The organism is Arthrobacter sp. TJ-265 (assembly GCF_058269135.1).
In genome coordinates, this window is the sequence record NZ_JBZCND010000001.1 from 616,346 (window position 1) to 731,688 (window position 115,343).

Annotated in this window: 95 protein-coding genes and 1 tRNA gene (2 of these 96 running past the window's edge); 57 read left to right on the forward strand and 39 right to left on the reverse strand. The window is 70.6% G+C overall.

Translation table 11 applies throughout. The features are described from left to right. A protein-coding gene (locus AC4D2E_RS02975; RefSeq protein ID WP_490909775.1) for a PHP domain-containing protein crosses the window boundary here: on the forward strand, positions 1–222 show its end. The gene continues 621 nt to the left of window position 1, outside the view; 222 of the gene's 843 nt are visible here — the last part of the coding sequence; its start codon lies beyond the left edge, outside the window; the stop codon is at positions 220–222. A gap of 39 nt (positions 223–261) precedes the next feature. Here AC4D2E_RS02975 and AC4D2E_RS02980 read toward each other — a convergent pair whose 3' ends face one another. The 4 genes from AC4D2E_RS02980 to AC4D2E_RS02995 all read right to left on the reverse strand — a co-directional run bounded on the left by AC4D2E_RS02980 (position 262) and on the right by AC4D2E_RS02995 (position 5,600). Next, positions 262–1,005 (reverse strand): polysaccharide deacetylase family protein, encoded by a 744-nt coding sequence (locus tag AC4D2E_RS02980; protein WP_490951605.1) that lies wholly within the window; start codon positions 1,003–1,005, stop codon positions 262–264. A 180-nt stretch (positions 1,006–1,185) separates the two neighbouring features. Continuing rightward, the gene (locus AC4D2E_RS02985; RefSeq protein ID WP_104165998.1) at positions 1,186–2,055 is read right to left on the reverse strand and encodes a DNA-methyltransferase; all 870 of its coding nucleotides are present in this window, start codon (positions 2,053–2,055) and stop codon (positions 1,186–1,188) included. A gap of 6 nt (positions 2,056–2,061) precedes the next feature. Then, on the reverse strand, positions 2,062–3,795 hold the full coding sequence (locus tag AC4D2E_RS02990) for a DEAD/DEAH box helicase (RefSeq protein ID WP_490910525.1): 1,734 nt from the start codon (positions 3,793–3,795) through the stop codon (positions 2,062–2,064). A 302-nt stretch (positions 3,796–4,097) separates the two neighbouring features. Continuing rightward, positions 4,098–5,600, reverse strand: a complete 1,503-nt coding sequence (locus AC4D2E_RS02995) for an RNB domain-containing ribonuclease (RefSeq protein WP_490909774.1) — start codon at positions 5,598–5,600, stop codon at positions 4,098–4,100. 362 nt (positions 5,601–5,962) lie between these two features. Here AC4D2E_RS02995 and AC4D2E_RS03000 point away from each other — a divergent pair, with 362 nt between their 5' ends. After that, entirely contained in the window at positions 5,963–6,832 is an 870-nt protein-coding gene (locus AC4D2E_RS03000; RefSeq protein WP_490909773.1) for a ferritin-like fold-containing protein, read from the forward strand. 96 nt (positions 6,833–6,928) lie between these two features. On the opposite strand, the gene AC4D2E_RS03005 is transcribed toward AC4D2E_RS03000, so the two are convergent. After that, positions 6,929–7,150: a DUF3107 domain-containing protein gene (locus AC4D2E_RS03005; protein WP_104165992.1), complete on the reverse strand. Its 222-nt coding sequence runs from the start codon at positions 7,148–7,150 to the stop codon at positions 6,929–6,931. 48 nt (positions 7,151–7,198) lie between these two features. After that, positions 7,199–7,819, reverse strand: a complete 621-nt coding sequence (locus AC4D2E_RS03010; RefSeq protein WP_258069737.1) for a TetR/AcrR family transcriptional regulator — start codon at positions 7,817–7,819, stop codon at positions 7,199–7,201. Positions 7,820–7,918: 99 nt separating this feature from the next. Between AC4D2E_RS03010 and moeB the strand changes: the two genes are divergently transcribed. After that, on the forward strand, positions 7,919–9,142 hold the full coding sequence (gene moeB / locus AC4D2E_RS03015) for a molybdopterin-synthase adenylyltransferase MoeB (protein ID WP_104165988.1): 1,224 nt from the start codon (positions 7,919–7,921) through the stop codon (positions 9,140–9,142). Between the two features lie 54 nt (positions 9,143–9,196). Here moeB and AC4D2E_RS03020 read toward each other — a convergent pair whose 3' ends face one another. Further along, the gene (locus tag AC4D2E_RS03020; RefSeq protein WP_490951606.1) at positions 9,197–10,573 is read right to left on the reverse strand and encodes a glutamyl-tRNA reductase; all 1,377 of its coding nucleotides are present in this window, start codon (positions 10,571–10,573) and stop codon (positions 9,197–9,199) included. Positions 10,574–10,755: 182 nt separating this feature from the next. Between AC4D2E_RS03020 and hemE the strand changes: the two genes are divergently transcribed. From hemE to hemL, 8 genes are all read left to right on the forward strand, one after another. Further along, a complete protein-coding gene (gene hemE, locus AC4D2E_RS03025) occupies positions 10,756–11,817 on the forward strand; it encodes a uroporphyrinogen decarboxylase (protein WP_490951607.1) in 1,062 nt (353 codons plus the stop codon). A 2-nt stretch (positions 11,818–11,819) separates the two neighbouring features. Next, positions 11,820–13,340 (forward strand): protoporphyrinogen oxidase, encoded by a 1,521-nt coding sequence (gene hemG, locus AC4D2E_RS03030; RefSeq protein ID WP_490951608.1) that lies wholly within the window; start codon positions 11,820–11,822, stop codon positions 13,338–13,340. A gap of 71 nt (positions 13,341–13,411) precedes the next feature. Further along, on the forward strand, positions 13,412–14,131 hold the full coding sequence (gene hemQ, locus AC4D2E_RS03035; RefSeq protein WP_104165982.1) for a hydrogen peroxide-dependent heme synthase: 720 nt from the start codon (positions 13,412–13,414) through the stop codon (positions 14,129–14,131). Positions 14,132–14,178: 47 nt separating this feature from the next. Further along, the gene (locus AC4D2E_RS03040; RefSeq protein WP_490952311.1) at positions 14,179–15,333 is read left to right on the forward strand and encodes a ferrochelatase; all 1,155 of its coding nucleotides are present in this window, start codon (positions 14,179–14,181) and stop codon (positions 15,331–15,333) included. Further along, positions 15,333–16,280 (forward strand): hydroxymethylbilane synthase, encoded by a 948-nt coding sequence (gene hemC / locus AC4D2E_RS03045; protein ID WP_490951609.1) that lies wholly within the window; start codon positions 15,333–15,335, stop codon positions 16,278–16,280. The genes AC4D2E_RS03040 and hemC overlap by 1 nt, the downstream gene beginning before the upstream one ends. A gap of 5 nt (positions 16,281–16,285) precedes the next feature. Next, positions 16,286–17,161, forward strand: a complete 876-nt coding sequence (locus AC4D2E_RS03050) for a uroporphyrinogen-III synthase (protein WP_490951610.1) — start codon at positions 16,286–16,288, stop codon at positions 17,159–17,161. Beyond that, positions 17,158–18,144, forward strand: coding sequence for a porphobilinogen synthase (gene hemB, locus AC4D2E_RS03055; RefSeq protein WP_490951611.1), 987 nt, complete (start codon positions 17,158–17,160; stop codon positions 18,142–18,144). The genes AC4D2E_RS03050 and hemB overlap by 4 nt, the downstream gene beginning before the upstream one ends. Positions 18,145–18,170: 26 nt before the next feature. Further along, a complete protein-coding gene (hemL, locus tag AC4D2E_RS03060) occupies positions 18,171–19,511 on the forward strand; it encodes a glutamate-1-semialdehyde 2,1-aminomutase (RefSeq protein WP_490951612.1) in 1,341 nt (446 codons plus the stop codon). Here hemL and AC4D2E_RS03065 read toward each other — a convergent pair. Next, positions 19,508–20,257 (reverse strand): 3'-5' exonuclease, encoded by a 750-nt coding sequence (locus tag AC4D2E_RS03065; RefSeq protein ID WP_490951613.1) that lies wholly within the window; start codon positions 20,255–20,257, stop codon positions 19,508–19,510. The genes hemL and AC4D2E_RS03065 overlap by 4 nt on opposite strands. A 74-nt stretch (positions 20,258–20,331) precedes the next feature. Here AC4D2E_RS03065 and AC4D2E_RS03070 point away from each other — a divergent pair, with 74 nt between their 5' ends. From AC4D2E_RS03070 to AC4D2E_RS03080, 3 genes are read left to right on the forward strand one after another with little or no spacing between them, the layout of a single operon-like run. Further along, on the forward strand, positions 20,332–20,796 hold the full coding sequence (locus AC4D2E_RS03070) for an MGMT family protein (RefSeq protein ID WP_490909765.1): 465 nt from the start codon (positions 20,332–20,334) through the stop codon (positions 20,794–20,796). 56 nt (positions 20,797–20,852) lie between these two features. After that, positions 20,853–24,137 carry an ATP-dependent helicase gene (locus AC4D2E_RS03075; protein ID WP_490951614.1) on the forward strand — a complete coding sequence of 1,095 codons (3,285 nt, stop codon included), beginning with the start codon at positions 20,853–20,855 and terminating at the stop codon, positions 24,135–24,137. Then, the gene (locus tag AC4D2E_RS03080; RefSeq protein WP_490951615.1) at positions 24,080–27,598 is read left to right on the forward strand and encodes an ATP-dependent helicase; all 3,519 of its coding nucleotides are present in this window, start codon (positions 24,080–24,082) and stop codon (positions 27,596–27,598) included. The genes AC4D2E_RS03075 and AC4D2E_RS03080 overlap by 58 nt, the downstream gene beginning before the upstream one ends. Before the next feature lie 105 nt (positions 27,599–27,703). On the opposite strand, the gene AC4D2E_RS03085 is transcribed toward AC4D2E_RS03080, so the two are convergent. Continuing rightward, positions 27,704–29,191 carry a phosphotransferase gene (locus AC4D2E_RS03085; protein WP_490951616.1) on the reverse strand — a complete coding sequence of 496 codons (1,488 nt, stop codon included), beginning with the start codon at positions 29,189–29,191 and terminating at the stop codon, positions 27,704–27,706. 162 nt (positions 29,192–29,353) lie between these two features. On the opposite strand from AC4D2E_RS03085, the gene nudC reads away from it, so the two are divergent. From nudC to AC4D2E_RS03100, 3 genes are all read left to right on the forward strand, one after another. Then, on the forward strand, positions 29,354–30,310 hold the full coding sequence (nudC, locus tag AC4D2E_RS03090; RefSeq protein WP_490951617.1) for an NAD(+) diphosphatase: 957 nt from the start codon (positions 29,354–29,356) through the stop codon (positions 30,308–30,310). After that, a complete protein-coding gene (locus AC4D2E_RS03095; RefSeq protein WP_490951618.1) occupies positions 30,310–32,415 on the forward strand; it encodes an ATP-dependent DNA helicase UvrD2 in 2,106 nt (701 codons plus the stop codon). Before nudC ends, AC4D2E_RS03095 begins: the two co-directional genes overlap by 1 nt. Before the next feature lie 70 nt (positions 32,416–32,485). Then, positions 32,486–32,974 carry a M48 metallopeptidase family protein gene (locus AC4D2E_RS03100; protein WP_490909759.1) on the forward strand — a complete coding sequence of 163 codons (489 nt, stop codon included), beginning with the start codon at positions 32,486–32,488 and terminating at the stop codon, positions 32,972–32,974. A gap of 81 nt (positions 32,975–33,055) precedes the next feature. On the opposite strand, the gene AC4D2E_RS03105 is transcribed toward AC4D2E_RS03100, so the two are convergent. After that, positions 33,056–34,555, reverse strand: a complete 1,500-nt coding sequence (locus tag AC4D2E_RS03105; RefSeq protein WP_490952312.1) for a zinc-dependent metalloprotease — start codon at positions 34,553–34,555, stop codon at positions 33,056–33,058. 362 nt (positions 34,556–34,917) lie between these two features. Here AC4D2E_RS03105 and AC4D2E_RS03110 point away from each other — a divergent pair, with 362 nt between their 5' ends. From AC4D2E_RS03110 to AC4D2E_RS03120, 3 genes are all read left to right on the forward strand, one after another. Next, positions 34,918–36,012, forward strand: coding sequence for a YlbL family protein (locus AC4D2E_RS03110; RefSeq protein ID WP_490951619.1), 1,095 nt, complete (start codon positions 34,918–34,920; stop codon positions 36,010–36,012). A gap of 307 nt (positions 36,013–36,319) precedes the next feature. Beyond that, positions 36,320–39,280, forward strand: a complete 2,961-nt coding sequence (locus AC4D2E_RS03115; protein ID WP_490952313.1) for a UPF0182 family membrane protein — start codon at positions 36,320–36,322, stop codon at positions 39,278–39,280. 67 nt (positions 39,281–39,347) lie between these two features. Continuing rightward, positions 39,348–39,421, forward strand: a tRNA-Met gene (locus AC4D2E_RS03120). A gap of 71 nt (positions 39,422–39,492) precedes the next feature. On the opposite strand, the gene AC4D2E_RS03125 is transcribed toward AC4D2E_RS03120, so the two are convergent. The 3 genes from AC4D2E_RS03125 to AC4D2E_RS03135 are packed head-to-tail and all read right to left on the reverse strand — an operon-like array spanning position 39,493 to position 41,169. After that, positions 39,493–39,894, reverse strand: a complete 402-nt coding sequence (locus tag AC4D2E_RS03125; RefSeq protein WP_104165959.1) for a hypothetical protein — start codon at positions 39,892–39,894, stop codon at positions 39,493–39,495. Beyond that, entirely contained in the window at positions 39,884–40,486 is a 603-nt protein-coding gene (locus AC4D2E_RS03130) for an Asp23/Gls24 family envelope stress response protein (protein WP_104165957.1), read from the reverse strand. Before AC4D2E_RS03130 ends, AC4D2E_RS03125 begins: the two co-directional genes overlap by 11 nt. Further along, complete coding sequence (locus AC4D2E_RS03135) at positions 40,477–41,169, reverse strand: RNA polymerase sigma factor (RefSeq protein ID WP_181033557.1); 693 nt, start codon at positions 41,167–41,169, stop codon at positions 40,477–40,479. The genes AC4D2E_RS03130 and AC4D2E_RS03135 overlap by 10 nt, the downstream gene beginning before the upstream one ends. 319 nt (positions 41,170–41,488) lie before the next feature. Between AC4D2E_RS03135 and AC4D2E_RS03140 the strand changes: the two genes are divergently transcribed. The 5 genes from AC4D2E_RS03140 (at position 41,489) to AC4D2E_RS03160 (ending at position 44,105) form a co-directional block, all read left to right on the forward strand. Next, positions 41,489–42,010, forward strand: coding sequence for an Asp23/Gls24 family envelope stress response protein (locus tag AC4D2E_RS03140; protein WP_104165954.1), 522 nt, complete (start codon positions 41,489–41,491; stop codon positions 42,008–42,010). 165 nt (positions 42,011–42,175) lie between these two features. Next, on the forward strand, positions 42,176–42,358 hold the full coding sequence (locus tag AC4D2E_RS03145) for a hypothetical protein (protein WP_104165952.1): 183 nt from the start codon (positions 42,176–42,178) through the stop codon (positions 42,356–42,358). Between the two features lie 5 nt (positions 42,359–42,363). Then, a complete protein-coding gene (locus AC4D2E_RS03150) occupies positions 42,364–42,834 on the forward strand; it encodes an Asp23/Gls24 family envelope stress response protein (RefSeq protein ID WP_490951620.1) in 471 nt (156 codons plus the stop codon). After that, positions 42,831–43,412, forward strand: coding sequence for a DUF6286 domain-containing protein (locus AC4D2E_RS03155; RefSeq protein WP_146067396.1), 582 nt, complete (start codon positions 42,831–42,833; stop codon positions 43,410–43,412). The genes AC4D2E_RS03150 and AC4D2E_RS03155 overlap by 4 nt, the downstream gene beginning before the upstream one ends. A 72-nt stretch (positions 43,413–43,484) precedes the next feature. Continuing rightward, positions 43,485–44,105 carry a hypothetical protein gene (locus AC4D2E_RS03160; RefSeq protein ID WP_490951621.1) on the forward strand — a complete coding sequence of 207 codons (621 nt, stop codon included), beginning with the start codon at positions 43,485–43,487 and terminating at the stop codon, positions 44,103–44,105. An 88-nt stretch (positions 44,106–44,193) separates the two neighbouring features. On the opposite strand, the gene AC4D2E_RS03165 is transcribed toward AC4D2E_RS03160, so the two are convergent. The 6 genes from AC4D2E_RS03165 to AC4D2E_RS03190 all read right to left on the reverse strand — a co-directional run bounded on the left by AC4D2E_RS03165 (position 44,194) and on the right by AC4D2E_RS03190 (position 51,461). Continuing rightward, positions 44,194–44,571, reverse strand: a complete 378-nt coding sequence (locus AC4D2E_RS03165; protein WP_258069725.1) for a DUF1622 domain-containing protein — start codon at positions 44,569–44,571, stop codon at positions 44,194–44,196. Then, positions 44,564–45,955 carry a hypothetical protein gene (locus AC4D2E_RS03170; RefSeq protein ID WP_490951622.1) on the reverse strand — a complete coding sequence of 464 codons (1,392 nt, stop codon included), beginning with the start codon at positions 45,953–45,955 and terminating at the stop codon, positions 44,564–44,566. The genes AC4D2E_RS03165 and AC4D2E_RS03170 overlap by 8 nt, the downstream gene beginning before the upstream one ends. 164 nt (positions 45,956–46,119) lie before the next feature. Next, the gene (locus AC4D2E_RS03175) at positions 46,120–46,557 is read right to left on the reverse strand and encodes a DUF7144 family membrane protein (protein WP_219815682.1); all 438 of its coding nucleotides are present in this window, start codon (positions 46,555–46,557) and stop codon (positions 46,120–46,122) included. 395 nt (positions 46,558–46,952) lie between these two features. Then, positions 46,953–48,344 carry a cryptochrome/photolyase family protein gene (locus tag AC4D2E_RS03180; RefSeq protein ID WP_490951623.1) on the reverse strand — a complete coding sequence of 464 codons (1,392 nt, stop codon included), beginning with the start codon at positions 48,342–48,344 and terminating at the stop codon, positions 46,953–46,955. A gap of 126 nt (positions 48,345–48,470) precedes the next feature. Continuing rightward, positions 48,471–49,289, reverse strand: coding sequence for a PspA/IM30 family protein (locus tag AC4D2E_RS03185; RefSeq protein ID WP_490909752.1), 819 nt, complete (start codon positions 49,287–49,289; stop codon positions 48,471–48,473). Between the two features lie 54 nt (positions 49,290–49,343). After that, on the reverse strand, positions 49,344–51,461 hold the full coding sequence (locus tag AC4D2E_RS03190; RefSeq protein WP_490951624.1) for a TPM domain-containing protein: 2,118 nt from the start codon (positions 51,459–51,461) through the stop codon (positions 49,344–49,346). A 348-nt stretch (positions 51,462–51,809) separates the two neighbouring features. On the opposite strand from AC4D2E_RS03190, the gene AC4D2E_RS03195 reads away from it, so the two are divergent. From AC4D2E_RS03195 to AC4D2E_RS03210, 4 genes are all read left to right on the forward strand, one after another. Beyond that, on the forward strand, positions 51,810–53,345 hold the full coding sequence (locus AC4D2E_RS03195) for a S1C family serine protease (protein ID WP_490951625.1): 1,536 nt from the start codon (positions 51,810–51,812) through the stop codon (positions 53,343–53,345). Positions 53,346–53,544: 199 nt separating this feature from the next. Then, a complete protein-coding gene (locus tag AC4D2E_RS03200) occupies positions 53,545–54,372 on the forward strand; it encodes an electron transfer flavoprotein subunit beta/FixA family protein (RefSeq protein ID WP_490951626.1) in 828 nt (275 codons plus the stop codon). A 44-nt stretch (positions 54,373–54,416) separates the two neighbouring features. Continuing rightward, the gene (locus AC4D2E_RS03205) at positions 54,417–55,364 is read left to right on the forward strand and encodes an electron transfer flavoprotein subunit alpha/FixB family protein (RefSeq protein WP_104165935.1); all 948 of its coding nucleotides are present in this window, start codon (positions 54,417–54,419) and stop codon (positions 55,362–55,364) included. Between the two features lie 3 nt (positions 55,365–55,367). Continuing rightward, complete coding sequence (locus AC4D2E_RS03210) at positions 55,368–56,120, forward strand: PIG-L deacetylase family protein (RefSeq protein WP_104165933.1); 753 nt, start codon at positions 55,368–55,370, stop codon at positions 56,118–56,120. A gap of 24 nt (positions 56,121–56,144) precedes the next feature. On the opposite strand, the gene AC4D2E_RS03215 is transcribed toward AC4D2E_RS03210, so the two are convergent. The 7 genes from AC4D2E_RS03215 to folP all read right to left on the reverse strand — a co-directional run bounded on the left by AC4D2E_RS03215 (position 56,145) and on the right by folP (position 62,107). Then, positions 56,145–57,011, reverse strand: a complete 867-nt coding sequence (locus AC4D2E_RS03215; protein WP_490951627.1) for an anti-sigma factor — start codon at positions 57,009–57,011, stop codon at positions 56,145–56,147. Positions 57,012–57,027: 16 nt separating this feature from the next. Next, positions 57,028–57,645, reverse strand: a complete 618-nt coding sequence (gene sigK / locus AC4D2E_RS03220) for an ECF RNA polymerase sigma factor SigK (protein ID WP_104165930.1) — start codon at positions 57,643–57,645, stop codon at positions 57,028–57,030. A gap of 180 nt (positions 57,646–57,825) precedes the next feature. Further along, a complete protein-coding gene (locus AC4D2E_RS03225) occupies positions 57,826–58,683 on the reverse strand; it encodes a class I SAM-dependent methyltransferase (protein WP_490951628.1) in 858 nt (285 codons plus the stop codon). Between the two features lie 19 nt (positions 58,684–58,702). Then, positions 58,703–59,170, reverse strand: a complete 468-nt coding sequence (locus AC4D2E_RS03230) for a tRNA (cytidine(34)-2'-O)-methyltransferase (RefSeq protein ID WP_490951629.1) — start codon at positions 59,168–59,170, stop codon at positions 58,703–58,705. A 9-nt stretch (positions 59,171–59,179) separates the two neighbouring features. After that, positions 59,180–60,166: a J domain-containing protein gene (locus AC4D2E_RS03235; RefSeq protein ID WP_104165925.1), complete on the reverse strand. Its 987-nt coding sequence runs from the start codon at positions 60,164–60,166 to the stop codon at positions 59,180–59,182. Between the two features lie 256 nt (positions 60,167–60,422). Further along, positions 60,423–61,166: a pyrimidine reductase family protein gene (locus AC4D2E_RS03240; RefSeq protein WP_490951630.1), complete on the reverse strand. Its 744-nt coding sequence runs from the start codon at positions 61,164–61,166 to the stop codon at positions 60,423–60,425. Beyond that, entirely contained in the window at positions 61,163–62,107 is a 945-nt protein-coding gene (gene folP / locus AC4D2E_RS03245; RefSeq protein WP_490951631.1) for a dihydropteroate synthase, read from the reverse strand. Before folP ends, AC4D2E_RS03240 begins: the two co-directional genes overlap by 4 nt. A 103-nt stretch (positions 62,108–62,210) precedes the next feature. Between folP and AC4D2E_RS03250 the strand changes: the two genes are divergently transcribed. Genes AC4D2E_RS03250 through AC4D2E_RS03265 form a run of 4 tightly spaced genes read left to right on the forward strand, consistent with a single transcriptional unit; the run spans position 62,211 to position 66,081 of the window. Then, entirely contained in the window at positions 62,211–63,434 is a 1,224-nt protein-coding gene (locus AC4D2E_RS03250; RefSeq protein ID WP_490951632.1) for a cysteine desulfurase family protein, read from the forward strand. Further along, on the forward strand, positions 63,431–64,570 hold the full coding sequence (gene mnmA / locus AC4D2E_RS03255) for a tRNA 2-thiouridine(34) synthase MnmA (protein WP_490951633.1): 1,140 nt from the start codon (positions 63,431–63,433) through the stop codon (positions 64,568–64,570). The genes AC4D2E_RS03250 and mnmA overlap by 4 nt, the downstream gene beginning before the upstream one ends. Before the next feature lie 43 nt (positions 64,571–64,613). After that, a complete protein-coding gene (locus tag AC4D2E_RS03260; RefSeq protein ID WP_490951634.1) occupies positions 64,614–65,057 on the forward strand; it encodes a chorismate mutase in 444 nt (147 codons plus the stop codon). Further along, a complete protein-coding gene (locus tag AC4D2E_RS03265; RefSeq protein WP_490951635.1) occupies positions 65,050–66,081 on the forward strand; it encodes a uroporphyrinogen decarboxylase/cobalamine-independent methonine synthase family protein in 1,032 nt (343 codons plus the stop codon). The genes AC4D2E_RS03260 and AC4D2E_RS03265 overlap by 8 nt, the downstream gene beginning before the upstream one ends. Before the next feature lie 22 nt (positions 66,082–66,103). Here AC4D2E_RS03265 and AC4D2E_RS03270 read toward each other — a convergent pair whose 3' ends face one another. The 6 genes from AC4D2E_RS03270 to AC4D2E_RS03295 all read right to left on the reverse strand — a co-directional run bounded on the left by AC4D2E_RS03270 (position 66,104) and on the right by AC4D2E_RS03295 (position 72,703). Next, entirely contained in the window at positions 66,104–66,838 is a 735-nt protein-coding gene (locus AC4D2E_RS03270) for a DUF4166 domain-containing protein (protein WP_490951636.1), read from the reverse strand. A gap of 66 nt (positions 66,839–66,904) precedes the next feature. Further along, a complete protein-coding gene (locus AC4D2E_RS03275) occupies positions 66,905–68,197 on the reverse strand; it encodes a DUF58 domain-containing protein (RefSeq protein ID WP_490951637.1) in 1,293 nt (430 codons plus the stop codon). Positions 68,198–68,261: 64 nt separating this feature from the next. Beyond that, complete coding sequence (locus tag AC4D2E_RS03280; RefSeq protein WP_104165912.1) at positions 68,262–69,287, reverse strand: AAA family ATPase; 1,026 nt, start codon at positions 69,285–69,287, stop codon at positions 68,262–68,264. Continuing rightward, complete coding sequence (locus tag AC4D2E_RS03285; protein ID WP_490951638.1) at positions 69,284–70,564, reverse strand: DUF4350 domain-containing protein; 1,281 nt, start codon at positions 70,562–70,564, stop codon at positions 69,284–69,286. The genes AC4D2E_RS03280 and AC4D2E_RS03285 overlap by 4 nt, the downstream gene beginning before the upstream one ends. After that, positions 70,561–71,220, reverse strand: a complete 660-nt coding sequence (locus tag AC4D2E_RS03290; RefSeq protein ID WP_490951639.1) for a DUF4129 domain-containing protein — start codon at positions 71,218–71,220, stop codon at positions 70,561–70,563. The genes AC4D2E_RS03285 and AC4D2E_RS03290 overlap by 4 nt, the downstream gene beginning before the upstream one ends. A gap of 43 nt (positions 71,221–71,263) precedes the next feature. Continuing rightward, positions 71,264–72,703, reverse strand: coding sequence for a DUF7847 domain-containing protein (locus AC4D2E_RS03295; RefSeq protein WP_490951640.1), 1,440 nt, complete (start codon positions 72,701–72,703; stop codon positions 71,264–71,266). Between the two features lie 170 nt (positions 72,704–72,873). On the opposite strand from AC4D2E_RS03295, the gene mtrA reads away from it, so the two are divergent. The 7 genes from mtrA to secA all read left to right on the forward strand — a co-directional run bounded on the left by mtrA (position 72,874) and on the right by secA (position 83,279). Then, positions 72,874–73,551, forward strand: a complete 678-nt coding sequence (mtrA, locus tag AC4D2E_RS03300) for an MtrAB system response regulator MtrA (protein ID WP_104165905.1) — start codon at positions 72,874–72,876, stop codon at positions 73,549–73,551. Positions 73,552–73,654: 103 nt separating this feature from the next. Further along, positions 73,655–75,445 carry an MtrAB system histidine kinase MtrB gene (gene mtrB, locus AC4D2E_RS03305; RefSeq protein ID WP_490951641.1) on the forward strand — a complete coding sequence of 597 codons (1,791 nt, stop codon included), beginning with the start codon at positions 73,655–73,657 and terminating at the stop codon, positions 75,443–75,445. Between the two features lie 14 nt (positions 75,446–75,459). Next, positions 75,460–77,202 carry an LpqB family beta-propeller domain-containing protein gene (locus AC4D2E_RS03310; protein WP_490951642.1) on the forward strand — a complete coding sequence of 581 codons (1,743 nt, stop codon included), beginning with the start codon at positions 75,460–75,462 and terminating at the stop codon, positions 77,200–77,202. Between the two features lie 60 nt (positions 77,203–77,262). Then, on the forward strand, positions 77,263–78,219 hold the full coding sequence (locus AC4D2E_RS03315) for a ComF family protein (protein ID WP_490951643.1): 957 nt from the start codon (positions 77,263–77,265) through the stop codon (positions 78,217–78,219). A 195-nt stretch (positions 78,220–78,414) separates the two neighbouring features. Continuing rightward, a complete protein-coding gene (gene hpf / locus AC4D2E_RS03320; protein ID WP_104165900.1) occupies positions 78,415–79,137 on the forward strand; it encodes a ribosome hibernation-promoting factor, HPF/YfiA family in 723 nt (240 codons plus the stop codon). A 99-nt stretch (positions 79,138–79,236) separates the two neighbouring features. Beyond that, positions 79,237–80,448, forward strand: a complete 1,212-nt coding sequence (locus AC4D2E_RS03325) for a winged helix-turn-helix domain-containing protein (RefSeq protein ID WP_490909729.1) — start codon at positions 79,237–79,239, stop codon at positions 80,446–80,448. A 122-nt stretch (positions 80,449–80,570) separates the two neighbouring features. Continuing rightward, positions 80,571–83,279 (forward strand): preprotein translocase subunit SecA, encoded by a 2,709-nt coding sequence (gene secA, locus AC4D2E_RS03330; RefSeq protein WP_490951644.1) that lies wholly within the window; start codon positions 80,571–80,573, stop codon positions 83,277–83,279. Here the strand turns inward: secA and AC4D2E_RS03335 are convergent, their stop codons facing one another. Together AC4D2E_RS03335 and AC4D2E_RS03340 are read right to left on the reverse strand one after the other, a co-directional pair. After that, a complete protein-coding gene (locus tag AC4D2E_RS03335; protein ID WP_104165895.1) occupies positions 83,280–83,849 on the reverse strand; it encodes an Rv3235 family protein in 570 nt (189 codons plus the stop codon). 42 nt (positions 83,850–83,891) lie between these two features. Beyond that, positions 83,892–84,710 (reverse strand): LysM peptidoglycan-binding domain-containing protein, encoded by an 819-nt coding sequence (locus AC4D2E_RS03340; protein WP_490951645.1) that lies wholly within the window; start codon positions 84,708–84,710, stop codon positions 83,892–83,894. A 122-nt stretch (positions 84,711–84,832) separates the two neighbouring features. On the opposite strand from AC4D2E_RS03340, the gene AC4D2E_RS03345 reads away from it, so the two are divergent. Further along, positions 84,833–85,393: a hypothetical protein gene (locus tag AC4D2E_RS03345; protein WP_490951646.1), complete on the forward strand. Its 561-nt coding sequence runs from the start codon at positions 84,833–84,835 to the stop codon at positions 85,391–85,393. A gap of 46 nt (positions 85,394–85,439) precedes the next feature. On the opposite strand, the gene AC4D2E_RS03350 is transcribed toward AC4D2E_RS03345, so the two are convergent. Further along, positions 85,440–85,667 carry a helix-turn-helix domain-containing protein gene (locus AC4D2E_RS03350; protein ID WP_104165888.1) on the reverse strand — a complete coding sequence of 76 codons (228 nt, stop codon included), beginning with the start codon at positions 85,665–85,667 and terminating at the stop codon, positions 85,440–85,442. A gap of 186 nt (positions 85,668–85,853) precedes the next feature. On the opposite strand from AC4D2E_RS03350, the gene AC4D2E_RS03355 reads away from it, so the two are divergent. The 4 genes from AC4D2E_RS03355 (at position 85,854) to AC4D2E_RS03370 (ending at position 94,393) form a co-directional block, all read left to right on the forward strand. Beyond that, on the forward strand, positions 85,854–86,510 hold the full coding sequence (locus AC4D2E_RS03355) for a hypothetical protein (RefSeq protein ID WP_490951647.1): 657 nt from the start codon (positions 85,854–85,856) through the stop codon (positions 86,508–86,510). After that, positions 86,507–87,838 carry a CpaE/TadZ family protein gene (locus tag AC4D2E_RS03360; RefSeq protein ID WP_490951648.1) on the forward strand — a complete coding sequence of 444 codons (1,332 nt, stop codon included), beginning with the start codon at positions 86,507–86,509 and terminating at the stop codon, positions 87,836–87,838. The genes AC4D2E_RS03355 and AC4D2E_RS03360 overlap by 4 nt, the downstream gene beginning before the upstream one ends. 47 nt (positions 87,839–87,885) lie before the next feature. Beyond that, positions 87,886–92,715: an NAD-glutamate dehydrogenase gene (locus AC4D2E_RS03365; RefSeq protein WP_490951649.1), complete on the forward strand. Its 4,830-nt coding sequence runs from the start codon at positions 87,886–87,888 to the stop codon at positions 92,713–92,715. A gap of 199 nt (positions 92,716–92,914) precedes the next feature. Then, complete coding sequence (locus AC4D2E_RS03370; RefSeq protein WP_490951650.1) at positions 92,915–94,393, forward strand: sensor histidine kinase; 1,479 nt, start codon at positions 92,915–92,917, stop codon at positions 94,391–94,393. Positions 94,394–94,533: 140 nt separating this feature from the next. Here the strand turns inward: AC4D2E_RS03370 and AC4D2E_RS03375 are convergent, their stop codons facing one another. Beyond that, positions 94,534–94,782: a WhiB family transcriptional regulator gene (locus tag AC4D2E_RS03375; RefSeq protein ID WP_055769355.1), complete on the reverse strand. Its 249-nt coding sequence runs from the start codon at positions 94,780–94,782 to the stop codon at positions 94,534–94,536. Between the two features lie 240 nt (positions 94,783–95,022). On the opposite strand from AC4D2E_RS03375, the gene AC4D2E_RS03380 reads away from it, so the two are divergent. Next, positions 95,023–95,445 (forward strand): hypothetical protein, encoded by a 423-nt coding sequence (locus tag AC4D2E_RS03380; protein ID WP_490951651.1) that lies wholly within the window; start codon positions 95,023–95,025, stop codon positions 95,443–95,445. 1 nt (position 95,446) lies between these two features. On the opposite strand, the gene AC4D2E_RS03385 is transcribed toward AC4D2E_RS03380, so the two are convergent. Then, positions 95,447–99,532: an FtsK/SpoIIIE domain-containing protein gene (locus AC4D2E_RS03385; RefSeq protein WP_490951652.1), complete on the reverse strand. Its 4,086-nt coding sequence runs from the start codon at positions 99,530–99,532 to the stop codon at positions 95,447–95,449. A 209-nt stretch (positions 99,533–99,741) separates the two neighbouring features. Between AC4D2E_RS03385 and AC4D2E_RS03390 the strand changes: the two genes are divergently transcribed. The 6 genes from AC4D2E_RS03390 (at position 99,742) to AC4D2E_RS03415 (ending at position 107,936) form a co-directional block, all read left to right on the forward strand. Continuing rightward, positions 99,742–101,790, forward strand: coding sequence for an acyltransferase family protein (locus tag AC4D2E_RS03390; RefSeq protein WP_490951653.1), 2,049 nt, complete (start codon positions 99,742–99,744; stop codon positions 101,788–101,790). Positions 101,791–101,904: 114 nt separating this feature from the next. Beyond that, positions 101,905–103,092 carry a UDP-galactopyranose mutase gene (gene glf, locus AC4D2E_RS03395; RefSeq protein WP_490951654.1) on the forward strand — a complete coding sequence of 396 codons (1,188 nt, stop codon included), beginning with the start codon at positions 101,905–101,907 and terminating at the stop codon, positions 103,090–103,092. After that, entirely contained in the window at positions 103,089–105,116 is a 2,028-nt protein-coding gene (locus tag AC4D2E_RS03400; protein WP_490951655.1) for a glycosyltransferase, read from the forward strand. Before glf ends, AC4D2E_RS03400 begins: the two co-directional genes overlap by 4 nt. Beyond that, entirely contained in the window at positions 105,113–106,021 is a 909-nt protein-coding gene (locus tag AC4D2E_RS03405; RefSeq protein ID WP_490951656.1) for an ABC transporter permease, read from the forward strand. The genes AC4D2E_RS03400 and AC4D2E_RS03405 overlap by 4 nt, the downstream gene beginning before the upstream one ends. 1 nt (position 106,022) lies before the next feature. Continuing rightward, on the forward strand, positions 106,023–106,754 hold the full coding sequence (locus AC4D2E_RS03410; protein WP_490951657.1) for an ABC transporter ATP-binding protein: 732 nt from the start codon (positions 106,023–106,025) through the stop codon (positions 106,752–106,754). A gap of 93 nt (positions 106,755–106,847) precedes the next feature. Next, complete coding sequence (locus AC4D2E_RS03415; protein ID WP_490951658.1) at positions 106,848–107,936, forward strand: NAD-dependent epimerase/dehydratase family protein; 1,089 nt, start codon at positions 106,848–106,850, stop codon at positions 107,934–107,936. Positions 107,937–108,195: 259 nt separating this feature from the next. On the opposite strand, the gene AC4D2E_RS03420 is transcribed toward AC4D2E_RS03415, so the two are convergent. Beyond that, positions 108,196–110,181, reverse strand: coding sequence for a DUF6541 family protein (locus AC4D2E_RS03420; RefSeq protein ID WP_490951659.1), 1,986 nt, complete (start codon positions 110,179–110,181; stop codon positions 108,196–108,198). A 2-nt stretch (positions 110,182–110,183) separates the two neighbouring features. Then, positions 110,184–111,053: a glucose-1-phosphate thymidylyltransferase RfbA gene (gene rfbA, locus AC4D2E_RS03425; RefSeq protein ID WP_490951660.1), complete on the reverse strand. Its 870-nt coding sequence runs from the start codon at positions 111,051–111,053 to the stop codon at positions 110,184–110,186. A gap of 398 nt (positions 111,054–111,451) precedes the next feature. On the opposite strand from rfbA, the gene AC4D2E_RS03430 reads away from it, so the two are divergent. The 5 genes from AC4D2E_RS03430 to AC4D2E_RS03450 form a co-directional block, all read left to right on the forward strand. Further along, positions 111,452–112,648: a polysaccharide biosynthesis protein gene (locus AC4D2E_RS03430; protein WP_490951661.1), complete on the forward strand. Its 1,197-nt coding sequence runs from the start codon at positions 111,452–111,454 to the stop codon at positions 112,646–112,648. A 41-nt stretch (positions 112,649–112,689) separates the two neighbouring features. Further along, the gene (locus AC4D2E_RS03435; protein WP_490951662.1) at positions 112,690–113,409 is read left to right on the forward strand and encodes a glycosyltransferase; all 720 of its coding nucleotides are present in this window, start codon (positions 112,690–112,692) and stop codon (positions 113,407–113,409) included. A 98-nt stretch (positions 113,410–113,507) separates the two neighbouring features. Next, positions 113,508–114,146: a glycosyltransferase family 2 protein gene (locus tag AC4D2E_RS03440; protein WP_490951663.1), complete on the forward strand. Its 639-nt coding sequence runs from the start codon at positions 113,508–113,510 to the stop codon at positions 114,144–114,146. Between the two features lie 15 nt (positions 114,147–114,161). Continuing rightward, entirely contained in the window at positions 114,162–114,509 is a 348-nt protein-coding gene (locus AC4D2E_RS03445; protein WP_490951664.1) for a DUF2304 domain-containing protein, read from the forward strand. A 44-nt stretch (positions 114,510–114,553) separates the two neighbouring features. Next, positions 114,554–115,343, forward strand: the 5' portion of a protein-coding gene (locus tag AC4D2E_RS03450; RefSeq protein ID WP_490951665.1) for an acyltransferase family protein. 287 nt of this gene lie beyond the right edge of the window; the window shows 790 of its 1,077 coding nt (coding positions 1–790); it begins with the start codon at positions 114,554–114,556; its stop codon lies off the right edge, out of view.

Consider the following 115,343-nt stretch of genomic DNA (forward strand, 5'->3'; position numbering starts at 1 on the left):
ATGATCGACGCGGGTCTGCTGGGCCTCGAGGTGGAACACCGGGACAACCCCGAGAGCGCCCGCGTGAAGCTGCGGCGGATCGCGCGGAACCGCGGACTGCTCATGACGGGCTCGAGCGACTACCACGGGCGCGGCAAGCCGAACCTGCTGGGCGAGAACGTCACCGCGCAGGAGACCTTCGACGCCATCCGGGCCCTCGCCACGGGCGCGGCGGTCGGCTAGGACCGGGGCGGCGCCGAAGGCTGTCGATCGTCAGTGGGATCACCTCGCGGCAGGCGCGACCACGACGGCTGGCGAGCCCTGATTGACCGGGTTGGCACTGGACGAGGGAGCGACCACGCCGAACTCGTACCCCTTGGCCCGCAGTGCGTCGATGGTCCTGGCCAGGTAGGTCCACTGGGACGCGGGGCAGGACAGGACGTCCTCGGCGTCGTGGAGCAGGATCATCGCGCCCGGCGCAGCCTCCGCCATCACGAACTTCTGGACGCCGGCCGCACCGGGGCATTCGAAATCGCCTGGATTGCCGACGTTCCAGCGCCAGAGGACCCCGCCGCTCATCCCGATGGTCCTGAGGTAGCCCGTGGCGGAGGAGGTGCTGTTGCCGTACGGGAAGCGCATGAGCTTGGGCGCCTCACCCGTGACGGTCCTGATGGCGGCATTGGTCCGGTCGATCTGCTGCTTCTGCCTCGTCGCACTGATGCTGGGGAAATCGGGGTGGTCCCACGAGTGGTTGCCGATCACGTGCCCCTCGGCCTTGATCCGGCGGACGAGATCGGGGTAGCGCTCAACGTTGGAGCCCTGGACGAAGAACGTCGCCTTGACGTTCTTCTGCTTGAGGACGTCGAGGACGAACGCGGTGCGCTCGGGCGAGGGCCCGTCGTCGAAGGTCAGGCCGATCAGGGGTTTGTCGGCGGCCTGTGCGGGCGACATGGGGCTTCCGCCCAGCAGTGCGAGGACCAGGCTCGCGGTGGCCAGGGCGGTGACGGCGACCTTGTTCTTCCTCATAGTGCTCAGCTCCCGTTCTCGACGCTTGGGTCCAGCCTTGCTCGATGAGCACACTACGACTGCCGGGGGGCACTGTAAACACTCGCGCGCGAAGGGCTGGCGGGGCGTAGTACGCGTTTCCCTCCGGCCGGTACGCTCCGATGCAGGCGACAGTCCGGGGATCGCCGGCCCGCGGCGACGTCAGGTCCAGGCCGCCAGACGGGTCCGCATGACCTCGATGGCCTGTGGGTTGCTGTCCACGCAGACGAAGCGGCGGCCCAGCTTCCCCGCGACGGCGCCGAGCGTCCCGGACCCCGCGAAGAAGTCGAGCACCCAGTCGCCCTCGCGGCTGCTCGCCGCCACGGCGCGGCGCAGCAGGCCCTCCGGTTTCTGGGTGGGGTAGCCCGTTTTCTCCCGACCCGTGGGGGACACGATGGTGTGCCACCAGACGTCGGTCGGCAGTTTGCCGAGGGCCGCCTTCTCCGCCGTCACCAGGCCCGGTGCCATGTAGGGTTCGCGGTCCACCTCGGCGCTGTCGAAGTGGTAGCCGGACGGGTTCTTCACGTACACGAGGATGTTGTCGTGTTTCGCGGGCCATCGGCGTTTCGCCCGGGCGCCGTAGTCGTAGGCCCAGATGATCTCGTTCAAGAAGCAGTCCCGCCCGAACAGGGCGTCCAGCATGACCTTGGCGTAGTGCACCTCGCGGTAGTCCAGGTGCACGTAGAGCGTGCCGTCGTCGGCGAGGAGCCGCCAGGCCTCGGCGAGGCGTGGCGCCAGGAAGTCCCAGTAGTCCTCGAAGGCGTCGTCGTAGCTCGCGAGCGCTCCCTTGACCGTCGAGTAGGACTTGCCCTTGAACCCCACACGGTCTCCGGAACCCCCGACCGCGCGCACCATGGTGGTCTGCTGGCGGCGCTGGACCCGTCCGGTGTTGAACGGCGGATCCACGTAGATCATCGTGAAGGCGGCGTCCGGCAGCAGGGCCAGGTACTCCGCGTTGTCGGCGTGCACCACGAGGTTGGCGCCGTCCGGGCTCCACGGGGGAGCCGCGGACGGCGCAGGAAGCTCGGTCACCGAGCGCTAGTCCTCTGCGCCGCCGGCAGGATTAGCGACGACCTCGCCGTTGCGGCGCCGGGTCCGGCTGCGGCGCGGCCGGTCACCCGACGGTGCCTCACCCTCACCGGCCCGACGGCGTCCGCCGCCGGTCGCACCGTCGGTGGTGCCGGCCGACGCCGCCGGAGCGCCCTGGGCGGCCGGTGCGTCGGCGTCCTGGCTCCGGTTGCCCCCGCGACCCCGGCCGCGCGAGCCGCGTGACCCCTCGCCCGATGCTCCACCCGCGTCGCCGTCGCGGCGCTGTCCGCCGCGTCCACCCGACTGCGAACGCCCACGTCCGCCGTCGCGTCCGCCGTCGGTCCGTGCGTCCGGGCGTCCGCCGCCGCGCTTGCCGGTCTCGCCGAGGTCCTCGAGCACCTCGGCGTTGATCCCCGCGAGCCTGCGGTCCTTGCGGGGCAGGCGTCCCTTGGTGCCCTCGGGGATGTCGAGCTCCGCGTACAGGTGCGGTGACGACGAGTAGGTCTCCACGGGCTCCGGCGCGTCGAGTCCGAGGGCCTTGTTGATGAGGCCCCAGCGCGGGAGATCGTCCCAGTCCACGAAGGTGACCGCCGTCCCCTTCTTGCCGGCACGGCCCGTGCGGCCGACGCGGTGCAGGTAGGCCTTCTCGTCCTCGGGGCACTGGTAGTTGATGACGTGCGTGATGTCCTCGACGTCGATGCCGCGGGCGGCGACCTCGGTGGCGACGAGGACGTCGATCTTGTCGCCGCGGAAGGCGCGCAGGGCCTGCTCGCGGGCGCCCTGGCCGAGGTCCCCGTGGATGGCACCGGCCGCGAACCCGCGGTCGATGAGCTCCTCGGAGAGCTTCGCGGCGGTGCGCTTGGTCTTGCAGAAGATGATCGTGCGCCCGCGGTGGCGGGACTGCAGGATCCGGGCGACGACCTCGGCCTTGTCCAGGTTGTGCGCGCGGTAGATGACCTGGCGGATGTCCTTCTTGGTGATGCCCTCGTCCTCGGGGTCCGCGGCCCGGATGTGCGTGGGCTGGGTCATGTAGCGGCGGGCCATCGCGATGACGGGACCGGGCATGGTCGCGGAGAACAGGAGCGTCTGGCGCACGGGGGGAGTCGCGGCGATGAGGGTCTCGACGTCGGGCAGGAAGCCGAGATCGAGCATCTCGTCGGCCTCGTCCAGCACCACGATCTTCACGTTCTTGAGGACGAGCAGCTTCTGCTTGTACAGGTCGATCAGGCGCCCGGGCGTTCCGACCACGATCTCGACGCCCTTCTTGATGGCCTCGATCTGCGGTTCGTACGCGCGTCCGCCGTAGATGGTGACGATGCGCGCGTTGCGCTTCTTCGCCGCCGTCGTCAGGTCGCTCGCGACCTGGACCGCGAGCTCGCGGGTCGGCACGACGACGAGCGCCTGCGGGGCGCCGGGCACCGGGAGGCGGTCGTAGCCCTCGTCCTCCGGGCCGACGACGCGCTGGATGGCGGGGATGCCGAATCCGAGGGTCTTGCCCGTTCCGGTCTTCGCCTGGCCGATGATGTCGTGGCCGCCGAGGGCGATCGACAGGGTCATCGCCTGGATGGGGAAGGGGTGGATGATCCCGGCGTCGGCGAGGGACTCGACGATGTCGGGGCGGACGTTGAAGTCCGCGAAGGTCTCCGGCACGGCCGCGTGCGGCTCCGCCGTGGTGATCAGCGTCTCCTCGACGTCGATGACGTCGGGGGAGTTGTCCGCGACGAGGTGGTGGCTGTCGGCCACGGTGTCGCCGGCGCCTGTGTTCGTATCGTGGTGTGTGTTCTGCACGTTCTACCGTTCATTCAGGCCGAGCGGCCGCTGAGGCTCGACGCTTCGAATGGGATCCATCCGCGGCGGAGCGTATCGGCGGGCGCAGGGCGTCCAGTGGAAGCCGATCGCGGGCTTGCGACTGCGTGCGGGCGGCGGAGTGAGACCTGCGCCTGCGGGGAACTCGGGATCGAGTAGGTACTGCGGGTTATCGAGGGATAACGACCGGGCATCCATTACTACACGGCAAGCCTACCCTGCCCGCCCCCTGCGCGGCGTCATCGCGGGCTGCGTGAGGGCGCGTCCGTCGGCTTCACCTCGAAGCGGATGCGCCGGCGCGCGATGTCGGCTTCCAGCAGGACCACCGTGACCCGTTCCCCGGCCACCAGCTCTCCGTAGCAGGTGGCCTCGAGTGCGGGTTCGGTGACCTGCACGGTCCCGGACAGGCGGGGTGCCTGCTTCCCGGGTGCATCCTCGATCGCCGGGGGTGAGCCCTGCAGGACGACGGCGGAGAAGGCCTCGCCGATGCGGTTGCTCAGCAGTGCGGCCTGCACCGCGTCCATGGCCCCCGAGTCGAGGCGGGACGCCGTCTGGTTCGACGACGCCATGAGCGCGTTGAGTTCCGGCAGGGCCGCCCGGACCCAGGCGGGCACCTCGTTCTCGCTGCACAGCGACTCGCACGTCACGAGCACGAAGCGGTCCACGAGCCGCCGGAGGGGAGCGGTGGCATGCGCGTACGGTGCGGCGATGGCCGACTGCACGACGGCGTCCGGTACCTCGCCGTCGAACGCCGTGTACCCTGCGCCGCGGAACAGCGACGCGGCCGCGTGCATGAGGGCGAGATGCCGGGGTTCGGCGACGTCGAGGGTGCGGAGGAAGGCGCCGTAGGGCATGTCCGGGGGCCAGGGGTGCTCGAGCGCCTCGGACTGGCGCCGGAACTTGCCGAGGGCGCCGTCGTCCGGCTCGGGCATCGTCCGCAGGATGCCGATGCCGCCGTCGAGCATCATGCGCGCGGCGGCCATGCCCGTCATGAGCGAGATCTGGGCGTTCCAGTCCTCGCACGGCAGGGCCGGTTCCGTGATGATGCCGTAGCTCCCGCCGGCATAGATGATCTCCTGGCGTGGCAGGTTGAGGCTCGCGCCCCCGCGATCGAGTTCCTGCCGGATCCGGAGCAGGCCGATCTCCTGCAGGAGCATGAGCTGCTCGTCGGCGGTGCCGGCGTCGATCTCCGCCTGCACCTGCGCGTACGTGAGTTGGCGGCGGCTGCGGACCGTGGCGCGGCGGACGGTGGCGGATTCGACCTCCGCCGCGGCGTCCAGCAGGAAGTGCCAGACGAACGCGGGGCGGTCGCGGTCGGGGAGCAGGCTCGCCGCATCCTCCGAGATGACCTCCGGGTGGAGGGAGATCCGCCCGTCCGGCGCGTAGAGGGTCTGCCCGCGGAGTCTCGCCTCGGCGTCGATCGCACCCCCGGCCTCGACGAAGAGCGGTACGTCGGCGATGGCGTACCAGACCTCGTACGCCGCAGACCCGGTACCCCGGCGGCGTGCGAAGTGCACCGCCTGGTCGAGGTCGGTGGAGCCGGGCGGGTCGATCGTCAGGAAGGGCAGTGCGCGGAGGTCGGTGGAGGGCAGGGTGTGCGCGGCCACCGAGGCGTCGGCCTCGTGCAGGACGCCCTCGGGGAACTGCTCGCGGATGCCGAGTTCCTCGCGGAGGGATCGCAGCGACTCGGTGAGGCGCTGGTGGGACTCCCGATCCCTGAGGTCCATATGCTGTGCGGGCACAGGCAATACGGTAATGCACGTCGCAGACTTCCGGCAGTCGCAGTCGCAGGCGCAGCGGCGCGGACCCGGGATCGGGCACTACCGGGGGCGGAGCGACGCCGCAGCCTTCGGGACGCGGTGCCGCCGCGTGTCCGGTCCCTTCGCCTGCTAGATGGGCAGGACGAGCGCCATCCGGCGGGTGACGGACAACGCACCGACCGCAGAGACGAGCGCGGGATCGGCCGTCATCCGCGAGCACCGGCAGGTCGTGCCTGGTCCCCCGGTGAAAGGTGACGGGCAGAGACCCGCGACGGCGGTTCGGGACGGACCCTGGCGGGGCGGGGCAGGTTGCCGCACCCCCTGGAGTGCGTACTCTTAGCAGAATGAACAACGGCTCCTCCGACAGCACGGCCCTCTCGGCAACCGAACGGAAGCGCGCCGGGTCCGTCGGGCCCTCGGCGGCCGCGCCCAAGAGCCCGTCCCCCGCGCCGGCTCCCACGGGCGCCGCGAGTGTCACAGGTGCGCACGTGAGCAGCGCGGACGAGGGTCCGACGGCCCCGGCCGCGGCGAGCACCGTCCCGGACGGTGTCGAGGACCCGCTGGCGAATCCCGTCTATGCGCGCTTCATCACCGATCTGCTCGGCGTCGTCGCCTATGGAGAGCTGTCCGGCTTCGAGCGCCTGTCCTCGGATGCACGCTTCTCACCGAGTCTCGCCGACCGTGCGAGCCTCGGCCGCCTCGCCGTGCAGGAATTCGAGCACTTCGAGATGGTGGGCCGGTTCGTAGGCGAACTCGGCGTCACGATCGAGGAGGCGATGGCACCCTTCCAGCCCTCGATCGATGCCTTCCATGAGCGAACCCGCCCGGGCGACTGGTACGAATCGCTCATGAAGGCCTACGTCCTCGACGCCTTCTCCAGGGACTTCTACCGATCGCTGGCCGACACCCTCGATCCGCGGACCCGCCGGCTCATCAGCACCATCGACTCCGGGGAAGGGGCCGCCCACCTGCAGCGCCGCCTCAGGGAGGCGCTCTCCGACGATCCCCGCCTCGCGTCGCGCCTCGCCCTGTGGGGGCGCCGGCTCGTGGGCGAGGCGCTGACCCAGGCGCAGCGCGTGGGCATCGAACGCGGGGACCTGGCCGGCCTCCTGTTCGCCGACGAGCCGGACCACACGCAGCACACGACGGCGCTCTTCTCCGAGCTCACCCGCAACCACTCACGGCGCATGAGTGCGCTGGGGCTCACCGCGTAGGGCTGCCTGCAACGCAGGAGTGCCCGCAGCCGGTGGCTGCGGGCCCTCCTGTCGCCGGTCCTGCTCTCCGGCTGCCGTTCGGGGTACTCGGTACTGCTAGAGCGCACCGAACCCGACGCGGCGGGTCTCCTCGGCGCCGATCTCGACGTAGCCGAGGACGCCCGTCGGGACGATCACGAGGCGGCCCTTGGAATCCTTGAGCCGCAGCTCCGTGCCGCCCAGGGCCTGCCCCACGAGCTCGGCGATGGCGTCCGCGCTCTCGGAGGATTCGAGGATGATCTCCCGGTTGACGTTCTGGATACCGATCTTGACTTCCACGGCGCGTGCCTCCTGTTGTGTGAGCCTGGTGCTGCTTCGAAACCTACCCTAGATCTCCTTGGGGAAACGGCTGATTCCGCGCCAAGCTAAACGGTAGATCAGCTCCGCCGCGGCATCGATGTCGAGGCTCCCGTCGGTCTCCAGCCAGTAGCGCGCGCTGATCTGCGCCATGCCCGCCAGGCCGCGGCCGAGCAGGGTCGCCTCCACCATGGACAGCTGGGTGTCGTCGGCGATCACCCCGGCGATCGCGCCCGCGAAGTGGGCGTTGAAGGCCTCCAGCCGGCTGCTGACATCGGGCTCGTTGCTGATGTCGGATTCGAAGACCAGCCGGTGCGCCTTGCTGTCCTGGGCGATGAACTGGAAGTAGGCGCGCATGGTCGCGTGCACGCGCAGCTTGTTGTCGTCGGTGGAGCGCAGGGCATCGACCAGCAACTGCGTCAGCTCGGCCAGGTGGCTGTCCAGCAACGCGAGGTAGAGGTCCCGCTTGCCGGGGAAGTGCTGGTACAGCACGGGCTTGCTCACCCGGGCCGCCACCGCGATGTCATCCATGGCGGCCCCGTGGTAGCCGTTGCCCACGAAGACCTCCTGGGCTGCCGCCAGGAGCTGGCGACGGCGCTCGTCCCGCGGTAGCCGGACGGCCTTTCCTGCGGCGGTCGGTTCAACACTCACGGGGGGCGATCCTCGGTTCAGCGGTCGGGGGGGGCGTCGGACCAGTTTACCCACCCCGGGCGGCTGGCCCGGCCGTGCGGGCGCGGAATACCCTTGGGCATGACCGTTACCACTTCGTCCGCGCATGCCCCCGAGAACAGCCCGGCGGGCCTGCCGCCCCTGGTCGACGCCGTCGGGAGCCTGACCCGGGAGGAGACCCTGCGCTACTCGCGGCACCTCATCATCCCCGGCTTCGGCACCGAGGCGCAGTTGCGGCTGAAGAACGCCCGCGTCCTCGTGATCGGCGCCGGCGGGCTGGGCTCACCCGCCCTCCTGTACCTCGCGGCGGCGGGCGTCGGCACGTTGGGCATCGTGGACGACGACGACGTCGAGCTCTCCAACCTGCAGCGCCAGGTCATCCACGGCGTCCCGGACCTCGGCCGGTCGAAGGCCGAATCGGCGCGCGACAGCATCCTCGCACTGAATCCGCTGGTCGAGGTGGTCCTGCACGAGGAGCGGCTCGACACCTCCAACGCCCTGGCACTCTTCTCCGGGTACGACCTCGTCCTCGACGGCACGGACAACTTCGCCACGCGCTACCTCGTCAACGACGCGGCGGCCATCCTCGGCAAGCCGTACGTCTGGGGGTCCATCCTGCGTTTCGACGGGCAGGTCAGCGTCTTCTGGCAGGACCGCGGCCCCACCTACCGCGACCTGTACCCGGATGCCCCGCCGCCCGGCTCCGTGCCGTCCTGCGCGGAAGGCGGTGTGCTGGGCGTCCTGTGCGCCCAGATCGGGTCCGTGATGGTGAACGAGGCCATCAAGCTCATCACCGGCGTCGGCCGGACCCTCCTCGGCAGAGTGCTGGTGTTCGACGCCCTGGACATGAGCTGGCGGGAAGTGCGCGTGAGACCGGATCCGACGGCTCCGCGCATCACCGGACTGATCGACTACGAGCAGTTCTGCGGACTGCCCTCCGCGTCCGCCGCGGCGACGGGGCAGGATCCGGCGGAGGTGCCCACCGTGTCCGTCGGGGAACTCGCGGAGCTCCTCGCCGCGCGGGCGGCCGGCTCCGCGGATTTCGACCTGCTGGACGTCCGGAACCCGGAGGAGCACGCGATCGTGAGCATCGACGGTGCGATGCTCGTCCCGAAGCCCCTGATCCTCGAAGGAACCGCCGCCGTGGACAGCACGAGGACGGTCTACGTGCACTGCAAGTCCGGGGTCCGTTCGGCCGACGTCGTGCGCCACCTCCGCAGCAGGGGTCACCGGGACGTCTGGTCGGTGGACGGAGGCATCATCGAATGGGTACGGGCGATCGAACCGGAGAAGATGACCTACTAGGATCCACCGGGACCCGGTGGGCCGGACGTCCGGTGGTGCACCGGCGCCCGACGGTCAGGCGCTCTGCGCGGGCCGTTCGTGGTCCACGGGACACACGGCACCGTCGAGGTGGGCATGGTCGGTGTGGAGGGCGGCGGGTGCTCCCGCAGCCGGGGCGGTGACGGCGGCCGACGGCGCAGGTACCACGTCGATGCCGTAGAGGGCCTCGAGGGCTGCGGTGTATTCGTCCTGGCGTCCCTCTGCGGCGAGCTCGCGGGCACGGACGGTGGGGACGTGCAGGAGCTGGCGGACCATGCGCCGCAGGGCGAACTCGACCTCCTCCGCGGCGGCGGTGCAGCCGTGCTGGGCACGGACGCGCTCCATCTCCGCGTCGAGGACTGTCTGGGTGTGTTGGCGGAGGGCCACGATGGCCGCATTCATCGCCCGCGTGGCCTGCTGCTCCTCGAAGGAACGCGCGGCCTCGCGCACGAGGTCGCCGGCCTGCACCAGGGCGTCGGCCTGCTCCTCGGGTGCCGCCGCGCGGACGGATTCAAGGGTGATGAGCTCGACGCCGTCGAGGGTCGCGACGGCGGGGTCGAAGTCGTGGCTCAGGGCCAGATCGATGATGACGAGCGGACGGGCACTGCCTTCGCGTACCCGCTCGATGTCGGCGGCGTCGATGCGTGCGTCACTGCCGCTGCAGCCGATGACCACGTCCGCCCGGCGCAGGGCGGCCGGCAGGTCCGTGGCCGCGAGCGCCGTCCCGCCGCGGGTAGCGACGAAGGCCTGGGCCCGCCCGGAGGAGGAGAAGACCGAGACGTCGGTGCACCCCTTGTCCTTGAGGGCTGCCATCGTGGCCCCGGCGTAGGCTCCCGTGCCGAACAGCACCACGGTCTTGGCCGACCAGTCGGCATCCTCGGAGAGGTCGCCGGCCAGCTCGAGGGCCACGGAGACGATGGACCGACCCCGGCTGCCGAGCGCCGTCTGCGCGCCGACGTCCTTCGCGGTCCGGGAGGCAGCCTGGAAGAGGCGGACGAGGCCGCCGCTGGCGGCACCCGAGCCCTGGGCCTCGATGAGGGCCCGACGGACCTGGCCGGCGATCTCCCGTTCGCCGATGACGGCCGAATCGAGGCCTGCACCGACGGCGAAGAGGTGTTCGGCCACATCCTGGCCGGTGTGCGTCTCGAAGGACGAGGATACGGACTGCTCGGGGATGCCCGAGTACTCGCTCACGGCCGCCACGATCGCGGAACGGGCAGCCTCGATGTCGTCCTCGGACGGGGCCTCGGCGTAGATCTCGAAGCGGTTGCAGGTCGCGAGGACCACGGCGCCGGAGACGGACCGGTCCTCGGCGAGCGCAGCAGAAGGGACCTGGGGCGCCCCGACGCTGAGTCGGGCAACGGTTTCCAGGTCCACATTCGAATGTGTCGCGACAAGTGAAAGAAGTACCACAGCGCTCCGATCATATCGAGGACGGGGACCTTCCACCGAATAGGCAAGGCTTACCCGAGGCTTGCATTCCGCGGAAACCTGCGGAATATCGCCCCTCGCGCCCGGGGTGATGTTGGCCACCCCGGGCCCGATCCTGCAGCTCCGGTTATCCATCCGGGGGGAACTTCGGCAGAATCGGCGGTATGGACCTTGGAGCATCGCACCCGCTGGTCGACGGACGCACGTCCGGATCGGCCCTCATCTCCGCCTACCGGGGCCAGGCTCCGCACCGGCGCCCCGTCTGGTTCATGCGCCAGGCCGGACGGTCGCTGCCGGAGTACCGCGCCCTGCGCGAGGGCACCAACATGCTCGAGTCCTGCCTCGATCCCGAGATGGCGTCGGAGATCACCCTCCAGCCCGTGCGACGGCACGACGTGGACGCCGGGATCTTCTTCTCCGACATCGTGATCCCGCTCAAGCTGGCGGGGGTCGACGTCGATATCGTGCCCGGCGTGGGACCCGTGCTCGGGACGCCCGTCCGTTCCGCCGCCGATGTCGCCGCGCTGCCCACGCTGACGGACGAGGCGCTGGAACCGATCCGGCAGGCCGTGGCCCTCACGGTCGCCCAGCTCGGATCCACCCCGCTGATCGGGTTCGCGGGTGCCCCGTTCACCCTGGCGGCCTACATGGTCGAGGGCAAGCCGTCCCGCGACCACCTCGGCCCCCGCACCATGATGCACGCCGATCCGGACACCTGGCGCGCCCTGACCGCATGGGCGGCGGACGCCTCCGGCATGTTCCTGCGCGCCCAGCTGGAGGCCGGCGCCAGCGCCGCCCAGCTGTTCGACTCATGGGCCGGGTCCCTCGGCCTCGCGGACTACCGGCGGCGTGTGGCACCGGCCTCCCGCAGGGCCCTGGACCACGTCCGGGGCCTCGGCGCGCCACTGATCCACTTCGGCACCGGCACCTCGGAGCTGCTCGTGGCGATGCACGAGGTCGGGGTGGACGTCATCGGCGTCGACTACCGTCTGCCCCTCGACGAGGCGAACCGCCGCCTCGGCGGGACCGTACCCCTCCAGGGCAACATCGACCCGGCCCTGCTGCCCGCCCCGTGGCCCGTCCTCGAGCAGCACGTCCGCGACGTCCTCGCCGCCGGGGCCTCGGCGCCGGGGCACGTGGTCAACCTCGGGCACGGCGTCCCGCCGGAGACGGACCCGGACGTCCTGACGCGCGTCGTCGACCTCATCCATTCCGTGGAGCCGTAGCCGTGACGAGGGCGGCGGGGGCGGACCGGGTGCCGGCGGAACCGGCCGGAGTCCCGCCGGAGCGCGCCCGCCCCCGATCGGTCGTCGTGGTCGGCGGGGGCATGGCAGGCCTCGTCGCGGCGCGGACGCTCGTGGAGCGGGGGCTGCGCGTCACCGTGCTCGAGAGATCCGACCGGTTCGGCGGCACGGTCGACAGCCGCGTGCTCGGGGGCTTCCAGCTCGACAGCGGCGCCGAATCCTTCTCCACGCGGTCCGCCACCGTGCCGGCGCTCGCCGACGAACTCGGGCTGGGCGACCGGATCGTAGCCCCCGACGCCACGGGTGCCTGGGTGCAGCTGCCCGGCAGGGACCTCCTGGCTGCCGCGCGGCCGCTGCCGAACTCCGGCGTCCTCGGGATCCCCGCGGACCCCTCCGAACCCTCGATCAGCGCGATCCTCGGCCGCGCAGGCTCCCTCCGGGCCGCCCGGGACAAGGTGCTCCCGGTCGGTACCCTCGCGACCCGCCCCGGAGTCAGTCTCGGGGACCTGGTCCGGACGAGGATGGGCGAGGAGGTCCTCACCCGCCTGGTGGCGCCCGTCGCGGGCGGCGTCTTCTCCGCCGACCCCGACGACCTCGACGTCGACTCCGTGGCGCCGGGGCTGCGCTCGACCATGGGCCGCCTGGGCTCCCTCGGTGCCGCGGCGGGCGCCCTGCGCCGGGCCGCTCCGGCCGGTGCCGCCGTAGGCGGTCTCGTCGGCGGCATCGCCCAGCTCCGTGACGCGCTCGTGCGGCAGCTCCGCGAGGACGGGGTGGACCTGCGGTCGAACGAGCACGTCAGCGGCCTCGCCCGCTCGGGCTCCGGGTGGATCGTGACGACGGAACACTCGGCCCTCTCGCACCGCCTTCCGGCGGACGCCGTGCTCGTGGCCACCGAGGGCAGGGGCGCCGTGGACCTCCTCGTCCCGGCACTCCCCGCCCTGGCGGAGGAGCGCCCCGATCCCGTGCCCGGCGTCGCCCTCGTCACCCTGATCGTCGACGTCCCGGAGCTCGACGCCCGGCCCCGGGGCACCGGGGTGCTCGTCGCCCGGGGGGTCGAGGGTGTCGCCGCGAAGGCGCTCACCCACGCGACGGCCAAGTGGGCGTGGCTGCGGGAACAGGCCGGGCCCGGCTCCCACGTCCTCCGGCTGTCCTTCGGCCGCGTCGGGGACCGGCCCACCGCCGTCGGGATCGAGACGCCCGACGACGCCCTCTACCGCCACGCCCTCGCCGACGCCTCGGCCCTGCTCGGCGTACCCGTCGGCGAAGCCGACGTGCTCGACTGGGACGTGGTGCGCTGGGCCGGCGCCCTCCCGCACGCCTCCGTAGGGCACCGGGAGCGGGTCGCACGCATCCGGGCCCTCGTCGCGGAGCAGTCGGCGTCCCTCGCCGTGGCCGGGGGCTGGCTCGCCGGGACCGGGCTGGTCGCCGTCATCGACGACGCCCGGGCACGGGCCGACGCGCTCGCGGATGCCCTGGTCGGGGGCGGCCGGACACCCGCCGTGTGACCTTCATCTCTTCTACGCATCGTAGAAGAAAGCGATTTCGGTTCGCCTGCGGGCAGGGGCAGACTAGTACCATGACTGAGCTCACCGGTAGCACACCCGCCCACGCTCCACAGCCGACCGGAGAGGGCGCCGAAGCCCCCGGAGAGCTCTTCTACACCCTCTGGACCGTCTTCAAGCGGGAGGCCGCGGCCACGGGCTCGGGCGCGCACCCCCTGGCGGACGTCCTCTCCACCCTCGAGCAGGACGGCGTCGTCCTCCGCGGGTTCTACGACGTCTCGGGCCTGCGCGCCGACGCCGACGTGATGGTCTGGCTGCACGGACCCCGCCCCGAGGATCTCCAGGCCGCCGTGCGGACGCTGCGCCGCACCGACGCCTTCGCCGCGACCACGGTGGCGTGGTCCGCCATGGGCGTGCACCGCGACGCCGAGTTCTCCAAGTCGCACAGCCCGGCGTTCTCCCGCGGGGTCGCGCCGGCGGAGTGGGTCTGCGTGTACCCGTTCGTGCGTTCCTACGAGTGGTACATCCTCCCTTCGGACGAGCGGCGCGAGATGCTCACCGACCACGGCATGAAGGGGCGGAAGTACCCGCAGGTGATCTCCAACACGGTGTCATCCTTCGCCCTCAACGACTACGAATGGATCCTGGCACTCGAAGCTCCCGAGCTCGTGGACCTCGTGGACCTCATGCGGTACCTCCGGGAGACCGAAGCGCGGCGCCACGTCCGCGAAGAAGTGCCGTTCTACACCGGCCGGCGGATCAGCCACGACGAGATTGCAGAGGTGCTCCAGTGACGACACAGGCATTCAACCCCCTCGACGGAGTCGACGAGAACGGGCGGATGGCACCGAAGGCATACGACGCCGTCGTGCTCGCCTCCTTCGGTGGACCGGAGGGGCAGGACGACGTCATCCCCTTCCTGCGGAACGTGACCCGCGGCCGCGGGATCCCCGACGAGCGCCTCGAGGAGGTCTCGCACCACTACCGCGCATTCGGCGGAGTGAGCCCCATCAACAGCCAGAACCGCGCCCTGCGGGCCGCCATGGAGGCCGAGCTTCGCCGCCGCGGCATCGACCTGCCCGTCTTCTGGGGCAACCGCAACTGGGAGCCCTTCATCGCCGACACCCTGCAGCAGGCGTACGACGCCGGGCACCGCAAGGTGCTCGCCGTGACCACGAGCGCCTACTCCTGCTACTCGAGTTGCCGCCAGTACCGCGAGGACCTCGGCATGGCGCTCGTGAAGACCGGGCTCGAGGGCCGGCTCGAGGTGGACAAGGTCCGCCAGTACTTCGATCACCCGGGCTTCGTGGAACCGTTCGTCGAGGGCGTGACCGAGGGTCTCGCCAAGGTCCGCACCGGACTCGCCGGGCAGGGCACCCCGGACGCGCCCGTCCACATCATGTTCTCCACGCACTCCATCCCCATGGGCGACGCCGAGGCCGCCGGACCCCGCGACGGCGACGGCGGACCGGCCTACGAGGAGGGCGCCTACGTGGCGCAGCACCTCGCGACCGCGCAGGCCGTGCTGGACCGCATCCCCGAGGCCGCCGGCGTCGAGTGGTCCCTCGTGTACCAGTCCCGCTCGGGCGCCCCGCACATCCCGTGGCTCGAGCCCGACATCAGCGACGCACTCCGCGACCGCTACGAGGCCGGCACGCGCGGCGTCGTGATCGTCCCTCTCGGCTTCGTCTCCGACCACATGGAGGTCGCCTGGGACCTCGACACCGAGGCCATGGAGACGTGCGGCGAACTCGGGATCGTCGCGGACCGCGTGCCGACGCCGGGCACGCACCGGAAGTTCGTCGAGGGGCTGGTGGACCTCATCCTCGAGCGCACCGTCGACGACAACATCGCGGACCGCCCGTCCGCGACGGCGCTCGGACCCTGGTTCGACGTGTGCCGCCCGAACTGCTGCGCGAACCGCCGCGGGGAGAAGCCGACCGTCGCCGCCGTCGACTCCACCGTGGGAACGTCCCTGCCCAACCCCGGTACGTGATGAGCGCAGCCATCAGGGTGGGCACGCGGGGCAGCGCCCTCGCGATGACGCAGACGACGACGGTGGCGGAGCGGGTCTCCGAGCTCGCCCGCGTGCCGTACGAGCTCGTGCGGATCCGGACCGAGGGGGATGTCCTCAAGGGTTCGCTCTCGCAGATCGGCGGTACCGGCGTCTTCGTCGCAGCCCTCCGCGACGCCCTCCTCGAGGAGCGGTGCGACGTCGCGGTGCACTCGCTCAAGGATCTCCCCACGCTGCCCGCCCCGGGGTTGACGGTAGCGTCCGTACCCGAGCGCGAGGACGTCCGCGACGCCCTCTGCGCCAGGGACGGCCTCACCCTGGCCACCCTCCCGGACGGCGCGCGCGTAGGCACGGGGTCCCCGCGGCGGGCCGCGCAGCTGCGGTCCGCGCGGCCCGGCCTCGAGGTCGTGGACATCCGCGGCAACGTGGACACCCGGCTCGGACGCGTCGCCGGACTCGTCCCCGGGGCGCCCGGCGACCTCGACGCCGTCGTCCTCGCCGCGGCGGGGCTGCGGCGGCTCGGGCGCGAGGAGGCGATCACGGAGCTGATCGACACGGACGTCATGCTGCCCGCCGCAGGCCAGGGAGCCCTCGCCATCGAGTGCCGGGAGAGCGAGGCGACCCCGGGGGTGCGCGACGCCCTGGCCGCCTACGACCACCTGCCCACACGGCTCGCGGTGACGGCCGAGCGCGCCGTCCTCCTGCAGCTGGAGGCGGGCTGCGCGGCGCCCATCGGCGCCCTGGCGGGGTTGCAGGGCGACGTACTCGCCCTCGAGGCCGTGGTGTGCAGTTTGGACGGCCGGTCGATGATCCGCCTGACCCGCTCGGCGCCGGCCACCGATGCGGTCGCCGCCGCGCAGCTCGGTCTCGAGCTCGCCGAGGAGCTGCTCGCCGCCGGCGCGGCCGACATCGCGCCCCTGAACAGCTAGCCCGCATGGTCAGCTGGTCAGGGGACCGGCCCGTGGTCGTCCTCCGGCAGCCGGCCCGGGCGGTCAGGATCGCCGACGCCCTCCGCGCCGGCGGCATGACCGCCTACGCCCTGCCGCTCACGGATACGGAGCTCCCCGCGGACACCGACGACGTCGCCCGAGCGCTGGCGGTCCTCGGGCAGGGCGGGTACGAGTGGCTGGTCGTGACCAGCGCCAACGCCGTCCAGGCCCTCGGGATGCTCGCTGCGGCCGATGGTACGCCGCTCGCCACCCTCGTCCGCCGCGCGGGAGCGCGGGTCGCCGCCGTCGGCACCGCGACCGCGTCGACGCTGGCCGCGGCGGGCGTCGTCGTCGACCTGGTGCCCGGCGAGGCGTCGTCGGCCGGTCTGCTGACGGCGTTCCCGTCCGGACCCGGCGCGGTGCTCCTGCCCCAGGCGGATCTCGCCCCGGACGACCTCCGTGCAGGACTCGCGGCTTCGGGCCGGACCGTCCACCGCGTCGAGGCCTACCGCACCGTGCCCTACCCCGCGGAGTCCACGCGCCGCGTGCCCGGCGTCGAGGAGGACGGGCCGAGACCGCCCATGCTGTCCCTCCACGACCTCCTGGGACTCGCGTCCGGCGGTCCCCGGCCCGCGATCGTCTTCACCGCCCCGAGCGCGGTCCGGCAGTTCCGTGACAGGCTGGGCACCGGCCCGCTGTCCTTCCGGGCCGTCGCCATCGGCCGCACCACGGCCGGAGCGCTCCGGTCCGAGGGGTGGGTGGCGGCCGCCACGGCCGCCGACCCCACGCCGCAGGGGATCGCCCGGGCGGCGGCGGACGCCTTCGCGCAGGACGACGCACCCACCTCGCATGCCGCACCATCGAACGGAGATCAGCCATGAGTTTCCCCCAGCACCGGCCCCGGAGGCTGCGCTCGACCCCCGCCCTGCGGCGCATGGTGGCCGAGTACCGCGTCCACCCGTCCGAGCTGATCCTGCCGGCGTTCATCCGGGAAGGGCTCGCCGAACCCTCGCCCATCCTCTCCATGCCCGGCGTGGTGCAGCACACCACGGATTCCCTGAAGCGGGCGGCCGCGGAAGCCGTCGAGCGCGGCGTCGGCGGCATCATGCTGTTCGGCATCCCCGAGCATCGCGACGCGACCGGCAGCGCGGGCATCGACCCGGAGGGCGTCCTCAACCGGGCGATCGCCGACGTCCGCTCCGAGGTGGGCGACTCCCTCGTCGTCATGAGCGACGTCTGCCTGGACGAGTTCACCGATCACGGGCACTGCGGTGTCCTCGCCGCCGACGGCTCAGTGGACAACGACGCGACCCTGGAGCTGTACGCGCAGATGGCCGTCGAGCAGGCGCGGGCCGGCGCGCACGTCCTCGGCCCCTCCGGGATGATGGACGGCCAGGTCGCCGTCATCCGCCAGGCGCTGGACGAGGCCGGACACCAGGACGCCGTGGTGCTCGCGTACGCCGCCAAGTACGCCTCCGCGTTCTACGGGCCCTTCCGCGAGGCTGTCGACTCGCAGCTCGTCGGCGACCGCCGGACCTACCAGATGGATGCGTCGAACCGCCGTGAAGCGATCCTCGAAGTCGAACTCGACATCGAGGAGGGCGCCGACATGGTCATGGTCAAGCCGGCCATGAGCTACCTGGACATCCTCGCCGACGTCGCCGCCATGTCGCCCGTCCCCGTCGCGGCGTACCAGATCTCGGGGGAGTACGCGATGATCGAGGCCGCGGCCGCGAACGGCTGGATCGACCGACGCCGCGCCATCGAGGAATCCGTCCTCGGGATCAAGCGCGCCGGCGCCCAGATGATCCTGACCTACTGGGCCTCGGAGCTCGCGCTCTGGCTCGACGAGCCCACCCACTGAACTCCCACAGCGAAGGAACCGCACCGATGACGACACCACCAGCAAGCACGTCCGAGGATCTCTACGCGCGCGCCCGCGCCCTCATGCCCGGAGGCGTCAACTCGCCCGTCCGTGCCTTCGGCTCGGTCGGCGGGACGCCGCGCTTCCTCGTCGACGCGCACGGCGCCTACGTCACCGATGCCGACGGCAAGCAGTACGTGGACCTCGTCTGCTCGTGGGGCCCGGCACTGCTCGGCCATTCGCATCCGGACGTCATCGCCGCCGTGCACCGCGCCGTCGACCACGGGCTGACCTTCGGCGCCTCGACGCCGGCCGAGGCCGACCTCGCGCAGCTCGTCAAGGAGCGCGTCCCCGCCGTGGAACTGCTGCGCATGGTGTCCACCGGGACCGAGGCGACCATGACCGCCGTCCGGCTCGCGCGGGGCTTCACGTCCCGGAACCTGATCGTCAAGTTCGCGGGCTGCTACCACGGGCACGTGGACAGCCTCCTCGCGGCCGCCGGCTCGGGGGTCGCCACGCTTGCGCTGCCCGGTTCCGCCGGCGTCACGGAGGCGACGACCGCGGAGACGCTCGTGCTGCCGTACAACGACGTCGAAGCCGTCGAGGAGGCCTTCCGCACGCACGGCGAGCGCATCGCCGCCGTCATCACCGAAGCCGCTCCCGCGAACATGGGGGTCGTGACCCCGGCGCCGGGCTTCAACGCCTTCCTCAGCCGCATCACCTCCGAGCACGGCGCGCTGTTCATCGTCGACGAGGTCATGACCGGGTTCCGCACCCACCCGGGCGGGTACTGGAAGCTCACGGGCGGCGCCGACGACGCCGAGCACCCGTGGACACCGGACCTGCTGACCTTCGGGAAGGTCATCGGCGGCGGCATCCCGGCCGCGGCGCTCGGAGGGCGCGCGGACGTCATGAACTACCTCGCGCCGATCGGGCCGGTCTACCAGGCGGGCACCCTGTCGGGGAACCCGATCGCCATGGCGGCCGGCGTCGCGACCCTCACCGCCGCAACGGACGACGTCTACCGGCACGTCGACGCGCGCTCGCTCGAGGTCGGCGATGCCCTCACCGCTGAGCTCGCGAAGGCCGGCGTCGACCACTCCATCCAGCGGGCAGGGAACCTCTTCAGCGTCGCGTTCGGCACCGCCGAGCACGGCGTGCGGAACTACGCCGACGCCCAGGGGCAGGAGGCGTTCCGCTACAGGCCCTTCTTCCACTCCATGCTCGACTCGGGCGTGTACCTCCCGCCGTCCGTGTACGAGGCGTGGTTCCTCTCCGCGGCGCACGACGCCGCCGCCATGGAGCGCATCCACGCCGCCCTTCCGGCGGCCGCGCGGGCAGCAGCGGAGGCCGTGCCGGTCGACTAGCTGAACTGGTCGACCGGCTGTGCTGGTCGATCGTCGGCCCGGTCCGACTGCTGTCCGGGGGCGCCGGCGACGACGGGCCACGCCCGCTCGATGACGGCGTCGGGCTCCGTCCGGCGGAGATACTCCTCGAAGTTCGCCGCCTGCCGATCGGCCCAGACGACGAGTGAGGCATGCAGATCCGTGGCGGGCCGCCGGAGGAACGCGAACCGCTCGGCGAGAACCGCACCGACCCGGAGCGTCGCGAGGACGTCGGCCGCCGACGTGTGTGCGTTCTCGAACGGGATGGCGTAGTGCTCGCACACGGCCGTCAGGGTCCGCTTGCCGCGCCGGTACCGGTCCGCCTGCTTGTCCATGATGTAGGGGTCGATCACGGGCGAGGGCACCGGGACCCGGGCTGCGTGGCGGCGCCCCTCCTGCGCCAGCACCGTGAAGTCGTACCGGGCGTTGAAGGCCAGCACGGGGATGCCGGCGGAGAAGAAGCGCGCCAGGACGGCCGAGATCCCGTGGGCGACCTCCGCGGCCGGCAGGCCGTGCGCCTGCGCGTGTGCCGTCGTGATGCTATGGATCGCCGCGGCGCCCTCCGGGATGTCGATACCCGGATCAGCCAGCCACTCATGGTGCTCGAGCACGTCCCCGTCGCCGTCGACGAGCACGATCGTCGCGGTGACGATGCGCGCGGTCAGCGGATCCCGCCCCGTCGTCTCGAGGTCGAACCCGGCCCTCGGGCCTTCGTGCCAGCTCGTCATGGGACCACCGTACGGGCGGGCTCCGACCAAATAGGCGTGCGGCCTGCGCGGCCCGCCGGGCTAGGGTGGAGCGCATGGAGCGACGAGCCGGCGAGCATCCCGGCGGGCGGGGGCCCGTCCCGGATTCCGCCCTCGTCCCCGGCGCCGACCCGACGCCGCGGACCGACCCGGACGACTACTGCGAGGCCGTCCTCGCCGTGACCGCACTGATCCCCGCCGGGAAGGTGCTGACCTACGGGGACATCGCCGAACTCCTCGACCGCGGCGGGCCCCGCCAGGTCGGCAGGGCGCTGTCCCGCACCACCCGGGACGTCCCCTGGTGGCGTGTCCTGCGCGCCGGCGGCCACCCCCCGCACGGCCTGGCCCTGCGTGCCCGCGCACACTACGGGACCGAGGGCACGCCGCTCCGCGTGCCGCAGGGGAGCACCGACCCCGGCGAGTACCGCGTGGATCTGCGTTCCGCCCGCTGGTGGCCCACGGCGGAGGAACAGGCCGTCCTCGACGACGTCGGCGCGTCCCTGCGACGCGCCGGTCCCTGACGCCGGGGCCCGTTGCGATGCCCCTGTTTGTCCGTGGCGTGTGATGGTCTTGATCCATGACCAGCACTCTTCCTGACGCTCCGTCGACAGCCCTCGGCGACGGCGCCGCCACGGCCTCCGCGGAAGGGTACGCCGACGTGCTCCGGTCGCTGACGGACGTGACCGGTCAGGTGCTGGTCCTCGGTGCGCCGGGCAGTGGCAAGTCGTCCCTGCTCACCGACCTCGCCGTCGCCCGTATCGGGGCGGGGACCGTGGCGCCGGAAGGCCTGCTCCTCCTCGGTCCCACCCGCGCGGCCTCGACGCGGCTCCGGGACGAACTGACCGCCAAACTCGACCGCAGCATCAGCACGGCGCCCGCCCGCACCTGGGCGTCCTACGCCTTCGACCTCATCCGCCGGGCCAGGGCCGAAGGCCGCACCCCCGCCATCACCCGTGCACCGAGGCTGCTCTCGGGCGCCGAACAGGACCTCATCATCAAGGAGCTCCTCTCCGGCCACGGACGCGACGGCGCTCCGGGACTCGACTGGCCCTCCGGCCTCGCCCTCGCCCTGCCGACCCGCGGCTTCCGGCAGGAGATCCGCGACCTCTTCGACCGCGTGAGCGAGTACGGGGTCCCCGCCGAGGAGCTCTCCGCCTGGGGCGAGCGGTTCGACCGCCCGGACTGGGTCGCAGCGGCCGCTCTCTACCGCGAATACCGCGACGTCCTGGACCTCCGCATGCCCGAGGCCTTCGACCCGGCCGGCATCCTCACCGCCGCCCGCGAGATCCTCGAGACGGACCGCGACTTCCTCGACCGGGAGCGGGGGCGCCTGCAGCTGATCCTCGTGGACGACTACCAGGAGGCGAACCCCGCCGTCCATGCCCTGCTGGGGCTCATCGGGGCAGGCAACGACGTCGTCATCACCTCCTGCCCGGACGTGGTGGCGCAGGGCTTCCGCGGAGCACGCCCCGAACTCACCGGACGCCTGTCCACCCTCTTCCGCCGCGGGGGCGGCCTGACCACGGTCACCCTGCCGGGGTCGCTGACCCTCCACGGCCCGCTCGCCGGGGCGTGGAGCAACGTCGCGGCGCGCATCGCGACCACGGGCATCAGCACGGCCTACCGGAACGTGGAGGCTCCTCGAACCGACGGCACGACGACGGACGGCCCGGCCATGTCCGCCCACGTCCTCGACAGCGCCTTCCACGAACAGCGGTTCATCACCCAGCGCGTGCTCGAGGCGCACCTGTTCGGGGAGCGCAGCCTCGACGACATCGCCGTGATCGTCCGCAACGGTGCGCAGGTGTCCGCGGTGCAGCGGTTCCTCACGGCCCAGGGCATCGCCGTGAACGTCCCCGCCGCGGAGACCGCCATCCGGGAGGAACCGGCCGTGCGCCCCCTGCTCGAGCTGTTCGCCGTCGTCGTCGGCCGCACCGAACTCGACACGGAGCTGTGCATCTCGCTGCTCACCTCGCGGATCGGCGGGGCGGGCAGCCTGGATCTCCGGCGCCTGCGCCAGATCCTCCGGCGGACCGAGCTGCAGGAGGGCGGGGGGCGGACGAGCGATGAACTCCTCACCGCCCTGTTCTCCGCGCCGGAGCAGATTGCCGCCCTGCCGTCCGAGGGAGCGCCGGTCCGGCGTCTGGCCCGCATGCTGGAGGCGGGGCGGTCCGCGGCCGCCGATCCCGGACGCGATCCCGAGACCGTCCTGTGGGCGCTGTGGTCCGCCTCGGGGCTCGCGCAGCAGTGGTCGGCCGCAGCCCTGTCCGAGGGGCCGTCCTCGAGCCGCGCCGACCGCGACCTCGACGCGATGATGGCCCTCTTCCAGACCGCGGAGCGATTCGTGGAACAGATGCCCGGCGCCGACCCGGAACTGTTCCTGGACTACATCCTCAGCCAGGACATCCCCATGGACACCCTGACGACGCGCATCGCCCGCCAGGCGTCGGTGTCGGTCCTGACGCCCGCGAGTGCCGCCGGCAGGCACTGGCCGCTCGTGATCGTGGCGGGTGTGCAGGACGGCGTCTGGCCCAATCTCCGGTTGCGGGGAGAACTCCTCGGATCGGGTGAACTGCGTGCGCTGCTCGACTACGGGGAATCGTTCCGCAGCAACCGGGACCCGGTGTCCCTGCTGCAGGACATCCGGTTCGACGAGCTGCGGACCTTCTCGCTCGCCGTCTCCCGGGCCACGCAGGAGCTGGTGTGCTGCGCCGTCGCCTCCCAGGACGAGCAGCCCTCACCGTTCCTCGACGTGCTCGACCCCCTGCCGCCCGGCATCGCAGCGCGACCGCGCACCGAGGTCCTGCGCCCCCTCACCCTCCGCGCGCTCGTCGCCGAGCTGCGGAAGTTCGCGCAGGACCCGCAGGCGAGCCCGGCCCTGTCCACGGAGGCCGCCCGGCACCTCGGGCGCATGGCAATGCTGGAGCCGCCGGTGCCGGGAGCGCATCCGGCCCGGTGGTGGGGCGTGCTCGGCATGACCAGCGAGGACCCGGTGGTGCCGATGGACCAGCCGATCCCGGTATCGCCCTCCAAGGTCGAGTCCGTGCTCGCCTCGCCCCTGAGCTGGTTCGTCTCCGCCGCGGGCGGGGAGCGGACCACCGACTTCGCCCGGTCCCTCGGCACGCTCGTCCACCAGATCGCCCAGGACCTCCCGGAGGCCACCGGCACCGAGTACGTGCGGGAGCTCGAACGGCGCTGGCCGCAGCTGGGGATCAAGGACACCTGGGAGGGCCGGTCCGACTTCCGGCGCGCCGAGACCATGGTGCGGAAGCTCGCCGCCTACGTGCTCTCCATGCGGAAGGACGGACGCAGCCTGCTGGCCACGGAGGTCGACTTCGCGGTCGAGCTCGAGCTCCGCCTGGCGGACGCCGAACGGCTCGTGCGCCTGCGCGGGCAGATCGACCGGCTGGAGGTCGACGCCGACGGTCGCTTCGTCGTCGTCGACCTCAAGACGGGCAGGAGCTCGCCCGCGCAGGCGGACATCCCACGCCACCCGCAGCTCGCCGCCTACCAGACGGCCCTGGCCGCGGGTGCCCGGTTCGGCGACCAGGACACGGACGGCACACCGGACGCCCCACAGGCCGCGCCCGAGGAGGCCGCGAACACCGGAGGCACCGCACCGGGGGGCGCTGCACTGGTCCAGCTGGGCACGAAGGCCAAGGGGGTCGCGGTGCAGGTGCAGCCCCCGGTGGGACCGGAGGACACCTGGGCGAGGACGATGATCGAGGACGCCGCCGCGCTGATGTCCGCCGCGACGTTCGACACCGTCCACGACCCCCGCCGGTCGGGGTTCGGCGGCAGCGGATGCCGGCTGCCCGAAGTCTGCCCCCTGTGCGAAGAGGGAAAGCAGGTGACGCAGTAGTGGCCGCTGCACGACGGGCAGCACGGTATTCGGCCCGGGCACTCGCGGAGCTGCTGCACACGGACCCGGATGCCCCCGTCCAGTACCCGACCGACGATCAGGCACGCGTCATCGAGGCACCCCTGGAGCCGCTGCTGGTCATCGCCGGCGCGGGCTCGGGGAAGACCAAGACCATGGCGGACAGGGTCGTCTGGCTCGTGGCCAACGACCTCGTGCGCCCCGAACAGGTCCTCGGCGTCACCTTCACCCGGAAGGCCGCCGGAGAGCTGGCGTCGAGGGTCCGGCAGCGGCTGGCCCAGCTCTACGCCGCACTCGCGCAGGACGCCCCTGCACCCGCGGGCGGGGACGCTCTGGACCGGCTCGATCCCACCATCTCCACCTACCACTCCTTCGCCAACGGGATCGTCCAGGACTACGGGCTGCGCATCGGTGTGGAGCGTGATTCGGTGATGCTCGGGACCGCCCAGTCCTGGCAGCTCGCGCACGCCGTCGTCGAGGCCTACGACGGCGACTGGGAGCACTTCACGGCAGCGAAGAGCACGCTCGTGAAGGCGGTGCTCGGCATGGCGGGGGAGTGCGCCGAACACCTGGTCAGCCCGGCCACGGTCCGGGAAGAACTCCGCCGCCACGTCGAGCACGTGGCCACCCGGCCGTACGTCGCAGGATCGGGCAGGGCAGCGACGCAGAAGGTCCAGGACCTGCTGGACAAGCTGCGCACCCGCATCACCGTCACCGAACTGGTCGAGCACTACGCCGCCGCGAAGCTCGCACGCAGGCAGCTCGACTTCGGCGACCTCGTCTCGCTCGCGGCCAGGATCGCCCGCGACATCCCGGAGGCCGGGGCGATGGAGCGGGAGAAGTACCGGGTGGTGCTGCTGGACGAGTTCCAGGACACCTCGCACGCCCAGATGGTCCTGTTCTCACGCCTGTTCGCCGACGGGCGTTCCGTCACCGCGGTCGGCGACCCCCACCAGTCCATCTACGGGTTCCGGGGCGCGTCCGCAGGGCAGCTCGGCACCTTCCGCACCGCGTTCCCGCGGGTGACCCCCGAGAGCCGTGCGCCGTCGGAGGTGGCGCACCTGTCGGTCGCCTGGCGGAACGCGATCTCCATCCTCGAAGCCGCGAACACGGTGTCGGCTCCGCTCAACGTGCCGGCGCCGTGGCTCCGCAACACCACCGTCCAACAGGTCCCCGGACTCGTGGCGCGGCCCGGGGCGCCCCTCGGCGAGGTCCTGCTGGGGCGGTTCCTCACGGATGCGCCCGCTGCCGGGCAGGCTGCGCCGAGCAGCTCCGACGCCGCCCCGGACGACCCCGCGGGAGCCGACGGGCAGCCGACCGTCGGTCCGCAGACCTCGCTCAGCGAGGCCGAGGCCGTCGCCCGCGAGGCCCTGAGGCAGCGCCGGCGCAGCTTCGAGACGGACGACGACGGGTCGCCGCTCCGGCCCACCATGGCCGTGCTGTGCCGTGGGCGCAAGCAGTTCGAGCCGATCCGGCGGGAACTGGAGCGTGCCGGCATCCCGGTGCAGGTCGTCGGGCTCGGCGGCCTGCTGCGCACCCCCGAGATCGTCGACCTGCTCGCCACCCTGAGGGTCCTCGGCGACCCGGACCGCTCCGACTCGATGCTGAGGCTGCTGTCCGGCGCGCGCTGGCGGCTCGGCCCGGCGGACCTGATGGCCCTCGGGGACTGGTCCCGGCAACTGGCCCGGACGCGTGAGGCCATGTTCCGCCGGGGCGGCCCGTCCGCCGGAGAGCCGGAGGGCGAGCTCGACCGCGAGCAGGGCAGGGACGCCGTCGTGGCCCCCGACCTCGCCGAGGCGGGGAGCCTGGTCGAGGCCGTCGACTACCTCCCGCCGCTCGACTGGGTGTCGTCGGCCGGCAGGACCCTGAGCGGTACCGCCCGGCAGCGGCTCGAGCTCCTGCGCCACGAACTGCGCGGCCTCCGGAGCTTCGTGGGCGATGACCTGGGCAGCATGATCGGCGAGGTCGAGCGCACGATCCTGCTGGACATCGAGGTGGCCGCGAAGCCGGGTGTGAGCATCCACGAGGCACGCCGCAACCTCGACGCCTTCACCGAGGCCGTCGCCGGCTTCGTGTCCACCGCGGAGCGCGTCGACCTGCCCGCGTTCCTCGCCTGGCTCGAGGCCGCGGACCAGGAGGAGGACGGACTGCCGGTGACGCAGCTCGAAGCGAGCCGTGACGCGGTCCAGCTCCTCACCGTGCACGCCTCCAAGGGCCTGGAATGGGACGTCGTGTTCGTGCCCGGCCTCAACGACGGCTCGTTCCCGAGCGGCAAGGACTCGCGCTGGAGCAGCGGCGACTCCGCCATCCCCTGGCCCCTGCGTGGCGATGCGCCCGAACTGCCGCAGTGGGACTGGGAGCAGCAGGACCAGAAGGAATGGCTCGCCAGCGAGACGGAGTTCACCGGAGAGGCGCGGGCGCACGCCGAACGCGAGGAACGCCGGCTCGCCTACGTTGCATTCACCCGCGCGAAGCACGCCCTGGTGTGCACGTCCTCGGCGTGGGGCGGCGGGCGGTCGAAACCGTCGGCGCCGTCCTCCTACCTGGCGGACCTCGTGGCGCTCGCCGAATCCGGGACGGCCGGCGTCGTCCTGCCGCACTGGCTCCCGGAAGGGGAGGAGGGGGACGCGAACCCGGCGAACGCGAGCCCGGAGCGGGCACGGTGGCCGTTCGATCCGCTCGGCATCCGGCGGCCGTCCATCGACCACGCGGCACAGGCGGTCCTCGAGCAGGCCGCAGCACCCACGCCCGAGACCGAACCGGACGCCGGTCGCTGGGGTCGGGAGGTCCGGCTCGCCCTGGCGCGGCAGGCCCGGGAGCGGGAACGGATACCCCTCGCCCTGCCCTCGCACATCTCCGCCTCGACCCTGGTGGAACTGCGCGAGGACGCGGCCGCAGTCATGCAGCAACTGCGGCGGCCGCTGCCCCGGCGACCGGGGTCGGCCGCCCGCAAGGGCACCGCGTTCCATGCCTGGATCGAGGAGTTCTACGGGGCCGGCGGGATGCTCGACCTCGGCGAGTACCCCGGCGGTGCGGATTCGCATGTCGACGAGACCCTCGGACTGACGGACATGGCGGCGATCTTCGAGCAGTCCGAGTGGGCCCTGCGGGAGCCCGCGGCGATCGAGGCGCCCATCGAGACGAAGATCGGCGGCATTGTGGTGCGTGGCCGGGTGGACGCGGTGTTCCGCGACGCCGACGGCGGATGGGACCTCATCGACTGGAAGACGGGACGGCCGCCGTCGCCGGACCGGCGCGCAGCCAAGGCGGTCCAGCTCGCCGTCTACCGGCTCGCGTGGTCGCGGCTGAAGGAGGTGCCCCTCGAGAAGGTCCGCGCGGCGTTCTTCTACGTCGCCGACAACCTGGTGGTCCGGCCCCACGATCTCGCCGATGCCGGGGAACTCGAGAGGATCATCCGGGCGGCCGGCCCGGCCGGCTCCTGAGCACGGGCGCAGGCGGGCGTACCCGCATGCGTCGCTCGTCCCCGGGACCCCTGTCCCGTCTGGACGACGTCGGGGCGACGGCGGACGGCAGGTGGGCCGGAGGGGTCAGCGCCGGGCCTGGACGATCGGCAGGGCGGAGGTGGCGACGTCGTCCGGGGACCCCGTTCCGGGGTCGGTGCCCGTCAGCACCGTGACCTTCGACGAGGTCGTGACAGGCCGCTGACGCCCCGCCGTGAGGCGGGCGTGCGCCAGCGAGGATCCGGAGGGGGTCCCATGGTCGCGGCGCCGGTCGTCCTCGGTCGGCGCCGCATGGAGATGCGCCCGGTTGGCTTCGGCCTTCGGGTCGAAGAGGTGGCTGCCGGTGCGCTCCGGAGCAGGGGCACCGTCCACGGCCGGAGCCCCGGCTTGCCCCGACGGCCGCTCGTCATCCGCGGCACGGGATCCGCCTACGGACGCCGGATCGTGCGTGCCGCGGTGGCCGGCCCCGACGGTGTCGACGCCCCCTGCACCGCTGGTCGGGCGGAGCGATGCTTCGCCGGTGACCGACCCAGCATCCTCGGGCGCATCATCGGAAGCCTCCTCGGACCCCGACGGGAGGTGCGCGCCGTCCGCGTCCGTGCCCAGTTCGTCGCCCCACTCGAGGCGCTGCTCGTGCTCGTGCCGTGCCCGTTCCGCGGCCTCGTGCTGTTCGCGCTCGATCGATTCCACGTCGGCTTCGAGCGTGGCGAGCATGTCCTCCGCCTCGTCGATCATGCCGGCGTCCTCGAGGGCCATCCCTCGGACCAGCCACTGCGCCAGGGCGAACTCCGCGGCGAGCGCAGCGCGGCGGGACAGGTGGGGATCGACGGCGGTGGCCCTTGCGGCCGCGTAGGCCGCATACACGGCGTCGACGAACGCGGTGTCCTCGGCCGCGGCGAGCCAGGCGAAGTCCTCGGCGGGATCGCCGACGCACAGGTCCGTCCACCCGGTCACGGCCGAGACGCGACCCGCGGCGATGAGGAGGTGGTCCTCGTGGAGGTCGCCATGGACCACGGTCGGGCTGAACCGCCAGAGGGCGACGTCCTCGAGCGCGTGCTCCCAGCGGCGCAGCAGGATGGAGGGGATCCTCCCGGTGGTCGCGGCCTGGTCCAGCTCGTTCAGTTTGCGCTGGCGGTACTCGTCGGCCTCGTACCCGGGCAGGTCCGCGCGCTGCACCATCTCCGGCGGCAACGTGTGGATCGCGGCGATCACGCGGCCGAGTTCCTCCGCCATCGCGGACCCGCCGGCGGTGAGCGCGTCGAGCGATCGGGTGGTGCCGGCCAGGTGCGAATACACGAAGGTGCTGAGCTCACCCTGGCGGACGCTGCCGGCCATGTGCGGGATGAGGAACGGCAGCTCCGCCTTGACGGCGGGGGTGAAGGCACGCAGGGCCTGCAACTCGGTCTCGAGGCGCATGCTGGCCTCCGCGTGCCGGGGCGAGCGGACCCTCCACTGCTTCCCCGCATCGTCGACGAGCAGGGCGGCGTCGAAGTCCGCGGCGTCGTCGGGGGCGCCGGCGACGCCGGTCGGAGCGAGGCCAGGTACTGCGGCGCTGGCGATGGCTGCAAGTTCCATGGGTGTCCGTTTCACAAGATCAACCGTAGGGCGTTCCAGCTCCGGCCGCTCGCAGCTGTTCGGCGAGTCGCCGGATGCACCACTCGTGTCGGGCCCCGCACTACTCCTCCACCGGGGTTCCGGTGAATGGGATTTGGGAGTGCAAGAACGTACCGTAGAACCATGACCGATCCACTCCGGGCCCTCGTGCTCCCTCCCCTCGGATCGCTGCCACTGTCACGTGCCGCCACGGACCGGGACGGCGAGGCCCGGCCCACCGAACACTTCCTCGACGACCTGTGGGCGTCGGCGGACACACGGGTCCTGCCGCTCGCCCGCGGGAAGGCCCCCGTCGTCGGGAACGCCCTCCGTCTCCTCGGTCCCGCGGACCTCGCCCGCCCGGCCATGGTCGTCTACCTCGGCCGCGTCGACGAGGGGTTCGCCGATGCGGGGCGGCGCGTCGTCCTGGCCGTGTTCGACGAGGAGGACGCCGCCGTCGCGCCCCTCGGCCAGTGGCTCGGCCTGCGCGAGATCGCGGCGTCGCTCGACGCGCGCGATACCGGCCTGTTCGTGGCGGGTGCCGCGATCGCCAACTGGCACGCGACCCACACCCACTGCCCCCGCTGCGGTGCCGCCACGGTTCCCACCCACGCCGGCTGGGTGAGGCGGTGCCCGAGGGACGGGTCCGAGCATTACCCGCGCACGGACCCCGCCATCATCGTCTCCATCATCGACGACGACGACCGCATCCTGCTCGGCTCCGCCGTCGCCTGGCCCGAGGACCGCTACTCGACGCTGGCCGGTTTCGTCGAACCCGGTGAGTCGCTCGAGGCCGCCGTCGTCCGCGAGGTCGGGGAGGAATCCGGGATCCGGGTCGAATCCCCGGAGTACCTCGGCTCCCAGCCCTGGCCGTTCCCGGCATCCCTGATGGTCGGCTTCACCGCACGGGCCGCGAACACCGATGCCGTACCCGACCGCGAGGAGGTGCGGTCGCTGCGGTGGTTCACGCGGGAGGAACTCTTCGCCGAGGTGCGCGACGAGAAGATCGTCGTGGCGGGCGGCGTCTCCATCGCGCGGGCGATGATCGAGCGGTGGTACGGCGGGCCGCTGGACGAGGAGCCATCGGAGGCGCGTCCCTAGTGTCCGGACAACTGCTCGAGGACAGCATCCTCGAGGGACTCGACGACGAACAGCGGACGGTGGCCAGCACTCTGTCCGGACCGCTGTGCGTGCTCGCCGGAGCAGGTACGGGCAAGACCCGCGCCATCACCCACCGCATCGCGTACGGCGTGCACACCGGCGTCTACAAGCCGCAGCAGGTCCTCGCCGTGACCTTCACCGCGCGGGCCGCGGCGGAGATGCGCACACGGCTCCGCGACCTCGGGGCCGGCGGGGTCCAGGCGCGGACCTTCCACGCGGCGGCGCTCCGGCAGCTGCAGTACTTCTGGCCGCAGGCCGTCGGCGGCCCGCTGCCGGCCCTCGTGGACCACAAGGCCCAGCTGATCGCGGAGTCGGCGCGCCGGCTGCGCCTGTCGACCGACCGCGCCGCGATCCGCGACGTCGCCGCGGAGATCGAGTGGGCCAAGGTCTCGATGCTCACCCCCGACGCCTACGCCGGGGCCGCCGCCGGCCGGGCGGAACCGGCGGGCATGGACCTCATCACGGTGTCCCGGATCTTCTCGGCGTACGAGGATCTGAAGATCGACCGCAACCTCATCGACTTCGAGGACGTCCTGCTGACGACCGTCGCCATCCTCGAGGAGGACGAGAAGGTGGCGGCGACGGTGCGGGCGCAGTACCGCCAGTTCGTGGTCGACGAATACCAGGACGTCTCCCCGCTCCAGCAGCGCCTGCTCGATCTGTGGCTCGGCGAGCGTCGCGACCTGTGCGTCGTGGGTGATGCCAGCCAGACCATCTACTCCTTCACCGGCGCCACCTCACGCCACCTCCTCGATTTCACCAAGCGCTACGAGGGTGCCCAGGTGGTCAGGCTGGTGCGCGACTACCGCTCCACACCCCAGGTGGTGCGCGCCGCCAACACGCTGCTCGCCGCGCGGGGCACCGAGGTGGACCGACGCGCGGGCGAGACGACCTGGTCGGCCCCGCTCGAACTCGTCGCCCAGCGCCCTGCCGGCCCCGAGCCGGTGTACACGGAGTGCACCGACGACGACGCCGAGGCGGCCGAGTGCGCCCGGCGCATCGGTCTCCTGCTGGGCCAGGGCGTCAAGGCGAGCGAGATCGCCATCCTCTACCGCACGAACGGGCAGTCCGAGGCCTACGAGCAGGCGCTCGCCAGCGCCGGCATCGGATACCAACTGCGCGGCGGCGAGCGGTTCTTCCAGCGGCGTGAGGTCCGCGACGGGCTGCTACAGCTCCGGGCCGCGGCACGCACCCAGGGCGACGACGACGTGCCGCAGCAGGTCCGCGATGTCCTCGCGTCCCTCGGCTACACCTCCGTCGCCCCGCAGAACTCCGGCGCCGTCCGCGAGAAATGGGAATCGCTGGCCGCCCTCGTGGGGCTCGCCGACGAGCTCAGCAGGGTCCGCGGCGAGGCCTTCACGCTGCAGACGTTCGTGGCCGAACTCGAGGAGCGGGCCGCGGCGCAGCACGCCCCGACCGTCCAGGGTGTGACCCTCGCGTCCCTCCACTCGGCGAAGGGCCTCGAATGGGACGCCGTCTTCCTCGTGGGGCTGAGCGAGGGGCTCATGCCGATCTCGTTCGCGGACACGCAGGAAGGCATCGACGAGGAGCGGCGGCTGCTGTACGTGGGCATCACACGCGCCCGGATCCACCTGTCGATGTCGTGGTCGACGTCCAGGTCCGCGGGCGGACGCGCCACCCGGAAACCCTCGCGCTTCCTCGATGCACTGCGGCCCGCGACCACCGGCCAGGCATCCTTCCGTCAGCCACGGGCGAAGGCCACCCGCAAGTCCTCCGGGCCGGCGGTCTGCCGCGTGTGCAAGCGGCCGCTGCTCACGGGTGCCGAGCGCAAGATCGGTCGCTGCAGCGACTGCCCGGCCACCTACGAGGAGGAGACCTTCGACGCGCTGCGCGCCTGGCGGCTCGCGGAGTCGAAGGAGAAGGACGTCCCCGCCTTCGTGGTGTTCACGGACGCGACGCTCGTGGCCATCGCCGAGGCGCGGCCGCAGACCCTCGACGAACTCGGCGATCTCGCCGGCGTCGGTTCCGCGAAGCTCGAGCGGTACGGCGAAGCGGTCCTGGAGATCATCAGTGACACCGCCTGACACAGGCGGGCCGCCTCACCCCGCGCGGCTTCCGGTCGAGGTCAGACGGTCGGCACGGCGGAAGCGCACGGTGAGCGCGGACATCCGCGACGGCGTGCTGCGGGTCTCCATCCCGGGCCATTTCTCGCCCGGCCAGGAGCGCCACTGGGTGGAGCGCATGGTGGAACGGATGTCCGCGAAGTACCTCGCACAGCCGGCCGTCGACGACGAAGCCACATCCGCGCTGCAGCGGAGAGCCGAGGCCCTGGCCCGGCAGTACCTCGGTGGCAGGGGAGTGCCGAGCACGATCGGCTGGGTCACCAACCAGAACACCCGGTGGGCCTCCGCCACGCCCGCCCACCGCACCGTCCGCCTCTCGCATCGGCTGCAGGGCATGCCGGAGTGGGTCGTCGACTACGTGATCCTGCACGAGATGGCCCACCTGATCGAACCCTCGCACAGCGCCGCCTTCTGGGACCTGCTGACGTCCTACCCCAGCACCGAGACCGCCAAGGCGTTCCTCGACGGCGCCGCCTTCGCAGCGCACCGCAACCTCACGGGAACACCTGAGGAGTTCTAGGGCCCGGGTCATCCCGATCATCGGGAACGAGCCGCCCGGTGTCGACGCACAGGGGCGCCGCCCGGGCGGCCGCCGGCGACGTCAGCGCCTGGCGTCGCCGTCCGGGGCGGGCCCGTCACCCTGCGGATCGTCGGCGGGCCCGTCCGCCGGCCCGCCGTCGGACGGGTGGCCGGCCCCGTCGTCGGACCGACCGGCGGGCGAGGCGCCGTCGGGACCGGGCGTGGGCGTTCCGTCCCCGGTTGCCGTGCCCCCGGAGGCGTCAGGCGCTTCCTCGCCCGGTTCCTCCCCCTCCGGCTCCTCGAAGCCTCCGGACAGGAGCCGCTGGAGGGCCGCGTCGACGTCGGCGTCGGAGGAGTCGAGCAGCCGACGTCGTCCCGCGAAGCCTGCGGGATCGTCGAGGTCCTCAGCGGTGGGCAGCAGATCGGGATGCTGCCACAGGGCGTCGCGCCCCTCGATGCCGCGTTCCTCGGTGAGGAGGGACCACAGGGCCGCGGCGTCGCGCAGCCTGCGCGGCCTCAGCTCGAGTCCCACCAGCGAGGCGAAGGCGTGCTCGGCCGGGCCGCCGGTGGCCCGACGGCGACGGAGCATCTCCCGCAAGGCACCCGCCGACGGCAGATTCGCCGCCGCTGCGGCGGTCATCTCGTCCACCCACCCCTCCACGAGGGCGAGGGTGGTCTCGAGCCGCACGAGGGCGGCGTCCTGCTCAGGGGTCCTCTCCGGCATGAAGACGCCCTGCGACAGGGCGCCCTGGAGGCTCTCGGGGTTGGTGGGGTCGATGTCACGGGCGGCTTCCTCGATCTTGCCCATGTCGATGTGGATGCCCCGGGCATAACGCTCGATGCTGCCAAGGAGGTGGCCCGTGAGCCAGGGAATATGCGTGAAGAGCCGGACGTGCGCCGCCTCGCGCACCGCGAGGAACAACTGGACTTCCTGCTCGGGGATGTCGAGTCCCGCACCGAACGCCGCCACGTTGGCCGGGAGGAGGGCCATCCGCCCGTCGGCGAGGGGGACACCGATGTCCGTCGACCCGACGACGTCCTTCGACAGCGCACCGACGGCCTGCCCCAGCTGCATCCCGAACATCGCGCCGCCCACGTTCTGGAGCATCGAGGCGGGACCGCCCATCATGCCCATCATCGACTTCATCTCGTCGGGAAGCTGCCCGGTGATGGCATCGGAGAGGGCCTTGGCGATGCTCGTCGCCACGGGCTCGGTGAGCCGACGCCAGGTGGCCATCGTGGCCTCGACCCATTCGGCGCGCGACCACGCACGGCCGAGCTGTCCGGTGCTCGGGAACTCTGTCACGGGATCGAGCCACAGCTCGGCGAGTTTCAGTGACTCGTCGACGCTCCGGCGCTGGAGCGAGGTGACCGAGGGATCGTTGTCCGATGCCGCCACCCGCCGGGCCTGCTCATGGGCCATCTGCCAGTTCACGGGTCCCTCGCTCGGCGCGGAGAACATCGCCTGGACCTGCTGCATCATCATCGCCATCGCCGCAGGATCGGAGGGGAGCCCGGCCGCCTTCGCGATCTCCTGGGGGTCGAAGCCCCCGGCCCCGCCGCCGAACATCTTTGCCAGCATTTCGGACAGCGGATCCTGGGGTGTGTCGTCGTCGTCGTTCGAAGGGTTGGATGGGTTGGTCACTGATACCACCGGTCCTGGGGAGTAGCTTGGGGATCCGGGCAGGAGGGGGTTTCCGCTCCCGCCGGCTGTTGGATACACGCTACCGGCACGGCATCGCCGCTGTCCCTCGGGCCGTCGGCCGTTCGCTGAGGGCAAAGCCCACCCCGGGGTTCGGGCAGCAGTCGACGGCGCCGGGAAGGGCCGGGGCGGCGGACGGACGGCATCCTCCCGGATCGACCCCGGCCTGAGCGTCTACTCTAAGTAAGCCGGAAGACGCTGATCGCGCCGTCGCACGGCACGCGCCTACAGAGAGAAGCACAGTGACGCAGCCTGTCCACTTCGAGACGTACAGCCCCGAGGGACCCGCCCGGCCGAGGGATCCGCGCTTCCGCGCCATGGCCGTCTCCGGGAGCCTCGCCGTCGTCCTGTGCGCGACCGCCGTGCTGCTGCCGTCGCCCTACATCATCGAATCGCCCGGCCCCACCTTCAACACCATCGGGGAGGTCGACGGCCAGGCGCTCATCCGGGTGGAGGGGAGGGAGAGCTTCCCCCCCGAGGGCGAGCTCGATCTCACCACCGTCCTCGTCAGCGGTGGTCCGAACGGCCGGGTGAACGTCCTCGACACCTTCCGGGCCTGGGCTGATCCGGACATGGACGTCCTGCCGGAGCAGCTGGTGTACCCGGAAGGGACGACCTCCTCCGACGTCCAGGAGCGGAACGCCGTAGCCATGACGTCGTCGCAGGAATCGGCGATCGCCGCGGCCCTCTCCCACGAGGGGATCGAGTTCACCGAGGAGCTGTCCGTCGCGGGGCTGGCGGATGATTCCGCGTCGGAGGGCATCCTGGAGGTCGGGGACATCCTGCGCACCATCGACGGGCGCGGGATCGAGAACATCGAGACCCTCCGCAGTGTGCTGGCCCAGGCGGGCGGCGCTGCCGCCACCCTGGGGATCGTCCGGGACGGTGCGGAGATGGAGGTCGCAGTCACGCCGAAGGAATCGGCCGAGGGGGAGTTCCAGCTGGGTGTCCTGCTCGCCTCCACCTTCGATTTCCCCTTCGACGTGTCCATCCAGCTCGACAACGTGGGTGGTCCCTCGGCCGGCACCATGTTCGCCCTCGGAATCGTCGACAACCTGACGGAGGGCGACCTCACGGGCGGCAGGCACTTCGCGGGCACCGGCACGATCGACTCCGGCGGCGTCGTCGGGCCGATCGGTGGGATCGCCCAGAAGCTCGTCGGGGCCCGAGCCGGTGGGGCGGACTTCTTCCTGGCACCCGCCGACAACTGCGACGAGGTCATCGGCAACATCCCTGAGGGCCTGACGGTCGTGAAGGTCGAGACGCTCGGCGACGCCGTCGACGCCGTCGAGACGTTGGGTGCCGGCGGCGATGCGTCCGACGTGCCCGCCTGCTGACGCTCCGCGAAACGGTGCAGCCGTCGCCCGGCCACCGCACGACACGGTTCGGTGACGATCCCGACGCCCTCGAGGCGGGGCGGGAACCTAATTGGTCGGGCCAAGCGTGAACAGGGCAGAATGAAATCACGAAGGGCCTGACTGTGCGCTCTCCTCTGCCCCCGCCCGGGCGGGGAGCGGTGCGCAGGACCGGTCGGCGTGACCCGCAGCAGCTAACGATGAGGTAGATGTGACATCCGGACCAGACCGTCCGTTCGGCAGTAGCCCGAGCCCAGCACGTGGAACCACCAGCAGGCGCCGCAGTCCGCTGATACCGACGATCATCGTCGTGGCGGTGATCGTCATCGCCTTCGTCTACCTGTCCCAGGTCTATGCTGACGTGCTCTGGTACAACCAGCTCGGGTTCCTCGAGGTCTTCGTGACGGAGAACCTGACGCGCATCGTCCTCTTCGTCGTCGCGTTCCTCGTCATGGCGGCGGCCGTGTACTTCAGCCTGCGCATCGCGTTCCGCAACAGGCCCATCTACGCGCCGGACAGTGCCATCCAGGACAATCTCAACAGGTACCAGGCGCAGCTCGAACCGATCCGCCGCCTGCTGATGCTCGGTATCCCCGTGGTCCTCGGAGCCTTCGCGGGCACGGCCGCCTCCTCACAGTGGCAGCAGGTCCTGCTGTTCATCAACCAGGAACCGTTCAACCGTCAGGACCCGGAGTTCGATCTGGACTACGCCTTCTACATGTTCACGCTGCCGTTCCTGAACTTCGTGACGGGGTTCCTGATCAGCGTGGTCATCATCAGCGCCATCGCGACGATCCTCACGCACTACCTCTACGGCGGCATCCGCCTCGAGGAGAAGGGCCTGTTCACGACCAAGGCGGCCCGCGTGCAGATCGCCGTCGTCGCCGCCCTCTTCCTGGTGCTGCAGGGCGTCAACTACTGGCTCGACCGCTACGACACCCTGCTGAACCAGGGCACCTGGGCCGGCGCGCTGTACACGGACGTCAATGCCGTCATCCCCACGAAGGCCATCCTCGCGGTGGCTGCGATCATCGTCGCCGCCCTGTTCGTGGCCTCCGCGTTCGTCGGCCGCTGGCGGCTGCCGCTGATCGGGACCGCGATGCTCATCATCACGGCGCTGCTCGCCGGCGGCGTGTACCCGGCGGTCGTGCAGCGCTTCCAGGTGCGTCCCTCCGAGCTCAGCCTCGAGGACGAGTTCATCGAACGGAACATCCAGCTCACGCGTGAGGCCTACGGGCTCGACCAGGTGGAGGTCGAGGCGTACTCACCGGAGTCGATCCCGGCCGCGGGCGCGCTGGGCGAGGACGGGGAAACCACCGCGAACATCCGCCTGCTCGACCCGAATCTGGTCTCTGATGCCTTCAGTCAGCTCCAGCAGTTCCGTCAGTACTACCAGTTCCCGCAGACCCTCAACGTCGACCGGTACGAGATCGACGGCGAAGTACAGGACACCGTGATCGCGGTGCGCGAGTTGGACACCAACGGTGTGCCGGACGGCTGGGTCAACGAGCACGTCTTCTACACGCACGGCTACGGTGTGGTCGCCGCAGCCGGCTCGACCGTGGAGCCCGACGGCCGCCCGTCCTTCCTGCAGTCCGGCATCCCCTCGACCGGTGTGCTGGGCGACGAGTCCACCTATGAGCCGCGCATCTACTTCGGCGAGGAATCCCCCGAGTACTCGGTCGTCGGAGCGCCGGAGGGCCAGGCCCCCGCCGAGATCGACCGGCCGCAGAACGAGAACTCCGACAACGAGTCCCGGACGACCTTCAGCGGAGAGGGCGGCCCCAACGTCGGCAACGCCTTCAACCGCCTCGTCTACGCCCTCAAGTTCCAGTCCACGGACCTGCTGCTGTCCGACCAGGTCAACGGCGATTCGCAGATCCTCTATGATCGCGATCCCGTGGACCGTGTGCGCAAGGTCGCTCCGTATCTGACGCTCGACGGCAACAGCTACCCCGCGATCGTGGACGGCCGCGTCAAGTGGATCATCGACGGGTACACCACCAGTGCCAGCTTCCCCTACTCGATGCAGCAGGAACTGGAGCAGGCGACGCAGGATTCGCAGACCGCGGAGGGCCTGGCCACGGCGCTGCCCGCGGAGCGCGTCAACTACATCAGGAACGCCGTGAAGGCCACCGTGGACGCGTACGACGGTTCCGTGAACCTGTACGCGTGGGACGATCAGGATCCGGTCCTGAAGTCGTGGCAGAACGTGTACCCGACCTCGCTGAAGCCCTACAGCGAGATGTCGGCCGACCTCATGGCGCACGTGCGGTACCCCGAGGACCTCTTCAAGGTGCAGCGGGAGCTCCTGGCGCGCTACCACGTCACCGACACCGACGCGTTCTACAACAACAGCGAGGCGTGGAGCGTACCCGCGGACCCCGGCGCGGGGTCCGACAGCACGACGACGGCGTCCACCCCGCGGCAGCCGCCGTTCTACCTCACGCTCCAGATGCCCAACCAGGAGGAGGCGGCGTTCTCGCTGACGACGCCGTACATCCCGTACGTGCCCGTGGGTCAGACGCCGCGGAACGTGCTGTACGGTTTCCTCGCGGCCAACGGTGACGCCGGCACGGGCGAGGACGGCGTCAAGAACGAGAACTACGGCAGGCTGACCCTGCTCGACAGCTCGGGCCAGGATTCCGTGGTCGGTCCCGGACAGGCCCAGAACCTCTTCAACTCGGACACGACCGTGTCGCAGGAGCTCAACCTGCTCCGGCAGGGTGCGTCCGAGGTCATCAACGGCAACCTCCTGACGCTGCCGATCGGCGGCGGGATCGCGTACGTGCAGCCCGTCTACGTCCAGTCCTCGGGCAGCTCGTCCTTCCCCGTCCTGCGGCGGGTCCTGGTCAGCTTCGGGGAGACCGTCGGGTTCGCACCGACCCTCGCCGAGGCACTGGACCAGGTGTTCGGCGGCAACTCGGGGGCCACGACCGGCGACGAGGAGAACGTCGGGGAGACCCCGGACGACCCGGCGGCGCCTCCGGCGGAGGGTGGGGACGGGGGAGCGACACCGTCGCCCGCACCCACGCCTTCCGAGGGCGGAACCCCCGGTGGCGCGACCGGAGACCCGGCCGCCGATCTGCGGGCAGCACTCGCCGACGCGAACAGCGCGATCCAGGACGGTAACGCCGCCCTCGAGTCGGGCGACTTCGCAGCCTATGGTGAGGCCCAGGACCGCCTGGAGCAGGCCATCCAGCGGGCGCTCGACGCCGAGGAACGCGGCGCGGCTGCGGCCGGACAGTAGCCCGAGCGCCCCGGGCAGCCGCCCGATTTGCTTCTCCACCCCGCGGCCGGTAACGTTAGTTACACGCCGCGGGGTGGAGCAGTTCGGTAGCTCGCTGGGCTCATAACCCAGAGGTCACAGGTTCAAATCCTGTCCCCGCAACGGAAAAGAAGTCCGGTCCACCATCTGGTGGGCCGGACTTCTTGCTTTCCCGGGCGCCCGCGCCCAAAGTGTCACGGCGCGGGCGTGCCTTCGATGGCGAGGATGGTGACGTCGACGTGGCCGACGGCCAGGCCGCTCGCCCTGATGACGTCGACGGCGACTTCCTGCACTTCACGGGCCAGGTCGAGCGCAGGTCTCGAGATGTTCGTCGCCAGCTCGACGTGCAGGTCCAGGACGCCGTCGGTGAGGGAGAGAACCAGCCCGTCGCGGGTAGCGACTGCCGGGGGCGGGGTGTCGGGCCGGACGTTCCGGTGGAGTTGGCTGACCGACGCGACTTTCCAGCGCGTCAGGACACTGCGCATGGTCGGTTCCAGGCGGACGACGCCCGGGTGCCGGCCGAGCGCGGTGCCGAGCGTGTCGGCGATGGAGTCGAGATCGACGACCCGCGCATGGAAGGGCTGCTCAGACGTCATAGAGATCCTCCACACCGATGTCGATCTGTTGCATGGTGATCCCCGTCTGCGCCTGCACGATGGTGCCGACCCGTTCGCGTAGCAGAGTCACGGTGGCGGGAATCCTCACCTGGGAGGACAGCGCGACGGTGAGCGTGATCCGCACGTCCTCGCCGTCGACCGCCGCCGTCGACGGCGGCCCTGCCGGTGAGGTCTGTGGTTCCCGGGTGCCGGCAATGGTGCATCGGCGAGCGCGGACGCCGGGCAGGGTGGAGGCAGCAAACCGGATCAGGCCGGTGAGTGCCTGTTCGCTGATGTCGATGGTCCCCCGAGGTGTGGTGCCAAGGGGAACACGTCGGCTGCGCCGTATCTCCGCCCGGGCGACCATCAGGATCGCTGCCCGCACTCGACGGCTCGGTCGCAGGGCCGGGTCACTGCGGTCACGGTCGCGCATGGACCTGGTGACCGCTTCGAGGTGCTCGAGGGCGGCTCGCGCGCTCTGACAATCCCGGCATGTTCGTTCGTGGATGCTGGCCGGTCGGTCGATGGATTCCCAGACATCGTCGATGATCCGTCCGCACCCCAATCGGGGCTGCCCCTCGTTCATCGCCATGGCTCCATCCCTTCTGCGAGAATCCGTCTGGTCCGGGCGATGCGCCCTCGAACCGTACTCTCCGGCAGTCGCACGATCGCTGCGATCTCGGTGTAGGAGAACTCATGGACATCGCGCAGTAGCCAGCAGGCCCGCGGACCGGCCGGGACTGCCCGCACGAGACAGGCAAGGGCCTGCATCTGCGCTTCCGCCTCGTAGCGCAGCGCCGGGTCCTGGCAGATCCCACCTCCGCGCGCATCCCATTGATTCCTGAGTTCGGCCTCTCCCACGGCGGAAGCGCCGTGGGAGCCACCGGGTACGGGCTCGTCGTCGAACGAGTCAGGGGCAGCCGGGTGGCGTCTGCGGCTTCGGAGGTTGTTGAAGCATTTGTTCGTGGCCGCACGGTAGAGCCAGGGGGTGAACGCCTGGGGGGCTGCAAGGTCCGGCAGGCCCCGCCGGGCGGCGATGAACGTCTCCTGCACGATGTCCTCGGCTTCCGCATAATCGTCGAGCATCCTGAAAGCCAACCGGAACACCCCGCCCTCATGGGTGGAGAGCAGCCATTCGAAGGCGTGGACATCGCCGTTCTGCGCTCGAGCGACGATGGTGAGCTCGTCCAGGTCGTCCAGCGCCTCCGCCGACGCCAGGACTGCAGGGTGCCCGGGAGCCTCGGTGGCAAGGGCCGTACGAGACGCGCCCTGCACAGGTCCAGTGCCCGATTCAAGGACCTGTCCAGGGCTCGGTCCGGAGCCCGCGTGCAGTTCCGAGGGGGATCCCGCCGGGGAGGAAGGCCGGTGGCATCCAGGCTCGGGTCCCATGGCACCTGCCCCCTTCCGGACCTCACTGCAGCTCTGCAGTTGCGGCACGTCGACGTGCTGCTCAGCATAGGGGGAGCACTTCGTGCCCAACAGTCGTCCGCACCGGATCGAGGAAAATATGTGGCCTGTGGACGTGACGTTTCGGGCTTGCTGGTGTCTTTAAGGGTGTAAGGCACCAACACCTCACACAGGAGGATCGATCGACATGACAGAGGATCAGAGCACCGCAGCACGTCGGGCAGCAGTCGTCCCCAACACGGGCGAGGAGCAGAAGCGTCAGGCGGAGCAGTCCCGTGAAGCCGAGCAGGCACGGCCGGTGGGCCCGCTGCAGACCAGCCAGGGCAACACCACCATCAACGAGACCGTCGTGCAGAAGATCGCCGGCATCGCCACTCGCGAGGTCCCCGGCGTATACGCCATGGGCAGTGCAAGCCGGCGCGCGTTCAGCAGCATCTCCGAGCGCATTCCCGGATCACGGACGAACGTCAGTGGCGGGGTCACGGTGGAGAAGGGTGAGCGTCAGGCAGCTGTCGATCTCAGCATCATCGTCGAGTACGGTGCCTCCATCGTCGAGGTCAGCCAGATGATCCGCCGCAACGTCATCTCCTCCGTCGAGGAAGCCACCGGCCTGGAGGTCCTCGAGGTCAACATCAACGTCACCGACGTGCACCTCCCCGACGACGAAGAGCACGATACGGACGAGCCGGCCCATGCAGCCCTGCAGTAGCACTCGCGCGGTGGTCCGGGGCCATGACCGCGCTCCCACGCCGGTGATGGCCACGGGGCCGGGCGTCGACGGATCCTCGCAGATCCCTCCTGTCCGCCGCCCTCCGGGCAGCGGACCTCGTGTGAATGCGCCCGTGGAGGGCGCTGTACGGAAAGGCAACCGATCATGAGCACAACAGCTATGGGACTGCTGGCCGGCCTCGTCCTGGGATGGGCTGCGGCCTTCGGTGGCTTCTACGAGTTCGTCGTCGTCGCGTTCTTCGGTGCCGTCGGACTGATCGTCGCCCGCGTCATCGACGGCAAGCTCGACCTCGGATCCCTGACCGGACGCTCCACCACCCGCAGGTGAGCGACATGGACGACATCACCGAAGGGAGAACACCGACGGAGAGCTCCGCCAGGCACCCTCGGACGCCCCCCTCCCCGCTGCGCTCCACCGCCTCGCCGACGTCGACCGGTTCCGATCCGTCGACACGGGGGACCCTGGTCATCGCTGAGCGCGCGATCGAGAAAGTGGCGAGCAACGCGGCCTCGAACGTCCCGGGCGTCAGCGGACCCTCCGGCGGTTTCCTCGGTCTCGGTGCCCGCCACAGCGACACGGCGCGGCCGAAGGCCGCCGTGCAACTCAACGGACTCATCGCGTCCCTCCGTCTCGAGGTCGGCATCACGTACCCGGCACCGCTGAAGCAGACCAGCGAACTGTTGCGGGAGCGGGTCCGCGAGGAAGTCTCACGGATCTGCGGACTCGACGTCCGGCAGGTCGACATCGACATCGACACCCTCGCCGACCTCACGAAGAGTCAGGGCCGAAGGGAGCTCGCATGAGCCGCCCCGCCACCCCACCCAGCAGAACGCAGTCGCTGCACCGACGGTCCAGCCGCTCGCTACCCGCGACGCTCACGGCACTGGTCCTGCTCTCGGCAGCGGTGGCCGGAGCGTGGATGGGAATCACCCGGATCGCGACCGGCTCCTGGCCGGACTTCCTGCGCTCAGGGCGCGAGGCCTCTGCTTCCCTGACCTGGAACAGCCCGACCGTGATCACCGCGTCGATCATCGCGGCCCTGCTCGGACTGATCCTGCTCCTGGCAGCGCTGCTGCCGGGCCGGCACAGCACTGTTCGACTGAACGAGCCGGACGGCCGTCGGGCAGGCAACTCCGAGGCGGTCCTCACCCGTCGCGGGCTCAGCAAGATCGCTGCAGCGCACGTCGATCGCATGGACGGGGTCGACCGGAGCTCGGTGACGACCACTGCCAAGCGGATGGACGTCAGCGTGCGCACACCGCTGCATGACGCAGGCGACCTCGGCAATCGCCTCCAAGCGTCCCTCGACACCAGGATGGACGATCTGGGAATCACGCCGAAACCCGTCATCAGGGTGCGCGTCGGCACGACCAACGACTGATGCCACCCGTCGGCGATGACCGACCGAGGACCACCCACCACTCACGACGGCATTCAAGGGAAGAAGGAACTCATGAGGGAAACTGCCGGACGGCTCAACCGGACCTGGCTGGCCATCATCGGGCTCCTCGTCCTTCTCCTCGGCGCGGCCGGGCTCCTGCTGGCCAGTGGGGCCGCCGCCACCGTCACCGGGGCCCTGAACGCCGGATTCATTCCCGCGCGACCCTCCGACACGGTGGTTCCGGCCGGACTCCGTGACGCCTTCACGGCCGACGCGGCGCCCCTCGTCCTGACAGCCCTCGCCGTGCTCGTCGGACTTCTGGCCCTGCTATGGCTACTCGCACAGGTCCCACGCCGGCATCCTGCCCGCACCTTCCGGCTGCACACCGACGACGGAGGCACCGGTTACACACGGTGCGAGCCCAAAGTCCTCGCCGAAGCCGTCGAGAACCATGTGCTACGACTCCCCGGAGTCACCGGAGCGGACGCGTTACTCAGGGGAAGCGCCACCGAACCCGATCTGTTCCTCACGGTCCGCGTCGACGACCGTGCGGACCTGCAGGACCTGCTGCACCTCATCCACACCGACGTGGCAGCAGACCTCGAAACGGCCCTGGAAACACCGCTGCGCAACCTCGCTGTCCTGGTCACCGTCGGGAACCAGCAGCGCAACGACAGCACTGCCGTCCTCTGAGCACCGCCCTCGTCGCCCCGAGGCCACCGACGATCTCAGGGGGTGACGGGCAGCAGACCGGGTCGAGCGCCGCGGTCATTCGCCGCGGTCATTCTCCTGGCTCGACCTGTGACTGCGCGGCCGCGACACGCCACTTCGCCCAGGGCCAGATGCCGTCGATCTCCACCTCGAGGGAGAAGCTGAGCGCTATGCGGATCGCGACGATGCCGGCGAGCACCGCCACGCTCTGCGGGGTCTGGTCGACGAGGATGGTGCGGATGATGTCGGCGACGATGAGGATCTCCAGCCCGAGGAGGATCGCACGGCCCACGTTCCGGCGTAACCGCTCGTACGCCTTCCCTCGGGAATCCGCTCGCCGCATCGACGGCACCGCGGCCACGAGGGCGAATCCGGCGCCGACGATCATGATCAGTGCGCCGACGACCTCGATGACGAGGACCCCGACGGAGACGACCTCCTCAAACACGCTGCGTGTCCCTCGCCGGCGGGGCCACGCCGACGACGGGCTCGCCCTCGACCCGCACGTCCACCTCGACGGCCGGCGGCCGTTGCAGCAGTTCGAGCAGCAGGATGGCGATCAGCGCGGCGGCCGCCGTCCAGAGGGTCACCCCCGGCGTCAGCGGCCTCACGAACAGCACGATGGCCGCACCGATGACGGCGATCCCGATCCGGATGTACCGGCGCGAGCTGTAGAGGAACGCACCGAACCTTCCGGTGGTCGCTCCGTTGCTCTCCGCCGCCGCGCGTGCCCGCCTGGCCGTGTCGACCGTCAGGCGGCGCACCGCCACGGCGCCCCGGAACGGCCCCGCGAGGTAGGCGACGACGGCCGTGGTCACGCCCGCCACCCCGACGGCGAGGGCCGTCGAGTAGAGCAGGGGGACGAGGGCGGCATAGATCGCCTCGGCGGCGCCCGACGGCATGTACTGCGGTGAGAGCGCGGCGACCGTGGCGACGCGTCCGATGGCCACGCCGAGGGCGAGGAACGCCATCGCGACCGCCAGACCGAGACCGGCCCAGATCAGCGCCCGTGCCCTCCTCCGTGCGACGAGGACGCCGGCGGCGAGCAGGGCGATGCTCACCCAGGGGAGCACGAAGCCGAGCACGTCGACGGCCTGGTAGGCCGAGCGGGCCTGGACGAGCTCATCGGACTGGGCCACGACGATCGTGCGGTCGACCTCGGGGATGCGGTCGGCCAGTGAGAAGCCCTGCGCCGTCAGCTGCTCCTTGACCGCGGCGACGATCGGTCCGAGCTGGATGCCTACCTCGCCCGCGTCGCTGATCACGACGGCGCCGGAGGTGTCTCCGCTGAGGGCGGACGTCAGCCCGTCGTGGCTTCTCCTCAGCGCCTGGTCCCACACCTGTTCGAAGGCGTCGGAGGCGATGAGCTGCTCGGTCGTGGAACGGATCAGCGACTGGGCACCCTCCACGGCCGGCTGTTCGAGCAGCTGGAGCGCGGTGGCGGCCCTCGGCGGGAGGTCGAGGGTGGCGATCCCGTCGAACAGGTCCGAGGTGATCGTCTCGATGTCGACGCTCTCGTTGATGGCCGCGGTGATCTCATCGACCAGGTAGGACTGGAAGGCCGGATCGTCGAGGATCGGGGACACGGTGGCGACGAACTGGTCGGTGTTGGTGACTTCGGCCTTCGTCCACGCCGCGACGACGGCGAGCGGGGCGAGGAGCACCCCGAGCGCGATCAGCAGCACGGCGAGGAACGCCCGCCCACGTCCGGTCCGGCGGACGCGTGCGGGCGGTGGCGTCCCGACGGGATCGGCGTGGAGCTGCGACTGCAGCCGGGCGATCTCCGCCGACAGCCTTGCGATTTCCTGGTCTCGGGTCTCGGTGACATGCATCTGCACTGCGCCTCTCGAGTCGGAGGATGGCGTGGGAGTACGCCTGGGATTCGGGCCGGCCTGCCGGGCGCTCGGGGCGGCGAGGGGTCCGCCGGTCCACGAAGGTCGAGGCGGCGGACCCTCACCACTTCACGAGGACCTCGGCGTGGAGCCGCCCCGGTCTGTCACTCGGCCACGATGTCGCGGCCGTGGAGGACGGCCGCCCAGATGACGAAGATGTCGAGCGCGATGACGGTCAGGCTCCACAGCGGGTAGTAGGGCATCCACACGAAACTCGCGACCATGCTGACACAGGCCACGATGACGGCGACCGTCCTGGCCCAGGTCGCACCCTGGAACAGGGCCACGCCGGCGACCGCCACGACCACGCCGAGGATGAGGTGGACCCAGCCCCACGTGGTGATGTCGAACGCCAGGACGTACTCGGGCAGCACGACGTAGAACGTGTCGTTCAGGAGTGCGACGATGCCCTGGAAGGCGTGGAAGACGCCGATCATGATCATCAGGGTGCCGGCGAGGACGGTCACGCCGACGGCTCCTTCGCTGCGCCGGGAGGTGGATTGGTCGAAGTTGGTGGTCGAGGTCCTGCTGTCGTTCGACATGCTGACTACTCCTTGGTCGGGCCCCCCGGGGGGACGCATTGGCTACCGGACCTGCCCTTGCGGGTAGTCCACCGTGGCCCTGCCCGAGGCCGGGCCATGTGTACACCCCGAGAATCCTGCACGGCGGCTGCACCCGCATCACCCCAAGATGGTGAGCACGCGGATGGTGGTCGGCGGGCGGCAGGGGGCTCACGGCCGCCGGGCCGGGGGAGGGTCATCCGCGCCGGATGATGCGCCGCCCGGCGGGACGTGGGCCGCCACGTAGGGGGAACGGCTTCGACGGACACGAAACAAGTCCGGCCCACCATTGGGTGGGCCGGACTGCTGGGTCTCGGTCTGCCGCGGCATCGCGGGCGCCGCCGGTGGCGGAGGAGGGGATGGACCCGGACGCGGGCTCAGCCCTGCGAGAGGGCCTTGAAGGCGCTCAACGCCCGCTCCCGGCTCTCCTTGAGGTCCACGACCGGTTCGGGGTAGCCGGGTGCCGCTCCCTTCCATGGCTCGTGGATGTTGTCGGCGTCGGCGAGTTCAGGGACGAAGCGGAGAAGATACCGCCCCTCGCGGTCGAACTTCTTGCTCTGCAGCACCGGGTTGAAGATCCGGAAGTAGGGACTGGCATCCGCCCCCGATCCGGCCACCCACTGCCAGCTCGCGGCGTTGCTCGCCGCATCGGCATCGACGAGGCAGTCCCAGAACCACCGTTCTCCCACGCGCCAGTCGATCAGGAGGTTCTTGATGAGGAATGACGCCGTCGCCATGCGCACCCGGTTGTGCATCCAGCCGATCTCCCACATCTGGCGCATACCGGCATCGATCAGGGGGTAGCCCGTGCGGCCGCGCTGCCAGGCTTCCAGCTCCGACTGCGAGGAACTCTCCCACGCGAAGGCATTGAACTCGGGACGATAGTTGACGGTGGCGAGCTCGGGATTGAAGTACAGGAGCTGCCAGCTGAATTCGCGCCAGCCGAGCTCGGACCCGAAGACGCGGATGTCCTCCGCCGTCGAGCTGTCCTTGTGGTCCTGCGCCGCGTGCCAGACCTCGAACGGGCTGATCTCGCCGAAGCGCAGGTGGGGGGAGAGCATGCTGGTGCCCTGGACCGCGGGGAGATTGCGGTTGTCCTTGTAGCCGTGGGCGGCACCGTCGAGGAAGTCGTCCAGACGGGCGTGGGCGCCGGCCTCGCCCGGTGTCCAGGTCTCCCGCAGGCCCTGCGCCCAGTCCGGCGCGGTCGGGAGCAGTCCCCAGGCGTCCAGATCGTCGGAAGCCAGCTTCGGGCCCCTGAGGGACGTCGGAGCGGGCAGGGGAGTGCGCGGGGTCCTGAACGTGAGGCAGGCCCTCCAGAAGGGCGTGAACACCTTGTAGGCCTCGCCCGCGCCGGACACCACCTCCCACGGTTCGTACATGAGGTTGGCCTGGAAGCTCGCGGCCTCGACCCCCTGGTCCGTCAAGGAGGTCTTGAGCGTCGCATCCACGGTGCGTTCGACCAGACCGTAGCGCCGGTTCCAGAGGACCGACCGCGCCGACGACTCCTCGACGAGCTGCGGCAGGACCTCCGCCGCCGCCCCCCGCCGCAGCACGAGCGGTATTCCGAGCTCGCCGAGGGACCCGGCCAGTGAGGCGAGCGAGTGGTGGAGCCACCAGCGGGACGCGCCACCCAGGGGGCGGATGCCGTCGGTGCGATCATCGAGCACATAGCAGGCGACGACGTCGTCGCCCTGCTCCGCCGCCCTGGCGAGCGCCGGGTTGTCGGAGATCCGAAGGTCGTCGCGGAACCACACCAGTGTCACAGCCATGCATTCAATCTACCGGCGGGCTCCGACAGTCCGGGCCGCGGACGCAGCAGGGGACCGCAGCCTGACGGCTGCGGTCCCCTGCTGTCCATCCTGGTCCTGACCGGTCACCGGCCGGACCGGACCGGATCAGTAGGTGGTCTCGCTCCTTGTCGCCGGAGCGCCGGTGGCGGCGCTCGGGTCGATGGCGGCGTCGGCATCACTGTCGGCGCCCTGGCCGATCGCGGACTGCGACCCGGAGCCGGACTTCAGCGCCGCGAGGCGGGCTTCGATCTCGGTCTGCTCCCCGAGGTCCTCGAGGCTCTCGAACTGGGCATCCAGGCTGGACGATACGAGTTCCTGCTGACCGCGGACCTTGGCCTCCTCACGACGGATCTTCTCCTCGAAGCGGCCCACCTCGCTCGTCGGGTCCATGAAGTCGATGCTCTTGACGGCGTCGTGCACCTGCTGCTGGGCCTGCGCGGTGCGCGAGCGGGCGATCAGCTGGTCACGCTTGACCGTGAGCTCGTTGAGCTTGCCCCTCATCTGGTTCAGGCCGGTCTTGAGCTTCTCGACGATCTCCGTCTGGGAGGCGATGGTCGGCTCGGCGCCCTTCGCCTCGTTCTCCGACGCCATCTGACGCTGGATCGCGACCTTGGCGAGGTTGTCGAACTTCTGGGCGTCGGCGGTGTCGCCGGAAGCGCGGTACTCATCGGCCTTGCGGGAGGCGGCGAGGGCCTTGTTGCCCCAGCTGCGGGCGTTCTCGATGTCCTCGTTGTAGTCGTCCTGCATCATCCGCAGGTTGCCGATGGTCTGGGCGACGGCGCTCTCCGCCTCGGCGATGCTGTTGGTGAAGTCCCGGACCATCTGGTCCAGCATCTTCTGCGGATCCTCCGCCTGGTCGAGCAACGCATTGATGTTGGCCCGGGTCAGTTGAGCCATCCTGCCGAATATCGACTGCTTTACCATTGATTTCCCTTTCGATTCTGCGAATGATCCTTGTGTCCGGCCGCCCGAGGACGGCTAGAAGTCGCCGAAGCCGCCGCCGAAGTCCCCGAAGCCGCCCCCGCCTCCGCCGAAGCCGCCGAAGCCGCCTCCGCCGAAGCTCCCGCCGTCACCCCCGAAGCCGCCGCCGAAGCCGCCGCCGTCGTGGTGCCCGCCGCCGAAGCCACCGCCGTTGAGCAGGCCGCCGAGCAGGATGCCGCCGAGGAGGGCGCCGCCCATCCCGTCGCCGCCGCGGCCTCCGTACCGGCCGCCCATGCCCATGCCCATGCCTCCGCCGCCGAAACCGTCGACGTCCTGCTCAGCGAGCTGGGCTGCCTGCTCGGCGAGCATGGTCGCCTGCTGGGCGTGGGACAGCGCGGTCACCGGGTCCGAGCGCTGGAGGTCGACGGCGTAGTCGAAGTTGCGTTCGGCTTCGGCCAGGCGGGTCCGGGCTTCGCTGCCCACGCCGCCGCGACGGGCACGGATGTAGTCGGCGGTCCCGGAGATGCTCGACTGCGCCGCGATCAGCGCGTGCTGGAGGGCGTCCTGTGCGCGCCGGGTGTTCTCCGCCTGGTCGCGCACGCCACCGAGCGCGGCGTCGAGCTGTGCTTGTGCCGCCTCCAGGCGCTGGAGCAGGGCCAGCGGATTGCTGCGCCCGTTCTGCCGCTCCTGGCGCACCGTCGCGACGGCGGCCTGGAGGGCCGCAATGGGTCCGGCGAGGTCGCGGTACTGCCCCGTGCGGTCCATGGCCTGGGCCTGCGCGAGGTCCTGCTCGCTGTCGGGCAGCGCGCGGTCGAGCTCGCGCTCGGCGCCGCCCAGTTCCTCCGCGCGCTTGTCGATCGCATCGAGCAGGACGGTGCTCTGGTGTACCGACTCCTCGGCAGCGCGGACGGCGACGACGGCACGCCCGGTGTCTCCCTGGGCCATCCGCGCCTGCGCCTCGGTGGCCGCGCTGCCCACGAAGGCCAGGCGCTCGCGGGCCTGCTCGATGTTGTCGGATACCTGGGTGGTGGCCGACTCGAGGTAGCGGGCCTGCAGGGTCCGCAGGGTCCCCTCGGCGGCGGAGAACCGCCGGCCGGCCTCGTCGGCGGCGGACTGCGCACGGCGCAGGGCGTCCGGTGCGTTCCGCTCGAGCTCGCGCAGTGCGTCGAAGTCCTCCTTGTGCTCCTGCAGGGAGGCATTCACGTCCTCGCACCGGCGGATGATCTCCCCGAGCCATTGGCGCTGCTGCTGCTCGGTGTCCGGGATGTGATCGTCGAGCTGCTGCTGGAGTTTGAAGGACTCGCCCATGTGCTGCTTCGCGGTCGCGATGTCCTGGGAGAACGTGGCGATGGCCTCGGTCCCGTACTGCGCCTCCGCGAAGCCGAGCTCCTGCTCGCTGGACTTGATGGCGTCGTCGGCGGCGATCAGGAGGCTGCCCGCCCGCTTGCGCAGGTCCTCCACGCTCAGGGCCGCGAGCGGATCCACGATCTCGCCCTCGGAGGACGGTACCGGCCCGTAGCCGTATTCCTCGCGTTTGCGCTGCGCGCTGCCGGCGCCGCTCCTCTTGAGCAGCATGTAGCCGCCGGCACCCGCTACGGCGACGAGCCCGCCGACGAGCACCAGGCCGCCGAGGCCACTGCCGCCCGAACCGCCGCCGTCCTGGGACGTCCCGTCACCCGGGGAACCGCCGGTCCCGCCGGCGAGCGCCTGATCGACCCCCTCCACCGCTGCGAGACCGCCTCCCAGCCAGTCATCGGCCTGCAGTTCCGGGATGACGTAGCTGGTGCGGATCTCCTGGACCGAGGGGTAGATCCCCGACTGCTCTCCGGCCACGAACCCCACCTCACGCTGGTCCACCGCGACGGCCAGGACGGCCTCGTCGGCGGACGACGCGTTCGCGATGGCGACCTCCTCCGCCCACTGCCCGGCGTTGCTCGGGTTCTCGAAGGTGTCGACGTAGGCCACCCGGACGGTGAATCCCTCCGACGCCTGCAGGTCTGCGACGGCGGCTTCGAGTTCGCTCTCCTCCTCGGGGCTGAGCACTCCGGCATTGTCGATCACGTAGTCCCCGGACGGGAAGGTGATCGGTTCGTCGGCGAACGCCGCGGTGCCCGAGACCAGTGGGATCGCCACGACGGCGCCCAGCACAGCAGAGACGCGGGTGCGCCTGCTCATCATTCGCATCTTCGACCCTTCAGCACGTCCTCCGGGCCTGTCCGGTCCCAGGACTGAGGCCGGTGGATGCCGGAGGCTCCCTGTCTTTCCGATTCTATGGTTGGCGTGGGGGAGCGTCCACCATCGACACCTATGCCCCTAGCGAAAGGCACGGCCTCCATCGACGCCGGACGGCGGTGCACCCGCGCCCTGGTCGGGGATGTCGGAGGATACTGGGGTCAGGAGCCCCGACGCCGTCGTGCCGCAGCAGCACATCTCCAGCGACTTCCCAGATTCCGCACAGCGGACGCATGCGGAAGGCTCAGGGAAAGTTGTCATGATGTTGTCAACAGCAACGAAAGGACCCCCATGAACGAGCAGCCGGGTAACCCCGACCGACCCCTGCCTCCCCAGCCGCAGACTCCGCCGTCGTGGGGCACGGGCGCATCCCACCCCGTGACGGGGACCCAGCCGGTCGCTGGACCGCCCACCGCGCAGCATCCTGTCACCGGTCCGGAGCCGACGGTCGAACCGCAGGCAGGGTCCCAGCCGGGAGGGTCCCAGCCGGCAGGGTCCCAGCAGGCCCCGTCCGTCTCCCGTCCCGGCTCCCACCCCGCCTACACGGGACACCAGCCCTTCTACGGCGAGCAGAACCGGGCCCACGGCCATGCCGAGCCGAACGCCGTGGGCCGCACGGGGAGCAGGGGGCGTCGGCGTGTGGGCATGGCCACCTTCGCCGCGGGCGTGCTCGCTGCCGGGCTGGTCGGCGGAGGCGTCGCGGCAGCAGGCCTCGGCGCCCTCGACGACGATCCGACGGCGGGGATCTCCCAGGCCGCGCCCGAGTCGATCGTGGTGAACAACACCGACGACGTCAACACCATCACCGGAGCGGCCGTCAAGGCCTCGCCCAGCGTGGTCACGATCGCGGTCAGCGGCGGGACCTCAGGCGGTTCCGGCTCCGGGATCATCCTCGACACCGACGGGCACATCCTGACCAACACGCATGTCGTGACCCTCGGCGGCCAGGTCTCCGACCCGGCCGTGGAGGTCAAGCTCAACGACGGACGGGTGTTCCCGGCGACGGTCGTCGGGACCGACCCGCTGAGCGACCTCGCCGTCATCAAGATCGACGCACCGGACCTCACCGCCGCCACCCTCGGCAATTCCGACGAACTCAACGTCGGAGACACGGCGATCGCCATCGGCGCCCCGCTGGGTCTCAGCGGAACGGTCACGGACGGCATCGTCTCGACGCTGAACAGGACCATCAGCGTGGCGTCCTCCGCCGTGCCGGAGGAACAGCCGGACAGCGGGCAGTCCGACGACGGCGAAGGATTCAACTTCCTGCCCCCGGGCGGTTCGAGCGGACAGCAGCCGCAGGCGCAGGGGTCCATCTTCCTCAACGTGATCCAGACCGACGCCGCCATCAACCAGGGCAATTCGGGCGGCGCGCTCGTCGACGCGGACGGCCGGATCATCGGCGTCAACGTCGCGATCGCGTCGGGCGGCTCCGGGGAGTCCACGGGCAACATCGGAGTGGGCTTCTCCATCCCGATCAACTACGCGGACCGCATCGCCCAGGAGATCATCTCCGAGGGCGAGGCGACGCACGGCTTCCTCGGGGTCAGCGTCACGCCGGCCGGGAGCGACGGAGCCCAGAGCACGTCCACCTTCCCCGCCGGAGCGCTCGTCGAACGGGTCGAGCCGGGATCACCCGCGGAGGACGCCGGGCTGCAGGTCGGCGACGTGATCACCAGGGTGGGCACCTACACCATCAGCGACCCCCAGTCCCTCACCGCGGCGGTCCGGATCCAGACGGTCGGGCAGCAGGTGCCGATCGAGGTGGTGCGGAGCGGTGAGTCCCGGTCGGTGGACGTGACGCTGGCGCAGGCTCCCACGCAGTAGCGGACACCGAGCACGCCGACGACACGGCAGGTCGGCGCCCGAGCAGGAGGCGGTCCCGGATCAGGGACCGCCTCCTGCTCGTTGACCGGTAGGAGCGGGAGCGCATGCGATCGCGGTGCGCCAGCAGGACCTCGGTCCGTGTCACCCCCACTATGGTTAGCTAGTCGATGGGAAGATCCCCGGACGAGGAAGGTCATCAATGGACGAGGCCACAGCAAGCGGACTGCGCATCGCGGTCCTGGTGAAGCATGTTCCGGACGCTCAGTTCGATCGCCACATCAGCGGCGAGGACCTGACGACCGTACGTGCGGAGAGCATCCTCTGCGAGCTCGACGAGTATGCGCTCGAAGCGGCCCTGCAGCTCGTCGAGGCCCACGGGGGAGCCGCAGCCGGGCACCGCGTCACGGCGATCACCATGGGCCCCCCGGCCGCAGTGAACGCGGTGAAGAAGTCCCTCCAGATCGGGGCGGACGACGGCGTCCACCTGACCGATGACGCGCTCACCGGCTCCGATGCCTCCGCCACGTCGAGGGCCCTCGCCGCCCTCGTGCAGCACGTCGGACCCTTCGACCTCGTCCTGACCGGGATGGCGTCCACGGACGGCGAGACCTCCCTCGTGCCGGCACAGCTGGCCGAACGGCTCGGCCTGCCCCAGGTGACGTTCGCGGCGTCGCTCGACCTGACGTCCGGGGACGGCGGCTGGACGCTCGCCGCGCGACGGGACAGCGACACGTATGCGGAGACCATCGAGGCCTCACTGCCTGCCCTGGTGTCGGTGACCGACCAGATCAACGATCCCCGCTACCCGAACTTCAAGGGCATCATGGCGGCGAAGAAGAAGCAGATCCAGGTCCTGTCCCTGGCGGACATCGGTGTGCGGCCGGACGAGGTCGGGTTCGCCGGATCATGGACGTCGGTGCAGGCGGCCGCTCCCAGGCCGCCCCGGAGCCAGGGCGTCGTGATCACCGACGACGGCGACGCGGGCATCAGGCTCGTCGACTTCCTCGCCGGACAGAAGCTCCTCTAGCCGGTGCCCGCCCGCTCGTCCGTTCCTTCCAGGAGGGTTCCCTCATGACCTCGGTCCTCGTATTCCTCGACCACCCCGCAGCGAGTCTCGCCAAGAGCGAGCGCGAATTGCTCTCGCTCGCCGCCTCGCTCGGCGATGTCGCCGTAGCCCTTGCCGACGAGGCCGGACAGGCCTATCTCGACGGCATCGGCTCCTACGGCGTGCAGCGGTACTACCGACCGGAGGACTCGGCCGTCTCGGAGGTGCTCGTGGCCGGGAAGGCCGCGTTCCTCGCCGAGGCCGTGCGGGCTTCCGGCGCCGGGATCGTGCTGCTCGGCAACTCCTACGAATCGAAGGAGATCGCCGCCCGGCTGGGCATCAAGCTCGACTCCGGAGTCATCACGGACGTCGTGGGGCTCGACGCCGACCTGACGGCGACCAAGTCGGATTTCGCCGGCTCCTACACCGTGCAGTGCCGCGTGACGACCGGCGTCGCTATCCTGACGGTCAAGCCGAACAGCTTCGAGGCGGTGGAGGCCGGGCTTCCGTCCTCCCCCGAGGAGGTCAGCGTCGCCGTCGAGCTCCCCCGTGCCGCGGCGCGCATCACGGGCCGGGTGGAGAAGCCGGCGAGCGGCCGGCCCGAGCTCACGGAGGCCCGCGTGATCGTCGCGGGCGGCCGCGGCGTGGACGGCGACTTCGGCCCGCTGGAGGACCTCGCGGACGCGCTGGGCGGCGCGGTCGGTGCGTCGCGGGCCGCCACCGACGCCGGGTGGATCGAGCATTCCGCGCAGATCGGCCAGACCGGCAAGACGGTGTCCCCCCAGCTGTACATCTCGGCGGGTATCTCGGGAGCGATCCAGCAGAAGGCCGGGATGCAGACCTCCAAGGTGATCGTCGCCATCAACAAGGACGCCGATTCACCCATCTTCGAGATCGCCGATTTCGGGATCGTCGGTGACCTGACCACGGTGTTGCCGCAGGCCACCGAGGAGATCCGGAAGCGCGGGCTGTAGCAGGTGCCGATCGGACCGGACTCCGCGCCTCCCGGACGCGTCCTCGTCTTCGCCGCCCACCCGGACGACATCGACTTCGGTGCGTCCGCCACGATCGCCCGGTGGACCGCCGCCGGCGCGGAGGTCGGCTACTGCATCCTGACGGACGGTGACGCCGGAGGATTCTCCGACGAGGACCGGCCCGGGCTGGCCGCGCTCCGACGGGAGGAACAGGTCGCCGCAGCCGGGCTCGTGGGCGTCACGGACGTCACCTTCCTGGGCGAGCCCGACGGCTATCTCCAGCCGACGGACGGCGTCATCCGGCAGATCGTCCGGCGCATGCGGGAGGTGCGTCCGGACATCGTCCTGTCCATGCACCCCGAGCGCAGCTGGGACCGGATCCAGAAGAGCCATCCGGACCACCTCGCGTGCGGGGAGGCCGTCACGCGCGCCATCTACCCGGCGGTCGAGAACCCCTTCGCGTACCCGGAGCTCGAGGCGGCGGGGCTGAAGAGTTTCCGTGTCCCCTGGTTGTGGTTCTACGGCGGGCCTGCGCATCTCGAGAACCGCTTCGTCGACGTCACGGGAGCCGAGGACACCAAGATCGCGGCGATCAGCGCCCATCGCAGCCAGCATCCCGATGTGGAGCGGATGCGGGCGCGGGTCCGGGACATCCTCCGGGACAATGCGCGTCGCGGCGGCCTGCCGGAGGGGCGCAGCGCCGAGTCCTTCCACGTGGTGGGCATCAACACCGACGAGACGATCGCCGGCTTCTAGCCCTGCCGTCGACGCCGCCGGTGCTCAGGCCCCGAGCGGGATCTGGGCGACGATGGGCAGGGTGGGTGTCGCCGACCCGCCGTCGGGCTCGACGGTGATCGCGATCGCGCTGTACCCGCTGATGTCCTCGAGTTCCGTGACCTTCGTCCCGGCGACGTCCTCCCCGGTCATCGTGCCCACGGATTCCGGCTCCGCTCCGTCCGCGGGGATCCGCCACATCTGGTAGACGTGCCCGGGGGTCGGCGCGGGGACTCCGCTGAGCGTGACCACGGCCGCGTTCTCCTCGCCGGAGACCGCGAGGTCCGCCGTCCCGCCCGACGCGAGGGCGAGCTGCGCCGTCCTGACGTCCGAGGCCTGGAGGACCTGCTCCTGGAGCGTGGTCTGCTGCAGGGTCTGCGCGATGGTCACGCCACCGACCGCCAGCACGGCGGCCGCGGCGGCTGCCACCACCCAGCGTGCGGCGCGTGAGGACATCGAGGCCTTCGCCGTGCGGCGCTTCGCCAGTTCGTCCTGTCCGGCGTCTTGTTCCGTGTCGGGTGCGGTCGGTCCACCGATCGCGTACACCCCTGCGGTGTCGGTGTCGGTACCGGTCGCCGCGGGCGTCGGGTCCGCGTCGCCGGCGGCCCGGGGCAGCCTGGCGAGGATGCGTTCGAAGAGATCGGCGGGCGGGTCCATCTGCTCGCTCGCGTAGGCGGTGGTCACCGTCTCACGGCACGTGCGGACACGCTCCGTGAACGTCGCGCTGACGGCCGGATCGGCATCCGCCAGGAACGCATCGATGATGCGGCGTTCGTCCGCGCTGATGGCGTCGAGCGCGTAGAGCTCGGCCCACTCGAGGACGTGGCCTCGGGCCAGGTCCGTGCCGAGGTCATCGGCGAACTGTCGGTTCATATCCTTGTCCTGCATCTCAGGTCACCCCCAAACATGTCTTCAGTCGGAGTAATCCGTCTCGGATCCTCGATTTGATGGTCGGTACCGCGACGCCGAGCCTCTCGGCCACCTCGCGGTAGGTGAGTCCGCCGTAGTAGGCGAGCTTCACCGACTCCTGCTGCGTCGCCGTCAGCGTGTCCAGGCACCGCACGACGCTCTCCGCCTCGAGCCGCTGGGTCACGGTGTCGACGACGTCGTCGTGATCCACCGTCTGGGTGGCGGCCCCGTACCGCGCCTCACGGTCCGTCGCGCTCTGTTCCGAGCGCACCTTGTCCACGGCGCGGCGGTGGGCGAGGGTCATGAGCCAGGCCATGGGACTGCCGAGGGACGGGTTGAAGCGGTCCGCGGTGTTCCACACCTGGAGGTAGACCTCCTGGGTGGCGTCCTCGCTGAGTTCGGGGTCGATGAGCACGCGCCGTGCAAGCCCGTAGACGCGCTTCGAGGTCTGCTCGTAGAACAGGGCGAAGGCGGTGCGATCCTGTCGTGCGATCCTCGACAGCAGATCGGTCAGGGTAGGACCGGCGCCGGGATCAGCGGCGGACTCGTCCGACGCGGGAGCTACGGGGCTGACCCGGCTTACTCGTGGCGTTTCCATAGGGCTCCAGCATAAAGCGCCCGCGGCCCCACGCCGAACGGCGCCGGAACCCGCGCGGCGCCCGTACCGTGCACGTCCTTCACGAACAAGCACCATCCCACGCCCCCCGCTGGTTTTGACCATCCCGCTGACATGGGGTATTCGAAGCTGCACGGCCGGTGGATGGTCCGGCCGGCACGCCTACTGCGCCGGCCGGTAGTCGGCGACCGCGATCAGGGAGTCGGCGTCGAGGACGAAGGCGTCGCCGAGCCGCTCCGCGAAGACCGACCGCACGCGCAGCAGAATCTCGGGGTCGTCGGGCAGCAGCCCGCGGAATCCGCTGCCGAGTACCAGGGACCAGGCGCCGTCCGGGTCGAGCGGGACCGTCAGCCCGAACTGCTCGACCCGCACGTTCGTCAGCCCCCGCGCGTGCAGCCAGTCTGTCAGGAGCTCCACGGAGGCCAGTCTCCTGCAGTTCTCGACGAAGGCCGTCCCGGACGACCGCCCCGACGCCTCCGGGCCGTGGATACCGTGGGCGCCGTCCTCGTCCGTGCCGGAGGGGAGGACCTCGCGCAGGACGTCGAGGAGGATGCCCCCGAACCGTTCCAGGGCGCCGTCGTCCCAGGTGCTCAGGGCGATCCTCCCGCCCGGCCGCAGCAGGCCGACGATCCGGTCCATGCCGGCGTCCAGGTCCTCGAGGAGGAGAACGCCGTAGCAGCTCACGACGGCGTCGTACGGCGCGTCGGGCGTCCACTCCGCCGGGTCCACCCGATGGAAGAAGACGCCGTCCAGGGCCAGTGCCTCCGCCTTGGCTTCGGCGAGGTCCAGCATGGCCGGGGAGCGGTCGACGGCGTCGACGCGTCCGTCCGGTCCGGTGAGCTGCGCGGCAGGGATGGTCCCCGTGCCCGTTGCTGCGAACACGTCGAGCACGCGCTCGCCGACGAGGATGTCGGCGGCCGCGACCACCGCGTTGCCCACCGGGTTCCAGACGGCCGGAGCGAGGCGGTCGTGGTCCTCGGCCCCGCCGTCGGGCAGTGTTGCGGCATGACGAGCGGACATCGGGGCTCCTAGGCGTGGATCATCGCTGGGCCCCCGCGAAGCCCTGCTGACGCCAGGCTTCGTAGAGGACGATGGATGCGGTGTTGGCGAGGTTGAGCGATCGACGGGACGGCAGCATGGGCACGCGGACCCTGGACGTGACGTGGGGGTCCTGCTTCACCTCCGACGGCAGCCCGTCGGACTCGCGCCCGAACAGCAGCACGTCGCCGGGCTCGTAGGCGATGTCCGTGTAGGGCACGTCGCCCTCGGACGTGAAGGCGAACACCCGGGCGGGCTGCAGGGCGGCCCAGGCGTCGTCGAGGCTCTTGTGCACGTGCAGCACCGTGAGGTCGTGGTAGTCGAGCCCCGCCCGCTTCAGCTTCGAATCCTCCAGGCTGAAGCCCAGCGGCTCGACGAGGTGCAGTTCGGCGCCGGCGACGGCTGCGAGCCGGATGGCGGCACCGGTGTTGCCGGGGATCTCGGGCGTGTGGAAGAGGATGCGGAACACGGCTTCATCCTAGCTTCCGGCCGCGGCCAGCAGGCGCTCGAGCACGGGCAGCTGCACGACGTTCGGGGTGGGGCCCGAGGACAGGAAGGAGCGGATGGTGCGGACGGCGGTACCGGCATTCACCACCTGGACGAGGCTCGTCGAGGCGCGGTCGAAGCCCGGTGGGACGTCGATCACCGGGGCGAAGGGGTTGTCCGGTGCCCCGTGGATCACCACCCAGCCGGCCACGTTGCATTCGGGGAAGAGCTCCTGCACCGCGCGCACCGTCCGCGGCACCGGCAACTCCACCGGACGGCCCTGGTGGCGGAGGGACTGTCCGTCCCAGGAGAAGTTGCCGGGGGACGCGGTGAAGGAGTCGATCACCGCGATCCGGTAGCCGGCCAGCAGGACGTGGCCCGCCGTCGTCCCGTCGCGGTCGTCGAACCGGACGCCGTTGACCAGGCGCGCGGCCGGGTAGGTGGACAGCAGCGCCCGCTCGAGCAGTGCGGCGGTCCGGAGCTCGCCGTCGGTCCTCGCCCGGACGCCGGAGGAGAGCCTCCCGAACATGCCCGGCTGTCGGGGAGCCCCATGGAGCTGCCGGCCGGCGAGGATCAGGGGCACGGCGGGTGGGGACGACGGCGAGAACGGCGGCAGGTAGATCGGCGCGGACCGCGCGGCCTCCTCGTCCTCGACGCTCGTGCGCGTCGAGCTGCGGGGGGCCGGCGCCCCGTTGCGGCCGGCCGTCGCCGCCGCGCCGGGGGTGCGGCCGGTGCCTCCCGTGTCTCCCGTGGTCGAGGCCCGCCCGCGTCCGATGTCCGCGTCGTAGCGCTCGCGGCGCCGGGGGTCGCTCAGCGTCTCGTAGGCGACGGCGACGTCGTGGAACCGGGCCGCGCTGCCCCCGAGGTCGGGGTGCGCTGCGCGCGCCGCACGGCGGTAGGCATCCTTGATGTCCTTGGCACCGGCCTCGGGGGGCACCCCGAGGATGTCGTAGTACGACTTCCGTCCTGCCTCTGCCATCCATCGGCCCTTTCTGGTGTGCGCCCCGGCGGACCAGGAGCCGCTCCTGGAGCCGCGACCCTGGCGGCGGTCCTGCGCTTCCACCTGACACTAGGGGCACGGACGGGCCCGGACCAAAGCGGTCGTCCCGGCGGCCGCCCCCTCCCGCGGTGGACGCCGTCCCGACAGGAGTGCCTGCGGGTGCCGGCCCTGGTACAACGCCGCGGCGGGCGGAGAAGTTCGCCCACCCGCCCGGTGGTCCCGCCGCGGTCCCGACTCAGTCCGCGCGCCGGTACAGCGTGTAGAGGGCGGAGTCCTCCGTCAGCAGGGAGGAGAGCGTCAGGCCGACGGCGTCCTCCGGACTGCGTCCCACCGTGATCCTCGGTCCGTCGCCGCCCGCCAGCAGCGGACTGATCGATAGGCACAGCTCGTCCACGGCCCCGGACCGGGTGAAGTCCCCCAGGACGGCCGGCCCGCCCTCGCACAGGACCTTCGGCAGTCCGCGCCGTCCGAGCTCGGCGAGCACGGCCGGCGCGTCCACGGTGTCGGCGCCGCAGTCGACGACGTCCGCGACCCGCTCCAGGGCGGCGCGCCGGTCCGCCGGTGCCGCGGCGCTCGTGAGGATGAGCGGGCGGACGGGCGCCTCCCGGAGGAAGTTCCCGGACGGGTCGAGGTCGAGGCTGCCCGAGATCACCGCGACGGCGGGGTGCGCGGCGAGCCCGTTGGCGCTGCGCCACGAGCGGGCGTCGTCGTCGACCAGCTCACCCCCGTAGCCTTCCGCGCGGATCGTGCCGGCCCCCACGAGCACCACGTCGGCGAGGCGTCGCAGGACCGCGAAGATGCGCTTGTCGCCGTCGTTCCCCAGTCCTGCGGAGAAGCCGCCGCTCGTGGCGGCTCCGTCGGCCGCGGCCACGAAGTTGAAGCGGACGTAGGGCCTGTCGGTGGCGGGGTAGGCGTAGATACGGTGCAGGGCGTCGTGGTCGACCGCCGCGCCGGTAGGCGGGATGAGCGAGGTGATCATCGGGTCACCGGCTCGTTGACCTCGCCCATGTTGTGCTTGAGGTAGGCAGGCTGCCGCCACCCGAGGACCGCCTCGGTGATGTCGATCGCAGCCCGCGACGCCGCCACGTTGTGCATGCGGACCACGCGGGCACCGCCGAGGATGCAGATCACGGCGGCGGCGAGCGATCCTTCGACGCGTTCGCCCTTGGGGCGGTCGAGCGTCTCGCCGATGAAGTCCTTGTTGGACACCGCGGCGAGGGTGGGGAAGCCGAGTCCGGCGATCTCGGGGAGCCGGCGCGTGATCTCGAGCGAGTGCAGCGTGTTCTTGTTGAGGTCGTGCCCGGGGTCCAGGAGGATCCGGTCCTCCGGGATGCCCAGCCGCACGGCGTCGTCGACCTTCCGCAGGAGGAAATCCGTGATCTCGCGGACCACGTCGTCGTACGTGGGCCGCGGGTAGACCGTGCGCGGAGCGGCGAGGCTGTGGGTGATGACCAGGTGCGCGCCGGCCTCGGCGACCACCGCGGCCATGTCGGGGTCCCGCAGTCCCGTGGTGTCGTTGACCACCGTGGCCCCGGCGGCGAGCGCCTGGCGGGCGACCTCCGGCCGGAAGGTGTCCGCGGAGATGATGACGTCCGACGTCGCGCGCACGGCGCTGATCACGGGGACGATCCGGTCGATCTCCTCCGACACGGGGACGGCGTCTCCCGGCGAGAAGGGCGCGCCGCCGATGTCCACCCAGTCGGCGCCGTCGTCGACCGCCCGCAGGGATGCGTCGACGGCGGCCTGGAGCGCGAACGTCGCCCCCCGGTCGTAGAACGAGTCCGGTGTCCGGTTGATCACGGCCATGAGCGCGACCTGGCGGTCGAAGTCCAGGGTGCGCGTGCCGAAGGTGTGCACCGCGTGCCGGAGACCGGGGAGGTAGGGGCCGGACGGGGAAGGAGCCGCTGCATGACTGTCCACCCTGTCTTTCTACCACTGCGGGCCGGCGGGCCGCCCGGAGAAGCGGCGCGTGACGCGTACCACCGGAATCGGCGGCCCCGCGCGACGCCCGTAGAATCGGAGCATGCCCGTGTATGTCGATCACGCGGCGACCACGCCGATCTCGGCGCCCGCGCTCGCCGCCCTCACCCGCGAACTCAGCCGGAGCGGGAATCCCTCCTCCCTCCACGGCTCCGGCCGACGCGCCCGGCGATCCGTCGAGGAGGCCCGCGAGACGATCGCGGCGGCCGCCGGGGCCCACGCCTCGGAGGTCGTCTTCACCTCCGGCGGGACCGAGGCGGACAACCTGGCCGTCAAGGGACTCTTCTGGGCCCGCCGCGCCGCGGACCCCTCCCGCACCCGGATCCTGTGCAGTTCCGTGGAACACCACGCCGTGCAGGACACCGTGGAGTGGCTCGAGCGCCATGAAGGCGCCGAGGTGGTGTGGCTGCCGGTCGACACCACCGGCCTCGTCTCCCTCGAGACCCTGCGGGCTGCGCTCGCCGAGGCCCCGGACCGCACGGCCCTCGTGACGGTCATGTGGGCCAACAACGAGGTCGGGACCGTGCAGCCCGTCCGGGAGATCACCGCGGAGGCCGCCCGGTACGGCGTCCCCGTCCACAGCGACGCCGTGCAGGCCTTCGGCTCCCTCCCGCTCTCCTTCGCCGGGTCGGGACTCGCGACCATGGCCGTGAGCGCCCACAAGATCGGCGGCCCGGTGGGGGTCGGCGCACTGTTCGTGGGACGCGCCGTGACGCTCACCCCCGTGCAGCACGGCGGCGGGCAGGAGCGCGACATCCGCTCGGGCACGCTCGACGGCGCGGGCATCGCCGCGTTCGCCGCAGCGGCCGGTGACGCCGTCGCGCACCTCGGTGACGAGGCGCCCCGACTGGCCGCGCTGCGGGACCGGCTCGTCGCGGGCATCCGCCGGGAGGTCCCGGAGGCGGTGCTGCGCGGCATCCCGCACCCGGCGCCCGAGGGCGCCCGGCTCCCCGGCAACGTCCACTTCACCTTCCCGGGCTGCGAGGGCGATTCGCTCCTGTTCCTCCTGGACCTCGCGGGCATCGAGTCCTCCACGGGGTCCGCGTGCACCGCCGGGGTGCCGAGGCCGTCGCACGTGCTGCTCGCCATGGGCCTCACGGAGGACGAGGCCCGGGGCGCCCAGCGCTTCAGCCTGGGGCATACATCCACGGTCGACGACGTTGACGCGGTGGTGGGTGCCATCGGCGCGGCGTACGCACGCGCCCGCAAGGCCGGCATGGCCGGGCACGCATCGACCATCCAGACGGCAGGAACAGGGTTCTCATGAGGGTATTGGCAGCGATGAGCGGCGGCGTCGACTCTGCAGTGGCGGCGGCGCGCGCGGTGGAGGCAGGGCACGACGTCGTCGGGGTCCACCTTGCCCTCTCCCGCATGCCCGGCACGCTCCGGACGGGCAGCCGCGGCTGCTGCACCATCGAGGACTCCCGGGACGCCTGGCGTGCGTGCGACATCCTCGGCATCCCGTACTACGTCTGGGACTTCTCCGAGCGGTTCAAGGAGGACGTCGTGGACGACTTCGTCGCCGAGTACGCCGCCGGCCGCACCCCGAACCCCTGCATGCGCTGCAACGAGCGCATCAAGTTCGCCGCGCTGCTCGAGAAGGCGCTCGCGCTCGGGTTCGACGCCGTCTGCACCGGCCACTACGCGAAGGTGATCGAGGACGCCGACGGCAATCCCGAGCTCCACCGGGCGGCGGACTGGGCCAAGGACCAGTCCTACGTGCTCGGCGTGCTCACCCATGAGCAGCTCAAGCACTCCATGTTCCCGCTGGCGGAGACCCCGTCGAAGGCCGAGGTGCGCGCCGAGGCGGAACGCCGGGGCCTGTCCGTGGCGAACAAGCCCGACAGCCACGACATCTGCTTCATCCCCGACGGCGACACCCGCGGCTGGCTCGAGGAGCGCATCGACATGACCGAGGGGGACATCCTCGACGTCGACGGCGGGAAGATCGGCAGCCACCCGGGCGCCAACGCGTTCACGGTCGGCCAGCGGCGCGGCCTCAGGCTCGGCACCCCGGCCGCCGACGGCAAGCCCCGCTTCGTGCTCGAGATCCGGCCCAAGCAGAACGAGGTCGTCGTCGGGCCCGAGCACCTGCTCGCCATCGACGAGATGCGGGGTATCAAGGTGTCCTGGGCCGGTGTGCCCATCGACGACGTGCGGACCGGCGTCGAATTCGACTGCACGGCCCAGGTCCGGGCGCACGGCGACCCCGTGGCGGCCCGCGCGCGGGTCGAGGAGGACTGCGGCGTCCAGCAGCTCGTGGTGCGGCTCATCGAGCCGATGCGCGGGGTGGCGCCCGGGCAGACGGTGGTGCTGTACCAGGGCACGCGGGTGCTCGGCCAGGCGACCATCGACTCCGCACGCTCCGCCCTCCGCCCCGAACCGGCCGTGGCGCGGGGCTAGTCGCAGTTCACGGAGCCCTGCGGGGGTCTGCTTGACTGGAGTCATGACGCATCCACGCAGCGGCTTCGACCCGGCCGCCAGTTCGCTCGCAGGCGACGTAGCTCCCGAGGTGATGGCCGAGCTGCTCTCGGTGAGGAGCTCGATCGACAACATCGATGCCACCCTCGTGTACCTCCTCGCCGAACGCTTCAAGGCGACGCAGCGTGTGGGCCACCTGAAGGCCGAACACGACCTCCCCGCCGGCGACCCGCAACGCGAGGCGGCCCAGATCGCCCGCCTCCGCATGCTCGCGGAAGAGGCACAGCTCGACCCGGCGTTCGCCGAAAAGTTCCTCAACTTCATCATCTCCGAGGTGATCCGCCACCATCAGGCCATCTCGGAGAACCGCCGGCCCGCGGCCGACACAGCCGGTCGGGCGCCCGAGAACCCTGCCGGACCTTCAGCGGAGGCTCCCGCCGGGCCCGGGACGCACGGCCCGCATGCCTGACGGGACGCTGGAACCCGCCGTCGGGGCGACCGCACCCGGCGACTGGCCGGGAACGGACCCGCACGAGGCGAATCGTGCCGTGCGGGGCGAGTTCGGGGGAGCGAACCTCCCCTTCCTGCCGTCCCTGCCGGCGCGGGGACCCGGGAGCGATGCCGTCGGGCGGACGCTCGGTGTGCTCGTCGACCTGCCCTTCGATCTCCAGCCGCACGGCTGGCGCCTGGTCCAGCGGCCGGGCAAGGACCAGCGCCGCGCCGAATCGGCCCTGTCCTCCGACATCAACGCCCTCGGGGACATCGCCGGCGCCGAGGAGAGCCCTGCGCCGCGCGTCAAGCTGCACCTCCACGGACCGCTGTCGCTGGCGGCCGGCGCCCACCTGCACGGCGGCGAGCGCGTCCTGATCGACTCCGGCGCGCGGCGGGAGCTCTACGAATCGCTGGCCGCCGGCACCGCGGACCTCGTCCGTCGGGTGTCGGCGGTGGCCCGGGGGGCCGAGGTGGTGGTGCAGTTCGACGAACCCGACGCCGACGACGTCCTCACGGGCAGGGTGCCCACCGCGAGCGGCTACCGCACCCTCCGGGCGCTGGATCGCCGCGAAGCCACCGAGGCATGGGACCTCGTGACGGCATCTGTCGTCGCCGCCGGAGGCTCGGGAACGGTGCTGGCGCCGGGGCACGGCGACGTGGCCGTCGACGCCGCACGGTCCAGTGCGGCCCACACCCTGTCCCTGGACCTCGTGCGCATCTCCGACCGCGGGTGGGAGGACCTCGCCGGGGACATCGAGTCCGGGCGCCGGCTCTGGCTCGCGATCCTCGACGGACGGACCGGGCTCCCGCAGGTCAGGGTCCTGGTGGAATCGGTGCTCGCCGCCTGGCGCCGCGTCGGACTTCCCGTGGCGGCGCTCGCCTCGCTCACGGTCACCGCCCTGCCGGGCCTCGACACGCTCACCCCGACCGGCGCGACACAGGCCCTCACCCGGCTCGCCCAGGCCGCTGACGCCCTGGACCAGGTCCGCGCCGAGGGGTGACCCGCGCAGGGCGCCGCACCGGTCAGACGCGCTCTTCCCAGCGCCGCGGCCGGACCTCGGCGGGCAGGACGCCGTCGAACTCCTCCAGGACGTAGTCGAAGCTCCCCGCATAGACGAGCAGGGTCCCCAACTGGCGGTGGACGACCCGCGTACTGATCCTGAACCGGCCGGCGTCGTCGTCCCACCACTGCTCCACGTAGGCGAGCGCGCCGAGCGCATCGGGGAGCGGCAGGCGGAGGCCCGCGAACAGGCGCGTCCGTGAGGAGACCATCCGGATGCGGCCGTCGTCGGTGGCGGAGCAGGTGAGGAGCGTCGCCATGCGCCGGTGGCGGCCCACGTAGTCGGTGAGGACGCCGTCGCGCAGGGACGTCGTGTCCTCGAACACCCGCAGGGCGGTCCCGAAGTCCAGCTCACGGCGTGCCGTGAGCGCCGGCCGCCCGAACGGGTCGGTATGCGGGTAGTTGCGGATGGTGAACGGGACGTCGCTGTCGTACTCGGGGAAGAACGCGTTCTCGAGGGCCGTGAGGCGGAAGGCGGGGCGTGCGAACCACGCCGGGCACCCGGCGACGTCGAAGACCCCGCGCCCGTGACCGGACAGTCCGCTCTCCGCATGCAGGCCGAAGTAGTCGCGCAGTTCCGGCTGCAGGCGGCCGAAGTCGCTGCCCATCGCCTGCTGGTAGATCGAGGTCATGTCCGTCCGCTTCCGTCGCCCGGACACCCAGTCAACCACGCCGGCGGACGCGAGGTTCACCCGCATCCCCGGTTCCTGAGCGGGAACCGGTGTGCGCCGTGAGCCTCACCCGACGGACCCGCCGACGCCCCGTCAGAGGCGCCCGGTGGCCTTGAGCCTGATGTAGGTGTCGGCGAGGAGCGGCGGGAGGTCCGCGGGTGTCGCGTCCACGACCTCCGCTCCGAGCAGCCGGATCTGCTGCGCCACCGCGCCGCGGTCCAGCAGGGAGCGCTCGGCGGCCGCGGCCCGGAACGTCGCGGCCGCCGTCGAGCGGTCCGCACTCATCTCCCCGAGCCGCGGATCGCGCACCGACGCGACGACGACGACGTGGCGTTCGGTCAGGCCCGGCAGCGCGGGCAGCAGGCCCTCCTCCACGGCCCCGGCGTCGAGCGAGGTGAGCAGGACGACGAGGGAGCGGTGAGGGGAGACGGCACGCACCTGGGCGGGGAGGCGGGACCAGTCCGCCTCGATCAGTTCCGCGTCGAGCGGGGCCATGGCGGTCACGAGGGAGGCCAGCAGGTTTCCCTTGGCCGTCGAGTCGACGCGGGCGCGGAGCCTGCGGTCGTAGGCCAGGAAGTGCACCTTGTCGCCGCCGCGCTCGGCCAGCACGGACAGCAGCAGCGCGGCTTCGATACCGGTGTCCAGCCGGGGCTCGTCGAGGACCCTCGCCGCGGAGGTGCGGGAGGTGTCCAGCACGACGACGACGCTGCGGTCCCGTTCGGGGCGCCAGGTCCTGACCACGGTGTCGCGGCGACGCGCGGTGGCGCGCCAGTCGATCGATCGGACGTCGTCGCCCCTCACGTAGTCCCGCAGGGAGTCGAACTCGGTGCCCGCGCCCCGGATCTGGACGGCGGCCCGACCGTCGAGTTCGCGCAGGCGGCGCAGTTTGGACGGGAGGTGCCGCTTGGAGTCGAAGGGCGGCAGCACCCGCAGGACGCCCGGCGCCGGCACGGTGACCTGCCGCGCGGCCATCCCGAGGGGCCCGGCGCTCCGCACCGTGACCGTCTCCACGCGGAGGATGCCGCGGCGCGTCGGGCGGAGGAGGAGCGTCAGGCGCCGGGCCTCGCCGGAGGGTACGGCGACGGACTGTTCCGGGTCCACGGCACCCGCGGAGGGCTGCCACGCCTCGCGCACCGTGGCGCGGAGGGTGCGGGAGGTGTCGTTCCGCAGGACCACGACGCTGGTGCACTGTTCGCCCAGCCGCACGCTGTCCGGCAGGGTCCGGCGGATGCCCACACGTCGGGGAGACGCGGCCAGGGCGAGGTCGAGGCCGACGGCCACCGCGAGGAGCAGGGCCCACAGCAGGATCGACGTCGCCCCCGGGTACACGATGACGGGGACGACGCCGAGCAGTACCAGCAGGACCAGGCGGCCGGTGATGACCATGGGAAGGACTCCTCTCGGACGCCGGGTGCGGCGGCGCGTGCCCGGTTCGGGCGGGGTGGTGGGGCTACCGCGGGACGGGGACGGAGCCGAGGATGCTGCCCAGCACGTCGTCCACGCCGACGCCGTCCATCTGCGCCTCCGGCCGCAGGGCGACCCGGTGACGGAGGGCGGGCAGGGTGAGGGCCTTGACGTCGTCGGGTGTCACGAAGGAGCGGCCCGAGAGCCACGCCCAGGCCCGCGAGGTGTTGAGCAGGGCGGTGGCGCCGCGCGGCGAGACGCCGAGCTGGAAGGACGGGGAGGATCGTGTGGCGCGGACCAGGTCGACGATGTAGGCGAGGACCTCGGGGGCGATCGCGACGCGGGACACCGCGGCCCGCGCCCGGTCGATGTCCGCCGCACCCGCGACGGCCCGCACCCCGGCCGCACCCAGGTTGCGGGGATCGAACCCCACGCTGTGCCGACGGATCACCTCGATCTCGTCCTCGCGCCCGGGGAGCGGGAGGGTGAGCTTCAGCAGGAAGCGGTCGAGCTGGGCCTCCGGCAGGGGATAGGTGCCCTCGTACTCGACGGGGTTCTGCGTGGCGGCGACGACGAACGGCGTCGGCAGGCGCCGCGACACGCCGTCGACGGAGACCTGCCGCTCCTCCATAGCCTCGAGCAGCGACGCCTGGGTCTTGGGCGGCGTGCGGTTGATCTCGTCGGCGAGCAGGATGTTCGTGAACACCGGCCCCTCGCGGAAGGTGAACTCGGAGGTCTTCGACTCGTAGATGAGCGAGCCCGTGATGTCACCCGGCATCAGGTCCGGGGTGAACTGGACACGCTTCGTGTCGAGGTCCAGGGCGGTGGCGAGGGTCCTGACCAGCAGGGTCTTGGCGACACCCGGGACGCCCTCCAGGAGCACGTGCCCGTCGGCGAGGAGCCCGATGAGGAGGCCCGTGACGGCCGCGTCCTGGCCCACGATCGACTTGCCCACCTCGGCGCGCACCCGGAGCAGGGCGTCCCGCGCCGAGGCGCCGTCGACGGCGGCCCGGTCTGCCTGGTCCGACAGGTCGGCTTCCTGCTCTTCCTGCCAGCGTCGGGTCTGGTTCATGACGGCGTGATCTCCTTCTCGAGGTCGAGGATGTCCTGTGCCCACAGCACAAGCTGGTGGTTGGTGGTCGGGACGTACCGCAGTCGCTGCTCGAGTTCCGTCCGCGGCCGGCCGCTGTGGCGGGAGGCGGCGTCGATGACCTCCGCGGCGGAGGCGGACCGGTCCACGCGGAGGCGGCGGGCCAGCCGTGCCAGGGTCGCCGCGCGCAGGGTCGCTGCTGCGTGACCCACGGACCGGGAGTCCTGGTAGAGGCGGGCCCTGCCCTCCGCCGTCTCCGCCGCACGGACGACGACGGGCAGCGGCTCGGACGCGAGGGGGCCCACGCGCCGTCCGCGCCACAGCACGGCGAGGACAGCGCACACGAGGAGCCAGACGAGCAGGGGATCCACCCAGGGCGGGAGGAGCGTCCTCGGATCGATGCCCTCGCCGGTGGAGACGACGTCCGCCCCCGTGGGTTCGTACCAGACGAGCGTGGGGGAGGACCCCAGCGCGCGCAGGGCGAGGGCCGCGTTGCCGTCCTCCGTGACGGCCTCGTTGGACAGGATCGACGGGGCGCCCAGGACGGCCATCGACCCGTCGTCGCTCGTGGTGTACAGGCCGCCCGTCGCGTCCCCGACGGCGACGGGGAAGCACTCGACCGCGCCGGTGTAGGCGGTCCCCGTCGCGGTGAGTGTACCGGCCGCGGTGGCGTCCGGGTCGGGGCAGTCGGCGGACAGGGCCGGGACGTCACCGGACAGGTCGAGGGGCGCGGCGCCGACCTGCGCGAAGTCGTCGTCGAGGGCGGTCAGCTGGCGCCCTGCCGGGGCGGCGAGGACCGCGCGGTCCGCCAGGGCGGCCAGGTCTCCCACCTGGCCGGCGCTGAGGTACTGCTGCGCGTCGTTGAGGAACAGTGTCGCGGGCCCCTCCTCGAGGGCGGCGACCGCCTCGTCGTAGGAGTCGGCCCGGACGACGTCGACGCCTTCGGACGCGAGGACCTCCGCGACCGCACGGGCGCCCGCCGGCGCCGCATTGCCCGGGGACAGCGGGCGGGTGTCCTCCTCCTGACCGGCGAGGAGGTTGATCAGGAGGATCAGGGCCAGGACGACGGCGCCGAGGATCAGGGGGAGGGAACGGCGGAGCCTCGCGCGGGCCGTCGTCAGCGCGCTCCCGCCGTCGCCCATGATCTCGTGTCCCGTCGCCTGCCCGGCCGGTGTGGGTCCGCGGTCGTCCGGAGGGCCGGCGTCGCGGGAGCTGCCCGCGGGATGGTCCGGGGAGGAGATCCGCTGCCCGCGGATCACCGGGGTGCCGCCGGCACGGTCATGCCCGCGGACGGGGTGGGGCGTTCCGCGGAGAGGCGCGCGTCGAGCGCGGCTGCGCGCCGGTACACGGCCTCGGACGCGGTGCCGCTGCCGTAGTGGGTCTCGTTGAAGACGTCGGCCAGCCAGGCGACGTCGGTGGACAGCGGCGGGAAGACGCCGCCGAGCTGGGCGGCGGCCTCCGTGGCCGTCCGTCCGGGCTGGTCGGCGACCACGAGGCGTTCCTCGGCGGACCGGATGACGGCCCGCAGCACTTCGGCGACGGCCCCGTTCCAGTCCCGGTCGGCGGCGAGGGAGGCGGCCCTGGCGCGGTGGTGGGCGGCGGAGCGCGTCGCGCCGTCGTCGAACACGGCGGACTCCTGTTTCCCGCCGCGCGCGTTCAGCCGTGGCCTGATGAGCACGACGGCCACGACGACGAGGAGCACCGCACCGAGGGCCAGCACGAGGGTGCCCGGTCCCGGCGCGAGTCCGCCCATCCCGTCGAGGAGCCGCCCGAGGCCGCGCAGGACCTCGGCGAGAAGGCGTTCGACGATGCCCGGCTGCGCCTCGACGTAGGAGGGTCTGGCCAGTTCCTCCTCGAGCAGGCGCCGCGCCTCGTCCGTGTCAGGGGTGAGGAGGGAGCGGGTCCCACCGCTCATGCGCGCGCCCCGGGGCGGGGGCCGGTCGTGGCGCCGTCGGGCATCAGGCCGGTCCGTCCGGCTGGTGGCCGAAGGAGGTGGTGCCGCCGGGCAGGATGTCCGTCCTGCCCGGACCGGCCTGCTCGTGGTCCCGCATGAGGACGACGTCGAAGCCTTCCCGGCGCATGCGGAGGTCGACGTACAGCAGCGAGGTGACCCCCGCCTGGAAGGCGTAGCCGACCGCGGTGAACAGGGCCGCGATGGCCTGGGAGGCGGCGAGGACCGGCAGGGATTCCATCGCGTCCGGTGTGGCGGACGCACTGGTGCTGAAGCCGAAGAAGAGCGTCACCGCGAACGAGAGGGGCGCCGAGATGACGGAGGTGATGATCGAGACGATGATGGTCGTCAGGAGCACGATGCCGAAGGTCCGCCACCAGTTGCCCCGGGTCAGCTGCCACGAGCGCCGGACGGCGGTCCAGGGTCCCACGCCTTCCAGCATCAGCGCAGCAGGGGCGACGACGAGCTTGGTGCTCACCCATACCAGGGCCGCCAGCGCGCCGAGCACGAGGGGGACGATGACGAGGGCCGAGTATTCCTCGAGCCCGAGGATCGCGAGCGCCGAGATGCCCACGAGGACGGCGAGCCCTGCGAGCCCCGCGGCGAAGGCCAGCAGGCCGAAGGCGAGCAGCGGGAGGATGCGCCGGCGGGCGAGCCGCCAGGCCTGGCCGAAGGTCGTCGTCTGGTTGATGACGGCGCGGGCGATCGGGATCACGAGGATTCCCTGCAGCACGAGCAGCGCCACCGCGGACACCACCCCGGCGACCGCCGCGAAGACGCCGAGGCCCGCGAAGGCGCCGACGAGGCTGTCCGGCGTCGGATTCGCGGATTCGAAGACCTCTAGGGAGGACAGGACATTGCCGAGCAGGAGCACCGTCACGAGCGCGACGACGGCCTGCAGGAGGATGGCGATGCCGAAGGTCGCCAGGGGGTTCTTCCGGCAGGCCTGGAACGCGCCGTCGAGGATCTCACCGAGCCCGAGGGGCCGCAGCGGGATGACCCCCGGCTTCGGCGGCGCCTGATAGCCGGGGGCCCGAGCGAAGCCGGGGCCGCCCTGCCACGGCCCCTGCGGCGGGTAGGCGTTGCCCCAGCCCTGGCTGCCCGCCGGAGGTCCGGGGTGGGCGGGGAGGAACCCGCTGCCCGGGGGCGGACCCTGGTATCCGCGGCCGCCCGCGGGCGATGGGCCCGGGGGACGCCCCCACGGGTCGGCCGGCGCGGTGGGGCCGGCCTGCTGCGTCCCCCAGGAGGGGGTGACGGGAGTGTGCCGGCCGGGGGCCTGCCAGGGTGGATCGCCGGGAGTCGGTGCCTGCCACGGGGCGGGCCGCTGCTGCGCCTGGTCCTGTGGCTCGTTTTGCGGCTGAGGGGGCGTCCGGTCGGGTGACCGGTCCGGCAGCGGTCCGTCGCCCGACCGGCCGCCGTCCGGCTGACCCTCCGCCTGATCCTTCATCGCGTCCCCTCGGTCGATGCTCGCCGGGGGCATGCGGCCAGCGGCCCCCTCCTGCATCATAGTGAGGCCGACGCCCATTCGAGGCAGCCGCGCAGCATCGTTTCCGACGCGACATCCCGCACCCTGTGGCGGATGGGACTTTGCGGGGTCGATACGCCACTATGGGGGGTATGAAGGCACGCATACTGGTCATCGACGACGACGAGGCCCTGTCCGAAATGATCGGCATCGTCCTGCGCAACGACGGCTTCGACCCCGTGTTCTGCGCCGACGGAGCAGCGGCGCTCGGAGTGTTCCGCTCGACGCATCCCGATCTGGTGCTGCTGGACCTCATGCTCCCGGGGATGGACGGGATCGAGGTGTGCCGCCAGATCCGGGCGGAGTCCGACCTCCCCATCGTCATGCTGACCGCGAAGGCGGACACCTCCGACGTCGTGCGGGGCCTGGAATCGGGGGCCGACGACTACGTCCCCAAGCCGTTCAAGCCGGCCGAACTCGTGGCGCGCGTCCGTGCCCGCCTGCGGCCCGCCGAATCCAAGGCACCCGAGACGCTGCGGATCGGCGACGTGACCATCGACGTCGCCGGGCACGAGGTGGCGCGCGCGGGACAGCGGGTCTCGCTGACCCCGCTCGAGTTCGACCTGCTGGTGGCCCTCGCCCGGAAGCCGTGGCAGGTCTTCACGCGCGAACTCCTCCTCGAACAGGTGTGGGGGTACCGCCACGCAGCCGACACGCGGCTCGTCAACGTCCATGTGCAACGGCTCCGCTCCAAGATCGAGCGCGATCCCGAGGCGCCCGAGATCGTCCTGACGGTGCGTGGTGTCGGATACAAGGCCGGACAGGGCTGATGGGGGGAGCGCGGACAGCCACTCCCCCGGCTCCCGCCTTCCTCCTGCCGACACCCGGGCCCCAGGGCCCGCTCCGGGCGGCTCCGTCCCCGGGGCCGGCCCCGTGACTCCCGCGACGGCGGTGCGTGCAGCTCCCGCCGCAGGCGCCGCGGACGCCGCCGCAGGCGCCGCGGACCCCGGCGGCACCGACGTGGCTACGGCGGGGGACACCCCGTCCGGGGACGGGAAGCCCCGCGAGCCCGGTCCCGTCGCCGCTCGGCTGCACACCGCATCGGTCCGCGGCCACTCGATGCTGCAGTCGGTGGCGCAGCGCTGGCGGCGTTCCCTCCAGTTCAGGACCGTCGTCGCCACGATGCTGCTCACCTCGGTCTCCTTCGTCGCCGTCGGCGGGTTCCTCTCCAACCAGATCGCCGGCGCCCTTTACGACCAGCGCTTCGACCAGTTCAGCGCCGAGGCCACCGAGGAGCTGACCCGGTCGAAGGCGGTCTTCAAGGAGTCCTCGGCGACCGACAGGGACACCACCAGCCGCCTCGTCCTGGACTCCGTCGAGGCACTCGTCAGCCTGGACACCGACGCGCCCCGGCATGCGATCCTGGTACCGATCTCGGGCGACGTCCTCATCCCGACGACCGTCAGCCAGAACGGCGTGACGGCCGGCATGCTCCCGCAGGACCTCCAGGAGGCCGTCGCGGACGGCCCCGACATCCACTGGGCCCCCATGCAGATCCCGGTCACCGAGAGCGGTGCGACCGACGCGCCCGGGATCGCGTTCGGGACCCAGGTGCAGCTCCCCCCGGACCAGGCCTCGTACGCGCTGTACGTCTACTACGACCTGTCGGCCATGCAGTCCACCCTCGACGACATCCACCGGGTGCTGTGGCTGGCCGGCGTCCTGCTCCTGCTCGTCATCGGCGCGATCGCCTGGTACGTGACGCGGAGCGTCGTCCGGCCGGTGAGTCATGCGGCGTCCGTGTCCGAGAAGCTCGCCGCGGGGCAGCTGCAGGAGCGCATGGAGGTCAGCGGGGAGGACGAGGTGGCCAGGCTCGGCGTCTCCTTCAACCATATGGCCGGGAGCCTGCAGGACCAGATCACACAGCTGGCCCAGTTGTCGCAGATGCAGCAGCGTTTCGTGTCCGACGTCTCCCACGAGCTGCGCACACCGCTCACCACGGTCCGGATGGCCGCGGAGGTCCTGCACGACGCGCGCGCGGAGTTCAACCCGGTCAACAAGCGGTCCGCCGAGATCCTGTTCGACCAGGTGGAGCGGTTCCAGGCGCTGCTCGCGGACCTGCTCGAGATCTCCCGGTTCGACGCCGGCGCCGCCGTCCTCGAGGCGGAATCGGTCGACATCGTCCAGCTCGTCCAGCACGCGATCGAGGGGGCGGGACCCCTGGCGGAGCGCCTCGGATCGGACGTCACGATCGTGTCGCAGGAGACGCGGTGCATCGTGGATGCGGACGCGCGCCGGATCGACCGCATCCTGCGCAACCTGATCGTCAACGCCCTCGAGCACGGTGAGGCGAAGCCCATGGAGATCCACATCGCGTCCAGTCCCGAGGCGGTCGCCGTCGCGGTCCGGGACCACGGCATCGGCATGACGACGCTGCAGGCCTCGCGTGCGTTCGACCGCTTCTGGCGGGCCGACCCCGCCCGGGCCCGTACGACAGGGGGCAGCGGACTCGGACTCTCGATCGCCATGGAGGACGCCCACCTGCACAACGCCTGGCTCGAGGCTTGGGGCAGGCCGGGGGAGGGAGCGTGCTTCCGCCTGACGCTGCCCCGGACCCAGGGGACCGAGCTGACGTCCTCTCCGCTGGCCCTGCCGCCGCCGACCCTGCCGCCGGTCGGCGGACGCGAGCCGGAACGCACACTCGGACGGAGCGAGGGAGAGTAGTGGGAGATCACGCCATGGCAGTCCGGCAGGGGCACCACACCCGCGCTCGCGCCGAGGTCCGCGCCTGTGGCGCCCGGCTCGCCGTGCTGCTCCTCGCCTGTCTCCTCGTCCTCACGGGGTGCTCGGCCATTCCGACCACGGGGCCGGTGGGGGTGATCGAGGCGTCCGACGGCGAACCGGACGCCGTCGCGCCGGTGTTCGACCCCGAGGGCCCCGCGCCCGGAGCGACGCCCGAGCAGATCCTCCGCGACTTCATCACCGCGGGGACGGGCGCGAGTGACGGCTACAGCGTGGCACGGCAGTTCCTGAGCCCGGACCTTCGCGCGACGTGGCAGCCCGAGGAGCGGATCGTCCTGTTCCGGTCGGATCCGCGCGTCGAGAAGCGCGAGGCCGAGGGCGTCTACCAGATCCAGCTCGAGACCGCGGGGACCGTCGATGCCCGCGGGGTGCGCACCAACACGGTCGTCCCCGCGACGGAGACCCTGGGCGTGCGGATGGTCCAGCTCGACGGCGAATGGCGGATCGACGAGATCCCGGACGGCATCATGCTCGCCCAGAGCAGCGCCCGCGACCTCCTGATCTCGCACAGCCTGTACTTCTACAGCAGCAACTACCGCTACTGGGTGCCCGATGCCCGCTGGTTCGTCCGGCGCACGGGGGTGACCGCGCGGATCGTCAGCGCGATGCTCGCAGGTCCTGCGCCCTACCTGCAGGGGTCGGTCACCAGCGCCTTTCCCGAGGGTGTGACGCTCGCCCGTGATTCGGTGCCGATCACCTCCGGTACGGCGTCGGTCGAACTCTCGCCGGAGATCCTCGAGAACGCGACCAACCTCAGGCTGCAGCAGATGAACCAGCAGCTCCAGGTCAATCTGCTCGACCTGAACGACGTCACCACAGTGGAGATGACCAGCGACCAGCCCATCGAGCTGGGACCGCCGGCGCCTGAGCTCGTGAAGCCGGATCTGACGCCCGACGTCGGCGGCGAGCAGGTGGCGGTCGCGCAGGGTGAGCTGGTGCGGGTCCGCAACGGTGCCGTCACCGAGATCGAGGGACTGGAATCCGTGGGATCACTCGAACCGCGGGACCCTGCCACCTCCGTCTCGGGCAGCGCCTACTCCTTCCTCGACCCCGATCGGGAGACCCTCTACGTCACGGCGCCGGGCAGCGAGGCGCGCCCCGTCCTCCGGGGCAGTGCGCTCACCAAGCCCTCGTTCGATCCCGACAACTGGATCTGGACCACCCGCTCGGTCGAGGGTCGGAGCGAGGTGCTCGCCGTCCCGCCGGGCGGCACGGAGGCGAATGCCGCGGTCCTCGCCGCCGGCTGGCTGGGCGACCGGAGCGTCAGGGAACTCCGCATCGCCCGCGACGGATCGCGCGCACTGATCGTCACGGATCGCGGTGGGGAGGGCGAAGTCCTGCTGGCGGGCATCACGCGCTCCACCGAGGGTGCTCCGCAGACGCTCACGACGCCGCTCACGCTGCCGACGGACGGGTCGATCGACACGGCGACGTGGGCCGGCCAGAGCGTGATCGTCGCATCGTCCGTCGGGGCGGGCGAGGAGGCCACCCCGGTGATCCTGCGCCTCGACGGCGAGCGCGAGTCGATGGCGGCGCTCGACGGGGTCCTCGGCCTCAGCGCGGGCTCCGACGCGGAGGACACGTTCTACGCCGAGGCCGGCTCCACCCTGTACCGGCGCATCGGCGGCAGCTGGGTGGACGAGCAGGTCGCCGTGACGGACCCGGCCTTCCCGGGGTAGGGACATCCACATAGGGGCTGCCCGGCCCCGCGTGCGCGTCCCTTCCTATGGACTGCGGGGATGAACATCCTCGACCCCTCGTCCGTCCTGGACCGGATCCTCCTCGGGCGGTCCTACCGGCGTGCGGCGGATGCGCTCACCGCCTTCGCGGCGATCGTCCTGCCGTCGTCCTGCGTGATCTGCGGCCAGTGGGACACGTCCCTCTGCCCGGGATGCAGCGCGGTCTTCCGGCGTGCGACCTCGCGGCCGTTCCGTGCGGAAGCAGGAGCGGAATCCCTGCCCGACGTCGCCCTCGACGCGGCCGGGGCGGCCGGATCCGGCGACCGCACCGACGCCTACGGCCCGCTCCCCGTCGTCGCCGCCGGGCGCTACGGACGCGCCGTGTCGGGTGTCCTGCTCGCCTACAAGAATCACGGGCACGTGGACCTCGCGGCGCCGGTGGAAGCGGCCCTGGCCGGTGCGCTGCACGAGGCCGTGACGCACCTGTGCCGGTCCCCGGACGGCCCGGGACCGGCACGTCAGGTCCTGCTCGTCCCGGTGCCCGGCCGTGCCTCGTCGCAACGGCGGCGCGGCTATGACCCGCTCATGCTGCTGCTGTCCCGCCTGGAGCGGAGAGGCGGGCTCCCGGCCGGTACGAGGCTCGTCGCGGGGGCCCGCCAGGTGTCGCCGGCGGCACGCCTGAGCGGCGCCCTGATGCGGGGAGGGGTCGAAGGTGTCCTTCGGGACGGTCTGGCCGCGCTGTCCGGGCCGGGCGGCGGGCAGAAGGGTCTGGGACGTCGTCGGCGCCGCGCCAACGTCCTGCGGTCCATGCGCGCCGGCAGGCACGCGCGGGCGCTGCTCGCGGACCGCGACTGCATCATCGTCGACGACGTCCTCACCACCGGGGCGACGATCGGCGAGCTGCACCGCGTCCTCCGGGGCGGCGGGGCGCGGGTGCTGGGCGGCGTCGTCATCGCTGCCACGTCCTCGCCCGCCGGTGCCCGCCTCGGCACGGCGGCCGGGACGGGCACCGGGTGAGCGGACGGCCGCGACACTGCACAGGCCGGCCCGGGCGAAGTACCGGAACTTTCGGAGTGGCGAGGGATGAATAAAGGAGGGGGGTGAACTACCGTGAAGTACGGGTACAACACAGTGACGATACGTACCCGTCGGTGGCGGCTCTGCGGATACGCCTCGGCCGCCGTCGTATCACCAAGTGATGTGGAGGGCACCATGGAATTCGTGATCAATGGTCGGAACCTGGCGGTATCGGACCGTTTCCGTGAGTACGCGACGGAGAAGATCGACAAGATAGAGCAACTCGGCGACAAGGTACAGCGCGTCGATGCGAAGATCACCAAGGAGCCCAGTGCCCGCATGGCGGATACCTCTCTCACCGTCGAGCTGACGGTGATCTGCAGGGGCCCGGTCGTCCGGGCGGAAGCGTCAGCGGCCGACAAGTTCGCAGCCTTCGACCTGGCCTACGGGAAACTCCTCGAGCGCCTGCGCCGCGCCCGGGACCGTCGCAAGGTCCACCACGGCCGCCACACCCCGGTGGCCGTCCGCGTCGCCACGGCCGATCTCGAACCCGCCGATCCTGCGCAGCCCCTCTACCTCGAGGCGGCGGCCAGCGCCTCGACACCCCAGGAGCCCGCCCCGCAGCCGGACGACGCCGACGCCTACGCCTCGCCGGACGACGTGCCCGCGGGTGACTCACCGGTCCTGATCCGCCGCAAGGTCTTCTCCGGCGTCCCCATGACCCTGGACGACGCCGTCGACAGCATGGAACTCGTCGGGCATGACTTCTACCTGTTCGTCGACTCCGCAACCGGGGCCCCCTCCGTGGTGTACCGGCGCCAGGCATGGACCTACGGAGTCATCACCCTCGACTCGAACGGCGCCGAAGGGACCGAGGAGCTCCTGGCCTACCGTGCCAGGGAGGCCGCCTCCGCCTAGAGGTCACCACCACGGCCCGCCCCTGCCGGCCGTGTTCTTCACCGACGTCCACGGAACTGCCTCCGCGCCCAGCGCGGAGGCAGTTCCGTGCAGGAGCCCATGCCGAACCTCACCCTCGCCCAGGCACGGCGGATCGCCCTCGCCGCCCAGGGACTGCATCGCCCACGCCTCGAGAAGCCTTCGTCCCCGCGCGCCGTCGCGGCCGCCGCACGGCGACTGCAGGTCATCCAGATCGATTCGGTGAACGTCCTCACCCGATCCCATTACCTGCCCCTGTTCTCGCGCCTCGGCTCGTACGACCGCGCCGGGCTCGATGCCCTCCACTCCCGCTCCCCGCGCAGGCTCGTCGAATACTGGGCCCATGAGGCGAGCCTCGTGCCCCCCGAGCTGTTCCCCCACCTGAAGGCATGGCAACGCCGGACGTGGATGGGGGCGGACAGCGTCCCTGCCGCCCAGCGCGAGTCCCTCGAATCCGCGGTCCTCGATCTCCTCGGCAGGGGGACGCCGCTCACCGGGTCGAGCGTCCAGCGGCTGCTCGGCGGGGACGACGCACGCCCCGCCGACGGTTGGGGGTGGCGGTGGACCGCCGCGAAGCGCGTGCTCGAGGATCTCTTCGCCCGCGGCGAGATCGGCTCCGCCGGGCGGACGGACCAGTTCGAACGCCTGTACGCCCCCATCGCGCGCGTGCTGCCCGACGCCGCCCTCGCCGTCGCCTCCCCGGACCGGACGGAGTCCCTCGCGGTGCTGGCCGAGCGGGCCGCGGGAGCGCTCGGCGTCGCGTCCGCGCGGTCCGTCGCGGACTACTTCCGCACCCCCGTCCGGGAGACGCGATCCGTCCTCGATGCCCTGGTGGGCGCCGGGGCGCTGGAGATCGTGACCGTCGACGCAGGGGTGGAGCCGTGGTACCTGCACCCCGCGGCGGCCCGCCCGCGCCAGGCACGGGGGAGGGCGCTCCTCAGTCCCTTCGACTCGCTGGTCTTCGAGCGGGACCGGCTCCACCGGCTCTTCGACTTCCACTACCGCATCGGGATCTACACGCCCGCCGCACGGCGCACCCACGGGTACTACGTGCTGCCCTTCCTGCTGCGCGACTCCTTCGTCGCGCGGGTGGATCTCAAGGCGGACCGCGCGTCCGGGCGGTTGCTGGTGCGCGCCGGTCATGCGCAGCCCGGCGCTCCCGCCGACACCGCGGTCCACCTCGCCGACGAGCTGCGCCTGCTGGCGCGGTGGCTGGAGCTCGACGACGTCGTCGTCGAGGACCGTGGCGACCTGGCATCCGCGCTGTCCGGGCAGGTCGGCAGGCTACTGTGAGCGGACACGCAGTTCCGAGTCGCTGCGGCGTGCCGCAGGGGAACTGAACCGGGGGGCCGAACGTCTCTCCCGTAGACTAGAGACGCCATCTTTGGGCAGCATCAGATTGGGAGCAAATACCAGTGCCATCACTTCTTGAACGAGTTCTACGCACCGGCGATAAGAAGACACTGAAGCGACTCCGGAACTACGCTGACGCGATCAACGTCCTCGAGGACGAATTCCGCGAGATGTCCGACGCAGAGCTGCGCGGGGAGACCGACCGGCTGAAGAAGCGCCTCGCCGACGGCGCGACCCTCGACGACCTCCTTCCCGAGGCCTTCGCCGCCGTCCGTGAGGCGTCGAGCCGCACGCTCGGCCTGCGCCACTTCGACGTCCAGCTGATGGGCGGCGCAGCCCTCCACCTGGGGAACATCGCCGAGATGAAGACCGGCGAGGGCAAGACCCTCGTCGCCACCGCGCCCGCCTACCTCAACGCCCTGAGCGGCAAGGGCGTGCACGTCGTCACCGTCAACGACTACCTGGCCGAGTACCAGTCGGACCTGATGGGCCGCGTCTACCGGTTCCTCGGGCTGACGAGCGGCTGCATCCTCTCGAAGCAGGACCCCGCGACACGCCGCGAGCAGTACGCCGCGGACATCACGTACGGCACGAACAACGAGTTCGGCTTCGACTACCTGCGCGACAACATGGCCTGGAGCGCCGCGGAGCTCGTGCAGCGCGGCCACAGCTTCGCGATCGTGGACGAGGTCGACTCGATCCTCATCGACGAGGCGCGTACCCCGCTCATCATCAGCGGCCAGGCATCGGGTGACGTGAACCGCTGGTACAACGAGTTCGCGAAGGTCGTCCAGAAGCTCACGGTCGACGCCGACTACGAGGTGGACGAGAAGAAGCGCACGGTGGGCGTCCTCGAGGACGGCATCGAGAAGGTCGAGGACTACCTCGGCATCTCCAACCTGTACGAGTCGGCCAACACGCCGCTCATCGGATTCCTGAACAACGCCATCAAGGCCAAGGAACTCTTCAAGCGGGACAAGGACTACGTGGTCCTCAACGGCGAGGTCATGATCGTCGACGAGCACACGGGACGCATCCTCGCCGGTCGGCGCTACAACGAGGGCATGCACCAGGCGATCGAGGCGAAGGAGGGCGTGGAGATCAAGGCGGAGAACCAGACCCTCGCCACCGTCACGCTGCAGAACTACTTCCGCCTCTACGACAAGCTCTCGGGCATGACGGGCACCGCCGAGACGGAGGCCGCCGAGTTCATGTCGACCTACAAGCTCGGCGTCGTCCCGATCCCCACGAACAGGGAGATGGCGCGCAAGGACCTCTCCGACCTCATCTACAAGAACGAGGTCGCGAAGTTCGACGCCGTCGTCAAGGACATCGTGGAGCGCCACGAGACGGGGCAGCCCGTCCTCGTCGGCACGACGAGTGTCGAGAAGAGCGAGTACCTGTCGAAGCAGCTCGCGAAGGCGGGCGTCCGCCACGAGGTCCTGAACGCGAAGAACCACGCACGGGAAGCCGCGATCATCGCGCAGGCCGGCCGCAAGGGCGCCGTCACCGTCGCCACCAACATGGCAGGTCGTGGCACCGACATCATGCTCGGCGGCAACGCGGAGTTCAACGCCGTCGCGGCGCTCGAGAAGATGGGGCTCGACCCGGCGGACAACCCGGAGGAGTACGAGACCCGGTGGCCCGAGGCCCTCGAGGCCGCCAAGGAAGCGGTCAGGGCGGAGCAGGAGGAGGTCCGTGACATCGGCGGCCTGTACGTGCTCGGGACGGAGCGCCACGAGTCGCGGCGCATCGACAACCAGCTGCGCGGCCGCTCCGGCCGCCAGGGCGATCCCGGACGGTCCCGTTTCTACCTGTCCCTGACCGACGACCTCATGCGCCTGTTCAACTCGGGCGGCGCCGAGCGGATCATGAACAGCGCGACCATGCCCGACGACGTCGCGCTGGAGTCGAAGATGGTGTCGAAGGCGATCGAGAGCGCCCAGGGTCAGGTCGAAGGGCGCAACGCCGAGCAGCGCAAGAACGTCCTGAAGTACGACGACGTGCTCAACCGCCAGCGCGAGGCGATCTACGGCGACCGCCGGAGGATCCTCGAGGGCGACGACCTCAAGGAGAAAGTGCAGTTCTTCCTGGAGGACGTCATCACGGCGATGGTCGACGAGGCGACGGCGCAGGGCCACGGCGACGACTGGGACTACGACATGCTGTGGACGAACCTCAGGACGCTGTACCCGATCACCCTGACGGCCGACGAGGTCATCGAGGAGGCGGGCGGGAAGTCGAAGCTCACCCGCGACTTCCTGCACGACGAGATCCTCTCCGACGCGAAGCTGGCCTACCAGGCCCGCGAGGAGTCCCTCGGGGAGCAGACGGTGCGCGAACTGGAGCGTCGCGTGGTGCTCTCGGTCATCGGGCGGAAGTGGCAGGAACACCTCTACGAGATGGATTACCTCAAGGAGGGCATCGGCCTCCGCGCGATGGCGCAGAGGGATCCGCTGGTCGAGTACCAGCGCGAGGGTTTCATCCTCTTCCAGGCGATGATGGAGTCGATCCGCGAGGAGAGCATCGGCTACCTGTTCAACCTCGAGGTGGAGGTTTCCGCTCCGGTCCAGACCGGTCTCCCGGGAGTCACGGACGGCCGCGGCGTGGTCCAGGCGCCGACGATCAAGGCCGCCGGCCTCGAAGCGCCGGCCAAGCCTGCCACACTCAACTTCATCGCGCCCAACGCGCAGGGCGAGGCCGAGGTGCACGTGGAGCGGAACCGGGCGCAGGCCGCGCCGTCGGGCGGCAGGAAGAACAAGAAGAGGTAGTCAGCCGATCTCGAGGGCGGTGACCCGCCACGCTCCGCGCCGTTGCTCTATCCGAAGAGCGACGGCGCGGACGCGTTTGCGGTCGAAGGCGACCACCGCGGCCTCGTACACGCCCGGGCTCACGGGGCAGACGCGGGCGGATCGGACCACGACGCACCGGTGGGTGCTTTCCGGGACAGCCGCGCTGCGACCGGGCGGACGAGCGTCGATGCAGCGCACCAGGTTGGCGCGCAACTGGAGTCGTTCGTAGTTCTCGGCGTCGAGCCAGCGGGCCATCTGCTGCAGGGGGCGTGATCCGCCCAGCACCTCGAGTGCGCCCTGGCAGACGGACCGGGCGATCCCGGCGATCCGATACTCGACCTCCGGCCCAGCACGGCCGGCGGCGTCCTCGTCCCGCAGCGGTCCGGGGGTGGACCCGGGCCCGCTGACCGGTTCCGCCGGTGACCTGAGCGGAATCATCGTGGCCCGCGCGTCGGCTGGACGGGGAGGGGCCGCGAGCAGGGGCCGCGGTGCCCCGCTCGCCTCGGCGAGCCGGGGAGCGGCGGGACGGAGGTGGGTGACGGCGTTCATGCTGGTTCCCTTCGTGGACTGGCTGGTGGTTCGGTCACCGGATCACGATCCGGTGGGCGCCTGCAGGACCGTGCCCGGGAGGAGGAGCGACGGATCGTCCCCGACGACGGCGCGGTTGGTGGCGTACCAGAGGGGCCATGCCTCGGCGATGTCCGAGGCGGTCGCCAGCGGTCCGAGCCGGGCGGCGACGATCGACCACAGGGAATCACCCGGCGCGACGACGACCTCCTCCCCGCCGACGACGGTGCGGCTCTCCCCGCGCAGCAGTGGCCCGCCATCCACCTGCATCGGCAGCGGTTCCCACGCCGGTGACACGGGCGCGGGCGCGGCGTCGGGAGACCCCGAAGGCGTAGCGGGTGCGGGTGGCTCCGCCCCGTGCCGTGGGTTCTGCCGGCCTGCGTCGGACGATCCCATGGGGGGCACCCGGTCCGCCGGCCCTGCATCGACCGGGGACAAGCCGCCGTGGGCGGCCTGGGCGGATGAGCGGGCGGCGGTCGCCGTCAGGACATGCTCCGATCCGCCCGCGGCGGCGGGCGCCACGGCCGGGACGGCGAGGAGGTTGGCGCCGAGGAGTGCGGCGGCGAGGCGTCGCATCATCGCGGGGGCGCACCGGGAGGCGAGAGCCGCCATCGCGGACGGGCCGCGTCGCTTCAGCAGTTCCGCGAGCACCGCCACGACGAACAGGAGGACCCACACGCCGACGACGGCGAGTCCGATCCCCGAGAGTGCCGCGCCGAGGACGCCCTCCAGGTCCGGTCCGCCTGGCGCCGGCCCGCCGACGAGCAGGACGGCCCCTGCCCCTGAGCAGGCGATCCCGCACCCGAGGATCATCCCGGCCTGGATTGTGTCCGACGTCCGCATGGCATCGCTCCTCATCAAGTGACTTAGTTTGATGGAGTTTGATGCAGTTTGTCCATACTCGGAGAATTGAACTGTGGATAGTTCCGATTGACGCCGGACCCGAGTGGTCCTAGGTTGGGCGGATGCGCTGGGATGCCCTCTTCGACGACCTCGAGTCGCAGCTCCAGGCCATGGCGGACACCGTCCAGGAGAGTGAGATCAGGGAGCGCACACGCTCGGAGCAGTCGCGGCTGACCCTCGCGCGGAGGCTGCTCGGCCAGACGGGCCGACCGCTCGGGATCTCCACGCGCGGCGGCCGGACGCTCGAGGGAACCCTCACGAACGTGGGGTCGGAGTGGATCGCCGTCGCGGTGGAGGGCCGGTCCGTGATCGTGCCGCTGGCGTCCCTGCACCTGCTCCGGGGGATGGGACGCGGCGCCGGCCAGCCGCTGTCGGGTGTCGGCGCCCGACTGGGACTGGGCTCGGCCCTGCGGGGACTGTCCCGCGACCGGGCGCAGGTGACGCTCTGGACCGTGTCGCCCTCGGCCGGATACACGGGGATCATCCACAGGGTCGGTGCCGACTTCATCGACGTCGGGACCGCCGGGCCGGACCGCGACAGGCACCCCGCGCAGGGGAGGGAGGTCCTGACGGTCCCTTTCGCATCCATCGACGCCGTCGATGCGGTCGCAACGGCGGACTGATCACGACGCCGTCCGTCCCGCAACCAGCGGGGCCTCACGGGAGCGATCAGGCCGGCGGGACGCTCCCGGCATCGCTCCTCAGCGCTGACGCCGTCTTCTCGTACGCTCTGGCGATGTACTCCTCGAGGACCCGCGTCTCGACGCGCCACTGACCCCGGCCGCCGACCTGGATCGCCGGCAGCTCCCCCGATCGTACGAGGGCGTACGTCTGGGAGGAACTGATGTTGAGCACCTCGCCCACGTCGGCGAGGGTGAGGAAACGCCGCTCGACCACGGATCCGCCTTCCCTTCTCGTTCGGGGTGTGCATCCAGTCTGCCACCGCTGAGCGCGATCGCCGTAGTTCTCCACACGTCGACCCCGGGTATGGTCCACCGGTTCCCTTGGGGACTGTCGTGCACAACAATGACTTGCGGGGAGTGGGGCCCGATCAGGGCCCCACCGGTCGAGTGGGGGACGACAGTGAGTACCGACGCGCGTGCCGTGCAATTGCCGGGCGAGGCTCCACGGCTGCGGAAGCCGTCCTGGAGGGATCCGAGGCTGCTGATCGGACTCCTCCTGGTCCTCACGTCCACCGCCGGGGTGATCGCGCTCCTGGACAGCCAGAACACGACGACGCAGGTCTACTCCGCCCGCGAGGACATCGCGGTGGGATCGAAGCTGACGGAGGAGGACCTGGTGGCCGTGCCGGTCCGTCTGGGCGACTCGTCCGGCGCCTACCTGCCCGTCGCCGGGGGCATTCCCGACGGGGCGGTGGCCACACGGCTCGTCACGCAGGGAGAACTCGTCCCCGCTGCCGCGATCGGCAGTGCCGACGCGCTCGATCGCAAGCCGGTCGGGCTCACGGTCGAGGACCCGCTGCCGAGCGGAACCGCGGCGGGGGACAGGGTGGACGTCTGGGTCTCCCTCCGGAGCGACACGAATTCCTACGAGGAACCGCGGCTGCTCCTCGAAGCCGCGGAGGTGGCGGAGCTGACGGTCGGGGAGTCCGCCCTCGGAGCGAGTTCCTCCACGCTCGTCCAGGTCCTCGTGGGGGACGACGCGATGCCCGAACTGCTGGGCGCGCTGTCGAACGAGGCCCGGATCGCCGTCGTCCTGAACCCGGGGGCCGGTTCGTGAGCATCCCGGTCATCACCCTCGGAGCGGAGGCGAGTGCCTACGTGCCCGGGCTGGAACAGCTGCGCGGGCCCGTGACCGTCGTGCGTCGCTGCGCGGAACTCACCGAGCTCGTCGCCGCGTGCCAGAGCGGCCTCGCGCGTGCGGTGATCATCGCGCCCGGTGCCGCCGAGCTCACCGCATCCCTCGTCGACCGCCTGCGTTTCACCGGGGTCGTCGTCGTCGCGCTCTGCGACCACCTGCCGGGAACCGGCAGTCCTGGCGTCGACGGAGTCGAGTACGTCGAGGCGACCGTGGAGCCCGCAGCGCTCGCGGCGGCCGTCGCCCGGGCCGTGGGACGGTTCGAGGCCGATCCCGCCCGCCCGCAGGGTTCCCTCGCCTATGCCGATCCGCTGGGCCTGCCGGACGCCGCGGCGGTGCAGCCCGTCCAGGTGGCGGCGGAGCCCGGCACCGGGCGCATCGTCGCCGTCTGGGGGCCGCCGGGCGCCCCGGGGCGCACCACCGTGGCCCTCAATCTGGCCGCGGAACTCGCCGCGGCGGGCAGCTCGGTCCTGCTGATCGACGCCGACACGTACGGAGCGAGCATCGGCGCGTCCCTCGGACTGCTCGACGAGTCGGCCGGGCTCGCGCAGGCCTGCCGTATCGCCGACCAGGGGCGCTTCGACGGCACGGCGCTCGGCCGGATCGCGGTGAGCGTCGCGGTGAGGGGCGGACGCCTGCGCGTGCTGACCGGCATCACCCGCCCGGACCGGTGGCCCGAACTGCGGCCCGCGGCCCTCGGCAAGGTCCTCGAGGCCGGACGCTCCCTGGCGGAGGTGACCGTCATCGACTGCGGCTTCTGCCTCGAGGCCGACGAGGAGCTCAGCTTCGACACGCTCGCGCCGCGCCGCAACGGGGCCGCGCTGCGCTGCCTGGAGGTCGCGGACACGGTCGTCGCGGTCGGTGCGGCGGACACCATCGGCGTGCCGCGCCTGGTGAAGGCGCTCGCGGAACTCGGCGATGCCGTCCCGACGGCGACACCCCGCGTGGTGTTCAACAAGGTGCGGGCGGCAGCGGTGGGCCGAGCTCCGGAGACGCAGCTGCGGGAGGCCTGGGAGCGCTTCGGGCCGACCGTCGGGATCTCCGCCTTCCTGCCCATGGACCATGCGGCGGCGGACCGGGCGCTGCTCGCCGGGACGGCCCTGCTCGAGACGGCGCCGGGCTCCCCGCTCAGGCTTGCGATCGCCGACCTCGCCGACGTCCCCGCCGCCGGGGAGGCGCGGCGCCGCCGGCCCGGAGGGCGGCCGCGCAACGTGAAGTTTCCGGGTATCCCCGCTAGGCTTCCACGGTAAGAGGTCGCAACGGAGCGGCCTTTCATTTCGTTACGGAGGCCCTTCCCATGTCGTCTGGATCCAGGACAACGGATCAGTCAAGCTCGGACACGTCACGGGAGGATTTCGTAGAGCACTACTTCGAGCATCTCGCGCGCGAGGACGCCGTCGGGTACCTCCCCACCGATCTCCACCAGCGGGCGTTCGCCCACCGCGACCTCGCCGAATCCCGTGGGCCGGGAACGGCCGCCGTCGGCGTCATGGATCAGGGCACCTCGAGCGTCGTCATGATCGTCACCGACGACATGCCATTCCTCGTCGACTCGGTCACGGCCGAGCTCGTCCGGCAGAACGCTGCCATCCGGCTGGTGGTGCATCCCACCTTCCTCGCGGTGCGCGAGGACGAGACCCACGCCCTCACGGCACTCAAGCGTGTCCCCTCGACGGCCGGGGCATCGAGTGGGGACACCGCGGCCCTGCCGGACATCGGCGAGCTCGTCGGTCTGGACGGACGCACCACGCACATCGAATCGTGGATCTCCGTGGAGGTCGCGCGACTGGCCGACGCCGCGACGAAGGAATCGGTCATCGACGGCCTCCACCGGGTGCTGGGCGATGTGCGTGCAGCGGTGGAGGACTGGCCCGCCATGCGGAGCACGGTGCGCTCCGTCGAGGCATCGCTCGGGTCGGTCGCCGGCGCCGAGCAGCTCCCCGATCTGCGCCAGGCGCAGGAGCTCCTCCAGTGGCTCGACAACGGCAACTTCACGTTCCTCGGCTACAAGGAGTACGACCTCGTGACGGACGAGGACGGTGCCGATGCGCTCCTCGTCCGGGAGGGCAGCGGCCTCGGACTGCTCCGGCACGGCAGCGGCGGCAGGCACCTGCAGCAGCTCACCCAGGCGGGACGCGCGAAGGCTCGCGAACGCCGGGTCCTGGTGATCACGAAGGCGAACTCGCGATCGACCGTGCACCGCGCCGCGTACCTGGACTACATCGGCATCAAGAGCTTCGACGCCCAGGGCAACGTCGACGGCGAGCGCCGCTTCATCGGCCTGTTCGCGACCAGCGCCTACACCGGTTCGGTGCGCAACGTGCCCCTGGTCCGCGACAAGGTCGCCGAGGTGCTGCGCCGCTGCGGCTTCCCCTCGGACTCGCATTCGGGCAAGGACCTCCTGTCCATCCTCGAGACCTACCCGCGTGACGAGCTGTTCCAGATCGACGTCGCGGACCTGGTGTCCACGGCGCTCGGGATCCTGCGCCTGCAGGAGCGACGGCGCACGCGGCTCTTCCTGCGGCCCGATGTGTACGGCCGTTTCATGTCCGCGCTCGTCTACCTCCCCCGCGACCGCTACACGACCAGCGTCCGGCAGCGCATCGAGGGCGAGCTGCGCACCGCGCTCAACGCCGAGTCCATCGACTTCGAGGCACGGATGAGCGAGTCCGCGCTCGCCCGGTTGTTCTTCCGGATCAGGCTGCAGCGGGGAGCCGAGATCCCCGCCATCGACGCCGCCGAGCTCGAGGACCGCCTCGTCCGGGCGGCCCGCTCCTGGCCCGAGGGAGTGGTCGAGGTCGCCCAGCAGCGCTTCGAGCAGGACACCGCGCAGCGCCTCGCGACGCTGTGGGCGGAGTCCTTCCCTCCCAGCTACCGCGTCGACTACGAGGTCGAGGATGCCCTCGAGGACATCGCCCGGTTCGAGCGGCTGGCCGAGGCCGGCGACGGGGCTCCGCAGCTCCACGTGTACGTGCCGCAGCGACAAAACGCCGAGGACGCTCGTCTGAAGCTCTACCTGACCGGGGCGAAGAGTCTCACGCAGATCCTGCCCTACTTCCACAACCTCGGCCTCGAGGTGCTGGACGAGCGGCCCTTCGAGATCACCCGCTCGGACGACCGCTCGTTCTTCCTGTACGACCTCGGGTTGAGGTTCCCGACCGGCATCTCGCCGCTTGCCACCGCGTCACTGCTCCGCGACGCCTTCCGGGCGGCCGTGACGGGCGACAGCGAGTCGGATCAGTTCGACCGGCTCGTACTCCGCGAGGAACTCGGGTGGCGCCAGGTCGTGATCCTCCGCGCCTACGCCAAGTACATGCGCCAGATGGGCAACACCAACTCGTACGGGTTCGTCGCCGACACCCTGCTCCGCAACCCGGCCGTGACCCGGGCCCTCGTGGCGCTGTTCACCGCACGCTTCGATCCGGACCTCCCGGGCGACCGCGATGCGGCGACCGACGCCGCCCGGACCACGCTCGAGGAGGGCCTGGAACAGGTCCCGACCCTCGACGCGGACCGCGTCCTCCGGACCTTCGCGAACCTCATCGAGGCGACGCTGCGGACCAACTACTTCCAGGACAAGCGCCACGTCAGCCTGAAGTTCGACACGTCCCGCATCAACGGTGCCCCGTTCCCGCGGCCCAGGTTCGAGATCTGGGTCTACTCCCCGCAGGTCGAGGGAGTGCACCTGCGCTTCGGCAAGGTGGCCCGCGGCGGCCTGCGCTGGTCGGACCGGCGCGAGGACTTCCGGACCGAGGTGCTCGGCCTCGTCAAGGCCCAGACCGTGAAGAACGCGGTGATCGTGCCGACCGGCGCCAAGGGCGGCTTCTTCGCCAAGCAGCTGCCCGACCCCTCGCTCGACCGTCAGGCCTGGCTCAGCGAGGGCCAGGCCAGCTACCGCACCTTCATCCGCGGCCTGCTCGACATCACCGACAACGTCATCACGAACGGCACCACCGAGACGGTGGCACCGCCGCCCCGCGTGGTCCGGCACGACGACGACGACACCTACCTGGTGGTCGCCGCGGACAAGGGCACGGCGTCCTTCTCGGACATCGCCAACGAGCTGTCCGCCGAGTACGACTTCTGGCTCGGTGACGCCTTCGCCTCCGGCGGGTCGGTGGGCTACGACCACAAGGCGATGGGCATCACCGCGCGCGGCGCCTGGGAGTCCGTGAAACGGCACTTCAGCGAGTTCGACGTCGACACGCAGACCGACGACTTCACCGTCGTCGGCGTGGGCGACATGAGTGGCGACGTCTTCGGGAACGGGATGCTCCTCTCCGAGCACATCCGGCTCCTGGCGGCCTTCGACCACCGCCACATCTTCCTCGACCCGGACCCGGACGCGGCGGCGTCCTTCGCCGAGCGGCGGCGCCTCTTCGAGCTCCCCCGATCGAGCTGGGAGGACTACGACACCACCCTCATCAGCGCCGGCGGCGGCGTGTACCCGCGGCAGGCCAAGTCCGTCCCCGTCTCGCCGCAGGTGAGGGAAGCCCTGGGCCTCGACGCCGGGGTCACGCGGCTGAGTCCACCCGAACTCCTGCGCGCCATCCTCCGGGCCCCCGCGGACCTGCTCTACAACGGCGGGATCGGGACCTACGTGAAGGCCTCCGACGAGACGAACGCCGATGTCGGCGACCGCGCCAACGATGCGATCCGTGTGAACGGCAGTGAACTGCGGGCGCGCGTCGTGGGCGAGGGCGGGAACCTCGGGATGACCCAGCGGGGACGCATCGAGGCCGCGCAGTCCGGGGTCGTCCTCAACACCGATGCCATCGACAACAGCGCCGGCGTGGACTGCTCGGACCACGAGGTCAACATCAAGATCTTCGTCGACCGGATGGTGCGGGCAGGGCGCCTGCAGCCGGAGGAACGCGCGGAATTCCTGCAGTCCATGACGGACGAGGTCGGCCGGCTGGTCCTGCAGGACAACATCGACCAGAACGTGCTGCTGCTCAACGACCGCCAGCGGGTCGTCGAATGGGGCCCGAGCTACGAGCGCATGATGGACTGGCTGGAGAAGACGGTCGATCTCGACCGGGACCTCGAGGCGCTGCCGAGCTCGGCGGAGCTGCGCAAGCGGATCGACGCGGGCCAGGGCCTCACCTCGCCGGAACTCTCGGTCCTCGCGGCCTACGCCAAGATCGAGCTCACCAGGGTGCTCTCGGCCAGCACCCTTGCCGACGACCCGTACTTCAGCGGCACGCTGCGGCGCTACTTCCCCCGCCAGCTCGTGGAGCGGTTCGACGACCTGCTCGACACCCACCCCCTGCGCCGGGAGATCATCTCGACCGTCGTCGCCAACGACATCATCAACATGGGCGGGATCACGTTCGCCTTCCGGGTGATGGAGGAGACCTCCGTCGCCGAGCCGGTGATCGCCCGCGCCTTCGTGGCCCTGCGCGAGATCTACTCGCTGGACGAGACCGTGGACGCGCTCGCGGCGTTGCCGGCGGACTTCCCCACGGACCACTGGTGCACCGTGCACCTCGACCTGCGGAGGCTCCTGGATCGTGCCGTGCGCTGGTTCGTCAACCACGTCGAGCCGGGCATCTCGGTCGATCAGAGCATCGACGCGTTCAAGCCGCTGATCGCCCCGTTCCGTCTGCACCTCTGCGAGTACCTGCGCGGTGGTGACCTGGAGCGGGCCCGCAGCTGGCGGGCGAGGGCGGCGGAGTGGCACCTGCCCGACGAGCTCGGCCGGCACTGGGCCGAGCAGTTCGAGTCCTTCGCCCTGCTCGACGTCGCGCACTCCACGCGCAGGATCGACGAGCCCGTGGAGAACATCGCCCGCGTCTACTACGCGGTCTACGACCGCTTCGAGGTCGACAACCTGCTGGAGCGGATCACGAAACTGCCCCGGACGGACCGGTGGCAGGCTCTCGCACGGGCGGCGTTGCGGGACGACCTCTACTCCACCGCCGCGGACATCACGGTGGCGGTCATGCGCGCGTCCCAGGACATGCAGGACCGCGACGCGGGGGAACGGTTGCAGGCGTGGCAGGACCAGAACGAGGACCAGCTCGAGCGGGCCAGCAACATGTTCGCCGAGGTGAACATGCTCGAACAGGACGACATCTCGTCCCTGTCGGTCGCGCTGCGGCTCCTCCGCTCGATCGTCCGCTGACGGCCGTGGCCGGCGGGCGCGTCCGCTGACGGTCGCGTCCGGTGGGCGCGTCCGGTCGGGAGTGACAGACTGGACCCCGGCATCCTCGCCGGAGGTCCTGCGTCCGTCAGGCCCATCGTGGCGGGTTCCCGGCGCGTACGCAGCCCGTCCGGCGACGCCGTCGGTCCTGCCGCCCCGGCCCGAGCAACAGAGAGACTTCATGGCTATCTTCACTGATCCGATCCGCGAGTTCGCCGGGTTCGAGCCCGGCGACGCCGAGTGGCTGCACCTCCTGGTCGGGGACTGGCAGATGGTCGCCGACCTCGCCTTCGCCGACCTCGCCCTGTGGTTCCCGTTGGAGGGCGGCGGGTACGTCGCACTGGCGCATGCCCGGCCGTCGACGTCGCACACCGTCTTCCACAGCGACTTCGTGGGGGAGCGGATCCGTGCGGATCTCCATCCGCTCGTCGACGTCGCCTGGTCGTCCCAGAAGATCGAACGCTCGGGTGAGACCAACTGGACCACCGAGATGGCGATGCGGGTCGAGGCCGTCCCCATGGTGCGCAACGGCCGCACCCTCGCGGTCGTGACGACCCACATGGACCTGTCCAGTTCGAGGATGCCCTCGCGGCTCGAACTGACCTACCGCCAGTGCGCGTACGACCTCCTGCGCATGGGTACGCTCGGGCTGTGGCCCGACTTCGCCACGCCGACGGGGTCCCGCCGGGGCGCACCCCGGGTGGGGGACGGGCTGATCAGGCTCGACGTCGACGGCATCGTCCAGTACGCGAGCCCCAACGGGGTGTCGGCCTTCCGGCGCCTCGGCGACGTGGAGACCCTCGAGGGCCGCCCGCTCGCCGAGATCACCACGGGCCTGCTGAAGGACCGGCGCATGGTCGACGAGACGCTGCCCCTGGTGGTGACCGGACGGATGCCGTGGCGTACGGAGATCGAATCCCGCGGCGTCAGCCTGTCCCTGCGGGCCATTCCGCTACGGGACGAGAAGGAACGCTTCGGGGCCCTCGTCCTGTGCAGGGACGTCTCGGAGCTCCGGCGCCGCGAGATGGAACTCGTGTCGAAGGACGCGACCATCCGCGAGATCCACCACCGCGTGAAGAACAACCTGCAGACCGTGGCCGCGCTGCTGCGGATGCAGTCCCGCAGGATGGTCAGCGAGGAGGGGAAGCTCGGCCTCGAGCAGGCCATGCGCCGCGTGTCCACGATCGCGCTGGTGCACGAGACGCTGTCCCAGGGCCTCGCCCAGAGCGTCGACTTCGACGAACTCATCTCCCGCCAGTTCCGACTGTCCGCCGAGGTGGCATCACCGTCCCAGGCGGTCCGGACCGAACGGAGCGGGGATTTCGGGGAGCTCCCGAGCGACCTCGCGACCCCGCTGGCCCTGGTGATCAACGAGCTCGTCACCAATGCCGTCGAACACGGCCTCTCCGGCCGGGCCGGGACGGTGTGGCTCAGGGCGAACCGGAGGACGGAGGAGGACGGCGCGGAGATCCTCCGGGTCACCATCGAGGACGACGGCGTCGGCCTGCCGGTCGGCGGGCACGCGGAAGGCCTGGGCCTGCAGATCGTCAGGACCCTGGTCACCAGCGAACTCGACGGGACGATCACGTGGAGCACGCGTCCGGGCGGCGGTACGTCGGTCGCCCTGGAGCTGGGACTGCGCCTCAACCAGGGATCCTAGGCGGACCGGTTCACGACGGGTCCCGCACAGCGGGACCCGGACGACGAAGGGCCGCCCACTGGGCGGCCCTTCGTCGATCGACGGCACATGCGCAGGGCAGGGTACCGTCGGCGCCGGACCGAGGAATCGGTCCGGAGCCCTTATGAAGCGCGGCGGGCCCTTGCAGCCCTGCGCTTGAGCGCCCGGCGCTCGTCCTCACTCAGCCCGCCCCACACTCCGGCATCCTGCCCGGATTCGATGGCCCACTGCAGGCAGGTGTCCTGCACCTGGCAGCGGCGGCAGACGCTTTTCGCTTCCTCGATCTGGAGGAGCGCCGGTCCGGTGTTGCCGACCGGGAAGAACAGTTCCGGGTCCTTGTCCAGACAGGCCGCGCGACTACGCCAATCCATGGTGATCACATTCTCCTTCAGCCTCACACATCGTGCGTTTGTGAAAACATTCACGAGGGGGCTCATAGTAAAGGGGCCGATTTCGGCCCCCGGGATTCAACTGGGTTAACGCTGTCACGTAACCAACAGGTAAACAAGGGCTTGACGGGTCTAATTGGACGGACGGATGAGTGGTTTGTCACAGCGATGCCTGCTAGGGGCGTCTCCGGCGGTCGTCGGTGGGTCGGGTAGGGTTCGAGAGTGTCCACCGATCCAGCCCCGCAGCGGGCTCCCCGACCGCCCGGCGTCGTCCTGATCGCCGCCGTCCTGGTGCTCGAGGCGATCGCGCTCCTGGCCCTGTCGGTCGGTTTCTTCCTGTCGATCTTCGGGATGGACCCGATCTCCGTCGGGGGATCGGTCTTCATGACCGTGCTGCTCCTGCTGATCGCCGCGGGCCTGGTGGCCATGGCCGGGAAACTGGCGGCCGGTTTCCGCTGGCCACGGTCGCCCTCCCTCGTGCTCCAACTGTTCCTGGTGATCCTGGCCTTCCCGTTCTTCACGGCCGGGAATCCGCTCATCGCTCTCCTCCTCATCGCGCCGGCCGCGGCGGTGATCCTCTCCCTCTTCTCGAAGCCCGTCGTCGATTTCACGACCCGGGTGACGGGGCCGGGAAGAACGCTGTAGGTCACGCCGGGGGACGGTGGGGTTCCGCTCCCGGGAGGTCCTCCTGGTCCTCGTCGAGCGGTCCCTGCGCCACCTGGACCTCGACGGTGCCCGACGGGTCGCAGGCGAATCCGCGGCCCGGGGGCGGGGATCCCTCCGGTTCGAGGCGGACCCCGAGGAAGTCGCCGTCGCCCGGTGACCGCGGGGACAGCACGAGTCCCCGCCCGAGTCCGCGCACGTGGACGGCCAGAGGGGCCCGCACCACCAGGGACGGACCCGGCACGACGGTGAGGACCGCGGCAGCGCCCTGTGCGATGAGCCCTGCGAGCGACTGATGGACGTCGGCGGGAAGCTGGTCGGCATCGTCGACGAGCAGGAGGCAGTCCTTCGCCGACGGTCCGGCGCCGCGTTCGGCGAGGTCCCGCCAGTAGCCCGGCGACTCCGCGCTCGCCCCGCCGTTCGGTGGCGCGAAGACGGCAGGACGCGGCCGGAGCCGGGACGCTGAATCCCTGAGCACCCGGATCGCGGTGGTGCGTCCCGTCTTCGGGTGGCCCAGCACGAGGAAGACCTCGCCGGGCCGGAGGCTGATCGCGTAGGGATGGAGGTCGTCCCCGCACAGACCCACGGGAAGATCGATCGACCCCCGCCGCGGTCCCACCCCGGATCGCCGGTGAAGCCGGGCCACCTCGACGGTGGACGGTAGCGCATGGACGGGGAACGGCGCCTCGGCAGGGGGAGGCGGGAGCTGGTCGGGCCGGGTGCCGTCCTGCACGAGCTGGCAAGTGCCGTCACCCCAGGTGCCGGTGATACGGCCCTGCGCGAACCCCCGGCCCGCAACGGCATCCACGGGTGGCATCTTCGGCCAGGCCATGGTCGTCTCCGGCTGGGCGCCCAGCGGGACGTAGACGCGATTCGGGAGGAGGGCGAAGAACCGTGCCGTCGTCAGGTCCCGGTCCCCGCCGATGCAGACCGTGACGCCGCGCGCGGAACCATCCCGGACGAGCGAGTGCAGGTCCTCCTCCGCCCGAGCGACGCGGCCCTGGCGGAACTGGCTGCTCCACCGCCCCCAGCCGGTGACCACGAGGACGATCCCCGGACCGTCCTCCGGCCCACGGCCCGAGAGACCCGCGAGCCTCTCGAGGACGCGGCCGGCACGCCTGGTCTCGTCCGAGCGGACGTAGGCGCCCACCTGCGGGTTCGCCGAGCAGCCGACCAGGCTGCCGTCACCGTCGAGGAGATACAGGTGGACATCGGGATCGACGACCGGCAGGCGCCCGGCGACCGCCGCGAGGGCCTGTGTCGTGCCGCTGCCCGGGAGTCCGATGAAGGCGAGGTGGGAGTGGTGCTGCGGCCGCCAGAGCAGGAGCCGCTGGTCCTGGCGGTCCGGGAAGTCGGCGACGCCGAGGGCAACCCCGGCGCCGCCCGGACCGGAGGCAGCGGTGTCGCCCTCCGCCGTGGCGGGCGGGAAGGCGTCGCACGCCGTCGAGGTGAGCGCGGCGGGCAGGGGCGGCAGGACGGGCCGGCGGGGCGGGGGAGCGGCGTCCCCGGCGGCAGCGGACCGCAGGGCATCGACCGCCCGATCGAGCACGCGGGAGGAGGGCTGCTGCCGGGCCTCCTCCTCGGCGTCAGGTGCTGCCACCCGGGCGGGACCCGCTGACGGGCCGCCGATGTGGCCGGCGACGTCCTGCAGGCCCGCGGTGCGGTCCACCGCGGGCACCACCGAGGACGACGCGACCTGGAAGGCGATGGGGGCCTCCGACCCTCGGCGCAGGAAGGCCCGCCCGGGGGTGTCGACGGGTAGGTCGGCGGCGGCCGACGTCCCGAGGAGGTCCTGCGACTCCATCGGGGTCTGGACCCTGAGGAGCACGGACGAGGTGATGTTCGCCCTCAGGTCCGGGGTCACGGCACCCTGGGCTCTCTGCGTGGCCAGGACCAGGTGCACGCCGAGTGACCGGCCGAGCGAGGCGATCCTCATGAGATCGGGGATCGCGGTCGGGACGTCGTCGCTCAGCATCCTGAACTCGTCGATCACGATCACCAGGCGCGGAGGGCAGGAGGCTGGTGCGACGCGGCGAAGTGCATCCAGGTCCTGGGCGTCGTGCACGGAGCACAGGCGTTCCCGCCGGAGCAGTTCCGCTCGCAGCGATGTCAGGGCCCGCCCCGTGGATTCGGACGACAGGTCGGTCAGACTGCCCACACAGTGCGGCAGGGACGCCAGCGGTCCGAGGCCGGAACCGCCCTTGTAGTCGACCAGGAGCAGCGTGAGGTGCCGGGGCGGCTGATCGAGGGCGAGTGCGAGCACGAGGGTCCTCAGGAATTCCGACTTCCCGGAACCGGTGGTGCCGGCGACCAGCAGGTGCGGACCGTCCTTCACGAGATCGATCGACAGCGGACCGCTCCCGGACCTGCCCACCCGGGCCGTGGCGTGCTCGCCGTCGGACGCCGACCATCGGTCGGCGACCGCCGGTGCGAGCGTGTCCGGCCTCAGGTCCTCCGACCAGAGGGAGTCGGCCACCGGCAGGGCCGTATCGGCCCGCGTCCTCCGACCGGCGGCGGGCGGTGCCGGATCCAGCGCCGCCGCGCGGGCCAGTGCCCGGGCGGTCCGCTCGAACGTCCGCGCCGAGACCCCGTCAGGACGCACCTCGTGGTCGCGGCTGCCCAGACGGACCCACGCGGTCCCCGCCGTCAGCGTCATTCCCTGCCCCCCGTGCCCCCCGTCGCGTCCGGGGAGGGGTCGGTCCGATCGTGATCCGGCCGTGAAGCGGATGACGATGACCCTCGCGGCGCCGGCGAGCGCGGGCAGGTCCTCGGAGAGCTGGAACACCAGCAGCAGCAAGGCCTGTGCCGCGAGCGAGGCAAGGACGCCCCGGTCATGCGTGAGGTGCACGTTCGGCAGGAAGCGGGCGTGGTGCGGGAGGTCGCGGGCCGACCCCCAGCACACGACGGCCGGGGCCGCCGACCGGGGGTGGGCGGTCTGGAGCAGGAGGGCCCGCAGGACGCCCTGCACCCTCCCGGCGTCACCGGTGATCGTGAAGGGACCGGCGCAGGGGGTACCACCGGCGTCCGCGGCCCTCGAGCACGGGAGGAGGAGCGGGACGGCCTCCAGCATCGGGGGCGTGAAGGGCGGATCCGGACGCCGGGCGGTCAGGTTCGCCGGCTGGTCCGCCCTGCCGAGCCGCAGCAGGACGAGATCCGGTTCCGGCCTCGCGGCGCCGCTCGCCCCCGACGGCGGACGGCGGGACGCACGGACGGCGTCGAGCCCCGTCTGACCGGGATCGGGTGTCGCGCTTTCGCGCCTCGCGCGGTCCCGTCCGGCGGCGTCGCGTACCTCGTCGTCGAAGACGGCCGCCTTCCGGCGATACGTCATCAACGGCACGAGCCCCGTCACGGCGGAGAGTGCACTGAAGGCGAGGAAGAACCACATGCCGGTGGCCAGCGCGAGGACGACCCCGAGGGCGAGTGGCAGGACCGCTGTCAGGATCAGGATGCGCGACGGCCTGCCCGGCAGCTCCGCGATGACGGGCAGGGGCTCGAGGACGTCCCGGGGGTCTCCCGCCGTCCATCCCGGATCATCGATCAGCTCGATCCTGCACCGGCTCCCTCCGACCTGCAGGTCCGCCGCGCTGGTGATGTCCGCCGTCGTGATCCTGGCCTCGTCGACGAAGGTCCCGTTCGCCGACCCGAGGTCCTCGAGGATGATGGCGTCCTCCGTCACCGTGAGCACGGCATGATGCCGGGAGAGGGCCGGATCGGCGATGGCGATCTCGGCGGCCGCGCGTCCGATGACGTACCTGCCACGTGTCAGGGGGATGACCTGGCCGGCGTCCGGGCCGGTGTGGACGACGAACGCGAGGTGGGGGAGCGATGCCGGGGCGGGGGGACCCGGCGGTGCGCCGCACACGATGACGGCACCCTGCGGAAAGTCGCCGGAGTGGGGGCGGAGGGCGGCCAGCGGTCGTCCGTCCACTGTGAAGGGCCCCGGGTACCCGGACGACCCGAGCCGCTCCGCCAGGGCGGCGCCGGTGCGGAGGGCATCGGTGTCGACGACCATCTCCCGGACCGCGAACGCTGTCCCGGGAGCGCCCACGAGCGTGACGTGCAGATCCATCGGGAACCTCCTGGGACGGGAACTCCTCCCGAGGTTAGGGCCCTGATCGGGCGGGCCCCGATCAGGGCCCTCCCACTGTGGACAACCGCTCCCGGCGCAGGCCGGGGTACTCGCGCTCCGCGACTCCGAGCCCCACCCAGCGCGGCCTGCCGGGACGACACGGGTTGCCCCGGTACAATCGTTCATCGTGTCTACCGAGAAGAACCTCCATGGCTGTCGCTGAGGCGAGTCCGACCGCTGCTCCCCGGAGTGGGGCCGGCTCCGACCGCGGCTTCCGTCCGGAGGTGCAGGGCCTGCGGGCGCTCGCCGTGCTGATGGTGGTGACCTACCACATCTGGTTCGGCCGGGTCTCGGGCGGCGTCGACATCTTCCTGCTGATCTCCGCCTTCCTCCTGTCCCTGTCCTTCCTGCGGAGGGTCGAGTCGGGGAAGCCCCTCGACCTGGCGCGGCACTGGCTGCACCAGTTCAAGCGGCTGCTGCCGGCGGTCGTCGTCGTCATCGTCGGGGTCCTCGGAGCGAGCTACGTCCTCGTTCCGCAGTCACGGTGGCCCGACATCATCCAGCAGTCCTGGGCATCCCTCTTCTACGTTCAGAACTGGGTCCTGGCCTCGAACGCGGTCGACTACTACGCGGACGACCACAGCCTCGCCAGCCCCCTCCAGCACTTCTGGTCCCTCTCGGTCCAGGGCCAGGTGTTCATCCTGTGGCCCCTGCTGTTCCTCGCCAGTGCGCTGCTGGCCCGCCGGTTCCGGCTCAGGGTGCGCGGCGTCGTCCTGCTCGTGTTCGGGGTCCTGTTCGTCGCCTCGCTCGGGTTCTCGATCTGGGAGACGTACACGAATCAGGCCTACGCCTACTTCGACACCCGTGCCCGCCTCTGGGAGTTCGCCCTCGGGACCCTCCTGGCCCTGGCCCTTCCCTTCATCCGACTGCCGCGCGCCCTGCGCATCCTCGCGGGCTGGGTGGGCGTCGTCGCGATGCTCAGCGGCGGCTTCATCCTCGACGTCCAGGGCCAGTTCCCCGGGTATGTCGCCCTGTGGCCGCTGCTGGCCGCGGCGCTGGTGATCGTCGCAGGCCAGACCGGCAGTGCGATCGGAGCCGACCGCTTCCTCTCGGCCAGGCCCCTGGTCCGGGTAGGAGACCTCTCCTACGCCCTGTACCTCTGGCACTGGCCCGTCCTGGTGCTCGCCCTGATCTGGCAGGACCGGCCCTCACCGGGGATCCTGGGCGGTTTCATCATCATCGCCGTGTCGCTCGTGCTCGCCTACCTGACGATGCGCTTCGTCGAGCGTCCGCTCCGGGCGCTCGCCTGGGCGGACAAGCGACGTCGTCGCGCCGTCGTCGTTTTGGCGCTGTGCGTCGCGCTGGTCGCGGCACCCCTGACCGTGTGGCAACAGGGCCTGCGCCTGCAGGTCGAGCGGATTGCGGCACAGGCCGACACGAACAATCCGGGGGCTCTAGTCCTGGACCCTGCCTTTGCGAAGGCAGTCCCGCAGGACGTTCCACTCATCCCCGCAACGACCGAATTGAGGCAGGAGTTCCTGCAATTGGACGATCCCTGTGCGGGCGATGACGAACCGGAGGAAAAGCTTCTCCAAAGCGCCTGTGTCGTCATCGAGCCGAAGGGTACGCCGACCCGAGAGATCATCGTCGTCGGCGATTCACACTCGCAGCAGTGGTCTGTCCCGCTCGCCGAAATGGCGAAGGAACGTGACTGGAAACTGACCTTTCTTCTTTTAGGAGGGTGCAAGTATGGGACAGGGCCAGAGGGCCGGTCGCCCGAGTGCGAACAGTGGAACGATGCTGCTACCGGCTATGTGGTGGAGCAGGACCCGGATGCGGTGTATACGGTCGGTACGATCGCTCGCAGCGACGACCCGCAGGACGTCCTGCCCGGGGGATTCGCCGAGGCAGCGGCGATGCTAGTTGGTAGAGGCATCGAAGTCGTAGCGGTTCGGGACAACCCGCGCTACCAGACGAATAGGGTGCGGTGCGTCGAGACGTTAGGTGCCGACAGTCCGGAATGTAACCCGGTACGGTCGTTGACCATCAGCGATACTCCGCCGGTCGATGAGCTACTGCGTCAGGCGCCGGGGCTGAAGTTCCTCGACTTCACTGACTACCTCTGTCGTGCTGACACCTGTCCCGCCGTCATTGGAAACGTTCTGGTGTACATCGACGACAACCACGTCACTGCCACATACCTCCGGTCCATGCTGCCCGTGTTTCGGCAAAGGTTTGACGAAACTGTCCAGCTGTGACCCGGTTGAGGGTCGGCTCATCGGTCGGCAACACGTCCTTCACGAAGGCACGCGCCTGAGTTCGGGTAGCCTTGAGCGGGCATGTTTGTTGTCGGAATCAACTCAGGAGCACTTGTGAACGTTGACCTCGTTGTCGTCGGGTCGGGCTTTTTCGGCCTGACCATTGCGGAAAGAGCGGCCACCCAGCTGGGCCTCAAGGTGGCTGTGCTCGACCGTCGTCACCACATCGGGGGCAATGCGTACAGCGAGAACGAGGCCCGCACCGGGATCGAGGTCCACCGGTACGGAGCACACCTCTTCCACACGTCGAACGAGCGCGTGTGGGACTACGTCCACAACTTCACGGAGTTCACCAACTACGTGCACAAGGTGTACACCCGCCACAAGGGCGAGGTGTATCCCATGCCGATCAACCTCGGCACCATCAACCAGTTCTTCCGCTCGGCCCTCGGCCCCGCGGAGGCGCGGGCGCTGATCCAGGAGCAGGCGGGGGAGCTCGCGGGGACGGACCCCCAGAACCTCAACGACAAGGGCATCCAGCTGATCGGGCGCCCGCTGTACGAGGCCTTCATCAAGCACTACACGGGCAAGCAGTGGCAGACCGACCCCAAGGACCTGCCGGCGGAGATCATCTCGCGGCTCCCCGTCCGGTACACCTACGACAACCGGTACTTCAACGACAAGTACGAGGGACTCCCGGTCAACGGCTACACGGCCTGGATCGAGCGGATGGCGGACCACCCGAACATCGACGTCCACCTCGACACCGACTTCTTCGACGAAGGGCACGAGTACTCACGCTCGTCGACGCTCGGCCAGGTCCCGGTCATCTACACCGGCCCCGTGGACCGGTACTTCGACTTCGCGGAGGGGGATCTCTCCTGGCGGACCATCGATCTGGAGGAGGAAGTGCTCCCGGTCGAGGACTTCCAGGGATGCTCGGTGATGAACTACCCCGACGAGAACTCCCCGTTCACCCGCATCCACGAGTTCCGCCACTTCCACCCGGAACGCGACTACACCAAGGACGCGACGGTCATCATGCGGGAGTACTCGCGCTTCGCGGAGAAGGGTGACGAACCGTACTACCCGATCAACACCTCCGACGACCGCGCGAAGATGCTCGCCTACCGTGACCTGGCGAAGGGCGAGAAGTCCGTGCTGTTCGGCGGACGCCTCGGCACCTACAAGTACCTCGACATGCACATGGCCATCGGCTCGGCGCTGAGCATGTTCGACAATAAGATCACCCCCCATTTCACATCCGGGGCAAAGCTTGAAAGCGGAGGCGTGGACGCATGAGCATGGTTTCCAACATCATCAGCGAGGCGACGGACGAGGGCACGGGTGTGCGGTGGAAGACCATCCACCGTGTCGTCTTCCCCACCGACGGAGACACCGACACGCTCCCGCTGTACGTGGACTTCAACGCCGCGCAGCGTGTCGTCGACGACCAGCACCGCACCGAGAGGTCGGGGGCGGGAACGACGGCGGTCGTCGGGCAGCACAGGGCCCAGCGCTCCGATTCCGTCGTCGACCGACGCAGCCTGCGGCTCCCCGCCTACCGCCGCGTGTCCCTCGGCACGTACTTCAACGCCTTCCCGGCGAGCTACTGGCGCGCCCACACGGACGTCTCGCAGGTACGGCTCACCGTGGAGGTCGACGCCGAGGCGACGGTCGTCATCTACCGGTCCACCGCCCGAGGTACGGCCAACCGGGTCCAGAGCGTGAACGTCGACGCCGGGACGCCGGCGGAGGTGGACCTCCCCATCGCCGCCTTCGGAGACGGGGGCTGGTACTGGTTCGACCTCGTCGCACTGGACACCGACGTGACGCTCGAGCGTGCCGAATGGGCCGTGCCCGAACCCGAAGGGTTCGAGGAGGGGACCGTGTCCGTTGCGGTTACGACCTTCAATCGACCTGACTACTGCGTGCGGCACCTGTCCACCTTCGCCGAGTCGGAGGAGCTCCTGCGTGTCCTCGATCGACTGATCATCACCGACCAGGGGACCCAGAAGGTCAGGGACCAGGACGGCTACGACGAGGCGGCCGCCCGTCTCGGGGACAAGTTCGCGCTCGTCGAGCAGGGGAACCTGGGAGGGTCGGGCGGCTTCGCCCGTGGCATGCACGAAACGGTCAACGACGGCCGCAGCAAGTACGTCATCCTGCTCGACGACGACGTGCTGGTCGAGACGGAGGGCATCCTCCGCGCCGCGAACTTCGCCGACTTCACCCGCAAGCCGACCATCGTCGGCGGCCACATGTTCAACCTCTACGAGCGTGCCGTCCTCCACAGCTTCGGCGAGGAGATCAACGAGTACCGCTACTTCTGGGGCCCCGTGTCGACCACGCGGGAAGCCCACGACTTCTCCTCCAGCAACCTGCGGACCACCCCGTGGATGCATCGCCGAGTCGACGTCGATTTCAACGGCTGGTGGATGTGCCTCATCCCGACGAGTGTCATCCGCGAGATCGGCCTCGCCCTCCCCGTCTTCATCAAGTGGGACGACGCCGAGTACGGCATCCGTGCCAGGGCGCACGGCTACCGGACCGTCTCCCTCCCCGGAGCGGCCGTCTGGCACATGCCCTGGACGGAGAAGGACGACACGATCGACTGGCAGGCCTACTACCACCAGCGGAACCGATGGCTGGCGGCCATGCTCTACTCTCCCTACAAGCGCGGCGGCCGCATGCCGAAGGAGAGCTTCATGGTGGACGTCCGCCATCTGCTGTCCATGCAGTACTCGGCGGTCGAGCTCCGCCTGAACGCGCTCGAGGACCTCCTGGACGGGCCGGACCATCTTCATGCCACGATCGGCGCGAAGCTTCCGGAGATCCGCAAGCGCCGCGCGGAGTTCGACGATTCGCGCGTCACCAAGAACATCGCCGAGTTCCCGGACGTGAAGAGGGTCAAGCCCCCCAAGCGGGGAATCAAGCCCGCGCCGCCGAGGACGCTGAAGAACGCCCTCATGAAGGCGGGGTCCGGAGCGCTCCGTCAGTTGCGTGCGGCCCGCCCGGAAGCCAGCCTCCGCCCGGAGGCGAATGTCCCGGCCATGGACGCGCGGTGGTGGCGTCTGTCGCAGCTGGACTCCGCACTCGTGTCCTCCGCAGATGGATCGGGCGCGTCCTGGTACAAGCGGAACCCAGAACAGTTCCAGTCGATGCTGAAGCGCAGTATCGTGCTGCACCAGCGACTGCTCGCGCGGTGGGACGACCTCGCCGAGGACTACCAGCGCGCCCTCCCCGACTTCACGTCGCAGTCCGCCTGGGCCGAGACGTTCGAGAACGCCCACCCGGCTGAAGGCACGGGGAAGTCGGCGACGTGAGCAGTCTCGTCGACCGGCAGGCGTCCGGAGAAGGGTCCGACGCCGGCCTGGTGGTGCCGGGTCACGGCCGCGGTCTTCGCGACGTCGTCCGGTCGCGCTACCTGTTGAAGCTGCTGGTCCAGAAAGAGCTCCGCGTGCGCTATCGGGGCTCCGTCCTGGGGCTGCTGTGGTCCTACGTCAAGCCCGGCGTGCAGTTCGTCGTGTTCTACGTGGCGCTCGGGGTGTTCCTGGGTCTCGAACAGAGCGAGCGGAATCCCGCCGGCTTGCCCAATTACGCGATCTACCTGTTCTCGGGCATCGTCCTGATCAACTATTTCAACGAGGCTCTCGGTAACGCATCGCGGGCCATCGTCTCGAACGGGGGGTTGATCAAGAAGATCTACCTTCCACGGGAACTGTTCCCGATCGCCTCGACCTGGGTGTCCGCCGTCCACTTCGTGCCGCAGATCGCCATTCTGCTTGCCGCCTGCCTCTTCGCGGGCTGGCGTCCCACGGTGCTCCAGCTGGCCGCGGCCTGCGCAGGGTTCCTCATCATCACCATGTTCGCCGTGGGGCTGGGTCTGCTCTTCGGCGCCGTGAACGTCTACTTCAGGGACGCCGAGAATCTCGTGGACATGCTCCTCATGGTCGCCACGTGGGCTTCCCCGGTGCTCTATCCGTGGACACTCGTCCGGGAGAAGATGGGGGACCTCTTCTTCCTGATCTATCAACTGAACCCGATCACCGTGGCCGTGGAGACGTTCCACTTCGCCTTCTGGCTGCCCACGACCGAGCGGGCAGAGGCCGTCCCACCGAATCTGCTGTCCCTCTGGATCCCGATCGCGCTCGTCTCGTCCGCCCTGACGCTCGTCATCGGCCAGTTGGTCTTCCGGCGGCTCGAGGGCCGCTTCGCCCAGGAGCTGTGACATGAGTACCGCCATCGAGATCACCAACGTCAACAAGCAGTTCGTGCTGCGCCATACGCGGTCGATGAAAGAGGCGTTCGTGTGGCTGGTCAAGGGTCGTAAGGGCGACCTGTCGGAACGATTCCATGCCCTCACCGACGTGTCCCTGACCATCGAGCAGGGGGAGACGGTGGCCCTCCTCGGCTTCAACGGGTCCGGCAAGTCGACCTTGCTCAAGCACATCTCCGGGGTGATGCGGCCGGATACGGGCCGCGTCCGCACGCGGGGCAGGGTGGCGGGTCTCATCGAGGTGGGCGCGGGTTTCCACCCCGATCTCAGCGGCAAGGACAACGTCTACCTCAACGGGGCCATCCTCGGGATGGACAAGGACGAGATCGACGCGAAGTTCGACTCGATCGTCGCCTTCTCGGAGATCGGCCAGTTCATCGACACCGAGGTCAAGTTCTACTCCTCGGGCATGTATCTCCGGCTGGCGTTCGCGGTGGCCGTGCACACAAACCCCGAAGTGTTCCTCATCGACGAGATCCTGGCCGTGGGTGACGAACCGTTCCAGAAGAAGTGCCTGGCGAAGATCAGGGAACTGGCGGCCGAGGGGAAGACGCTCGTCGTCGTCAGCCACGATCTGGACATGGTCGCGAAGATCTGCGAACGAGGGGTGCTGCTCGACCACGGGAAGATCATGATGGACGGGCCCGTGAAGGATGTTGTCAAGCGCCTGAGGCAGGACGGCTAGCAGTTCTCCTTCTCGTACAGCCCACTGCGTCCGCACTGCCACGGCTCAAGCACGCCGTCGCCGCCCACGGCGAATTCTCTGAAAGGTCTACTAATGAACGCCACTGCATTCTCCGACTCGACCGTCCTTGTCACCGGCGGGGCCGGTTTCATCGGTACTGCGATGTCTGGCTCGCTAGTGTCCACCTTCGGGCGAGTCGTCGCCGTGGACAACTTGCACCCCCAGATCCACGAGACGGGTGAGCGGCCGTTGGAATTGGATGCGGGGGTCGAGCTCGTCCGCGGTGATATCACCGAAGCGGCGACTTGGGACGGCCTGCTCGCGGATCTGCGGCCGGACGTCGTCGTGCACCTGGCTGCTGAGACCGGCACAGGACAGTCGCTCAGTGAATCGACCCGCCATGCGATGACGAACGTGGTGGGAACGTCGCAAATGCTGGACGGCTTCAGCCGGCACAGTGCGATGCCCCGGCGCATCGTCCTTTCGAGCAGCCGGGCAGTCTATGGCGAGGGCGCCTGGCAGCGAGGAGATTCCGATCGGCTCTTCTACCCGGGTCAGCGCACCAGCGCGATGCTGGACCTCGGACAGTGGGACTTCGAGGACGCCGAACCGACCGTGATGCACGCGGCATCCGTGTCCCCTGCTCCCGTGAGCGTCTACGGCGCCACTAAGCTCGCGCAGGAGAACATCGTATCCACCTGGTCGAAAGCCCACGGAGTCGAGGCCGCGATCCTGCGGCTCCAGAACGTCTACGGTCCGGGGCAGTCCCTGATCAACCCGTACACGGGCATCATGTCGCTGTTTTGCCGCATGGCCAAGAGCGGCACGTCGATCCCGCTCTACGAGGACGGCAACGTGCGCCGCGACTTCATCCTGATCGACGATGTCGCGTCCGCACTGATGGCCGCCGCGACCGCGCAAGGGGTGAGTGACACCCCGATCGACATCGGATCCGGTGAGTTCCAGACCATTGGCACCGCGGCCCGCATCATTGCCGCGTACTACGGCGCACCGGAGCCGCACGTCACGGGCCAGTACCGCCAGGGAGATGTCCGCCACGCGTGGTCCGATGTCAGCGTGGCCCGCGAGGTTCTGGACTGGACCCCGCAATATATGCTGAAGCAGGGAATCGTGAGGCTTGCGGAATGGATCGACGAGCAGGGCAACGTCCTTCCCGCCTGAGGTCACGTCGGGCGGCCGTCGATGCGATGCCCGGGCTCCGCGCGGGTGCCCGGGACTGCGGCTCATCCGTCGACGATCGAAGACGTCGGCGGAGCTCGTACTCGGTCGCGACTGCTTCGGCAGTCGTGCGCGAGTCGCGACTCCTTCGGCAGTCGTGCACGAGTCGTGGTCGATCGAGCAGGTCTGCTTCAGGGTCACAGCTCGCACAGCCGGCAGAGGGGCACGCCGCGACGTTGCGCGACGATGGACGCGCCGGCTTTCAGCGGTCGCAGGCGGTGATTTCGTAGAGACGGGCCTCGCCGGCCCTGGAGACAAGCTCCACGCCGGGGTTCTGCATCAGGTCGAGCAAGCCGGGGCTCGGATGTGAGCCGTCATGTACCTCCCGGAGGCCGAAGTCCAGGACCCAGTAGCTCCGTTCGCTCTCGACGGCCTCGCACACTGACGGGTCGCGGGTGACATCGGACAGCTGCTCCAGGATCAGGTTGACGTTCCCGTTGCGCCCGCCAAAGACGTACGGCGTGATCGATTCGCGATCGGCCAGGGGGTAGACCAGTGACGCCCCGGTCCACGGGCTGCCCACCACCGTCTCGCCCTCGGGAACGATGCCGTCCACCCTGTCCAGCAGGGTGCGTTCGTCGGCGGAGAGCAGCGCGGCCTCGTCGGTGAGCCTGTATTGGTCGTGGGCACTCGCCGTGGCGACGTCCATCGCCTCGCCCTGCGACGACCAAGCAAGGAGGGCGGCCACGATGCCGGCGGTGGCGAGGTGAATGCTCGGGTTCCGCTTCGACGCGATGGGGCGAGCGACTCGATGGTCGAACCAGGCATGCACGGCCAGCATCGACGCGACGGTCAGCGGTACGGCGGCGATCGGCAGCAGGGCAGCCAGCCTGTACGGGTCGTTGTACCAGACGCCCGTCACAAAGGACCGGAACTCGCCGAAGACCGTCCCGTTGGCGACCACGTAGAGCGCCGTAGCGAGTCCGAAGGAGACGGCAAGCCAGGCCGGGCCGCGGCGAAGGAGGACGAAGAAGCCACCGAGTGTCAGGCCGAAGACCACCCAGGCCACCGGCCGTTCGAGGGGTGCTGCGGCGAGGGCCTCGCCGAGGGCCTGCGCCTGTGTCGCCCGGGCTTCCCAGCGCGAGGCCTCGGGGAGGGGCCGCACGCCGATCCACAGCCGGCGCAGCACCTCCAAGAACAGTAGGAACGCCACGACGGGCCAGATGTAGCCGATCACGGTCCCACCCGCGCGCGACAGTCGTCGGAAGCGGTGGACCGCCACGTAGACCAGTAGCGGCGTGGCGAGCAGCAGGAACGACAGCACGGTGCTCGGATGGGCCAGTCCCAGTCCTGGAAGCATCAGGAGCAGCGCGGCCCAGGCGGGCGCCGGTCCCTGGTCCCCGTCGCGGGCGGCGCGGAGCGCCCCGACGAGGAGACCGAGCGCGATGGGCAGGAGCACTAGGGACATCATGTATGGGTAGAGGACCCCGAAGTCCAGCATCAGGAGGGGGAACGCGGGGAAGGCCGCACTGAGGAGACCGGTCCAGAGTGCGACACGGGCCTTCGCGCCGAACACCTGGCGGGTGAGGAAGATGCTTCCCAAGGGCCAGACGATTGCTGCGAGGACAATGTTGGTTGCATTGACGGAAAAGGGTACGGAGCCGCCTCCCAGGTGGGCCACGCTGATGACGGTGTCGTGCCAGGCCGCAGGGTAGAAGGAGGGTACGTCGATATCACTCAGGAAGCGCGTGATGGTGAGGGAGGAGGCGTCCCCGGTCTCGATACCGTACTGCACGGCATTGAGATGGAAGATGTTGTCGTAGGTCTGCGATATGTTCTCGGGGCGGTCCAGCGCGACCTTCAGGCGCCATCCGATCAGCGCGGCGGCGACCGCCGTTCCCGCCACGGCGGGCCAGAGAGTCGTGAGGTCGGCGACGAGGACCGCGCCGATGGTGCGTCGAGCCTCGGATCGCGGGGGTGATGGACGAAGGAGCCGCACTGCGGCCCTCACCGCGAGGGCAAGCATCGACACGACGGCGGCGGCGAGTAGCAGTCCGATCGGCGAGTAGGAATACCCTAACGCTCCCGTCGCAAGGGCCCAGAGAGAGATCAGCGTCGTCCCGAGCGCGGGCGCGGAGGCCAGCAGGCTGAGCCGGCGCAATCCGATGGATGCGCCGATCAGCAGTCCGGGCCCGAAGAGGAGGAGGACGGCCGCGGCGAGCGAGGGTCCGAGTTGCCACCAACTCACGGTCAGGCGGAGGGTTCGAGCAGGCCGAGGAGGTAGGCACCGTATCCGCCTTTGACCAACGGTTCCGCGCGCTCGCGGAGTTCGTCGTCGCTGAGGAAACCCAGGCGCCAGGCAATCTCCTCCGGAGACCCGATCTTGAGTCCCTGACGGTGTTCGATGGTCCGCACGTAGTTCGACGCGTCGTTGAGGGAGTCGAAGGTCCCGGTGTCCAGCCAAGCAGTCCCTCGGGGAAGGACCTCCACGGTGAGCCTCCCGCGGTCGAGGTAGGTCTGGTTAACGTCGGTGATTTCCAGCTCGCCCCGGGGCGAGGGTTTGAGGTTCCTGGCGATCTCGACAACGTCGTTGTCGTAGAAGTACAGGCCGGGGACCGCGTAGTTGCTCTTGGGTACCAACGGCTTCTCCTCGAGGGAGAGCGCCCTGCCCTGGTCGTCGAACTCGACGACCCCGTAGGCGCGAGGGTCGGAGACCCAGTAGCCGAACACGGAGGCGCCCTCGATGGACTGGAAGCGGCGAAGCTGTGTGCCCATGCCCTGGCCGTAGAAGATGTTGTCGCCGAGGACCAGGGCGACGCTCTCGTCGCCGATGTGGTCCGCTCCGAGGATGAACGCCTGCGCGAGCCCGTCGGGGGAGGGCTGCTGCACGTAAGTCAAGAGGACGCCGAACTGCGAACCGTCACCGAGCAGGCGCTTGAACTGATCGGCGTCGTAGGGCGTGGTGATGATAAGGATGTCCCTGATGCCGGCCAGGATCAGCGTGGAGAGCGGGTAGTAGATCATCGGCTTGTCGTAGACGGGCACGAGCTGCTTGCTGATGCCGAGGGTGATCGGGTGCAGTCGAGACCCGGTTCCCCCGGCCAGAATGATTCCACGCATTGGTCCATCATGGCGCACGCGATTGACTTGACAAAACCGGCGCGGCCGGGTGTCCACGTCCCGGGATGGAGCGATCGACCTGCGGACGGCCCGGCTCATCGGGTGCCCGGCCCAGCCCGGTTCCCCGGACGAGGCCGGTCGACCGGCACCTGATACTCCTCCCGAGGTCTACCGCCTCACCTCGGCCGGCCCGGCAGCTAGAATCGGACTCGCGTCCCCATTACACGAGCATGTCGAGGGGACGGGCAGTGCCGCTGTCCGACGACACAACCGCAGAGGGGTGGACCATCCGCAAGAGGGACCGATCGCACGGGGTCGCCGACTCGGAGCGGAGAACTTCCACGATCTCCAAGGGAGCAGCGGCTTCGGTAGGGTTCGTCTCCGCTGGATCCGCCGGTGTGGGGTACCTCGTCCTCGTTCTCGCAGCTCGTTCCCTCGATCAGGAACAGAATGCCGAGTTCCTGACCTTCTGGGCCGTGCTGTTCACGGCCTTCGGGGTGATGAGCGGTATCTCAACCGAAGCGACCCGCGCGGCAGGGTCGGCGGCAGAGCGTTCCGCCGTGGGTCGACGCCCCCGGCTCGGCCTCTTCAGCCTGACGATCGGCGTCGCGGCAGGGGCGCTCATCCTCCTGTCCGGTCCCTGGTGGGGCCCCTCGGTGTTCGGAACGTATGCCGGGCTCTTCGTCCCCCTTCTGGCCGCGACCGTCGCGGCTTACTCAGGGCACGCCGTGCTGACCGGCATTCTGGCGGGACTGAAGCAATGGCCGTCATACGCAACGGTCATCGGGTTCGAATCACTGATCCGCGTGATTGCGGTTCTGGCAGTCGTGATCGTGGGCGCGAACCTCGCCGGCATCGCCATCGCAACAGCTCTGGGGTCCATCGCCTGGCTGCTCCTCCTCTCTCGCGGCATCGTGCGTCGAGCGTGGAGCGTCCGCCCCGATATCGGAGCGAGCGCCCTGACCAGGACCACAGCCCTCGCCTGCATCGCTGCCGCGTCGAGCGCAGTACTCGTGGTCGGCTTCCCAGTGCTTCTGCGCCTCACCTCCACCACTCCGGAATACCTCGACTCCGCCGCGCTGATCCTGGCGATCTCACTGACACGGGCTCCAATCATGATCCCGTTGAACGCCTATCAAGGAGTGGCGATCACGTACTTCATGGCGAACAGCGAGAGGGGCCTGCGTGCGGCCGTACCCATCGGGGGCGTGATACTGATTATCAGCACCGTCGGGGCTGCTGCGGCGGCCGCTGTGGGCCCTTGGCTCATGAACGTGATGCTCGGGCCCTCCTACCGGGTGGATGGGCTGATCCTCGGATGGCTTACCTTCGATGCCGGGATGCTCGCTTTGCTGACCATCAGCGGCGCCCTGTGTCTCTCCTTCAATCATCACCGTGCGTTCTCACTGGGCTGGATCGTTGCCGTCCTTATCTCGGTATCACTCCTCTTCCTCCCGGTCTCCATCGAGGCACGTGCTGCGTTGGCACTGCTCATAGGTCCCGTGGCAGGCGTCCTGTTCCACGGGCTGGTCCTTCGCCGCTCGATCGAAGGAACTCAACTGTCAGGACAGTCAGCCGCGAAGGGAAATCCATAGTGCACAGGGGCGAGGACACGGTCGTGAGGGTGAGCGTCTGCATGGCTGCGTACAAGGGCGAGGACTATATCGGGGAGCAGGTCGCGTCCATCTTGGACCAGTTGGGCGCCGACGATGAGCTGGTCGTCGTCGATGACGCGTCTCCCGACCGCTCCGCCGAGATCGTCGCGGCCTTCGGTGACCCGCGGATCCGGGTGATCACCGGCGCCACCAACCGGGGCTACGTCCGAGCCTTCGAGACGGCGGTGCAAGCGAGCCGGGGCCAGTACGTCTTCCTTGCGGACCAGGACGATGTCTGGCTTCCGGGACGGTTGGATCGCATGCTCGCCGCACTGGGTAACGCCTCGGTGGTGGCGACCAACTACACCCTCCTCGGTGGCCGTCCGAGGACGGGTCCGCTCCTGAGGTCCGGCGACTCCGCCCACCACCTCCGCAACCTGGTGGGCATCCTCGTCGGGTACCGGCCGTACTTCGGATGCGGCATGGCGATTCGCCGCGACGCCGTGCCCCGGTTCGTTCCGATTCCGCCCTACGTGCGGGAATCGCACGACCTCTGGCTGGCCATCAGCGCGAACGTTGCGGGAGATCTGGCGCACCTGGACGAGCCCACCCTCGCCCGCCGAATCCATGGCGGGAATGCCACCCCGGAAGGTTGGCGATCGCTCTCCAAGATCCTGAAAGCGCGGGTTATGTTCGTCCGCCTGATCGCGGAGGCGCGACGGCGAGAACGCGTAGTGCGCGCCCGGCTGGCGTCGGTCTAGTCGGAGCCGGAGGCCGTGCGCGCCCGGTGCCGCTGACGGGGCGGCGCGTGCCTGTGTGGGATACTGGGTCCGTGAAACGGACGTGGATAGTGATACCGATGTACAACGAGGCAACGGTCGTAGGCTCGGTCATCGCGGATCTGCTCCCCGTTTTCCCCAACGTGGTCTGCATCGACGATGGCAGCACCGATGGCTCGCAGGAAGTGGCCCGGGCCGCTGGCGCCGTGGTCGTTCAGCATCCCATCAACCTCGGGCAGGGAGCTGCCCTACAGACCGGGATCGAGTTCGCGCTTCAGGACCCCGTCATGGACACCATCGTGACGTTCGACGCGGACGGCCAGCACCGTGTGCCCGACGCCTACGACATGGTTCAGCGCATCAGGAGCGGCGAGTCGGAGGTGGTGCTGGGGTCACGCTTCCTGGATGACAGGACCAAGATGACGCCCCTGAAGCGCCTCGTCCTCAGGACCGCCGCCCTCCAGATCCGAATGGCTACCGGTCTCGCACTGAGCGATGCCCACAACGGTCTTCGGGTCCTGGACCGCAAGGTGGCGTCCTCCATTCACCTGACGCAGAACAGGATGGCGCACGCCTCCGAACTCGTCTACCAGTTGGCCCGCATGGAGGTCCGCTACACGGAGCACCCCGTGGAGATCATCTACACGGAGTACTCGAAGGCCAAGGGCCAATCCCTCCTCAACTCGGTCAACATCCTCGCCGAACTCCTGTTCAAATAACACGCTAGGTCTTCCGTGCTCATAGTCGTCCAACTCGTCCTGGTCATCGCGGTGACCCTCGTCTCCCTCGTGCTCATGCGCGGGGGTGCAAATGCCCGTCATCTCGCGATCCGCCGCATCCTCCTCGTGATCTTCGCCGCCCTGGCGGTGCTGTCGATCTTCGTGCCTGACCTGCTCACGGCAGTCGCGAACTTCTTCGGCGTGGGTCGTGGCACCGACCTGGTACTCTACGCGCTGATCGTGTCCTTCCTCGTCTTCATGTCGACGACGTACCAGCGCTTCCGGGAGTTGCAACTGTCGCTCACAAAGCTCTCCCGCCGGATCGCGTTGGATGAGACGGGCAAACCGTGGCAAGAGAGTTAGGGACGCGGGCCACCGCCCGCGGGGAGGGCCTGGCCTTCGGTCGGATGCTAGACCCCAGGCGCAACTCGCTCAACCTGATCCGGCTCGTCCTCGCCTCCGCAGTCCTCTACGCCCACAGCTTCCACCTCGCAGGAGAGGGAACTGGGCCGGACATCGCGGGGGAGAACGCGGGCGGCTGGGCCGTCGCGGGCTTCTTCACCGTCAGCGGCTTCCTCATCACGGCGAGCCGCTTCTCCAACGGTTTCGGCACGTACCTCATGCACCGCATCGCGCGTATTTACCCAGCCTTCATCGTGTGCCTGGTAGTGACCGTCCTTTTCTTCGCACCTCTGGGGTTCCTGGCCCAGAACGGCAGCCTGGCCGGCTACCTGACCACGGAGACCACGCCCGCGCGGTTCCTCTTCATCAATGTCTTCCTCGAGATGCGGGCGTTCGATGTCGCCTTTACCCCTGCAGAGGTGCCGTTCGCTGGATCCTGGAACGGATCACTGTGGACCCTCTACTACGAGTTCCAGTGCTACCTGCTCATCGGTGTGGCCGCGATGCTGCCCATCGTCCGGCGTTCCATCTGGCCCGTGCTGCTGCTGTTCGTTGCAAGCGTCGCCGGCTACGCCAATCTCGAGCTCCTCGGCCCCTACCTGAGTGATCCGGGCTTCGCCCTGCTGCTGCGACTCCTGCCGTTCTTCCTCGGGGGCTGCATCATCCAGCTTCTCAGCCGACGGATCGGCTTCCACTGGATTCCGGGCATCCTGTCGGGCGTCGTCGTGGTTGCCCTGATCGCCGTCATCCCGACGTGGGGCGGCCAGCTCGCATCACCCTTCATCGCCTACTTCC

Excerpts from the sequence above, each read along its gene's own strand:
- AC4D2E_RS02980 (WP_490951605.1), bottom strand. The coding sequence starts at position 1,005 with ATGAGGAAGAACAAGGTCGCCGTCACCGCCCTGGCCACCGCGAGCCTG.
- AC4D2E_RS03000 (WP_490909773.1), top strand. The coding sequence starts at position 5,963 with ATGAACAACGGCTCCTCCGACAGCACGGCCCTCTCGGCAACCGAACGG.
- moeB (WP_104165988.1), top strand. The coding sequence starts at position 7,919 with ATGACCGTTACCACTTCGTCCGCGCATGCCCCCGAGAACAGCCCGGCG.
- hemE (WP_490951607.1), top strand. The coding sequence starts at position 10,756 with ATGGACCTTGGAGCATCGCACCCGCTGGTCGACGGACGCACGTCCGGA.
- hemQ (WP_104165982.1), top strand. The coding sequence starts at position 13,412 with ATGACTGAGCTCACCGGTAGCACACCCGCCCACGCTCCACAGCCGACC.
- AC4D2E_RS03040 (WP_490952311.1), top strand. The coding sequence starts at position 14,179 with ATGGCACCGAAGGCATACGACGCCGTCGTGCTCGCCTCCTTCGGTGGA.
- hemC (WP_490951609.1), top strand. The coding sequence starts at position 15,333 with ATGAGCGCAGCCATCAGGGTGGGCACGCGGGGCAGCGCCCTCGCGATG.
- AC4D2E_RS03050 (WP_490951610.1), top strand. The coding sequence starts at position 16,286 with ATGGTCAGCTGGTCAGGGGACCGGCCCGTGGTCGTCCTCCGGCAGCCG.
- hemB (WP_490951611.1), top strand. The coding sequence starts at position 17,158 with ATGAGTTTCCCCCAGCACCGGCCCCGGAGGCTGCGCTCGACCCCCGCC.
- hemL (WP_490951612.1), top strand. The coding sequence starts at position 18,171 with ATGACGACACCACCAGCAAGCACGTCCGAGGATCTCTACGCGCGCGCC.
- AC4D2E_RS03065 (WP_490951613.1), bottom strand. The coding sequence starts at position 20,257 with ATGACGAGCTGGCACGAAGGCCCGAGGGCCGGGTTCGACCTCGAGACG.
- AC4D2E_RS03070 (WP_490909765.1), top strand. The coding sequence starts at position 20,332 with ATGGAGCGACGAGCCGGCGAGCATCCCGGCGGGCGGGGGCCCGTCCCG.
- AC4D2E_RS03075 (WP_490951614.1), top strand. The coding sequence starts at position 20,853 with ATGACCAGCACTCTTCCTGACGCTCCGTCGACAGCCCTCGGCGACGGC.
- AC4D2E_RS03080 (WP_490951615.1), top strand. The coding sequence starts at position 24,080 with ATGCCGGCTGCCCGAAGTCTGCCCCCTGTGCGAAGAGGGAAAGCAGGT.
- AC4D2E_RS03085 (WP_490951616.1), bottom strand. The coding sequence starts at position 29,191 with ATGGAACTTGCAGCCATCGCCAGCGCCGCAGTACCTGGCCTCGCTCCG.
- nudC (WP_490951617.1), top strand. The coding sequence starts at position 29,354 with ATGACCGATCCACTCCGGGCCCTCGTGCTCCCTCCCCTCGGATCGCTG.
- AC4D2E_RS03105 (WP_490952312.1), bottom strand. The coding sequence starts at position 34,555 with ATGCTGGCAAAGATGTTCGGCGGCGGGGCCGGGGGCTTCGACCCCCAG.
- AC4D2E_RS03125 (WP_104165959.1), bottom strand. The coding sequence starts at position 39,894 with ATGACGTCTGAGCAGCCCTTCCATGCGCGGGTCGTCGATCTCGACTCC.
- AC4D2E_RS03130 (WP_104165957.1), bottom strand. The coding sequence starts at position 40,486 with ATGGCGATGAACGAGGGGCAGCCCCGATTGGGGTGCGGACGGATCATC.
- AC4D2E_RS03140 (WP_104165954.1), top strand. The coding sequence starts at position 41,489 with ATGACAGAGGATCAGAGCACCGCAGCACGTCGGGCAGCAGTCGTCCCC.
- AC4D2E_RS03145 (WP_104165952.1), top strand. The coding sequence starts at position 42,176 with ATGAGCACAACAGCTATGGGACTGCTGGCCGGCCTCGTCCTGGGATGG.
- AC4D2E_RS03150 (WP_490951620.1), top strand. The coding sequence starts at position 42,364 with ATGGACGACATCACCGAAGGGAGAACACCGACGGAGAGCTCCGCCAGG.
- AC4D2E_RS03155 (WP_146067396.1), top strand. The coding sequence starts at position 42,831 with ATGAGCCGCCCCGCCACCCCACCCAGCAGAACGCAGTCGCTGCACCGA.
- AC4D2E_RS03160 (WP_490951621.1), top strand. The coding sequence starts at position 43,485 with ATGAGGGAAACTGCCGGACGGCTCAACCGGACCTGGCTGGCCATCATC.
- AC4D2E_RS03170 (WP_490951622.1), bottom strand. The coding sequence starts at position 45,955 with ATGCATGTCACCGAGACCCGAGACCAGGAAATCGCAAGGCTGTCGGCG.
- AC4D2E_RS03175 (WP_219815682.1), bottom strand. The coding sequence starts at position 46,557 with ATGTCGAACGACAGCAGGACCTCGACCACCAACTTCGACCAATCCACC.
- AC4D2E_RS03180 (WP_490951623.1), bottom strand. The coding sequence starts at position 48,344 with ATGGCTGTGACACTGGTGTGGTTCCGCGACGACCTTCGGATCTCCGAC.
- AC4D2E_RS03185 (WP_490909752.1), bottom strand. The coding sequence starts at position 49,289 with ATGGTAAAGCAGTCGATATTCGGCAGGATGGCTCAACTGACCCGGGCC.
- AC4D2E_RS03190 (WP_490951624.1), bottom strand. The coding sequence starts at position 51,461 with ATGAGCAGGCGCACCCGCGTCTCTGCTGTGCTGGGCGCCGTCGTGGCG.
- AC4D2E_RS03195 (WP_490951625.1), top strand. The coding sequence starts at position 51,810 with ATGAACGAGCAGCCGGGTAACCCCGACCGACCCCTGCCTCCCCAGCCG.
- AC4D2E_RS03200 (WP_490951626.1), top strand. The coding sequence starts at position 53,545 with ATGGACGAGGCCACAGCAAGCGGACTGCGCATCGCGGTCCTGGTGAAG.
- AC4D2E_RS03205 (WP_104165935.1), top strand. The coding sequence starts at position 54,417 with ATGACCTCGGTCCTCGTATTCCTCGACCACCCCGCAGCGAGTCTCGCC.
- AC4D2E_RS03215 (WP_490951627.1), bottom strand. The coding sequence starts at position 57,011 with ATGAACCGACAGTTCGCCGATGACCTCGGCACGGACCTGGCCCGAGGC.
- sigK (WP_104165930.1), bottom strand. The coding sequence starts at position 57,645 with ATGGAAACGCCACGAGTAAGCCGGGTCAGCCCCGTAGCTCCCGCGTCG.
- AC4D2E_RS03225 (WP_490951628.1), bottom strand. The coding sequence starts at position 58,683 with ATGTCCGCTCGTCATGCCGCAACACTGCCCGACGGCGGGGCCGAGGAC.
- AC4D2E_RS03235 (WP_104165925.1), bottom strand. The coding sequence starts at position 60,166 with ATGGCAGAGGCAGGACGGAAGTCGTACTACGACATCCTCGGGGTGCCC.
- AC4D2E_RS03240 (WP_490951630.1), bottom strand. The coding sequence starts at position 61,166 with ATGATCACCTCGCTCATCCCGCCTACCGGCGCGGCGGTCGACCACGAC.
- AC4D2E_RS03250 (WP_490951632.1), top strand. The coding sequence starts at position 62,211 with ATGCCCGTGTATGTCGATCACGCGGCGACCACGCCGATCTCGGCGCCC.
- mnmA (WP_490951633.1), top strand. The coding sequence starts at position 63,431 with ATGAGGGTATTGGCAGCGATGAGCGGCGGCGTCGACTCTGCAGTGGCG.
- AC4D2E_RS03260 (WP_490951634.1), top strand. The coding sequence starts at position 64,614 with ATGACGCATCCACGCAGCGGCTTCGACCCGGCCGCCAGTTCGCTCGCA.
- AC4D2E_RS03265 (WP_490951635.1), top strand. The coding sequence starts at position 65,050 with ATGCCTGACGGGACGCTGGAACCCGCCGTCGGGGCGACCGCACCCGGC.
- AC4D2E_RS03270 (WP_490951636.1), bottom strand. The coding sequence starts at position 66,838 with ATGCGGGTGAACCTCGCGTCCGCCGGCGTGGTTGACTGGGTGTCCGGG.
- AC4D2E_RS03275 (WP_490951637.1), bottom strand. The coding sequence starts at position 68,197 with ATGGTCATCACCGGCCGCCTGGTCCTGCTGGTACTGCTCGGCGTCGTC.
- AC4D2E_RS03280 (WP_104165912.1), bottom strand. The coding sequence starts at position 69,287 with ATGAACCAGACCCGACGCTGGCAGGAAGAGCAGGAAGCCGACCTGTCG.
- AC4D2E_RS03290 (WP_490951639.1), bottom strand. The coding sequence starts at position 71,220 with ATGAGCGGTGGGACCCGCTCCCTCCTCACCCCTGACACGGACGAGGCG.
- AC4D2E_RS03295 (WP_490951640.1), bottom strand. The coding sequence starts at position 72,703 with ATGAAGGATCAGGCGGAGGGTCAGCCGGACGGCGGCCGGTCGGGCGAC.
- mtrA (WP_104165905.1), top strand. The coding sequence starts at position 72,874 with ATGAAGGCACGCATACTGGTCATCGACGACGACGAGGCCCTGTCCGAA.
- AC4D2E_RS03310 (WP_490951642.1), top strand. The coding sequence starts at position 75,460 with ATGGCAGTCCGGCAGGGGCACCACACCCGCGCTCGCGCCGAGGTCCGC.
- AC4D2E_RS03315 (WP_490951643.1), top strand. The coding sequence starts at position 77,263 with ATGAACATCCTCGACCCCTCGTCCGTCCTGGACCGGATCCTCCTCGGG.
- hpf (WP_104165900.1), top strand. The coding sequence starts at position 78,415 with ATGGAATTCGTGATCAATGGTCGGAACCTGGCGGTATCGGACCGTTTC.
- AC4D2E_RS03325 (WP_490909729.1), top strand. The coding sequence starts at position 79,237 with ATGCCGAACCTCACCCTCGCCCAGGCACGGCGGATCGCCCTCGCCGCC.
- AC4D2E_RS03335 (WP_104165895.1), bottom strand. The coding sequence starts at position 83,849 with ATGAACGCCGTCACCCACCTCCGTCCCGCCGCTCCCCGGCTCGCCGAG.
- AC4D2E_RS03340 (WP_490951645.1), bottom strand. The coding sequence starts at position 84,710 with ATGCGGACGTCGGACACAATCCAGGCCGGGATGATCCTCGGGTGCGGG.
- AC4D2E_RS03345 (WP_490951646.1), top strand. The coding sequence starts at position 84,833 with ATGCGCTGGGATGCCCTCTTCGACGACCTCGAGTCGCAGCTCCAGGCC.
- AC4D2E_RS03365 (WP_490951649.1), top strand. The coding sequence starts at position 87,886 with ATGTCGTCTGGATCCAGGACAACGGATCAGTCAAGCTCGGACACGTCA.
- AC4D2E_RS03370 (WP_490951650.1), top strand. The coding sequence starts at position 92,915 with ATGGCTATCTTCACTGATCCGATCCGCGAGTTCGCCGGGTTCGAGCCC.
- AC4D2E_RS03375 (WP_055769355.1), bottom strand. The coding sequence starts at position 94,782 with ATGGATTGGCGTAGTCGCGCGGCCTGTCTGGACAAGGACCCGGAACTG.
- AC4D2E_RS03385 (WP_490951652.1), bottom strand. The coding sequence starts at position 99,532 with ATGGATCTGCACGTCACGCTCGTGGGCGCTCCCGGGACAGCGTTCGCG.
- AC4D2E_RS03390 (WP_490951653.1), top strand. The coding sequence starts at position 99,742 with ATGGCTGTCGCTGAGGCGAGTCCGACCGCTGCTCCCCGGAGTGGGGCC.
- AC4D2E_RS03400 (WP_490951655.1), top strand. The coding sequence starts at position 103,089 with ATGAGCATGGTTTCCAACATCATCAGCGAGGCGACGGACGAGGGCACG.
- AC4D2E_RS03410 (WP_490951657.1), top strand. The coding sequence starts at position 106,023 with ATGAGTACCGCCATCGAGATCACCAACGTCAACAAGCAGTTCGTGCTG.
- AC4D2E_RS03415 (WP_490951658.1), top strand. The coding sequence starts at position 106,848 with ATGAACGCCACTGCATTCTCCGACTCGACCGTCCTTGTCACCGGCGGG.
- rfbA (WP_490951660.1), bottom strand. The coding sequence starts at position 111,053 with ATGCGTGGAATCATTCTGGCCGGGGGAACCGGGTCTCGACTGCACCCG.
- AC4D2E_RS03435 (WP_490951662.1), top strand. The coding sequence starts at position 112,690 with ATGGCTGCGTACAAGGGCGAGGACTATATCGGGGAGCAGGTCGCGTCC.
- AC4D2E_RS03440 (WP_490951663.1), top strand. The coding sequence starts at position 113,508 with ATGTACAACGAGGCAACGGTCGTAGGCTCGGTCATCGCGGATCTGCTC.